The organism is Mycobacterium sp. KBS0706, assembly GCF_005938675.2.
Classification (GTDB): domain Bacteria; phylum Pseudomonadota; class Alphaproteobacteria; order DSM-16000; family Inquilinaceae; genus Inquilinus.
In genome coordinates, this window is record NZ_VCCH02000031.1 from 1 (window position 1) to 81,467 (window position 81,467).

Here is an 81,467-nt window from a genome sequence, read left to right on the forward strand (position 1 = left end):
CGCCTCCCTCGGCAAGACCATGCTCGCGGCGATGAAGGGCTGACCCTCCTTCGCGGACGAGATTCGGCCCCGACCGGTCCTGCCGGTCGGGGCTTTTTCATGTCCGGATCCCTCGATTCTGACCGCCCGTGCCGGTCACGATGTCGCGTTTGCGTTCTTTGCGTGGGAGATCTGTCGTAATGGCGCCGGAAATTGCTCGTTCCGCGCCCGACATACCTTTCATCTCTTGGACTTTCGGCGTAGGTTGCGCGCCACTTGGAGCCCCGTCCCGCGAGGGACCGCCCGGCCGCGGCGTCAACGCGGCCCACCGACCGCCAGGGAAGCGGCCTGAGACAGGCCGTTGGAAATGATGGGTAGCCCGTCGGAACAGAGCTCTTTCCTGTTCGCCCCGAATGCCGATTTCATCGCCGAGCTGCATGAGCGCTACCGGGCCGATCCGGCCGCGGTGGACGAGAGCTGGCGCGCCTTCTTCGCCGGCCTCGGCGAAGGCGAGGCGGAGGCCGACACCGGACCATCCTGGAGCCCGCAGAACGGCGCCGCCCCCGCGGTCAAGCTGAACGGCCTGGGCGAGGCTTTCGGGCTGGAGGCGCCGACCGAGGCGCCCCCGGCCAAGGGCGCCAAGCCCGGCAAGGCGCCCGCCGCCGCCCCGGATGCCGACGCGGTCCGACGCGCCGCCCATGACACGCTGCGGGCGATGCAGCTGATCCGCGCCTACCGCGTGCGCGGGCACCTGCTGGCCGATCTCGACCCGCTGGGCCTGACCGCGCACAAGCCGCACCCCGACCTCGACCCCGCCACCTACGGCTTCAGCGAAGCCGACATGGAGCGGCCGATCTACGTCGCCGGCCAGCTGGGCCTCGACACGCCGACGCTGCGCCAGATCGTGACCCGGCTGCGCGCCACCTATTGCGGCCCGATCGGCGTCGAGTACATGCACATCCAGGACCCGGCGATCCGCGCCTGGATCCAGGAGCGGATCGAGACGATCGAGAACCGCACCGAATTCACCCCCGAGGGCAAGCGCGCGATCTATGAGCGCCTGACCGCGGCCGAGAGCTTCGAGCGCTTCCTCAACGTCAAATACACCGGCACCAAGCGCTTCGGCCTGGATGGCGGCGAGGCGATGATTCCGGCGCTGGAGCAGGTGCTGAAGCGCGGCGGCCAGCTGGGCCTTGAGGAGATCATCGTCGGCATGGCCCATCGCGGCCGGCTGAACACGCTGGCGAACTTCCTGGGCAAGCCCTTCGCCGCGATCTTCTCCGAGTTCCAGGGCAACCCGGCCAACCCGGACGATGTCCAGGGCTCGGCCGACGTGAAGTACCATCTCGGCACCTCGTCGGATCGCGACTTCGACGGCCACACCGTCCATCTGTCGCTGACCGCGAACCCGTCGCATCTCGAATGCGTCAACCCGGTGGTGATCGGCAAGGTCCGCGCCAAGCAGACCCAGCGCCGCGACGAGGACCGCAACGCCGTCCTGCCGCTGCTGATCCATGGCGACGCCGCCTTTGCCGGCCAGGGCGTGGTGGCCGAGACGCTGATGATGTCCGACCTGAAGGGCTATCGCGTCGGCGGCACTGTCCATTTCGTCATCAACAACCAGATCGGCTTCACCACCGCGCCGGTCTATTCCCGCTCGGGCCCGTACTGCACCGACGTGGCGCGGACGGTCCAGGCGCCGATCTTCCACGTCAACGGCGACGACGCCGAGGCGGTGGTGCATGCCTCGCGCATCGCCATCGAGTTCCGGCAGAAGTTCGGCCATGACGTGGTGGTGGACATGTTCTGCTACCGCCGCTTCGGCCACAATGAGGGCGACGAGCCGGCCTTCACCCAGCCGCTGATGTACCGGACCATCGCCAAGCACCCGCCGGTGCGCGAGATCTATGCCCGGCAACTGGTCGCCGAGGGACTGCTGTCGGCCGAGGAGGCCGAGGGCGTCGTCCGCGACTTCCAGAAGCGGTTGGAGGAAGCGTTCGAAGGATCGACCACCTACAAGCCGAACAAGGCCGACTGGCTGGGCGGCGTCTGGTCGGGCTTCACCGCGGCCGACGGCGACGACCGCCGTGGCGCGACGACGGCCCCGGACGCGCTGCTGCGCGAGGTCGGCCGCGCCATCAGCACCGTGCCGCAGGGCATCGCCGTCAACCCCAAGGTCGCGCGCCAGCTGAAGGCCAAGGCGCAGATGGTCGAGACCGGCCGCGACATCGACTGGTCCACGGCCGAGGCGCTGGCCTTCGGCACGCTGGTGGCCGAGGGCATCCCGGTGCGGCTGTCCGGCCAGGATTCCGGCCGCGGCACCTTCAGCCAGCGCCATTCGGTGCTGGTCGACCAGGAGACCGAGGAGCGCTACGTCCCGCTGAACCACATCCGCGAGGGCCAGGCGACCTTCGAGGTGCATGACAGCCCGCTGTCGGAATTCGCGGTGCTGGGCTTCGAATACGGCTATTCCCTGGCCGAGCCGCGGGCCCTGACGCTGTGGGAGGCGCAGTTCGGCGACTTCGCCAACGGCGCCCAGACCATCATCGACCAGTTCATCTCGTCCGGCGAGCAGAAGTGGCTGCGCATGTCCGGCCTGGTGATGCTGCTGCCGCATGGCTATGAGGGCCAGGGGCCGGAGCATTCCTCGGCCCGTATCGAGCGCTACCTGCAGCAATCGGCCGAGGACAACTGGCAGGTGGTGAACCTGACCACCCCGGCCAACTACTTCCATGCGCTGCGGCGGCAGATCCACCGCGACTTCCGCAAGCCGCTGGTGGTGTTCACGCCGAAGTCGCTGCTGCGGCACAAGGACTGCGTCTCGACCCTGGCCGATTTCGGCAACGGCTCGGGCTTCCACCGCGTGCTGGGCGAGACGGCGGAGCTGGTGGCCGGCGAGTCGGTGCGGCGGGTCGTGATCTGCTCCGGCAAGGTCTATTACGACCTGCGCAAGGAACGCGAGGAGCGCGGCCTGAAGGACGTCGCCATCATCCGGCTGGAGCAGATGTTCCCGTTCCCGCGCAAGACGCTGGGCGCGGAGCTGGCCAAGTATCCGAATGCCGAGGTGGTGTGGTGCCAGGAGGAGCCCGAGAACCAGGGCGCCTGGTACTTCGTCGACCGCAAGATCGAGGCCGCGCTGGGCGAGATCAAGCATCGCAGCGCCCGGCCGCGCTACGCCGGCCGGCCCGAGGCCGCGGCCCCGGCCACCGGCCTGCTGCGCCGCCACAACCAGGAACAGGCCAAGCTGGTCGACGAGGCCCTGTCGGCCGGCTGATCCCGGCCAACTGACTCCAACTGGGCCGCCGCCCCGGTCGAAGGAATGGAAACTCTATGAGCGTCGAGATCAAGGTGCCCGCCCTGGGCGAATCGGTGTCCGAAGCCACCGTCGCCCGCTGGCTGAAGAAGCCGGGCGAGGCCGTGGCGGTGGATGAGCCGCTGGTCGAGCTCGAGACCGACAAGGTGACGCTCGAGGTCAATGCCACCGCGGCCGGCGTGCTTGAATCGGTGACCGCCGAGGAAGGTGCCAATGTCGAGGTCGGCGCCCTCTTGGGCAGCATCGGGGAGGGCAGCGGCGCCCCGGCCAAGCCGGCGGCCAAGGCCGAGGCGGCCAAGCCCGCCGCCGCGCCGGCCGCGGCTCCGGCCCCTGCCAAGGCCAATGGCGGCGACGCGCCGATCGCCATGCCGTCGGCGGCCAAGATCATCGCCGAGAACAACCTCGACGCCGGCGCCATCGCCGGCAGCGGCAAGGGCGGGCGCATCCTGAAGGAGGACGCGCAGGCCGCGGCTTCCGGCAGCGCCAAGCCGGCCGCCGCCCCCGCTTCGGGCAGCAGCGTGATCGAGGTCCCCGCCTTCACCCGTCCCGAGAGCGGCCCGCGGCCGAAGAAGGACCGGGAAGAGCGGGTGCGCATGACCAAGCTGCGCAAGACCATCGCCACCCGGCTGAAGCAGGCGCAGAACAACGCCGCCATGCTGACGACCTTCAACGAGGTCGACATGACGGCGCTGATGGCGCTGCGCAACCAGTACAAGGACAGCTTCGAGAAGAAGCACGGCGTGAAGCTGGGCTTCATGTCGTTCTTCCTGAAGGCCTGCATCGTCGCGCTGAAGGAGCTGCCGGCCGTCAACGCCGAGATCGATGGCGACGACCTAGTCTACAAGAACTACTACGACATCGGCGTCGCCGTCGGCACGCCGAACGGGCTGGTGGTGCCGGTGGTGCGCGACGCCGACGCCCTGTCCTTCGCCGAGGTCGAGAAGACCATCGGCGACCTGGGCCGCAAGGCGCGCGACGGCAAGCTGTCGATGGCCGACCTGACCGGCGGCACCTTCACCATCTCCAACGGCGGCGTCTACGGCTCGCTGATGTCGACGCCGATCCTGAACCCGCCGCAGTCGGGCATCCTGGGCATGCACAAGATCCAGGAGCGGCCGATGGCGGTCGGCGGCAAGGTCGAGATCCGGCCGATGATGTATCTGGCCCTGTCCTATGACCACCGCATCATCGACGGGCGCGAGGCCGTGACCTTCCTGGTCCGGGTCAAGGAGTGCCTGGAGGATCCGCAGCGCATCCTGCTCGACATGTGACCTGCAAGAAGGGCACGCTGGGCGTGCCCTTCTTCGTTTCGGAGCCCTGGTTTGATCCGCGCCGCTCTCCTCGCCTTGCCTGTCCTCGCCATCGCGGTACCGGCCTTGGCCCAGGAGGCCGAGGGCTGGGGCACCGGCTATCACATGGGCACGGCCTATGCCGGCCTGACCAATGCCGACGGCGCCCATCTCGGCGTCTATTGCGCCGAGGACATCGCGCCGCAAGGCGCCCAGGCGATCCGCAGCGGCGCCTATGTGCTGTTCTCGCTGCCGCGCAAGCTGGCGCTGGAGGCGAAATCGCTGCCGGTGACCTTCACCGTCGACGGCAAGGCCGTAGCGGTGCCGATGGCGGTGCAGGCCGAGGAGGTCGCGACCAGCTTCGACTGGGGCCCGTCCAAGGCCTTTACCACCGACCAGATGAAGGCGCTGGTCGAAACCCTGCGCCGCGGCAAGGCCCTGACCGTCGGCCTGGCGGAGCCCGCGGTGACCGCTGTGACCGAGCCCTTCACCCTCGCCGGCTCCGGCGCCGCGCTGGAGAACATCCTGGATTGCGCCAAGCGGTGATGCGCCCGTCAGATCGAGCCTCCGGCCTTTTTCGCTGTCATCCTCGGGCTTGACCCGAGGATCCAGTGGCTTTCAAGAGCCGCTCTCGGTGGCCCCTGGATTGCCGGGTCAAGCCCGGCAATGACAGGAGTGGTGGTACGGCACGTGATTCTTGACGTGAGCCCACCGGAGCGGCTAATCACTAGAACGAACGTTCGATCGAGTGCGATGTGTTCCCGGATACCGACAGCAAGCGGTGTGCGATCCTGAAGGCGACGCTGGAGCTGGTGGCGGAGCGTGGCTTCCATGACACGCCGATGTCCCAGGTCGCCAAACGGTCCGGCGCGAGCCCAGGCGTGATCTACCACTACTTCGCCAGCAAGGACGAGTTGATCCGCGACCTCTACAAGGAGGTCAAGGCGGTGAAGGCCCGGGCCATGCTGCAGGGCGATTTCGACGGTGCCTGCCCCAAGGATGCGTTCAAGCACACCTGGCGCAACGCCTACGACTTCTACCGCACCCACCGGCTGGAGGCCCGGTTCCTCGAGCAGTACGAGAACTCGCCCTATCACTGCCCGACCGACCTGCAGGAGCTGGCCAAGGAGGACCAGAACTTCGCCATCCTGGCCCGGCGGCTGGGCTTCGTCGACGGCGGCAGCCCGTTCAAGCCGCTGCCGACGGACATTGTCTACGACCTGTCCTTCGGCCTCGCCGCGCGCCTTGCCCGGCGGGCCCCGGACGAGCCGCTGGACGATGCGTCCCTGGACGACATCGCCGAGGGGTGCTGGCGCGCGATCGCCCGCAACCCGTGAAGTTTTAGCCGAATTAGATCGAACGTTCGATCTAGACCTGAGATCCGCGATCAACGCGGACTATGCCAGCCCCGGCGCGGTGCCCGGTTCCCCGCACCGCATCCAGATTGGGACATCGACCATGGTGAAGCTGAACATCAACGGCGCGGACCACGAGCTCGACATCGATCCGCAGATGCCGCTGCTCTGGGCGCTCCGCGACCATCTCGACATGACCGGCACCAAGTTCGGCTGCGGCCAGGCCCTGTGCGGCGCCTGCACCGTGCATCTGGACGGCCAGCCGGTGCGGTCCTGCCAGACCTTCGTCGGCGATGTCGGCGAGGGCAAGATCACCACCATCGAGGGCGTGTCGGGCAAGGTCGCCGAGGCCGTGCGCGCCGCCTGGACCAAGCTCGACGTGGTGCAGTGCGGCTACTGCCAGTCCGGCCAGATCATGTCGGCGATCGGCCTGTTGAGCCAGACGCCGAAGCCGACCGACGACGACATCGTCTCGGCGATGGACGGCAACATCTGCCGCTGCGGCACCTATCAGCGCATCCGCGCGGCGATCCACGACGCCGCCTCGCAGCTGGCCTGAACCGGGAGGACGAATCATGTTTGCTCAGCCAATCGTCACCCCGGCCGCAGCCGCCGACGACCTCGCCAGGCCGAACCGCCGGTCCTTCCTGAAGGGCGCCAGCGCCCTCGGCGGCGCGCTGGTGATCGCGGCCCATCTGCCGCTCGCCCGCCGCGCCATGGCCGCGACCGGCGACCTCGCCCCCAACGCCTTCGTCCGCGTCGCGCCGGACAGCACGGTCACCGTGCTGATCAAGCAATGCGAGATGGGCCAGGGCGTGACCACCGGCCTGACCACCATCGTCGCCGAGGAGATCGACGCCGACTGGGGCCAGATGCGCTTCGAATTCGCCCCGGCCGACGCCAAGCTCTACAACAACCTCGCCTTCGGCCCGATCCAGGGCACCGGCGGGTCGACCTCGATCGCCAATTCCTGGGACCAGCTGCGCCGCGCCGGCGCCATGGCCCGCGCCATGCTGGTGCAGGCGGCCGCGGCGGAATGGCAGGTTCCGGCCGGTGAGATCACCGTGCAGAAGGGCGTCGTTGCGCATGCCTCGGGCAAATCCGCCCGCTTCGGCGAGCTGGCCGGCAAGGCGGCGGCGCTGACGCCGCCGACGGATGTCGCGCTGAAGGATCCGAAGGCCTTCACCCTGGTCGGCGGGCACGTGCCGCGGCTGGATACCCCAGCCAAGATCACCGGCAAGGCCGGCTTCTCGATCGACGTCCGCCGCCCCGGCCAGCTGACCGCGCTGGTCGCCCATCCGCCGCGCTTCGGCGGCACGCCGAAGAGCGTCGACGACGCCGCGGCGAAGCAGGTGCCGGGCGTGGTCGACGTGGTCACCATCCCGACCGGCGTCGCCGTCGTGGCCAAGGACACCTGGTCGGCGATGCAGGGCCGCGAGGCGCTGAAGATCGACTGGGATTCGGCCGCGGGAGAAGGCCAGTCCACCGATGCGATCATGGCCGGATACAAGGCCATGGCGCAGACGCCCGGCCTGACCGCGGCCAAGCGCGGCGACGCCGCGGCGGCGCTGCAGAAGGCGGCCAAGCTGGTCGAGGTGGAGATCGAGTTCCCCTATCTGGCCCATGCGCCGATGGAGCCGCTGAACGGCGTGCTGGAGCCGACCAAGGACGGCGCCGTGTGGTGGGCCGGGTCGCAGTTCCAGACCATCGAGCAGGCGACGATCGCCGCCATCCTCGGCCTGAAGCCGGAGCAGGTGACGATCAACTCGACCTACACCGGCGGCTCCTTCGGCCGGCGCGCCACCCCGACCGCGGATTACGCGGCCGAGACGGCGATGATCGTCAAGGCCACCGGCGGCAGGGCGCCGATCCACCTGATGCGGACCCGCGAGGACGACATGAAGGCCGGCTACTACCGGCCGATGGCGTACCACAAGGTCCGCGCCGGGGTGGACGCGGCCGGCACTATCAGCGGCTGGGACCACACGGTGGTCGCCAAGTCGATCATGATCGGCACCTCCTTCGAGGCCTTCGCGGTCAAGGACGGCATCGACGCCACCAGCATCGAGGGCGCGTCGGACACCGCCTATGCCGTGGCCGACCTGACGGCAACGGTGCACAACGCCAAGGAGGGCGTGCCGGTGCTGTGGTGGCGCTCGGTCGGCCACACCCACACCGCCCATGCGGTCGAGACCGTGGTCGACGAGCTGGCCCATGCGGCCGGAAAGGACCCGGTCGCCTTCCGCGCCGCGCTGCTGAAGGACCAGCCGCGCCATGCCGGCGTGCTGGCGCTGGTGGCGGAGAAGGCGGGCTGGGGCCAGCCCCTGCCGGCCGGGTCGGGCCGCGGCGTCGCCGTGCACCAGTCCTTCGGCAGCTATGTCGCCACCGTGGCCGAGGTCTCGATCAAGGACGGCGCGCTGAAGGTGGACCGGGTGGTGGCGGCGGTGGATTGCGGCATCGCGGTCAACCCGGACGTGATCCGGGCCCAGGTCGAGGGATCGGTCGGCTTCGCCCTCTCCGTCGTCCTGCGCAACAAGATCACGCTCAAGGACGGCGAGGTCGAGCAGGCCAATTTCGACACCTATGAGCCGACCCGGATGTCGGAGATGCCGAAGGTCGAGGTGCATATCATGCCGTCGACCGAGGCGCCGACCGGCATCGGCGAGCCGGGCGTGCCCGGTCTGGCGCCGGCGATCGGCAACGCGGTCTTCGCCGCGACCGGCCAGCGCCTGCGCTCGCTGCCGCTCGACCTGTCGAAGCTGACCAGCACCTGATCCGTCCGGACTGGAAGGATCCCGAGGCCCGTGCCCACCGGCGCGGGCCTTTTTTTGTCCGCGGCAATTCGCGCCTGACCGGCGCGGCGAAACCGGCTAAAACCGCGCCGCGCGGCAACGGCCCCGCTGTGGGGCCGCCTGGAGCCACGCCGGACCAGCGTGATGGGCTACGTCGTCAAAGAAATCTTCAAGACCCTGCAGGGCGAGGGCCGCCATGCCGGGCGGGCCTCGGTGTTCTGCCGCTTCGTCGGCTGCAACCTGTGGACCGGCCGCGAGCAGGACCGGGCCGAGGCGGTGTGCCGCTTCTGCGACACCGATTTCCTGGGCACCGACGGGCCGGGGGGCGGCCGCTTCGACGGCGCCGAGGCGCTGGCCGCGGCGATCGAGGCCTGCTGGAACAGTCCGGCCGCGGACCGCTTCGTCGTCTTCACCGGCGGCGAGCCGCTGCTGCAGCTGGACCGCGCTTTGCTGGACGCCATCCATGCCCGTGGCTTCACCGCCGCGGTCGAGACCAACGGCACCATCGATCCGCCGGCCGAGCTGGACTGGGTCTGCGTCAGCCCCAAGGCCGGCGCACCCCTGGCCGCCCGCCGCGGCGACGAGCTGAAGCTGATCTATCCCCAGCCGGAGCTGCTGCCCGAGGCGGTGGCGGATCTCGACTTCACCCATTTCTGGCTGCAGCCGATGGACGGGCCGGACCGCATCGCCAACACCGAGGCGGCGGTCGCCTATTGCCTGTCGCACCCGCAATGGCGGCTGAGCCTGCAGACCCACAAGCTGATCGGGATTCCATGAGGATCACCCAGGCCTTCACCTTCGAGGCGGCGCACCGGTTGCCGAATGTGCCGGCGACGCATCGCTGCCACCGGATGCACGGCCATTCCTATCGCGTCGAGCTGCGGCTGGAGGGGCCGGTCGATCCCGAGACCGGCTTCGTCGTCGACTTCTTCGACGTCGAAGCTGCTTTTGCGCCGATCCTGGCCCGGCTGGACCACTACTGCCTGAACGAGATCGAGGGGTTGGAGAATCCGACGGCCGAGCACATCGCCATCTGGATCTGGGGCCGGGTGCGGCCGACGCTGCCGCTGCTGGCCGCCGTCGCCGTCTACGAGACCCCGAACTGCTGGGCCGAATATGATGGCCGGTGACCAGGGCGAGCGGGGCGCCGCCGAGGGCGCGCTGGTGCTGTTCTCCGGCGGCCAGGATTCGGCCACCTGCCTGGCCTGGGCGCTGGAGCGCTTCGGCCGGGTCGAGACCGTCGGCTTCGATTACGGCCAGCGCCACCGGGTCGAGCTGGACGTCCGTCCGGGCATCCTGGACGCGATGCGCCGCCGCTTCCCGGAATGGGCCGGGCGGCTGGGCGACGACCACGTGCTCGATCTCTCGGTGCTCGGCCAGGTCAGCGACACGGCGCTGACCCGCGACGTCGAGATCGCGATGCAGGACAACGGCCTGCCCAACACCTTCGTGCCCGGCCGCAACCTGGTATTCGTGACCTTTGCCGCCGCTTTGGCCTATCGTCGCGGCCTGCGCCACCTGGTCGCCGGGGTCTGCGAGACCGATTATTCCGGCTATCCGGACTGCCGCGACGACACCATGAAGGCGATGCAGCTGGCGCTGAACCTGGGCATGGAGACGCGTTTCGTGCTGCACACGCCGCTGATGTGGATCGACAAGGCCGAGACCTGGCGCCTGGCCGAGAGCCTGGGTGGCGAGGCACTGGTCGACCTGGTCCGCGACCAGACCCACAGCTGCTACCGCGGCGACCGCAGCCGGCGTCACGACTGGGGCCATGGCTGCGGCGAATGCCCCGCCTGCGCCCTGCGCGCCGAAGGCTGGCGCCGGTTCCGGGCCGCGCCCTAGGCCCGCTCGACGGCGCGGTCCGAGCCCCTCACCCTCCCGTCGCCAAACGCGACGGGCCCCTCCCTCTCCCCGAGGAGAGGGGAATCGGAGCCGCGACCCATTCACCTCTCCTTGGGGGAGAGGTCGAAATCGCATCGCGATTTCGGGTGAGGGGGCGGCTCCGGCCCATCCACTGATCTGGGATCAGCCCGGCCGGCGTCCCGCGGCCTCGGCCACCAGCCAGTCGCGGAAGGCGGCGCGCAGCGGGTCGGGGCGGTCGGCCAGGGGCTGGGCCAGGAAATAGCCGCGCTGGGTGCGGTACGGCGCCGGCAAACAGGCGACCAGCTGGCCCGCCGCCAGCAGGTCGTCGACCAGCGGCCGCCAGCCCAGCGCCACGCCCTGCCCGGCCAGGGCCGCCTGCAGCACCAGCGGGTAATTGTTGAGGCGCAGCGACCGGCCGCGGGCCGCGCCCTCCACCCCCTGCCCCCGGAACCAGCCGGCCCAGTCGAGCCAGCGCGCCGGGTCCGGGCTGTCGAGATGCAGCAGCGGCTGGTCCAGCAGGTCGGCCGGCGCGGCGAGGCGCGGCAGCCGCGCCAGCATCCCGGGGCTGCAGATCGGCACGACGCTCTCCGGGAACAGCCGGTCGACGGTGCAGCCGGGCCATCGCCCGGGCCCGAAGGCGATCACCGCGTCGACCGCGCGGTCGCGCGGGTCGATCACGTCCTGGCTGGCCAGGATGCGGATCTCGACCCCGCCCAGCGCCGCGCGCAGCTGCTCCAGCCGCGGCAACAGCCAGTAGGTGGCGAAGGCGAAATCGGTGGCGACGGTCAGTCCGCCCGGGTCGCGCGCCTGGCGGATCTCCGCCGCCGTGTCGGCGATGGCGTCGAGCGATCGGGTCACCACCTGCAACAGCCGCTCGCCCTCTGCGGTCAGGGCGACGCCGCGGTGCAGCCGCCGGAACAGGGCCGCGCCCAGCCGCGCCTCCAATGCGGCGATCTGATGGGAGACGGCCGGCTGGGTGGCCCCGAGCTCGCGCGCCGCGGCGCTGAAATTCGACAGCCGCCCCGCGGCCTCGAAGGCCAGGAGCGCCGGCATCGGCGGCAGGTCGCGACGGCGTGTTGCCATAAGCAGGGATAATACCTCTATGAACGGCCGCGGTCTTCACGATCCTGCCGGTCGCCGCCACGCTGTCCGCACAGACCTATAAAATGGGGAGAGGCCCATCGTGGCAGCGGCACGGCGACCGAACATCCTGATCCTGATGGCGGACCAGCTCACCCCCTTCGCCCTGCCGGCCTATGGCAATGCCGTGGTGCAGGCGCCGGTGATCGCCGGGCTGGCGCGGGACGGGGTGGTGTTCGACGCCGCCTATTGCAACAGCCCGCTGTGCGGCCCCTCGCGCGCGGTGTTCATGTCCGGCCGGCTGCCCTCGGCGATCGGCGCCTATGACAACGCCGCCGAGTTCCCCTCCGACATCCCGACCTTCGCCCATGCGCTGCGGGCCCTGGGCTACCGCACCATCCTGTCCGGCAAGATGCATTTCTGCGGCGCCGACCAGTTGCACGGCTTTGAGGAGCGGCTGACCACCGACATCTACCCGGCGGATTTCGGCTGGACCCCGGACTGGGACCGGCCGGAGGCGCGGCCGAGCTGGTACCACAACATGTCGTCGGTGATCGACGCCGGCCCCTGCATCCGCACCAACCAGCTGGATTTCGACGACGAGGTGGTGTTCGCGGCCGAGCGCCGGCTGTACGACATGGCGCGGACCGGCGACGGCCGGCCGTTCTGCCTGACCGTGTCGCTGACCCATCCGCACGACCCCTTCGCCGTGCCGGAGCGGTACTGGAACCTGCATCGCGACGAAGACATCCCGCTGCCCGAGGACGCGCCGGCCGACGACCCGCATTCCCGCCGGCTGCGCGCGGTGTGCGAGCTGGACCGGACGCCGATCACGCCGGAGCAGACCCGCCGCGCCCGGCGCGCCTATTACGGCGCCATCGCCTATGTCGACGAGCAGTTCGGCCGGGTGATGGAGGCGCTGCGCCGCACCGGCCTGGCCGAGGACACGGTCACCATCCTGATCTCCGACCATGGCGAGTTCCTGGGCGAGCGCGGCCTCTGGTACAAGATGAGCTTCCTGGAGGGCGGCAGCCGCATCCCGCTGATCGTGCATGCCCCCGGCCGCTTCGCGCCGGGCCGGGTCGGCGCCGCCGTGTCCTCCGCCGACCTGCTGCCGACCCTGGTCGACCTCGCCACCCCGGATGGCGCTCCGGCCCATCCGACGCCGCTGGACGGGCGCAGCCTGCTGCCGCATCTGGCCGGCACCGGCGGGCACGATCTGGTCCTGGGCGAATACCTGGCCGAGGGCGCGGTGGCGCCGATCGTGATGATCCGCCGCGGCAGCTGGAAGTTCATCCACAGCCCGGCCGACCCCGACCAGCTCTTCGACCTCGCCACCGATCCGGGCGAGCGGCTGAACCGCGCCGCCGACCCGGCCGAGGCCGCCCGAATCGCGGCCTTCCGGGCGGAGGTGGCGGCGCGCTGGGACCTGCCGCGTCTGCGCGACCAGGTCCTGGAAAGCCAACGGCGGCGGCACTTCGTCGATGCGGCGCTGCGCCGGGGCGCCCTGCATGGCTGGGACTGGCAGCCGCGGCAGGACGCCACCCGGCAATACATCCGCAACCACATGGATCTCGACGACCTGGAGGCCGCCGCCCGGTTCCCGCGCGTCACGCGCGGCCAAGACACCAATAAGGACGACAACAACAGGGAGACCGAACCATGGCGCGCCTCATCGCCCTTGCCCTGACCGGACTGCTGCTGGCGGCAACGCCGGCCGCGGCGGCCGATCCCGACGCTTGTGCCACCGTGCGCATGTCGGATCCGGGCTGGACCGACATCACCTCGACCAACGGCGTGCTGGGCACGCTCCTGGAGCCGCTGGGCTACACCCAGAAGGTGGAAACCCTGGCCCCGCCGGTCACCTTCGAAAGCCTGAAGAACAGCCAGATCGACGTCTTCCTCGGCAACTGGATGCCGGCGCAGAGTCGCTTCATCGAACCGCTGACGGCTGAGAAGGCGATCGAGGTGATCCGCCCGAATCTCGACGGCATCCGCTTCACTCTCGCGGTCCCGGCCTATGTCGCCGAGGCCGGGGTGAAGGATTTCGCCGATCTGGCCAAGCATGCCGACCAGTTCGGCCGCAAGATCTACGGCATCGGGCCGGGGGCGCCGGCCAACCAGAATATCCAGAAGATGATCGACACCAAGGATTTCGGCCTGGATGGCTGGACCCTGGTCGAATCGAGCGAGCAGGGCATGCTCAGCCAGGTCGACCGGGCGGTGCGGCGCAAGGAGTGGATCGCCTTTCTCGCCTGGGAGCCGCATCCGATGAACTCCCAGTTCCAGATCGCCTATCTCAGCGGCGGTGACGCCTATTTCGGCCCGAATTACGGCCGTGCCACCGTCTACACCGTGACGAGGCGAGACTTGTCGAAGAATTGCCCCAATCTCGCCCGGCTGCTGTCACAGCTGACGTTCACGGTCGATATGGAAAACCAGATCATGGGGATTCTGGGCGAGGGGTCGGACGGCAAGGCAGCCGCTGCGCAATACCTCAAGGCCCACCCCGATCTTCTGTCCGGCTGGCTGGCCGGCGTCACCACCCGCGACGGACAGGATGGCCTCGCCGCCGTTCGCGCCGCGCTCAACAAGGGCTGAAGGAGCCCGCGACGCATGTGGACCGTGATCCGGGGCTGGATCGATCAGCTGTTCAAGCCGCGCTACCGTCCGGAGCGGCACTACATGCGTGGGCGAACCTCCGGCAGCGGCTCGCGCTGAATCGTCGACAGGCTCGGCTTCGAAACGGGCGGCGGGGTCGGTGACCCCGCCGCCCGCACCGTTTCTCAGCCCTTGATGAAGGCCAGCAGGTCCGGGTTGAGCACCTCAGCATGGGTGGTCAGCATGCCGTGCGGGAAGCCCTTGTAGACCTTCAGCGTACCGTGCTTCAGCAGCTTGACCGAGAGCGGCGCCGAATCGGCGAACGGCACGATCTGGTCGTCGTCGCCATGCGCAACCAAGGTCGGCACCTCGATCGCCTTCAGGTCCTCGGTGAAATCGGTCTCCGAGAACGCCTTGATGCAGTCGTAATGGGCCTTGGCGCCGCCGATCATGCCCTGGCGCCACCAATTGTCGATCACGCCCGGATAGACCTTCGCGCCCGGGCGGTTGAAACCGTAGAACGGGCCTTCCGGCACGTCGCGGTAGAACTGCGCCCGGTTGTCGGCCAGGGCCTTGCGGAAGCCGTCGAACACCTCCAGCGGCAGGCCGCCGGGATTCTTCTCCGACTTCACCATCACCGGGGGCACCGCGCTGACCAGCACCGCCCTGGCCACGCGGCCGTTGCCGCCATGCCGGGCGACATAGCGCGCCACCTCGCCGCCGCCGGTCGAATGGCCGATATGGACGGCGCCCTTCAGGTCGAGATGCGCCACCAGCTGCGCCACGTCCGCGGCGTAGGTGTCCATCTCGTTGCCGGTGTCGGTCTGGCTGGACCGGCCATGGCCGCGTCGGTCATGGGCGATCACGCGGAAGCCCTGGCCCAGGAAGTACAGCATCTGGGCATCCCAGTCGTCGGCGCTGAGCGGCCAGCCATGATGGAACACGATCGGCTGCGCGTCGCGCGGGCCCCAATCCTTGTAGAAGATGTTGGTGCCGTCCTTGGTGGCGAACAATCCGCTGCTCATGGTGCTGTCTCCCGATGTTGGGCGTGAAGGCGCGGCGCCGGTCTGCGCCAGGGAAGAATGCGGCAGGGCCGCCGCGGCGGCGAGTCCAACCCCCGCCGCCAGGACGAGCCGGCGCGAAATTCCGTCCGTCCCGTGCTCGCTGTGGTCCATCTGCGGCTCCATGGATTATCGCGATATTCATTATCACGATAATGATATGAGTATCCGATCGCCTCGCCGACGTCCAGCTATATCTTAGCGTGATATCATTTTTCGTGATAAATGTGATCGCCCATCAGGAACAGGAGGGCGCCGCATGCCCCTGCCGAAGGACCGCCCGCTCGCGCTCGACGAGCAGATCTGCTTCACGCTGTACCGCACCAACATCGCCATCAACCGGACCTACAAGCCGATGCTGGACGCGATGGGCATCACCTATCCGCAATACCTCGTGCTGAACGTGCTGGGGGAGGAGGACGGCCGGACGATCGGCGCCATCGCCGCCCGCCTCGCCCTCGAGTCGAGCACGATCACGCCCCTGGTGAAGCGGATGGAGGCGGCCGGGCTGGTCAGCCGCCGGCGCAGCCCGGGCAATGAGCGCGAGGTCCAGGTCCGGCTGACCGGGGCGGGCCGCGCGCTGTTCGCCCGCAGCCAGTGCCTGGGCGAGGCGCTGCTGGGGCGCTCCGGCCTGACCTTGCCGCAGCTCGACGCCCTCAACCGCCAGATCCAGGCGCTGACCGCCGCCCTCGACGACCGGCTCGGCCGGCCGGAGTGACGCGCGGCCCGCGGCCCGCCGCCGATGGCAGCTGCCCGCTCGACGCAGTTGCAGCACGGCGCCGGCTCATGCAGTTTGCGGCCAACCTTCCGGCAAGCTGAGTGCGAGCGATGACCGAACCCACCGCCACCTATGACGTGATCGTGATCGGCTCCGGCCCCGGCGGCTATGTCGCCGCCATCCGCGCCACCCAGCTGGGGCTCAAGACCGCCTGCGTCGAGAAGATGCCGACGCTCGGCGGCACCTGCCTGAACATCGGCTGCATCCCGTCCAAGGCGCTGCTGCACGCGTCGGAGAAGTTCGAGGAGGCCGGGCACGCCCTGGCCGCCTTCGGCATCAAGGTGGCGGGGGTCGAGCTCGACCTGCCCGGCATGATGGGCCACAAGGACAAGGTGGTGAAGGCCAACACCGACGGCATCGACTTTCTGTTCAAGAAGAACAAGATCGATCGGCTGCTCGGCCACGCCCGCTTCACCGCCAAGGACCGGGTCGAGGTCGAGGGCAAGACCTACGCCGCGAAGAACTTCATCATCGCCACCGGCTCCGACTCGACGCCGCTGAAGGGCGTCGAGACCGATGAGACGCGGATCGTCACCTCGACCGGCGCGCTGTCGCTGCCGGAGGTGCCGAAGCATCTGGTGGTGATCGGCGGCGGCGTCATCGGGCTCGAGCTCGGCTCGGTCTGGTCCCGCCTCGGCGCCAAGGTGACGGTGGTGGAGTTCCTCGACCGCATCCTGCCGACCAATGACGGCGAGGTGTCGAAGCAGATGCAGCGCATCCTGGCCAAGCAGGGCATGGCGTTCAAGCTGAGCTCGAAGGTCACGGCTGCGCAGAAGACCGACACCGGCGTGACCCTGACGGTCGAGCCGGCCAAGGGCGGCGACGCCGAGACCATCGAGGCGGATTACGTGCTGCTGTCGATCGGCCGCCGGCCCTATGTCGAGGGCCTCGGCCTGGACGCGGCCGGCGTGGAGCTGGACGAGCGCGGCCGGATCAGGACCGACAAGCATTTCCGCACCAATGTCGAGGGCATCTACGCCATCGGCGACGTCATCGCCGGGGCGATGCTGGCGCACAAGGCCGAGGACGAAGGCGTGGCCGTGGCCGAGATCCTGGCCGGCCAGGCGGGCCATGTGAACTACGACGCGATCCCGAGCGTTGTCTACACCTGGCCCGAGGTGGCCTCGGTCGGCCGCAGCGAGGAGGAGCTGAAGCAGGCCGGCGTGGCCTACAAGGCCGGCAAGTTCCCGTTCCTGGCCAATGGCCGGGCCCGGGCGATGAACGCGACCGACGGCTTCGTCAAGATCCTGGCCGACGCCACGACCGACCGGGTGCTGGGCGTGCACATCATCGGCGCCGAGGCCGGCACCATCATCGCCGAATGCGTGCTGGCGATGGAATTCGGCGCCTCGGCCGAGGACATCGCCCGCACCTGCCACGCCCACCCGACCCTGAACGAGGTGGTCAAGGAAGCGGCGCTGGCGGTCGACGGCCGGCCGATCCACATCTGACGGCTGACGGCCACTCCTTTCACCGTCATGGCGAGCCCCGAAGGGGCGTGGCCATCCAGGGCCACTCGCACCGGCCCCCTGGATGGCCACGGCGCTGCGCGCCTCGCCATGACGGTTCAGGATTGGCGCGAGTCGTCGTCAGGCCCTGGAAGCGTCGGGACGCCCATCCTTGACGCTGCGACCATGATCGCGTTCCCATCGCTCATGACCCAGCCGCCGCCGAACCGCAGCGTCGCCGTGCTCGCCTATGACGGGCTGTGCACCTTCGAGTTCGGCGTCGCGGTCGAGGTGTTCGGCCTGCCGCGGCCGGAATTCGCCGACTGGTACCGCTTCACCGTCTGCGCCGCCGAGCCCGGGCCGCTGCGCGCCATCGGCGGCATCCAGGTCCAGGCCGAGGCCGGGCTGGAGGCGCTGGAGCAGGCCGGCACCATCGTCGTGCCCGGCTGGCGCGGTATCCGCAAGGCCCCGCCCGAGCCGCTGCTGGCCGCGCTGCGCCAGGCCCATGACCGCGGCGCCCGGCTGGTCTCGATCTGCTCCGGCGTCTTCGTGCTGGCCGCCGCCGGCGTGCTGGCCGGCCGCCGCGTCACCACCCATTGGCGCTATGCCGAGGCCCTGGCCGCGCAGTATCCGGACATCCGGATCGTGCCCGACGTGCTGTATGTCGACGAAGGCCAGGTGCTGACCTCGGCCGGCAGCGCCGCCGGGCTGGATCTATGCCTGCACATCGTGCGGCGCGACTGGGGCGCGCGGATCGCCAACCAGGTGGCGCGGCGCCTGGTGGTGCCGCCGCATCGCGAGGGCGGCCAGGCGCAATATGCCGACCGGCCGGTGCAGGTCGAGGAGCGGCCGCGCCTGGCCGCGCTGTTCGACTGGGCAAGGCGCCACCTGGCCGAGGACCTGCCGCTGGAGCGGCTGGCCGACCAAGCCGGGATGAGCCTGCGCACCTTCCTGCGCCGATTCCGCGATGCCACCGGCACCACCCCGGCGGAGTGGCTGGTCGGCGAACGCCTGGCGCTGGCCCGCGAGCTGCTGGAGACCACCGCCCTGCCGGTCGAGCGCATCGCCACCGAATGCGGCTTCGGCTCGGCCGACACGCTGCGCCACCATTTCCGCCGTCGCCTCGCCACCAGCCCGGCCCGCTACCGCGCCGGCTTTGCCCTCGGTTGAGCCGAGGATCGCCATGCTCCGCCTCTTCATCGCCATCGCCATCCCCGCCGCTTTGCGGCCCCGCCTGATCCTGCTGCAGGGCGGCGTGCCCGGGGCACGCTGGACCAACGCGGCCGATTTCCACCTGACCCTGCGCTTCATCGGCGAGGTCGACACGCTGGAGGCGGAGGAGATCGACCAGGCGCTGCACGCCATCGCCGCCCCCGGCTTCAGCCTGGCGCTGGACGGGGTCGGCCGGTTCGGCACCAAGCGCGCCGCCTCGACCCTGTGGGCCGGGGTGGCGGCAGAGCCGGCGCTGAATTTCCTGCACGCCAAGATCGACCGTGCCCTGGTCGCCGCCGGCCAGCCGCCGGACGACCGCAGCTACGCCCCGCACGTCACCCTGGCCCGGCTGCGCCAGGCCCCAGCCGAGCGCGTCGAGCGCTGGCTGCTGGAGCACGGCCCGTTCCGCGCCGAGCCCTTCCCGGTCGACGCCTTCCACCTGTACCAGAGCCATGTCGGCCGCGAGGGCGCGGTGTATGAGATCCTGGAGAGCTATCCTCTGACATAGCCCTTCGGATCGACGGCGGCAGGGATCGGAAATTGGACATGGACGACGTCATCCGGCTTTCTCTCTATCTGCCGGAGTACTTCTTCTCCTCGATCCGCTGGCCGTTCCTGCTGGGGTCGTTCACGGCCGTTCCCGCCCTGGGCGTGATCTGCCTCGCCGTGGGATCCGTCCTGGGGCTCGTCCGGCGAAATCCGCGCCTGCTCGTGTTCCTGATCCCGGTCGCGGTCAGCCAAGCCCTCGTCGTGGCCGCCGGCCTCTTGGGAGAGCCGGGATTCTGGGGAGCCGACGGGGGGATCTACACCATCTTCCTGGTGCTGCAGATCATCCTTGCCGGCGCTCTGTTCTCCCGCTCACAGGGCGCCATGCTGGCGGCGGCAGCCCTGGCCCTGTTTTCATTCGCCTACGCCTTCGCTGCGATCGTCGTCGCGGCGACGGCCTTCCACGTCCCCACGCCGTAGCGGATTTCAGGTCCCCCGCCGCGACCCCAGCCCCATCGCCTGGCGCATGAAGAAGCGCTTCACCGGCGGCAGGCGGCCGACGGCGGCGAGGCCGAGGTCGCGGGCCAACTGCACCGGGGCCAGGTCGGTCGAGAACAGCCGGTTCAGCCCGTCGGTCGCCAGGATCATGGCGACATTGTCCGGCCGCCGCGCCTGCTCGTAGCGCTGCAGCATCGTGGGATCGCCGAGGTCGAGGCCGAGCCGGCTGCGCTCGACCAGCAGCTCCGTCAGCACGGCGATGTCACGCAGCCCGAGATTGAGCCCCTGGCCGGCGATCGGGTGGATGCCGTGCGCCGCCTCGCCGATCAGCGCCGCCCGCCGGGCGCCGTAGCGCCGGGCATGGATCACCCCGAGCGGATAGGTGAAGCGCTTGCCAAGCAGCCGCACCGGCCCCAGCCAGTCGCCGACCGTGGCCTGCAGCGCCGCGTCGAAGGCGGCGACCGGCCGGTGCACCAGGTCGTCGGCGGTGTCCGGATGCTCGGTCCAGACGATCGAGGAGCGGTGGTTGCCCTCGGCATCGTCGGTCATCGGCAGCACGGCGAAAGGCCCGGCCGGCAGGAAATGCTCGACCGCCACGCCCTCATGCGGCTCGGCATGCGCCATGACGCAGACCACCGCCTTCTGCCGGTAGGCGAAGCTGCGCGCCGGGATGCCCAGCTGCTGCCGGGTGAAGGAGCCGCGGCCGTCGGCGCCGATCACCAGGTCGGCCCGCACCACCCTTCCGTCGGCCAGGGTCACCGCGGCGTGGCCGGTGCCGGTCTCGACCGCCACCATCTTGGCCGGGGCGACATGGCGCACCGCCGGCAGGGCGTCCAGCCGCTCGAACTGCGCCAGCCGCAGCAGCCGGTTCTCGACGATGTGGCCGAAGGGGGCGCCGTCCGACTCGCCGGCCATCTCCTGATGGTCGAAATGCAGGAACACCGGGGCGCGGCCGTCAGCGATGCGGATGTCGAGGATCGGCTCGGCCTGGTCCGCCACCGGGTCCCACAGCCCGGCCGAGGCGACGATCCGGCGCGAGCCGTAGGACAGCGCAGTGGTGCGGCCGTCGAATGTCGGCAGGGTGCGGGTCGCCGCCGGCTCCTGGTCCAGGATCACGGTGTCGATGCCGGCCTGGCCGAGGGCCGCCGCCATGGTCGCCCCAGCGAGGCCGCCGCCGACCACCACGACCTGGGCGCGCAGTGAAGTGCTGTCGTTCATGGCGCGCAGCATCGGAGCGCGGAGTCGCGCTGTCCAGTGGCGGCGTGTCACATCAGCCGATGCCAGGCCGCCGTTTCGTGTTAGGATTTCGGCATGGTTCGGATTCTTCTCCTATTCGCCCTGGTGCTGGCCGCGGGATGCTCCGAGCGGCGGGGCGTCGGCGTCGCCGCCGGCGGCAGCTGGGGCTCGTCCGGCGGCGCCGGCAGCATGATGTCGCTGTCGATCCCGTTCGGCCTCTGAGCCCCGGCAATATCGGGTCGCGCACCGATCCTGATTCGTTCATGATTCGTCCGAGCGTTCTCCAACCGTGCCGGACCGGCCACACCGTGGCCGGAAAAGCGCGCCGGACCGGCCGGCCGGCGACGCCGGATTTGACAGGAGAGGTCAGAAGACCGGATAAAGTAATTGGAATCTAAGAGCTGTTTCGCGGCGGCACCGGCCGCCGGAAGCGAGGGATGAGGCCGGCGACAGCTGGCCCGACGCGGCATAGGGTGTTGCAGAAGAGCATGCGGGGCGGCCGACTCAACGAGGCATTGGAACGGCTCGCGGACTATCCGTTCGCGCGGCTGGCGACGCTGTTGTCCGGGATCACCCCGCCCGAGGGGGTGGCGCCGCTGGCCATGTCGGTCGGCGAGCCGCAGCATCAGCCGCCGGCCTTCCTGGCCGAGATCCTGGCCGCCAATGCCGGCAGCTGGAACCGCTATCCGCCCGTCGGCGGCACCCCGGCCTTCCGCGAGGCCTGCGCCGGCTGGCTGCAGCGCCGCTTCAACCTGCCCGACGGGCTGGCCGACCCGGCCCATATCCTGCCGCTGTCCGGCACCCGCGAGGCGCTGTTCCTGGTCGCCGAGCTGGCGGTCGATCACCGGCCGGGCGCCAACCAGGTGCCGGCGGTGGCCCTGCCCGACCCGTTCTACGCCCCCTATGAGGGCGCCGCGGTGATGGCCGGGGCCGAGCCGGTGTTCCTGCCGGCCGGGCCCGCCACCGGCTTCCTGCCCGATCTCGACGCGCTGGAGACCGACTCGGCGCTGCTGGCACGGCTGAAGCTGCTGTATCTGTGCAACCCGACCAACCCGCAGGGCGCCGTCGCCCCCCGGGACTATCTCGATCGCGCCATAGGCCTGGCCCGGGCGCATGGCTTCATCCTGGCCGCCGACGAGTGCTACGCCGAGATCTACGACCGCGATCCCCCTGTCGGGGTGCTGGAGGTCGCTGCCGGCCGGGACGGCGGGTCGCTGGACAACCTGCTGGTGTTCCATTCGCTGTCGAAGCGGTCGAACGCGGCCGGGCTGCGCTCGGGCTTCGTCGCCGGCGACCCCGCGCTTGTCGCCGCCTTCCTGCGGCTTCGCAGCCATTCCGCCGCCGGCATGCCGCTGCCGATCCAGGCCGCTTCCGCCGCGCTGTGGGCCGATGACGCGCATGTCGTCGAGAACCGGGCGCTGTACCGGGCCAAGTTCGACGCCGCCGAGTCGGCGCTGGGCGGGCGCTTCGGCTTCCGCCGGCCGGAGGGAGGCTTCTTCCTGTGGCTCGATGTCGGCGACGGCGAGGCCGCCGCCCGCCGGCTGTGGACCGAGGCCGCGATCCGTACCCTGCCCGGCGGCTACATCACGCGCCTGGACCGGCCGGAGATCGGCCGGCGCTGGCTGCGCATCGCCGTGGTCCACGACACCGAGACGGTCGGGCGCGCCCTGACCCGGCTCGGCGAGATCCTGTCCCGATCCGAGGCGGCAGAATGACGATGGCCGGCACCTCCTCCCGTCGCACGGCGGTGACGCGCAGCTCCGGCCGCGCCGCCTCGAGCAAGCGCTCCTTCCTGCCGCCGGTGGTGCAGGAGTTCCTGCGCAACCGGGTGCGCGAGCTGAGCGGCTTCGCCATCGCCGTGTTCGGTTGCGCCCTCCTGGTCGCGCTGGTCAGCTACGCCCCGACCGACCCGTCCTGGAACACCGCCAAATCGGGACCTGCGGCCAACCTGCTGGGCCGGCCCGGCGCGATTTTCGCCGACCTCCTGATCCAGACCCTGGGCCTCGGCGCCTTCCTGCTGGCCGTGCTGCCGCTGTTCTGGGCCTGGCGGCTGATGCGGCACCAGCCGCTGGACCGGGTGTGGTGGCGCGTCACCAGCCTGCTGTTCGGCGTGCTGTTCCTGGCCGCCGGCCTGTCGCCGCTGCCGGCGATCGAAGGCTGGGCCGAGCGCAACACGCTAGGCGGCTCCGTCGGGTCGATGATCCTGAAACGGATCTCGGACACCGTGATCATGTCCGCCGGGCCGGTCGCCACCTTCTGGCTGGCGCTGGCCACCGGCGCCGTCGGCCTGTTGCTGGTGCTGGTCGCGCTCGGCCTGTCATCGACCGAATGGCACCGCGTCGGGTCCATCACCGGCGCCGGCGCCCGCACTGGCGCATCGCTCACGGGATCCGTGCTGCGCGCCTTCGGCCGGGTGCTGCAATGGCTGGGCCTGCGCACGCTGCACGGCGCCGGCACCGTCGCCTCCAGCATGATGCGGCGAGAGCCCGCGCCCGAGGCCCCGGCCGCCTTCGCCATGCCCGGGGCCGGCCCGGCAGCGCGACCGCGCTTCGCCCGCGCCAGCCCGCCCGGGCCGCGGATCGCCGATCCGGAGGCCGAGTCGGACGAGGATCATCCGCCGTCCCGCCCGCCGCTGATCATCGGCGGCGGCCGCACCGAACCCGATCTCGACCTGCCCGAGGAGGAGGACGACGACCTGATCGACCTGCCCTCGCTGCGCCCGGTCGAGGAGTCGCCGCGCCGTCCCGCCGGCCCGACTCCCGCCGCCGCGCCGCCCCAGATCTCGCCACAGCGCGTCGCCCCCGCGGCGATCGAGCCGCCGCCCCGCCGCCCCGCCACGCCGCCGCGCCAGACCAGCTTCGAGCTGGCGCCGCCCGACACCTATGAGCTGCCGTCGCTCGACCTCTTGACCATGCCGGACCCGACCAAGCGGCCGGCCGTGGCCGACCCGCGGGTGCTGGAGCAGAACGCCGCGGCACTGGAGCAGGTGCTGAGCGATTTCGGCGTCCGGGGCTCGATCGTGAAGGTCAATCCCGGCCCGGTGGTCACGCTGTACGAGCTGGAGCCGGCGCCCGGCACCAAGTCCAGCCGCGTCATCGGCCTGGCCGACGACATCGCCCGGTCGATGAGCGCCGTGTCGGTGCGCGTCGCAGTGGTGCCCGGACGCAACGTCATCGGCATCGAGCTGCCGAACCAGAAGCGCGAGATGGTGCTGCTGCGCGAGCTGCTCGGCTCCGACCAGATGGACAAGGCCGGCTCGAAGCTCGGCCTGGTGCTGGGCAAGGACATCGGCGGCGGCCCGATCATCGCCGACCTGGCGCGCATGCCCCACCTGCTGGTGGCCGGCACCACCGGCTCGGGCAAGTCCGTCGCCATCAACACCATGATCCTGTCGCTGCTGTTCCGGCTGCCGCCGGACAAGGTGCGCTTCATCATGGTCGACCCGAAGATGCTGGAACTGTCGATCTACGAGGGCATCCCGCACCTGCTGGCGCCCGTCGTCACCGACCCGAAGAAGTCGGTGGTGGCGCTGAAATGGGCGGTGCGCGAGATGGAGGACCGCTACCGGTCCATGTCCAAGGTCGGCGTCCGCAACATCGAGGGCTACAACCAGCGGCTGCGCGAGGCCAAGGCCAAGGGCGAGGTGCTGACCCGGCGGGTGCAGACCGGCTTCGACCCGGACACCGGCAAGCCGATCTTCGAGGACCAGCCGATCGACCTGACCGAGCTGCCCTACATCGTCATCATCGTCGACGAGATGGCCGACCTGATGCTGGTGGCGGGCAAGGACATCGAGGCGCTGATCCAGCGCCTGGCGCAGATGGCGCGCGCCGCCGGCATCCACCTGATCATGGCGACGCAGCGCCCCTCGGTCGACGTCATCACCGGCACGATCAAGGCGAACTTCCCGACCCGCATCAGCTTCCAGGTCACCTCCAAGATCGACAGCCGCACCATCCTCGGCGAGGGCGGGGCCGAGCAGCTGCTGGGCCAGGGCGACATGCTGTACATGGCCGGCGGCGGCCGCATCACCCGCGTGCACGGGCCCTTCGTCTCCGACGGCGAGGTCGAGGAGACGGTGCGCCACCTCAAGGCCCAGGGCGAGCCGGCCTACAACGACTCGGTGCTGGAGGACCAGGAGGACGGCGGCGGCTTCGATGCGCTGGCGCTGGACGGCGAGGGCGGCTCCGGCGACGACCTGTACGACCAGGCGGTGGCGCTGGTGGCGCGCGAGCGCAAGGCGTCGACCAGCTTCATCCAGCGCCATCTGCAGATCGGCTACAACCGCGCCGCCCGGCTGATCGACCGGATGGAGCAGGAGGGCGTGGTCAGCCCCGCCAACCATGTCGGCAAGCGCGAAGTGCTGGCCGGGAATCACTGAGGCGTAGGCTGGGTTCGCAGGGGCGAGCCCAAAGCCCCATCCACACTCCTACACTGTCATTCTCGGGCTTGACCCCCGAGGATCCAGGGGCTTTCAGGGCAGCTCTTGGCGGCCCCTGGATGACAGCAAGGGGGATGGCGTCGCCCCTGAGGCCCGCGGCGCCCGCCGCTTCGCTCGGCCCCGATCGTTACGTGGATTTCATCTCCCGCCCACCAGGGCGTTAGCTCCGGCGACGTAGGGTTCGTCTGTCGGAGCCAAGACGTGGCCTCCCGCCCGCCTCTCCTCCGATCTTCGTTGTCCCCTCGATGGAGATCGCACACATGCGCAGGAGCCTTCTGTTCGCCGTTCTCGCGGTGCCCGCCTTGGCCCTCACCCCCGCCTTGGCGATGGCGCAGACCCAGCCCGCCGCGGCGGCGCCGGCCGCTGCCGCGCCGATGAAGATGAAGACCCACCACACCGCCGGGGTTCATCACCGCAAGGTCACGGCGCATCGCAGCGCCAACAGCGAGCAGGACCAGACCCGCAAGCTGAACGAGGAGCAGCTGAACAAGAAGTAACCGGTTCGGGCCGCAACAGGCCCTCGCTTCCACCCCCCCTTCCGAGGCGAGGTCCGCGGTCCGCGAGGCCCGGCTGCACAGGCAGCCGGGCCTCTTTTTTCGTGCGCGTGGGGCGGGACCCGAGGATGTCGAGCCCCATCCCTATGCCGTCATTCCCGCGAAAGCGGGAATCTCTGTCCGATCACGGCGCGAGATCCCCGCTTTCGCGGGGATGACGAAATGGGGGATTCAAAATGGTCTCACAACGGAGAGCAACAACTCCCGTCCACCCCCAGGATTCGCCGTCAGACCGGCAGACGATCCTCCGGAAACATGAAATATCGTTCATGAAGGCATTTTCTTCGGATCGGTATCGCCGGTCCTGCCGTTGAGGGAGGGATCGGATCCCGTGCCGCGGCCGACTGTGCCGCCGGCCCCGATCTTCAGGCATCCCTCGATGGAGACCTTTATGCGCAGGAGTTTTGTCTTTACCGCCCTCGCCGTGTCGGCGCTGGCCGCCGCGCCCGCCCTGGCCCAGACCGGGACCGAGCCGGCGATGCCCGGGACGGCGCCGTCGGTCGAGGCTCCCGCCGCGAACATGCCGTCGGAGTCGACGCAGGGCACCCACCATCGCAAGCACATGCAGTCGTCGAATGCCGACGACCAGACCCAAGTCCCCCGCCGTCATCGCGGCAGCAAGAGCGCACAGAACGCGGCGGAGCAGGAGCAGACCCGCAATCTCAACCAGCAGCAGCTGAGCGCCGGCGCCACGCCGCAGCAGACGATGCCCGGCCAGATGGCCCCGGCGCAGCCGATGCAGCCCGGAACGATGGACCAGGCGCCGTCGATGCAGCAGGCCCCGACGGACCAGACCATGCCGTCGGACGAGGCGGCGCCGACCGAGTAATCGCCGCACCGTCAGCGATGGAACATGGGCCCGGCCGCAGCAGCGGCCGGGCCTTTTTTATGCCTCGGCGGGGCGATCGCTGCCCGAGGCGATGATCGTGTCGCGGAAAGCGGCCGCCGCCGGCGACAGCGTCCGGCCCGACCGGGTCAGCACGCCGATGTCGCGCGTCACCTCCGGCCCCTGCAGCAGGCGCGTGGTCAGGGCCGGATGGGCCAGCACCGGCAGGGTCAGTACCGGCAGCGCCGTCACGCCGAGCCCGGCCGCCACCAGCGCCCCGGCGGTGGCGAGATGCGACACCTCGAATTCCGGCTCGACCGCTACCCCGGCCTGGGCGAAGCCACGGTCGGTCAACGGGCGGACGCTGGTGATCCGCGACATGGCGACGAAGGGGAAGCCCGCCAGATCGGCCCAGGTCACGGCGGACAGGCGCGCCAGCGGATGGTCCTGGCGCAGGATGGCGACGAAGCGGTCGGACAGGATCCGGACGAACTCGATCCTGCCGTCGGACGTGGGGCGGCCGGCGATGCCGAGATCGGCCTCGCCGCGCAGCACCGCGCCGACCACGCCGTCGAGCAGCGTGTCGATGACGCCGACCGACACGCCCGGATGGCTGCGGCGGAAGCGGTCGATCACCGGCGGCAGCAGCCCGGCCGTCACCGAGGGCAGCCCGGCGACCGAGACGCGGCCGCGGGCTGAGCGGAAATAGTCGCCGAGATCGTCGAGCGAGCTGCGCAGGTCGCCGATCAGACGGCCGGCGATGGCGGCGAATTCCCGGCCCTGCGGCGTCGGCTCCACCGTCCTCGTGTTGCGGTCGAACAGGCGGACACCCAGCCGCGCCTCGGCCCGCGCCACCGCCCGGCTGACCGCCGGCTGCGACATGCCCAGCGCCTCCGCCGCGGCGCGGAAGCTGCGCAACCGGTCGACCTGCAGGAACACCTCGATCTCGAACAGCGACAGGTTGATACGTTTCATGCATCAATCGATGACACAAATTCACTTCCGGTTCCACCATCGCCATGGCGTCCTGGGGCCCGAGCGGTCGCCGACGGAAGGACGGCCGCCGCAACGGGAGGATGGTGGATGCTGGCGGCCCTGGGGTTCCTGACCATCGCGGTGTTCCTGGCGCTGATCCTCAGCGGCCGCGTCTCGGTGCTGGTGGCGCTGGTGCTGGTGCCGCTGGCCGGCGGCCTGCTGGGCGGCTTCGGCGCCGGCCTGGGTGCGATGATGCTGGACGGCATCGTCAAGGTTGCGCCGGTCGGCATCATGATCATGTTCGCCGTCCTCTATTTCGGGCTGATGCTCGACATCGGCATCTTCGAACGGCCGATCGGGTTTCTGCTGTCCCTGGTGCAGGGCGACCCGGTGCGGCTGTGCCTGATCACCGCCCTCCTCACCATGCTGGTCGCGCTGGACGGCGACGGCGCCACCACCTTCCTGATCACGGTCACCGCCCTGCTGCCGGTGCATCGCCGGCTGGGCATGAACCCGCTGGTTCTGCCCGGCATCATCTGCCTGGCCGCCGGCACCATGAACCTGCTGCCCTGGGGCGGGCCGACGGCGCGGGCCATGGCGGTGCTGAAGACCGACGCCTCGGCCCTGTTCAACCCGGTGATCCCGGCGATGGTCGCCGGCCTGGCCTGGGTGTTCGTCGCCGCCTGGCTGATCGGCCGCGGCGAGCGCAAGCGGCTGGGCATCGCCCATGGCGTCGACGCCGTCGCGCTGGTCGAGACGACCGAGGCCGAGCAGGCGGCGCGGCGGCCGCATCTGGCCTGGTTCAACGCCGCCTTGACCATCGCCCTGATCGTGGCGCTGCTGGCCGGGCTGTGGCCGCTGCCGGTGCTGTTCATCACCGCCTTCGCCATCGCGCTCCTGGTCAACTACCCGCGTTGGGAGCAGCAGCGCGAGCGGCTGGTGAAGCACGCCGACAGCGTCGTCACCGTCACCGCGATGATCTTCGCCGCCGGCATCTTCACCGGCATCCTGGGCGGCACCAAGATGATCGGTGCCATGGCCGAGGCGCTGGTGGCCGTCGTGCCCCCCGCCCTGGCGCCCTACCTGTCGCAGATCGTGGCGGTGACCGGCATGCCGCTGAGCCTCGTCTTCACCCCCGACGCCTACTATTACGGCATCCTGCCGGTGTTCGCCGGCACCGCCGGAGCGCTGGGCCAGGACCCGCTGGCGATCGGCCGGGCCGCGATCCTGGGCCAGATGACCACCGGCTTCCCGCTGAGCCCCCTCACCGCCTCGACCTTCATCCTGGTCGGGCTGACCGGGGTGCAGCTCGGCGCCCATCAGCGCTTCATCTTCAAATGGGCCTTTGCCTCGACCCTCGTCATGACGGCCGTCGCCTGGGCCACGGGAGCCATCTGAATGCCGAAGGCGATGCGGATCGGGGCCGGCGCCGGCTTCGCCGGCGATCGGCTGGAGCCGGCGGCGGAGCTGGTGGCGCGCGGCCGGCTGGACGCGCTGGTGTTCGAATGCCTGGCCGAGCGCACCATCGCTTTGGCCCATCGCCGCCGCCGGGCCGACCCCGATGCCGGCTTCGACCCGCTGCTGGAGCGCCGGTTGCGCCCGGTTCTGCCGGGCGTCGCCGCCCAGGGCATCCGGGTGCTGACCAATATGGGCGCCGCCGACCCCCAGGGCGCCGGCCGCCGCGCCGCCGTCTTGTGCCGCGAGCTCGGGCTGGCGATGCGGATCGCGGTGGTGACCGGCGACGACGTGCTCGACCGCATCGACCCGGCCGCACCCGCGCTGGAGGACGGAAGGCCGCTGGCCGCGCATGGCCCGCTGATCGCCGCCAACGCCTATCTCGGCGCCGACGCCATGCTGCCGGCGCTGGAGGCCGGGGCGCAGCTGGTGATCACCGGCCGGGTCGCCGACCCTTCCCTGTTCGTGGCGCCGCTGGCCTGGCGCTTCGGCTGGGCGCTGGACGATGCCGGCCGCATCGCCACGGCCACCCTGGCCGGCCACCTGATGGAATGCGCCGGCCAGGTCACCGGCGGCTATTTCGCCGATGCCGACGGCAGCGATGCGCCCGGTCTGGCCGATCTGGGCTTCCCGATCGCCGAGGTGACGGCGGCGGGCGGCATCGCCGTGACCAAGCTGCCCGGCACCGGCGGCCGGGTCAGCCGCGCCACGGTGACCGAGCAGCTGCTGTACGAGGTCACCGACCCCGGCGCCTATGTCACGCCGGACGTGGTGCTGGACGTCACCGGCGTGTCGGTGGCCGAGCAGGGCGCCGACCGGGTCGCGGTCGCTGGCGCGCGCGGGCGACCGCGGCCGGAATCGCTGAAGGTCAGCGTCGCCTATGAGGCGGGGTGGGAGGCCGAGGCCGGCATCTCCTATGGCGGGTCCGGCGCGGTCGAGCGCGGCCGGCGCGCCGCCGACATCCTGCGCGAGCGGCTGGAACGGCGCGGCGACATCACCGACCTCAAGCTCGACCTGGTCGGCGTCGATTCGCTGCTGCCCGGCCGGCTGCGCGGCGGAGCGCCCTCGGAGGTCCGGCTGCGGCTGTGCGCCCGCGCCGCCAGCGCCGAGGCCGCGGCCGATGCCGCGCGGGAGGTGGAGAGCCTTTACACCAACGGTCCCGCCGCTGGGGGTGGCGTGCGCAGCGCCCTGCGCCCGGTGGTCGGCATCGTCTCGACCCTGATCGACCGGCGGGACGTCAGCCCCGCGGTCGAGATCCTGGAGGCATGATGGTCCGCCTCGGCCAGCTCGCCCACGCCCGCGCCGGCGACAAGGGCGACACCACCACGCTGAGCGTGATCGCCCGCGACCCCGCCGATTACGACCGGCTGCGCCGCGCGGTGACGGCAGAGCGGGTGGAGGCGCATCTCTGCGGCGACATTGCCGGCCGCTTCACCCGCTTCGAGCTGCCCGGCCTGGCGGCGCTGCATTTCGTCGGCCGTGGCGTGCTGGGCAGCGGCGTCACCACCTCGCTGGCCCTGGACAGCCACGGCAAGTCGCTGTCCTCGGCGCTGCTGGACCTGGAGTTGCCGGAAGCCGGCTGAACCAACACGACAACGGGGGAACGCATGAGGGGTTGCATCATCCGCGCCGCGGCGCTGGCCGTCCTTGCCCTTTGCCTGCCGGACCTGGCCCAGGCCCGCCTGACCACCCTGACCGTGGAGCGGCAGGAGTCGGCGGCCCCGGCCAAGCCCGGCGCCCCGGCCTATGAGATCCTGCACGGCCGCTTCCGCGGCGAGCTGGACCCGGCCGACCCGGCCAACGCCATCATCACCGACCTGCGGCAGGCGCCGCGCAATTCCCGCGGCAAGGTCGAATATGCCGCCACCTTCACCATCGCCCTGCCGGCCGACCCGAAGCAGGCCAGCGGCGTGCTGGTCTATGACGTGCCGAACCGCGGCAATGGCGGCGTCGCCGCCGATCCGGACGGCCATATCCGCGTGGTCAGCGGCTGGCAGGGCGACATCCCGGCCACCGACGGGCTGCAGACCGCCGAGGTGCCGGTCGCGAGCGGCCTGACCGGGCCGGCCTTCGCCCGCTTCATGAACATGGCGCCGGGGACGCGCAGCCTGCCGATCCTGGTCGGCTTCTCGCGCACCGGCCCCGGGCCGGCGCCGGCGACGCTGGACACCCGCCGGGCGCGGCTGTTCCGGCAATCGGCCGACGACCGGCCGGCGATCCCGGTCCCGCCGCGCGACTGGGCCTTCGGCAATTGCAGCGACAGCGCCTTCCCCGGCACGCCGGACCCGGGATGGATCTGCCTGCGCGGCGGCTTCGACCCGCGCTTCGCCTATGGCTTGGCCTATACCGGCAAGAACCCGAAGGTGCTGGGCATCGGCTTCGCCGCCACCCGCGACCTCAACGCCTTCCTGCGCCACGCCACGGCGGACGATGCCGGCACGGCCAACCCGGCGGCCGGGCTGGTGCGCTGGACGGTGGCGACCGGCACCTCGCAATCCGGCAACTTCCTGAAGAGCTTCCTCAATCTCGGCTTCAATGCCGATGAGCAGGGCCGGATGGTGTTCGACGGGCTGAACCCGAACATCGCCGCCCGCCAGCTGCCGATGAACCTCCGCTTCGGCGTGCCCGGCGGCGCCGCCACCCTGTACGAGCTGGGCAGCGAAGGCACGCTGTGGTGGACGCGCTATGATGACCGAGCCCGCCGGCGCGGCCCCTCGAGCCTGCTGGACCGCTGCCAGGCCACCGGCACCTGCCCGAAGATCATGGAGACCTTCGGCGCGGCGGAGCTGTGGGGCCTGCGCCTGTCGCCGGGGCTGGTCGGCACCGATGCGCGCCGGGACCTGCCGTTGCCGGCCAATGTCCGCCGCTACTACTTCCCCGGCGTCACCCATGGCGGATCGGCGATCGGCGGCTTCTCGACCACCGGCGATCCGGCCTTTCCGGGCGCGCCCGCCTGCGTCCTGCCGGGCAACCCCAACCCGTCGTCGATGACCCTGCGGGCGCTGCGCCAGGCCCTGGTCGACTGGGTCCGGTCGGGCAAACAACCGCCGGCCAGCCGCTATCCGACCCTGGCCGCGGGCGAGCTGGTCGATCCGACGTCGCGGGCGATGGGCTGGCCCGCGATCCCGGACGCGCCGCGGCCGGACGGCAGGCTCAACGTCTTCCTCGACTACGATGTCGGCCGCGGCTTCGACTATCAGGACCTCAGCGGCGTCCCCGACTTTCTGCCCCCGCGGATCCGGCAGGCGCTGCCGTCGAAGGTCGTGCGCGTCGACCGCGACGGCAACGAGGTCGCCGGCGTGCCCTCGGTCCAGGCGCTGGTGCCGCTCGGCACCTATACCGGCTGGAACGTTCTGGCCCAGGGCTATGGCGCAGGCCTCGGCTGCTCCTTCCTCGGCGGCTTCATCCCCTTCGCCCGGACCCGGGCCGAGCGCATCGCCGCGCATGACCCGCGCCCGTCGCTGCAGGAGCGCTATCGCGACCATGCCGGCTTCGTCGCCCGGGTGAAGGCGGAAGCGGCGCAACAGGTCGCCGCCGGCTGGCTGTTGCCGGACGACGCCGCCACGCTGGCCGCCCAGGCGGAGGCCAGCGACGTGCTGACGGACTGAGCGGCAACTCGCCGCCCTGGATATGGCGGGGTCCGCGCCCTACTTGGAACACAGACCCCGTGTATCCGGACTGCCATGACCATCCCACGCTTCATCGCCGCGGCCCTGGCCGCACTGCTGATCGCCGCCGGGCCGGCCACGGCCGCGGTGCAACCCGCCCCGCTGACCGCCCAGGACCGGCAGGACTTGGCCCGGGTCGAGCAGTATCTGGGCAGCCTGACCACGGTGCAGGCGGATTTCGTCCAGACCACCAACAACACCGACCTGTATCGCGGCCGCTTCTACCTGAAGCGGCCGGGCAAGATGCGGCTCGAATACGACCCGCCGATCGACTACATGTACATCGCCGACGGCACCTGGCTGACCTATTACGATGCCGAGCTGCGGCAGCGGAAGGACGTGCCGCTGGGCTCGACCATCGCCGACTTCATCACCCGGTCGAATGTCCGGCTGTCGGGCGACGTCACCGTCGTCAAGGTCAGCCGCGGCAACAACCTGCTCAGCGTCCAGCTGGTGCAGACCGACAAGCCGGAGGAGGGCAGCCTGACCCTCAATCTCAGCACCAATCCGATGCTGCTGCAGAGCTGGGTCGCGGTCGACGCCCAGGGCACCGTCACCCAGGTCGATCTGACCGGCATGCAGCCCGGGGTGCAGCTGGACAACAAGCTGTTCGTCGTGCCGCGCAAGAAGAGCGACCGCTGAGCGGTGGCGGACACGGTGCTGGAATGGCGCGGTGCCTTCGCCAATGATGAGCTGAACGCCCTGCATGCCGATTGCTTCGAGCATGCCGTGCTGGGCGACGACTGGTGGGCGCAGGTCAACCGCTTCAGCCTGGGCTGGGTGTGCCTGCGCCAGGCCGGGCGCCTGATCGGCTTCGTCAATGTCGCCTGGGACGGCGGCGTGCACGCCTTCCTGCTGGACACGGCGGTGACGCCGGCGCTGCAGCGGCAGGGCCATGCGACGCGGCTGGTGCGGGAGGCGGTCGCGCAGGCCCGGACGGCCGGCTGCGAATGGCTGCATGCCGATTTCGACCCGCATCTCCGCGGCTTCTACCGCGATGCCTGCGGCTTCACGCCGACCGAGGCCGGCCTGGTCCGGCTGCGCTGACGCCCGGCCGTGCCCGTCCCGGGACGAGGCCGTCGAGCAGGAAGTCGAGGCCTTTGGTGAAGGCGCCGCCCCAATCATCGTCCAGCAGCAGGCGGGAGCGTTCGATCGTCGGGTAGCGTGCGCTGGAACGGGTCAGGCGCTGCTGCCCGGCGGCCCTGTCGTCGTCCGAGAGGTCGAAGCTGGTCCGGGTGATGGTGGCGCCCATCACATAGTTCCAGAGCGACCAGATCGCGACGTTCATCTCCGCATCCGCCACGCCGGCCCTGGACAGGCACTCGGCCAGCAGCTCCAGGCGGCCGAGGATGTTCGGGCCGAGCGCCCGGCCCGGCAGCAGCGATGCCGACCAGGGATGGCGCAGCATGGTGGCGCGCCAGTCTTCGAGCATATGAACGACGTCTTCGCGCCAGTCCCGAGATTCGCCGGTCTGCGGCGGCGGTCCGCGATATTCGAGCACCGAATCGAGCGCCAGATCGCAGACGCCCGCCTTGTTGTCGACATGCCAATACAGGCTCATCACGCCCGAGCCGAGGCGATCGGCCAGCCGGCGCATCGTCAATCCGTCGACGCCCCGTTCGTCCAGCAGTTCCACCGCCGTCGCCACGATGCGGTCCAGCGAGAGCGGGGTTTCACCATGCGGCGGCGGCGTGGGCTGCAGCGCCGCATCGATCGGCCGAGACCATTTGCTCCGGGTGCCGCTGCGTTTGGCTGCCATCCGTCTTTTCCCGCCAGTCAGGCCGCCGATCTTGGCCGCCGACGCGACGAATGTCGATCCTTGGCCGATTGACTCGTATGGCGTACGATGCGATCACTCGTACGGCGTACGGGCAATCGCGCCGACGACCCGCGGAGCCAAGAGAATCATGTCACGCGCAATCAAGCATTTGCTGATCGGAGGGTTGATCATCATGACCATGGGCGTTTCCGCTGCGGCGACGGCGAACGAGACCGGTCGCGGGCTGACCATCGTCAATCCGAAAACCCTCTACGACCCGTCGCCGAACGGCTACAGCACGGCGGTGATCACACCCCCGGGCGCCCGGGTGGCCTATATCTCCGGACAGGGCGGCCAGGATGGCACCGGGGCCCTGTCGTCCGATTTCGCGGTCCAGGTTCGGCAGGCCTATGCCAATCTGGGCGCCGCCCTCGAGGCGCTCGGCGCCAGGCCGGACCAGGTCGCCAAGCTCACGGTCTTCGTGGTCGACCACGACATGTCCAAGCTCGCGGTGCTGACCCAGGCCGTCACTGAGATGTTCGGTCCGGCGCTGCCGGCGCAGACCCTGATTCCCGTTCCGAAGCTCGCCATCGACCCCATGCTGTTCGAGGTCGAAGCCGTCGTAGTTCTGGAGTAGCGGCGACCGGATGAGTCCGGTCGGTTCCGAGGCGGCGCTTCAACCGTGACACACATGTGGGGCGAACCCGCCCTCCGGATCGACCCGGCGGTCAGCCCTTGACCATGATCACGGTCGGCAGGGCGATGCCGCCGGCCGTCAGCATGTCCTCGCGCCGGACCGGGCGGTAGCCGAGCCGGGCGTAGAAGGCCTCGGCATTGGCGTTGGCGCGCACCCGGAAGCGGTGGAAGCCGGCATCCCGTGCGGCCTGCTCCGACGCCTCGACCATGCGGCGGCCGAGGCCCTGGCCGGCCCGGCCCGGGGCGACGAAGACCTTGCGCAGCCGGGCCACGGCTGCGTCGTCCGGCACCCGGCACCAGCCGGCGGTGGCGACCAGCGCGCCGTCCGGCGCCTCGGCCACCAGCAGGTTGTTCGACAGCAGGTCCGCGGCATAGTCCGGCGCCATGATCAGCGCCACATGCGCCGCGATCTGCGCCGGGCTGTGGATGTCGCCGGCCAGGGCCGAGAACGAGTCGGCCTGCAGCCGGCGCACCGCGTCGAGATCGGCCTCGCGGATCGGGCGCAGCACCAGATCGGTCACGACTCCGCCGGTTCCAGCCGCCGCGCCAGCGGGCCGTCGCGCTCCTCCAGGCAGCAGACCAGGTAGTCGCAGGTGATCTCCTCGCCCGCCGCGATGTCGCGCGCCGCCAGGGTCACCGGCCCGGAATTGTCGGTGTTCGGGTCGTCGTCGTGGTTCAGGAAGCGGGCATCGTCGCCGTTCAGCACGAAGCCGCCCGGGAAGTCCGGCGACAGATAGGCGTAGGTCTCGAAGAAGCGGCGCGGCACCTCGGGCAGCGTGGCCACCACCTCCTCCGGCACCACCTTGTCGACCGCCGGCTCGAACCGCCAGATCGGCGTGCCCCGGGCGATCGGCGCCGTCGCGAACACGCCCAGGCCGTGGATCGCGCTGGGCGCGACATAGGTCGGAACCAGGAACATGGGGGCCCCCGCCGTCATTCGTTGAATCGCTTATAACCACGGATCGCGGCGGGCCGGAAGGGGGCAATCGAGGCATTGTCGCGACGGGCCGAGCCATGCGCCCGCCGCAGGGCCAGTCCCGCCCGTGCGGGGCTGGTCGAACCCGGCCTGCGCGGCGAAATATGAGGCATCGGTCCAGGAGCCTGCCCATGTCCGCATCCCGTCCCGTCGTCGGCATCCCGGCCTGCGTCAAGCCGCTCGGGGTCCACCCGTTCCACGTCGTCGGCGACAAATACATCCGCGCGGTGTCGGAGGGGGCGGATTGCCTGCCCTTCCTGATCCCGGCGCTGGGCGGCTGGCACGACATCGACGCGGTGCTGGACCGGCTGGACGGCCTCCTGATCACCGGCAGCCTGTCCAACGTCGAGCCCAAGCACTATGCCGGCGCGGCCAGCGAGCCCGGCACGGCGCACGACCCGGACCGCGACGCCACCACCCTGCCGCTGATCCGCCGGGCGATCGAGCGCGGCCTCCCGGTGCTGGCGATCTGCCGCGGCCTGCAGGAGCTGAACGTGGTTTGCGGCGGCACCCTGCACCAGCATGTCGAGCGCGTACCCGGCCGGGCCGACCACCGCGCCGACGAGACGAGGCCGGTCGAGGTGCAGTACGGCCCGGCCCATCCGGTGGGGCTGGCCGAGGGCGGCGTGTTGGCGGCGCTGTTCGGCAAGGCCGAGACCATCGTCAACACCATTCACGCCCAGGGCATCGACCGGCTCGGCGCCGGCCTGGCGGTCGAGGCGACGGCCCCGGATGGCCAGATCGAGGCGGTGCGGATCGAGGCCGCGCCCTATTTCGGCCTGGCCACCCAGTGGCACCCGGAGTGGAAGTTCCGCGACAACCCGGATTCGACGGCGCTGTTCGCGGCCTTCGGCGCCGCCGTCCGCCGCTACGCCGCCGACCGCGACGGCCGCCGCGCGGCGGCGGAGTAGCGCCTCGCCGGCCGCTTCGCGGTCGCGAAGGACGGACCCGGATCCGACGCCCCTTCGCACGACCATGTCCGGACGTCATTGACGCTGCGGACGCAGCGATCGACGTCGCCTTCGGTCATGGCCGTGTGCACCGGCAACCGGACCAGCCTCTTCCAGACGCCCTCCGCATTGGGCAAGGACACGGCATAGCCCATCTGCCGCGCCCGCGGCGAGAGGTGCAGCGGCACGTAATGGGCCCGGGCGTCGATGCCGCATCGCTGGAGATGCCGCATCAGCGCATCGGCGATCCGCTCGCTGTCCGCCACCGCGCCGATGAAGTGGTGGTTCCCGGCCGTGTGCGGGTCCGCCCGCAGCAGCCGCAGCGGCAGGCGCCTGACGTCGAGGGCCTGAAGGACGGCGTCGCCCAGCCGGCGGCGCAGGGCGAGCATCTCGTCGAACTCCTCGAACTGCGCCAGCAGCAAGGCCGCCTGCAGCTCGCCGAGCCGGAAGCTCGACCCTGGCGACGTCCATTCGTAGAACGCCTTGGCGCCCGATTTGACGAGGGAGAAGTCGGTTCCCCGCTCGATGATCTCATCGACCCGGTCCAGCAGGACGGGGTCGTCGGTGTTCACCAGCAGCGCTCCCCCCTGGCCGCACCCCACCACCTTGGTTTCGTGGAAGGAGAGGGCGCCGAAGGTACCGAAGGACCCGAGCGCACGGCCGTTCCAGGTCGAGCCGAAGCCCTGGGCGGCATCCTCGACGAGGTGGATCCCGCGGCGCTCCGCGATCGCGCCGAGCCGGCCGAGATCGGCGGCCGCGCCGCCATAATGCACCACCAGGATCACCCTGGTGCGGCTGGTGATCCGGCGCTCCACATCGGCGACATCCATCATCATCGTCGCCGGATCGATGTCGCAGAAGACGATCCGGGCGCCGGTCCGCTCGAACGCCGTGGCGGTGGCGCAGAAGGTGAAGGTCGGGACGATCACCTCATCGCCAGGCCCGACGCCGAGCGCGAGCGCCGCGATCTCGAGCCCCGCCGTGCAGGACCCGGTGAGGACGGCGCGCCGGCAACCGGCGCGGTCCACCAGCCACCGCTCAGCCTCGTTGGAGAACCATCCTCCGGACCCAAATTTTCCTGTAGCCAGGGCCCGGGTCACATAGGCCTCCTGCCGTGCGGCCTTGTGCGGCACATGGAACGGCAGTGGTTTCGTCGCTTCGAGCTCTTTGACCGACATGCTTGTTCTCCCCCCCTTTTCGGATGGCATCTGTCTTGTGCCATCTTCGAAATGAAAGAGTTTTTCGCAAACCCGCCGGTTCTGTGGCAAATGATATACCGCTGTTAACACCCCAGTCCGGCGATAGGAATTTAGACCGTCTCGCCCCGGCGCAGCAGCCGGGCGCGATCGATCTCCTCGCGCCGCAACTTCGCCCGCACCCGCAGCAGGTCCTTACGCGCCAGGATGCCGACCAGCACGCCGTCCTCGCGCCGGGTGACCGGGACGCGGCCGGCATCCCCTTCCGCCATCCGGTCCGCCAGCCGGCCGACCATCTCGTCCGGATGGCCCAGCACCAGCGGACCGCCGGCGACGGCGTCGGCCAAGCTGGTGCCGCGCGGCCAGCCGGAGACCATCCAGCGCAGCACATCCGCCCGCGCCACCATGCCGACCGGACGACCGGCCGCGTCGACCACCGGGTAGCTCTTGTGCCGGGGGCCGCCGCTTTCATCGGTGAAGAAGGCGACGGCGTCGTCGACCGGCATCGCCGCCGGCAGCGTATCGACCCGCGCCACCATGACGTCGCCGACGCGGGTCAGCTCGAACGGGTCGACGATGTATTCGCGCAGGATGTGATGGCCGCGCCGGGCGATCTTCTCGGTCAGGATCGACCGCTTCAGCAGCAGCACGGTGACGGCATAGGCGGCGATGCAGGCGGCCAGCAGCGCCGGCAGCATCGCCAGGTTGCCGGTCAGCTCGACCCCGAACACCGCGGCGGTCAGCGGCGAGCGCATGGTGCCGCCCATCATCGCCGCCATGCCGAGCAGAGCCCAGACGCCGCTGCCGCCGGGCAGCACCGTGCCCTCGAGCGCGCCGAGCGCCCCGCCCATGATCAGCAGCGGCGCCAGCACGCCGCCCGAGGTGCCGGAGCCGAGCGCGATCGACCAGATCAGCGCCTTGACCACCAGCAGGCGCAGCACGTCCCCCGGCGGCAGATGGCCGGCCAGCAGGGCGCGGATCGAATCATAGCCGACGCCGAGCGCCGCGGGCTCGATCAACCCGCCCACGCCGATGGCGATGCCGCCCAGCACCGGCCACCACATCCAGTGGATCGGCAGCCGTTCGAACAGGTCCTCGAAGCCGTAGACCAGCGCGGTGAGGATGCCGGAGCCGAAGCCGGCGGCGATGCCGACCCCGATCACCGCCAGCAGCGCCGGGCCGGACAGGTCGACCATGCCGCCGAAGGCGAACAGCGGCCCCGTCTCGAACAGCAGCGGGCGCCAGGCGGCGGCGACGATGGCGGCCGTGGCGACCGGGATCAGGCTGCGCGGCTTCCATTCGAACAGCAGCAGCTCGACCGCCAGCAGCACCGCGGCGACGGGCGTGCCGAAGATCGCGGTCATGCCGGCGGCCGCGCCGGCGACCAGCAGGGTCTTCCGCTCCGCTGCGGTCAGGTTGAACATCTGGGCGAACAGCGACCCCAGCGCGCCGCCGGTCATGATGATCGGGCCTTCGGCGCCGAACGGACCGCCGGTGCCGATCGAGACGGCGGAAGACAGCGGCTTCAGCACCGCCACCTTGGGCTGGATCCGGCTGCTGCCGATCAGGATCGCCTCGATCGCCTCCGGGATGCCGTGGCCGCGGATCTTCTCCGACCCGTAGCGGGCCATCAGGCCGATGATCAGGCAGCCGACCGGCGGCACCAGCGCTGCGGCGATGCCCCAGGGCGACTGGCCGAGATCGACCGCGGCGGTCGAAAGCCGGCCGAAATAGGCCAGGTTGGTGACCAGCGCGATCAGCTGCAGCAGCGCCCAGGCGGCGGCGGTGCCCGCCGTGGCGACCACCGGCGCCATGGCGATCAGCCGGAGGGCGCCGCGGTCGAAGGTGAAGTCGCCGAGCCTGGCGGATCGGGTGGAGATAGCGGTAGGCGCCGCCGGGGCTGCGGGTCTCGACATCTGGCTGGATTCCGGTGGATCAAGGAGCATCCGGCGCTGAGCCCGGACGCCGGATAAATATCGCAGTGCGATATAATTTCAAGTGCGAGGATGCGCGGCGCGATGACCCAGGCCCTGAGCAAGGTGGATTACGAGGCGCTGGCGGCGTTCCGCCACGCGCTGCGGCGCTTCCTGGATTTCAGCGGCGAGGCGGCGAAGGAGGCCGGGCTGACGCCGCAGCAGCACCAGGCGCTGCTGGCGATCAAGGGCTTCCCGGACCGCGACCGGGTGACGATCGGCGAGCTGGCGGAGCAGCTGGTGCAGCGCCACCACAGCACGGTCGGGCTGGTCGACCGGCTGGAGGCGCTGGGGCTGGTGCGGCGCGAGGCCGACCCGGCGGACCGGCGCCGCGCCTTGGTCGCGCTGACCGACCGGGCGGAGGCAGTGCTGGCCGGCCTGTCCGCCATCCACCGCGCCGAGCTGCGCCGCCTCGGCCCGTCCCTCGCCGCGCTGCTGCAACGGCTGGAGGGCCGGGACGAGGGATAAGACGGGCCTACTGCGCCGCCGGCACTTTCGACAGCAAAGGCCCGAGCCCCTCCGCGATCGTCAGATGCACGATCACGGCGTCGCGTAGCGTCTGGTAGGGCAGCCCGGCCAGCATCGCGGTCTGGATCGCGGCCAGCACCTCGCCGGCCTCGGAGCCGACCATGGTGAAGCCCGCGATGCGGTCGTCCGTTCCAACCAGCACCTTCATGAAGCCCCGGGTCTCGTCGGTCGCCGCGGTGCGCAGCACCTGGGCCATCGGCAGCGTGGCGACGCGGACGGGGACGCCCCGGCGCTGCGCCTCGGCCTCGCTGAGCCCGATGCGGGCGAGCGGCGGGTCGGTGAACATGACATAGGGCACCAGCCGGTCGCGGGTGCTGCGGCTGCCGCCGGCCATGTTCTCGCGGACGATCCTGTGGTCATCGACCGAGACATGGGTGAATTGCGGGCTGCCGGCGGCCTCGCCGATCGCCCAGACGCCGGCGGCGCTGGTCTCCAGCCGGTCGTTGACGCGGAGATAGCCGCGGTCGTCCAGCGCGATGCCGGCTAGGTCGAGCCCGATGCCGGCGGTGTTCGGCACGCGCCCGACCGCGACCAGCAGGTCGCTGCCCTCGACCGCCTGCTCGCCCTTTGCCGTGCGGACCGTGACGATGACCGCGTCGCCGGACAGGCCCTGGACCGCCACCGGCTCGGCGCCCGTCAGCACCTCGATGCCCTCCTCCTCGAGGATGCGCCGGATCTCCCCGGCGACGTCCGCATCCTCGCGGCCCATCAGCCGAGGGCCCGGCTCGATCAGCGTCACCCGGCTGCCGAAGCGGCGATAGGCTTGGGCCATCTCGATGCCGACATAGCCGCCGCCCAGCACGATCAGATGCGCCGGCAGCTCATCCAGCTCCAGCGCGCCGATATGGGTCAGCGGCCGGGCGGCCCCGAGGCCGGGGATGTCCGGCATGGCCGCATGGGTGCCGACATTGACCACCACCTTGTCACCGCTCAGCCGGCGGGTCCCACCGCCGTTCAGGGCGACCTCGATGGTCTTCGGCGCCACGAAGCGCCCGGTGCCCATGACCAGCTCGGCGCCGCTGTCCTTGTAGGCGCCGAGATGGAAGGCGATCTCGCGGTCGACCATGCCCTGCTTGCGGCCGCGGACCACCGCCATGTCGGTGCGGACCGGGCCGGTGGTCGTGCCGAACGGCGCCGCGTGCCGCGCCAGATGGGCGACCCGGGCGCTCCAGATCTCGTTCTTGCTGGGCAGGCAGGCCACGGCGGGGCAGGAGCCGCCGACCCATTGCCGCTCCACCACGGCGACCTTTTGGCCCGACCGGGCGAGGGTCCAGGCCAGCAGCTTGCCGCCCTGGCCGCTGCCGAGGATCAGGGTGTCGAAATGCTCGGACATCTGCGTTCTCCGGTTCCGGGGTTCCGCGGCAGAGGCTAGGGAGGACGGGAGGCGGCGGGTAGAAACAGCCCCGGACTAGGATCTATTCCTGCCGGGAATGAGAGTCCTTGCCCGGAGCCGCCATTTGCGCCTCGACGAAGGCGGCGAAGGCCCGGGCCTTGGCGCTGACGACGCGGCCGGCGGGAAAGACTGCCCACAGGTCGATCGGCGCGACGGTCCAGTCCGTCAGCACCGCCTTGACCCGGCCTGACGCCAGCTCGCGCGAGAACATCCATTCCGACGCCACCGCCAGCCCCAGCCCGGCAAGCACCGCCGAGCGGACGCCCTCCGCCGCCGACACGCGGAGACGGCCCGTCACCCGCACCGAGATCTCCGACGATTCCTTGCGGAACATCCAGGCGTCGCGGGCCGGCCCGCTGGTCTGGACGATGCATTGATGCGCGATCAGCTCGCCCGGGATGCGCGGCTCGCCGGCCCGCGCGAAATAGGCGGGCGTGCCGACCACCAGCCGCGGGGCCCGGGCGATCCGGCGTGCCGTCAGGCGAGAATTCGCCAGCTCGCCCATGCGCAGGGCGATATCGATCCCCTCCTCGACCAGGTCGATCTGGCGGTCGTCGAGCACGACCTCCAGCTCGAGCTCCGGATGGGCGTCGAGGAAGGTCTGCAGATGCGGGATGACATGCAGCCCGGCGAAGGTCGGGGCCGCACCGACGCGCAGCCGGCCGGACAGGCTGGCGCCGGCGCCGCGGGCGGCGAGGTCGGCCTCGTCCGCCTCCTCGATCGAGCGCTTGGCGCGATGGTAGAAGCTCTCCCCGGCCTCGGTCGGGGCCAGGCCGCGGGTCGAGCGCAGCAGCAGCCTGACGCCGAGCCGGTCCTCGAGCTGGGCGACGGTCTTGGACACCGCAGGCTGGCCGATCTGAAGCTGACGCGCCGTCTCCGAAAAGGAGCCCGTCTCCATCACCCGGACGAACACCGCCATCGCCGCCAGCCTGTCCATGCCCATGCTCCCGCGGAATGGATTGATGCCTTGCAACGATGAGATGATAGCCGGGACCATTCTTTGCGGGAATGAGTCCTATTCAGGCGGGCCGGCTACCTCGGCAGTGCAGCCACGGTCACCTTGGAGACGCGAACCGGGCCATCGCGGCCCGGACACCGAGGAGACCGATCATGTCGCTGCAAGCCAGGCTCGACGTCTTCAAGGCCGATTTCGAGGCCGGGAAGCCGCCCTACAACGTGCCGCCCGCGGTGATCGAGACCATGCACCGCGCCACCGCCGAGCTGATCGCCTCCGGCGCCGCCGACAAGGCCCTGAAGGCCGGCGACACGGCCCCCGCCTTCACCCTGAACGACCCCGACGGCCGGCCGGTCGCCTCGGCCGAGCTGCTGCGCAAGGGCCCCCTGGTACTCAGCTTCTACCGCGGCGTCTGGTGCCCGTATTGCAACATGGAGCTGCAGGCGCTGGAGGCGGCCCGGCCGGCCTTCGAGCAGCTCGGCGCCGCCCTGGTCGCGATCTCGCCGCAGACCGCCCCCAACAGCCGCAAATCCCTGCGCCAGAACAACCTGGGCTTCCCGATCCTGTCCGATGCCGGGGGCGCCGTGGCCGCCGCCTTCGGGCTGCGCTTCCGGCTGCCGGATTATCTGGTCGAGCTGTACAAGAGCCTGAAGAACGACCTGCCGAGCTTCAACGCCGACCCCTCCTGGACCCTGCCGATGCCGGGCCGCTACGTCGTCGCCCGGGACGGCACGATCCTCTACGCCGAGGTCAACCCCGACTACACCCGCCGGCCGGAGCCGGAGGACATGCTGCCGGCCCTGCGCCAGGCCGCGAGCCGCGCCGCCTGACCATCCCCTGCCGAGCTTCCGCGGGGACCCTATGCGGCCTTGCTGGTGACCAGGCTGCGATAGGCGGCCGTCTCGAAATCCATGGAACCGGTGAACGACACGGCATCGCCGAACGGCAGGATCTGCGTCGCCCAGAAGCCACCGATGCCGTTCTTGCGGTCGATCCAGTAGAACAGATTGGCGAGCCCCGCCCAGCAGAGCGCGCCGGCCGGACGACCGGTCGGCGCATCCTCGTCATTGATCATGAAGCTGTAGCCCCATGATTTCGGCATGCCGGGGAAGAACTCCGCGTCGTTCGATAGCGCCGGAATGACGCCTGGCAGCATCCTGATCTTCTTGTCGCCCAGGCCGTTCGCCGCCGCGGCGCGGACGGTTTCGGGCCGCAGCACCGGCCCGGCCTCTCCCGCCCCGTCGTTCAGCCACATGCGGATGAAGCGGCAATAATCGCCCACCGTCGCGTAGAGCCCGTGCCCGCCCATGTGGATTTCCGGGTCCTGCGGCAGCTCGAAATCGGGCATCGGGGTGAGCGAGCCGTCGGCCTCGCGCCGATGCATGCCCGCCAGCCTGGCGCGCATCGACGGCGTGAGGCGGAAGGCGGTGTCCGTCATGCCGAGCGGCTCGAAGATCCGTTCCCGCATGACGTCGCCCAGGCGCTGGCCGCGGATGGCTTCGACGACCTGGCCGCACCAATCGAGGTTGGAGCCGTATTCCCAGCGCTCCCCCGGATCAAACAGGAGCGGCGTCATGATCGACGCCTTCGACGCGGTGGTGACACTCGGTTGACCGTGTTCGCTGGCCAGCCGGTTGTAGTCCTCGTTGAAGATGTCATAGGCCAGGCCGGCCGTGTGCAGCATCAGCATGCGAGTGGTGATGTCGCGCTTCGGCGGCCGGAGCTTCGGCCGGCCCGCCGCGTCGAATCCATCCAGGACCTGCAGCTCGCCGATGTCGGGCACATAGGTCTTCGCCGGAGCGTCGAGGTCGAGCCTGCCCTCCTCGACGCATTGCAGCACGGCGGTGCCGGTGACGGCCTTGGTCGTCGAGAACATGGCGAAGACGCAGTCGGCCGTCATGCCGGCATCCTGGCCAAGCATGCGCTGGCCGGCCGCGCCCTCGTAGAGCGTCTCGCGCCGATCCGTGATCATGGCGACCACGCCCGGCACCCGCGGGCTGCCCGAGACCGTCCGATTCAGCACGTCATCGGCCGCGGCCTGCAATGCGCTGGTCATCGTTTCCTCCAGTCCTTGCACATTCTGCGGACGATGCCCGCCGACCGGCGGCCGGGTGCAAGCTCCGCTATTCCGGAAGATCGACCAGCATCTTCCGGTAGTCCTGCTCCGGGAACGTCTTCATCGTGGTGGTCCGGACGTTTCCGCGCGAACCGACGGCGAGCACGAACCTCGCAACCGTCTCGTCGTTCGGAGCGTCCACATGGATCATGATGTCGTATGGCCCGATGCAGAGGGACAGCTCCTTGAATTCGATGCCGAGACTCCGGGCGAGCTCCCGCCCGGCATCGATGCGCTTGGCGCCGTCACGGATGGTCCGAATTCCCTGGTCCGTGAAGTTGATCAGCAGACAATAGCCAGCCATCTTGACCTCCCATATGAGAGCGAAAGACCGAGATGTGCCGAAGAGGGTTGCGCCCAGCGGATTGCTGCCCGCCGCAGATTATAAGAAGAGGCCGACGCCCGTCACATCTCGTGCGAGGCGACCGAAAGAAGATCCTAGGCTTCCTTCGGGTATGCCGACCGACCTTCCCTGAAGATGATGATCATGGAATTCCTCCCCATGCTGTGATTTTTTACTTTTATCTACTGTAAATACTACGCTTCCTGATCGCGAATGTCATATGAAACCATCACAATTCAAGGATGGCGTCTGCCGGCAGAGCGGGAATGGGGGTTATGGCAAGGAGGGTCTTCCGGTCAGCGCGCCAGCGCCGCGTCGACCGCCTTGGTGACCTCCGGCCCGGTCGGCTCGGCGCCGCTCGGGAAGGCGGCCAGCAGGGTGCCGTCGCGGCCGATCAGCAGCTTGTGGAAGTTCCATTTCGGCACTGCCGCCGCATCCTGCTGCGCCGCCCAGCGGTACAGCGGATGGGCGTCGGCACCGACCACCGGCTGCTTTGCCAGCATCGGGAAGTCGATGCCGAAGGTGGTCTCGCAGAATTCCTTGATCTGGCCGGACGACCCCGGCTCCTGCGCCCCGAAATCGTTCGACGGCACGCCGAGCAGCACGAAGCCGCCGTCGCGGTGCCGGCTCCACAGCTCCTCCAGCCCGGCATATTGCCTGGTGAAGCCGCAGAAGGAGGCGGTGTTGACCACCAGCACCACCTTGCCGGCGAAGGCGTCGGGGGCGAAGGCGCCGCCTTCCAGCTTCGGCAGCGGCACGGCGGACCAGTCGAGCGGCCGGGCCGCGGCGGGAGTGGCGATCATGATCAGCACCAGGGCGATGAATCGGGCCAGCATCGGGGGACCTCCGACGGGATCTCCCCAGGCTGCGCCACAGCACCACGGGGCGCAAGACCCTGGTGCCCGCCGGCAACTCCCGTGCTAGGACGAAGTCCCGCCCGATGGCGATGGAACCCCGCCCGTGCCCGAAACAATCCTGCACCTCCATCCCGGCATGCCGGAGGCGTCGCTGCGCCCGATGCGCGAGCGCTACGACCTAGTCGAGCATTCGCGCGCCAGCGCCGAGGCCGACCCGCTGCCCCAGGCCGACCGCATCCGCGGCGTCGTCACCATCGGCGTGATCGGCATCGACCGCGTGCTGATCGACCGGCTGCCCAATCTCGGCATCATCGCCTGCTACGGCTCGGGCTATGAGCGGATCGACGTGGCGGCGGCCAAGGCGCGGGGCATCGCCGTCACCAGCAACACCGGCGCCAACGCCGCCTGCGTCGCCGATATGGCGCTGACCCTATTGCTGGCCAGCGTGCGCCGGCTGGGCGAGGGCGACCGCTTCGTCCGCGCCGGGCAATGGACCCGACCGGCCGCGCCGCCGTCGCTGATCTCGACCGGCCTGGCCGGGCGCCGGGTCGGCATCCTCGGCCTCGGCTCGATCGGCGAGAGGATCGCGCGCCGCGCCGCCGCCTTCGACATGGAGGTCGCCTACCACAACCGGCGGCCGAAGCCGGGCGTGCCCTGGGCGTATCACGACAGCCTGGCGGCGCTGGCGGAATGGGCCGACATCCTGGTCGTCTCCTGCCGCTCCGACGCCGGCACCCGCGGCATCGTCGACCGGTCGGTGCTGGAGGCGCTGGGGTCGCGCGGCCACGTGATCAACATCGCCCGCGGCGAGGTGCTGGACGAGCCGGCGCTGATCGCGGCGCTGGAAGCCGGCACCATCGCCGGCGCCGGCCTCGACGTGTTCGAGCACGAGCCGCAGGTGCCGGAGGCGCTGAAGCGGCTGGAGAATGTCGTGCTGGCGCCGCACATCGCCAGCATGACCGAGGCCGCCCATCGCGAGATGTGCCGCATGACGATCGACGCCCTGGACAATTTCTTCGCCGGGCGGCCGCTGACCAACGCGGTGTGACGCATTTGGCGGCTCAGGCCACGGGAACGGTGCCGCCGTCGATCACATGCTCGCTGCCGTGGATCGCGGCGGCGCGGTCGGACGCCAGGAACGTGACCAGCTCCGCCACCTCCTCCGGCCAGGCCGGGCGGCCGATCGGGATACCTCCCAGCGACGCCATCAGCGCCTGGCGGGCGCCATCGGCATCGGTGCCCAGCTTGGCCGCCAGCTCCTCGATCAGCCCGATGGCGCCGTCGGTCTGGACCCAGCCCGGCGCCACCCGGACGACGCGCACGCCTTTCGGCCCGACCTCCTTCGCCAGCGCCTTGCTGTAGGTCGACAACGCCGCCTTGGCTGCGGCATAGGCGATGGTCGCCTCCGGCAGCGGCAGCCGGCTCTGGATCGATCCGACATGGATGATCACGCCGGCGCCGCGGTCGAGCATCCCCGGCAGCAGCGCCCGGTCCAGCCGCACCGCCGGCAGCAGGTTCAGGTCGAGCGCACGCTGCCATTCGCCGTCGTCCAGCACCGCGAAGCCGCCGGCCGGGGCCTTCGAGCCACCGAGGACATGGACGAGGATGTCGGCCCCGCCGAGCCGGTCCTGCACTGCTTCGGCCACGACGGCGCAGCCTTCGGCCTCAGCCAGGTTCGCCGTCACGAAGGGCTCGGAATCGTCCAGATCGGCCGGCCGGCTGCGGGCGACGGCGAGGACATGAGCGCCGGCCCGCCGCAGCCGCGCCGCCACCGCGGCACCGATGCCGCGGCTGCCGCTGGTCACCAAAGCGCGCTTGCCCGCGAGCTCGCGCGGATCCGCCGGGAAAACGGGTCGGGCGGTCATCCATGGATCTCCAGCGTCTCGATGCGGCCGCCCTTCAGGCCGAAGACATAACGCAACTCGACCGGGCTGCCCGGAAACTGACCGGAGACCCGGCCGGTGAGCACCGCCCCGCCTTCCGCCTCGATCACGGCGATCGGCTCGACCGTATATTGGTATTTGCGCTTCGACTCGGCCTTCCAGGCCAGGATGGCGTCCAGGCCGCGGATGGTGCGGCCCTCGTCGCGGACCACGGCATCGGCGGCGAAGCAGGCGGCCAGCGCCGCATCATCCCCCGCATTGTCGGCGGCGACATAGGCGGCGATCGGGTCGGGGAGCTTGAGCGTCATGTGGATCCTCCGGTTGCAGGAGACCGAGGATGGGAATAGGGTTTCGCGATGGCAAGTACGCACGAAAAAGTAAGGTACTCACCCAAAGGTGAGCGCCCGATCTACACTCCAGGCTCTGCCGCCGCGGGCGTCGAGCAGGCGTTGAAGGTTCTGGAGGGGCGGTGGAAGCTGGTGATCCTGTTCCACCTGTTCGGCGGCAGGCTGCTGCGCTTCTCGGAGCTGGAGCGCGCCATTCCGGCGATCTCGCAGAAGATGCTGATCCAGCAGCTGCGGCAGATGGAGGCGGACGGCATCGTCCGCCGCATCGTCCACCACCAGGTGCCGCCCAAGGTCGAGTACGCGCTGACCGATTGGGGCCAGGCGCTGTGCCCGGCGCTGGACGCGATCCTGACCTGGGCGGAGCAGCGCCCGCCCGCCGAAGCCCAGAGCTGAACAGGGAGCAGACGATGGATGCGCTGACCGGGGTGAAGGCCTGCGTCTTCGACGCCTATGGCACGCTGTTCGACACCGCCTCCGCCGCCCGGCGCAGCGCCGAGTTCTTGGGCGACAAGGCCGGCCCGCTGGCCGCCCTGTGGCGCGAGAAGCAGCTGGCCTACACCTGGCTGCGGGCGGTGCAGGGCCGCCACGCCGATTTCTGGCAGGTCACCGGCGACGCGCTGGACTTCGCGCTGGAGGCGCTGGCCATCGAACGTCCCGGCCTGCGGGACCGGCTGATGCAGCTGTACCTGACGCTCGACCCCTATCCCGAAGTGCCCGAGGTGCTGCGCCGGCTGCGCGCGGCCGGGCTGAAGACCGCGATCCTGTCGAACGGCACGCCGCGGATGATCGAGGCGCTGGTCGCCGGCGCCGAGCTGGAGTTCGACGCCCTGCTGTCGGTGGAGCAGGCCGGCGCCTACAAGCCGCATGCCAGCGTCTACCAGCTGGCGCTCGACGCCTTCGGCCTGCCGGCCCGGGCGATCGCCTTCCAGTCGTCGAATGGCTGGGATGCCTATGGCGCCTCGGCCTTCGGCCTGCAGGTGGTCTGGTGCAACCGCAGCCGGCAGCCGCGCGAGCGCCTGCCCGGCGCGCCGAACCGCGAGGTCGACACGCTGGCGGCGCTGCCGGGCCTGGTCGGGGCCTGAGCTCTGATCAGACCGCGGGCTTCTCGGGCACCGGCGAATAGGCCTCGCCGAAATCGACGACGCAGGCCAGCCCATCGGGCGTGACGACCAGGATGGTGTAGGTCTCGCCGCCGGGGCTGGCCAGGATCTCGACCACATGACCACGGGTCGAGAGCATCCGGGCAACCGGCACCTCCTTGACCTGGTCTCGGAGGGCGGCGGCAAAGGCGTCGTAGGGCGCACAGACCGGAGCCGCCGGACCGGCCTGCGCTGTCGTTCCCGCCAGCGCGATGCCGGCGGCCAGAAGCAGGGTCCTCATGGCGACCTCCATACAATATATGGGGCGCGGCAAGGCCGCGGCCAAGGACGATGCGTCCCGCCGCGCTAGCCCTTCGCCGGGCCGGTCGAGGCGCGCAGAACCAGCTCGGTGCCGAAATGGATCTGGTCGCGGCCGCGCGGGTCGATCAGCAACTCCGCCGCCGCCCGGCCCTTCTCGACCAGCGGCTGGCGGATGGTGGTCAGCGGCGGGGTGGAGGTGGCGGCCGCGGCGATGTCGTCGAAGCCGATCACCGAGACGTCGCCCGGCACCGACAGGCCCTGCCGCGTCAGCCACGCCATGGCCCACAGCGCCAGCCGGTCGCAGGTGGCGAGGATCGCGGTCAGCCCCGGCCGGCGCCGCATCAGCCGCGGCATGCTGCGCTCGATCGACTCGGCCTCGAACAGGCATTCCTCGATCGCCACCTGCCCGGCCGGGATGCCGGCTTCGGCCAGCACGTCGAGATAACCGCAGAGCCGCTGCTGGCAGGCGTCGTAGATCGAGTCGCGGATGCGGCGCAGCGACACCGCGCCCTCCCGCGAATCCGGCATCAGCTCCATCGACAGCACGCCGATGCGGCGGTGGCCGAGTTCGAGCAGGTGCCGGGCCGAAGCCTCGGCGCCGCTACGGTCGGCGACGGTGACGGTGCGGCAGCCCTCGACCAGCGGCTGGTCGACCGTCACCACTGGCAGGCCGCGGCTGCGGATGATGTCGAGGACGCCCGGCTCCTCCTCCATGCAGTACATGATGAAGCCGTCGACCGCGGCCGAGCCGAGGGCCTTGCGCGCCGCCTCGACATCCGAGGCGGCATAGACCGAGATGCCGCGCCCGGTCTCGTCGCACACCGCGGCCACGCCCTGGATCAGCGCCAGCGCCGCCGGGTCGCCGAAGGCGTAGCTGAGACCTTCCGGGATCATCACCGCGATGGTGCCGATATGGCCGGTGCGCAGCATCCGGGCCAGCGGGTCGGGGCCCTGGTAGCCGAGCGTTTCGGCCGCTGCCATCACCTTGGCGCGGATGGCGTCGCTGACCCGCTCGGGATGGTTGAAGACGTTGGAGACGGTGCCCTGCGCCACCCCCGCCGCAATGGCGATGTCGCGCAGGCGGGCTTTCGGCTTCGGGGCGTCGGGCGTCGGGGCGTCGGGCGTCGGGGCGTCATCGGGCATGCCCCACCCTAGCCGGGATCTTGAACCGATTCAAAAAATCCTTGACGGAGGCATCTCGAGACGCAATTATGAATCGATTCAAAAAATCGATTCAAAGGAGGCCGTCATGTCCCTCATGACCGGATTCCCACTGGTCGCCCATCTGATGCAGATCCGGCTGGGCGGCCGCTTCAGCCACCTGCCGCCCTCGCTGGCGGCGGAGCTGGAGGCGTTCGCCGCCGAGCAGGATACGCCTCGGCCGGCCGCGACGCCGCCGAAGCCGGCCGCCCGCCGCAGCTCCTCGGTGCCGTCGCCGGCGCCGGCCTTCGCCCTCCGCAAGGCCTGCTGAGGGCGCGCAGCCTCGGGCGTCAGTCGATCCCCTCGCACTCGACCAGTTCGAGCCGACCCTTGCCCTTGAGCTCGTAAAGCCCCTGGCTGCGGGCGCGGCAGCGGTCCTGGATGGGCTGCCACAGCGCGGCGCTCAGGAACACGGAATTGGCGTTGGCGCAGGCGGTGATCCGCGCTGCCGTGTTCACCGTGTCGCCCCAGAGGTCGAACAGGAACTGCCGCCGGCCGATCACGCCCGCCACCACCGGGCCGTGATGGATGCCGACGCGGACGCCCCAGCCGGGCTTCGCCTGCCGGGCCGCCGCCACCAGGTCGAGGCCGCAGCGGATGCTGGCCGGCAGCGGCTCCTCGACCCCCTCCAGCAGCCCCGCCGTCGCCATCAGGGCGTCGCCGATGGTCTTGATCTTCTCCAGCCCGTGGCCGGCGACGACGACTTCGAACGCCTCCACCAGGCCCTGCAGCTCGGTCACCACCTGCTCCGGCGGGTTGCGGTCGCAATAGGCGGTAAAGTCGACGATGTCGCAGAACAGCACCGCCACGTTCTCGTAGCGCCGCGGCGCCACCCTGTCGGTTGCCTTGAGCTCGCCGATCGCGCCGGGCGGCAGGATGGCGTGCAGCAGCCGCTCGCTGCGCTCCTGCTCCTGCCGGATCTGGTCGAGATGCGCCGCCTCCTGGTCGCGCAACTGCTTCTTGTCCAGCGACGCGCCGACCCGGGCCCGCAGCAGGGTGGGGTTGAACGGCTTGGGCAGGTAGTCCTCGGCGCCCAGCTCGATGCAGCGCACGGCGCCATCGACCGCGTCGAGTGCCGAGATCATGATCACCGGGATGCCGCGCAGCGCCGGGTCCGACTTCAGGGTCCGCAGCACCTCGTAGCCGTTCATGCCCGGCATCATCACGTCGAGCAGCACCAGGTCGAAGGGTTGGCTGCGCAGCAGGGCCAGGGCGGCGATGCCGTCCGCCGCCTCGGTCAGGTCGTGATAGCCCTCCCGCCGCAGCCGGCGGGCCAGGGTGTAGCGGTTCATCTCGTCGTCGTCGACGATCAGGATGGCGGCCGCCGGGTCAGCCATCGCGCCGCGCCTTGTCCAGCACGGCCTCGATCTTGCGCAGCAGCCGCGGCAGGTCGACCGGCTTGGTATCGTAGTCGTCGCAGCCCGCCGCCAGGGCCTTCTCGCGGTCGCCCGCCATGGCGTGGGCCGACAATGCGATCACCGGGGTGCCGCTGGCCACGGCCTTGATCTGGCGCGTCGCCTCCCAGCCGTCGATCACCGGCAGGCTGAGATCCATCAGCACCAGGTCCGGGCGCTCGCGGCCGGCCATCGCGACCCCTTCCGCCCCGTCGCGGGCCACGATGATTTCGAAGCCGCGCCGCTGCAGGCGGGAGGACAGCATGTAGACATTGTCCTCGTTGTCCTCGACATAGAGGATCGTCGCCATGGTCAGGCCCTCCGCCGGGTCGCGGCGGTGGCGTAGCGGCCGACCAGCAGGCGGATCTGCGCCAGCAGCTCGTGCTGCTCGAAGGCCGCCTTCTGCAGGATGTGCTCGACACCGCCGTTCAGGCGGCGGTGGTCGTGGGCGGTGAGGTCGGCGGCGGTGACGATGATCACCGGGATGCCGCCGAATTCGGGCACCTTCCGGCAGGCGGCGAGGAATTCGAAGCCGTCCATCTCCGGCATCATCAGGTCGAGCAGGATGAGATCCGGCCTTTCGCGGCCCATCCGCGCCAGCGCCTCGCGGCCGTCGCCGGCCTCGGCGACCTTCCAGCCCTCGCCGATCAGCAGGCGGCGCATCATCAACCGGGTCGGCGCATCGTCCTCGACCACCAGCACGCGGCGCGTCGCCGCGACCGCGGACCGGTAGCGGGCCAGGATCGCGGCGAGGCGGGCGCGGTCGATCGGCTTGTTGAGGTAGTCCGACGCGCCGAGGGCGATGCCCTTATGCTTCTCGTCGACGATCGTGACCATGATCACGGGAATGCCCGCCAGCTCCGGGTCCGACTTCAGCTCCTGCAGCACGCTCCAGCCGTCCATGTCCGGCATCAGCACGTCGAGGGTGATGACCGACGGGCGCTGCATCCGGGCGGCCGCCAGCGCCTCGGCGCCGTTCCCGGCGGTGACGACGTCGAAGCCCTCGCGGCCGAGGAAGCGACGCATCAGGTCGCGCACCGTGGCGTCGTCATCGACCACCAGGACCCGGTCGGCGACGGCGCGCGTCGCGTCGGGAATGGCAGCGACGATGCCGACCGGCGCGGGAGCCGGCCCGGGGATCACCTCCGCCGTCACGACAGAGCCCGCCGGCAGGCGGACGGTGAAGCTGGTGCCGATTCCCGGCTCGCTCTCGACCGCGATGGTGCCGCCCATCAGCGCCGCCAGCCGCTGGCTGATCGCCAGCCCCAGCCCGGTGCCGCCATATTTGCGGGTGGTCGAGCTGTCGGCCTGGGTGAATTCCTGGAACAGCCGGCCGAGCTGGTCCCGGGTCATGCCGATGCCGGTGTCCGAGACGCGGAACCGGATCCAGCCCTCCTCGGCATCGCGCGCCACCGCCAGCGTCACCGTTCCGCCTTCGGTGAACTTGCAGGCATTGCTCAGCAGGTTGAGGATGATCTGCCGCAGGCGGGTCTGGTCGGTCCGCATGGCGCCGAGCCCGGCCGGCCGCTCGACCACCAGGCGGTTGCCGTTACGGTCGGCCAGCGGCTGCGCCGCGCCGGCCAGATCGGCGACCAGGGCGGCGAGGTCGATCTCCTCCTCATGCAGGTCGAGCCGCCCGGCCTCGATCTTCGACAGGTCCAGCACGTCGTTGATCAGCTCCAGCAGGTGCCGGCCGGCGCGCAGGATGCGGTCCAGCGGCTCGCCGAACTCCGTCAGCGCCTGGTCCGCGGCATCCTCCGCCAGCATCTCCGCCAGGCCGATGATGGCGTTGAGCGGGGTTCGCAGCTCGTGGCTCATATTCGCCAGGAAACGGCTTTTCGCCAGCGTCGCGTGGGTGGCCTGGTCGCGGGCATCGGCCAGCCGGTCGACCAGCTCGCCCAGCTGCGCCTCCCGCGCCTTCAGCTCGGTGATGTCGGTGAACACCCCGACGCAGCCGCCATCGGCGGTGATGCGCTCGCTGATCTTCAGCCAGCGGCCGCCGGCCCGCCGCTGCTCATAGGCGCCGCCCGGATGGTGATGCCGATCGAGCCGTGCCGTCAGCCAGGCGTCGAGATGGCCGTTGGCGTCCGGGATCATCCCGGCCTGTGCGGCGGCCTGGATCACCTCCTGGTAATGGATGCCCGGCGCGATCGCGACATCGACTCCGGCATACATCTCGCGATAGCGGCTGTTGCAGATCACCAGCCGGTCCTCGGCATCGTACAGGGCGAAGCCTTCGGAGATGGTCTCGATCGCCTCGCCGAGCTGGCGCCGGGCCCGCTGCGCCTCGGCCTCCGCCTCGCGGTGCTGCCGTTCCAGCCGGTCGCGCTCGACCAGGCTGCGCTGCAGCAGCCCGAGAGTCCGCGTCATCTCGCCGATCTCGTCATGCCCGGCCGGCGGCAGCGCGACGTCGAGCCGGCCGCTGGTGATCGCGGCCATGGCGTGCTCGAGCTGGCGCAGCGGCCCGATGATCGAGCGGACGATGACCGCGGTCAGCACCGCCGCGAGCAGGAAGGCGAGGACGCCGGTCGCCAGCGACAGCTGCACCGCCGTCTCGGCGTTCTGGGCGGCCGCGTCGCGCTTGGCCACGGCCTCGTCCTCGAGCCGATCGACCATCCCGGCCAGGGCGGCGTCGATCGCCAGGATGTGGTTGCGGGTCTGCGACATCAAGGCGTTGCCGACGACGCGCTGGTCGTCGGTGTAGGCGTCGACCGCCTTGAGCGCCTGGTCCATCAGCGGCCCGATCTCGGCCTGGATCGACCGGACGCCGTCGGGATCGTAGGGGTCCAGGGCGGCGAGGTCGGCCGCCAGCTGGTCCCTGGCGGCGCGGGCGTTCATCTCCGACCGCACGAGCAGGCTCACGGCCAGGTCGGTCAGCCAGTATTTGAGGTCGCCGAAATCCTTGTTCGCCTTGTTGGCCGTCTTCAGCACCGAGACCAGCCGCGCCTCGTCGGCCAGCGCCGCCGCTTCGGACGCCACCTGGCGGTTAAGATAGAGCGTGGTCAGGGTGAGGATCGCCAGCAGCAGGACCGCCAGGGAGACCAGCCGGGTACGGATCGAAAGCTGCGACATGCCGCTCCTCGGCGGCCGGCGGCCCACCGCCGGTCGGGCTCAGTCGAACAAGGTGACGCTGACGACGCCGCCCAGATCCCCCAGGCTCGCGCCTTCCTTCGGATAGCCGGTGATGTCGATCTCGCCCTTGGGCTTGCCGTGGCAGGAGAGGCAGTCGGCGCCGTAATATTCCGGCACCAGGACGCGGGTGGCAGGACGCCCGTTCACGGTGGTCGTCGCGGCGTAGACGGCATCCTTGGTCCAGCCGGGCGACTGGAACTTGGTGCGGATGACATCGGTCTCGAACGCGTCGGGTGAAGCCTTGCGGTTGCGCACCAGCTCCGGCGGCGCCGTCACCTTGATCTCGGCCCGGCCGCTCTGGTCCCGGCGGAACTGCTCGGTCGCCAGCCGGGCGAAGACGGCGGGAACGAAGCCTTTGAAGCCCGCCCCCTTCTCGTTGATCACGGGCTGGTTGGCGTCCATCACCTCCTTGACCGCCTGGGCCATGGCGGTGAGCAGCCGCCCCTTCTCCGACCCTGGATCGACCTTGCGCGGATCGACGCCGGTGGTCGCGATCATGTTCCGGATCGCCGCCTCGACGACCACGTCGCCGGTGAGCCCCTTGTCGCCGAGCGCGGGGTCGTTGATCCGGGCCTGGTTCCCCGAGATCACGGTGCGCGCGCTGCGCAGGAACTCGGCCAGGCTGAGCGCCGCGTCCACATCGTCCTGGCCTGCCGCGAGGATGGGGGGAAGTCCCCCCGCAAGCATGCCCAGCAGGACGAGAGACGCCAACGTCTTCCTCGCCCCGGAAATCCTAAGCCACGGCCGGCCATCCCAAATCATATCGACCCTTAGGCAAAATCGCAGTAATCGCTCAGCATTACCCAAAGATGGGAAAAGAAGTATCTCAACACCAGGATATCGTTATTGCCGGCGTGGCGCAAGCTTGGCCAGGACATCGGGCGAAGCGATCCGGCGATTACTCGGATGGCACCGTCCTAAGGCTTTTGGAGTACATGGGATCGCCGCATCGAGATGACTAATCCCCTATGCAGGGCTTGCCCGTGGCGATCGCCGTGTTGGAAATAAAATGTCTTCAGATCCGCATCCGGCACAACTCTGACATGAAATAGGTCAGTCTCATTGACATAAATCGACCGGCCATGGTTCGGTCGGGGAACGGCGCCGGGACAGACGCCGCGCCCAGGAAGACCGAGGACACCATGACCATCGGCGACACCCATTACGCCACACGCGCCGCGCGGATGCGCGCCTCCGAGATCCGCGAGCTGCTGAAGCTGCTGGACCGGCCGGGCGTGATCTCCTTCGCCGGCGGCATCCCCGACCCGGCGCTGTTCCCGGCCGAGACCATCCGCGCCGGCTACGAAGCCGCGCTGGCCGTCGGTGACACCGCGCTGCAGTATTCGGTCAGCGAGGGCTATGCCCCGCTGCGGCAATGGATCGCCCGGCACATGGCCTCGATCGGCGTGCCCTGCGGCGCCGACAACATCGTCGTCACCTCCGGCTCGCAGCAGGGGCTGGACTATCTCGGCAAGCTGTTCCTGTCGCCCGGCGACACCGCGCTGGTCGGCTGGCCGACCTATCTCGGCGCGCTGCAGGCCTTCAACGCCTATGAGCCGCGCTATGACCGGCTGGAGCCGGAGCACGGCAACGCCACGCCGGACATGTACCGTGCGGCGGCCGAAGCCGCCGGAGGACGGGTGGCGTTGGCCTATCTGACGCCGGACTTCGCCAACCCGTCGGGCGAGACGCTGAGCCGGGCCGCCCGCGAGCGCGCCTTGGCCCTGGCCGACGAGCTCGACATCCCGCTGGTCGAGGATTCGGCCTATCAGGCGCTGCGCTACGACGGCGAGGACGTGCCGCCGCTGCTGGCGCTGGACGTCGCGGCCAAGGGCGAGATCGACCGCAGCCGGGTGATCCATTGCGGCAGCTTCTCGAAGACCCTGGCGCCGGGCTTGCGCATCGGCTGGATCTGCGCCGCCCGCGGCGTGGTGCAGAAGCTGGTGCTGACCAAGCAGGCGGCCGACCTGCACACCCCGACCATCAACCAGATGGTGATGCATCACGCCGCCGAGCACGCCTATCCGGCCCAGGTGGCGAAGATCCGCGCCGCCTATCGCGACCGGCGCGACCGCATGCTGGCGGCGCTGGGGCGGCACATGCCGGCGGGGGTCAACTGGACCCGGCCGGAGGGCGGCATGTTCATCTGGGTGACGCTGCCCGAGAGCCTGGACGGCGCCGATCTGCTGGCCCGGGCGGTGGACCAGGGCGTCGCCTTCGTCCCCGGCCGCGCCTTCCACGCCGACGGCCGCCACGGCAACACGCTGCGCCTGTCCTTCTCCCTGGCCGACGGCGCGGCGATCGACGAGGGCATCGGCCGGCTGGGCGCACTGATCGCGGGTGCGGCGAAGGCGGCGGCCTGAGGCGGGCGGTTTACCCGCCGTTGGGCAGATGACCTTTTGCCTCTCCCGCTTGCGAGACCTTTTCAAAAAGGCTGAGGCCTAACCTTTCATAATCCCCCCTCCCCTTGCGGGAGGGGGCTGGGCGCGGCGTCTGGGCTGGACATGCCAATTGCGAGGCTCCCGCTCGGTTTCGGCAGGAACACTAAAGCCGAAAGTAGCTTCCACAGGAAAGGCCGCCCGCATTGACGGCCGCCTATGGTCGGAACAAGCTCAGCGGGCTTCTGAAGGGATTTGAATGGCCCGTCGTATCGCCGCCGCCGCTGCCATGGCACTCATTGCTTTGGCGGCGTGCAGCTATGAGGAAGCCGGGAACCACGACTTCGTGAACTTCGAAGTCGATCCGATCGCCGTCACGCCGTCCGCCGTGCAGCCGAAGGCGGATGCCCATTGCGCCCGGTATGGTCGACAGGCTGTGCTTGCCGACTTTTTCGGCACCCGAATGACCTTCAACTGCATCGAGCCGGCGAAAGCGGTGCCAACGTTCACTCCATAGAGGCGGCCGACACCGCTACTGCCGCGTCCCATCCAGGCGCAGTCGCTCCTCGCACCCCTCTGCAATGAGCCGCCAGGTCGCGGCCCCATCGCCGTCACCCAATGCCTCCAGCCGCTTCGCGCGGTCCGCTGCCGCCACTGGCGCGCGATCCGTGCAGGCGAACCATGATGCCAGCCGAGCGCCGGAGGTCTCGGTCGGAGGGGATAGTGATCACGAGTCCAGAAATTGATGTGGCCCGTACCCTAGCGCCAGTGCAGTGATGGGAGTATGCTCCCCGTCAAATTGATAGTTCGCAACCCGCATAGTCAACATATGGCATTAGAAAGGCAGATAGTTATGCCAACATTCGCGTTAATTCCTGGAATAATGGGAACTTACCTCAAGAGGAATGGAGCGGAGATCTGGCCCCTTTTTCACGGCAGCTCTGATGATCAGGCCCGACAACTCACAAAGGAGGACACAGAGACAGGAGATATCATCGGAAGCATTAGAGGATTCTATGACATATATGACCCCACAGTAAATTACATCAAGAAAGACACTAACTGGTCACTGAAGACGTTTCCGTACGATTGGCGCGTCGACCTGCTAACAACCGCCGTTCTGTTGCGAGATTTTCTTGACGGAATTCGAGGGCCGATCATTATCATCGCTCACAGCATGGGTGGTTTAATCACTCGGCATCTGCTGGAGAGTGGAAACTACCGAAACGCAAACATTACAGACGTCATATTTGCAGCGACCCCGCATCTCGGCGCGCCTGAAGCGCTGATGCGCATTTTGGGACAGACTGGGCTTGGGTGCCTCTCGCTCAATCCGGCGAATTTCGCCTATATGGCTGGCTTCGCTCAAACATTTCCGGCAGGGCATCAGCTACTTCCTGCGCCTGGCCGCAGCTTCTTCAGAACTCCACCAGGCTGGACAGTCGATCTATACAACGGGAAATTCAAGCCGAGCGATGCTGCATTTCAATATGGGGTTGGACGAGTTGCCGCACTTCACGCAGGACTGACAGGCCGGATTCCCGAAGGCACCAAATACCACTGCTTCTACGGAGATTCGATCGATCGCACGAGAATTGCCGTCGACCTTATTGAGAGCAAAGGAGGGCTACGCATCAATCCCGATCAACCGACAGATTGCTTCGCGCTGGGTGATGGAACAGTCCCGATTTGGAGTTCGTCCACACAAAGAATTGCTTGGTCAACAATCACCGGATGCCCATCCGATCACATCGGTGTTGCCAGCGATGGTCTTCTGCTGAAGTTCCTTGGCCAACTATCCGGCGCGACCGTCGCCGCGAGTACCGCCCCGACACTTGCGTTGAACAGCCGGGCCTTTCTGCCCGGCTCCCTTGCAAATGTGATTCTCGACCTCCGCGGATCTCCATCCAAGATTGGTGGTCATATAGCCATCTTTTCAGCCGACAACACGGAGGCCGCAGTTGGGGAGGTGTTGCCGGTAAGCACGGCGGCGGCAACGGATTTCCTTTCACTTTGGGTCCCGATGCCAAACAAAGCCGGCCAATACGTGGTCAAATTTGTCGATACGAACCAGAATGCAGTCCAGTCAAGCCCGTGCAATGTCGTGACACGCAAGTCTGCCGCCAGGGCGAGAAAGAGAACGGCAGAAACGGTGGTTGCATTCTAGTGGTCACAAAAGGACGCTTGGTACCCGCCTGATGAGTCGGCTTGGGGTCGACAGCGTTCCATGGGGAACGGGACCAGGCGTCAGATCTGAACCACTAGGTTTCACGCCGGCTCTGACGTCGAAAACCCCTTCCCCCTATCCCCCTTCCGCAAGGGGGGGGAATTCATTTTGCTTTCGGCCGATATCGTTGCGAGCATCTCACGCCGCTGCGCGGCCCGGAACGGAAAGAAAGTTTTAACTTCTTCAAGAGCCTCAGAGACAATCCGAAGGACATTCGGAAAAAGTCTCGCTTGCGGGAGAGGCAATGTAAACCCTGCGGCCACGCTCAGTAGAGTCCAGGAATCAAACGCCACGTACGACCACGATAGGCCTGGTATTCGGCGCCGAACTGGTGGGCCAGCAACCGCTCCTCGGCCCGGATGCGGGCCAGGAGCGGCAGCAGGTTGAGCAACGCCAGCATCACCCCGACGGCCGAGCGGAAGGCCAGCGCCCAGCCCAGAGCGCCGACCAACAGCCCGAGATAGCTGGGATGGCGGATCACGCCGTAGATGCCGGTCGTGACCAGCGTGTGCCCCGGCTGGATCGCCACCAGCCCGCTGAACCGCCGGCCGAGCACGAAGACCGGCCACAGCCGCACCACGCCGCCGAGGGCGAACAGCACGACCCCGAGCCAGCGGACCGTGTCGCCGTCGAGGGTCCAGGCCCCCATGCGGTCGGTCCAGGCCGGCACATAGGCTCCGAGCAACCCGAGCACGGCGAAGGCCGCCAGCACCCAGCGGTTGCCGCGGTCCTCGCGCTCGCCGGGGCTGAGATTGCCGCCGCTGAACAGACCGGCCGCGGTCAGCACCACGGTGATCACGACCAGGGCGGTGCGGGCCGGATGGGCGAAGAAGGCGGCGAACCCGCCCCAGCCGAGCACGGCCAGGCCGAGATAGACCAGGACGCCGAGCACGGCGACCAGCACCGTCCGCGGCGAAAGCATCGATCGATCCATCCGGCGCCTCCCGGGATCACGGATTCCCGAGGACTCAATGCCGGACGGCCGGCCGATGTTCCTGCGAGACCTCAAGCCTCCGGGGCGTCGTCCCGGAAATACGGCTCGACCGTGCCGGTCATCTTCATCGTCAGCGGGTTGCCGCGGCGGTCCAGCGCCTTGCCCATCGACAGGCGGACCCAGCCCTCGCTGACGCAATACTCCTCGACATTGGTGCGCTCGGCGCCGTTGAAGCGGATGCCGACGCCGCGGCGCAGCGCCGCCTCGTCGAAATGCGGGCTGTTCGGATTGTTCGACAGGCGGTCGGGCGGGGTGTCGGCCATCATCGGCTCCCGGCAGTGGCGGCGGATGGCGGGTGATAGCCGCACGCGGCGGCGCTGACAATGCGCGAGGCGGGTGCTATCCGATCCGGAAGAACCGACGGGGACAGGCGATGCTGATCTATATCTGCAGCTACACGGGCGCGTCCGGCAACGGCGACGGCATCACCCTGGCCCGGCTGGACCCGGAGACGGGTCGGCTGGAGGCGCTGCGCAGCGTCGCCGGGCCCAGCCCCTCCTGGCTCGCCTTCGCCCCGGACGGGGCGCATGCCTACGCCGTCAACGAGATCGACGAATTCGAAGGCGCGGCGCAGGGCGCCGTCACCGCCTACCGGGTCGAGCCGCGGAGCGGCGACCTGGTCGCGCTGAACACCGTCGGCTCCGGCGGCACCGTGCCGTGCCATGCCAGCGTCCATCCCGGCGGCCGGCATCTGCTGGTGGCGAATTACGGCGACGGCCGGCTGGCGGTGCTGCCGATCGCGGAGGACGGGTCGCTGGGCGCCGCCAGCGACGTGCAGGCGCCGGCGGGGCCGGTCGGCGCGGACCGGGCCGAGGCCGGGCCGCCCGGCAGCTTCGCCATCAGCGGCCATGACGGCTCGCACGCCCATGCCATCGAGACCGCCGGCCGCTTCGTGCTGAGCACCGATCTCGGCCAGGACCGCATCCATGTCTGGACCCTCGACGAGGCCGCCGGGGCGCTGCGCCCGGCCGATCCGTCCTTCTTCCCGGCCGCCTCGGCCGGCGCCGGGCCGCGGCACCTCGCCTTCCATCCGAACGGCCGCATCTTCTACACCACCTATGAGGAGGCGTCGCAGCTGGCCGTGCATGGCTGGGACCCGACGACCGGCCGCGCCCCGCTGAAGCAGCAGCTGAGCTCGCTGCCGCCGGGCTTCGCCGGCTCCAGCTTCGCCTCGGCGCTGGCGGTCAGCCGCGACGGCCGCTTCCTCTATTCCGGCAACCGGCTGCACAACAGCATCGCCATCTTCGGCATCCGCCCGGACGGGACGCTGCGCTGGCTGGACGCGGAATGGACCCGCGGCGACTACCCGAACCACGTGGCGCTGGACCCGACCGGGCGCTTCCTGCTGGCCTGCAACCGGCGCAGCGACAACGTCACCCTGTTCCGGGTCAACCCGCAATCCGGAGCGCTGGCCTTCACCGGCCGCTATCTGCCGATCGGCAGCCCGAACATGGTGGCGTTCCCGCCTTAGCCGATCTCGACCACGACCTTGCCCGCCGGTCCGGCCGCGACCGCCTGATGCGCGGCCTCGGCCGTGTCGAGGGTGAAGCGTCGCGGGTCCAGGATCGGAGCCAGCAGGCCGGCCTCGGCCAGGGCAGCGGCCCGGCGCATGATCTCACCATGGTGTGCCCGCCCCTGGCCGGTCAGCAGCGGCAGCAGGGTGAAGACGCCGGAATAGGTGGCGGCGCGGAACGACAGCGGCGCCAGGGCATGGCTGCCCCAGCCGAGGGCGCTGACGACATGGCCGAAGCGTCGCACCGCCTGGAAGGAGGCGTCGAGCACCGGCCCGCCGACCGTGTCGTAGACCAGGTCGAAGCCGCGGCCGCCGGTGTGGGCGGAGACGGTGGCCTCGACGGTCTCGGCACGGTCGATCGGCGTGGCGCCGAGGCGCCCTACCCGTTCCAGCTTCCCGGCCGAGGCGGTGGCGAAGACCCGGGCGCCGTAAGCGCGGGCCAGTTGCACCGCGACATGGCCGACGCCGCCGGCGCCGCCCTGGACCAGAACGGACTGCCCCTCCCGGACCCCGGCGCGGTCGACCAGCCCTTCCCAGGCGGTGATCGTGGCCAACGGCAGCGCCGCGGCCTCACGCATCGAGAGATTGGCCGGCTTCGGTGCCAGCAGCGCCGCATCGACCGCCGCGAATTCGGCCAGCGAACCCTGGCGGCCGCCGACGCCGCCCGTCATGCCGTAGACCTCGTCGCCCGGGCGGAAGTCGGTGATGCCCGGCCCGATCGCGGCGACGGTGCCGGCAAGGTCGATGCCGAGCACCGCCGGCAGCGGATGCTTCGCATGGGCCGCGGCGCCGGCGCGGATCTTGAGGTCGAGCGGGTTGACGCCGCTGGCGGCGATCCGCACCAGCACCTGGCCTTCGGCGGGCACCGGCCGCGCCAGTTCGGCCGGGCGCAGCGGCCCGTCCGGGCGATCGAGCACCAAAGCGCGCATCATCGGGAGATCGGTCATGGCTTGGTCCTTTCGGTGATGGACCGAGAGATGGGCCATGCCGGATCGTTCGGGAATGAACGAGAATGTTCGAGATCCATGCAGTTCTGTATGATGACCGCATGGAGTGGAACGACCTGAAGGTCTTCCTGGCGATCGCGCGGGCCGGCACGCTGGGGGCCGCGGCCCGGGCGCTGGGCCAGACCCAGCCGACCATGGGACGGCGGCTGCGGGCGCTGGAGCAGGCGGTCGGCCAGGCCCTGTTCCAGCGCACCCGCGACGGCTTCGTGCTGACCGCCGAGGGCGCGGCAGTGCTGGCCCATGCCGAGCGGGTGGAGGAGGAGGCGATCGCCTTCGAGCGCCGCCTGGCCGGCCAGGGTGGCGCGCTGGAGGGGATGCTGCGGGTCTCCGCCTCCGACTGGTTCGGCGCCCGGGTGCTGGCGCCGATCCTCGCCGGCTTCACCCGCGCCCATCCCGGCGTCACGGTCGAGCTGGTGACCGATTCCCGGCTGTTCAGCCTGGCCCGGCGCGAGGCCGACCTGGTGGTGCGCATCCGCCCCTTCGACGAGCCGGAGGTGGTGCAGCGCCGGCTGACCCATGTGCCCTATGCACTCTACGCTGTCGCCGGCACCACGGAGCCGGGCGACGGCACGGGCTGCGCCCTGGTCACCATGGACACGGCGTTCGAGGCGATGCCGGACGTGGCTTGGCTGGCCCGGGCACTGCCGCGTGCCCGCGTGGCCTTCCGCAGCAACAACCGCGAAGCCCAGGCCCGTGCCTGCGCCGCCGGGGCCGGTTTCGCGGTGCTGCCCCGGCCGCTGGGCGATGCCGAGCCGGGGCTGCAGCGGATCGATCTCGGCGAGGCGCCGCCGGGCCGCGACGTCTGGGTCGGCTTCCACCGCGACCTGCGCCGCCTGGCCCGGCTGCGGGCGCTGCTCGATGCCATGGTGGAGGGGGTGGCGGGGTAATGCTGACCGTGCAGAACACCGATCCGTCATGGCGAGCCCCGAAGGGGCGCGGCCATCCAACGGCACCGCCCTCTGGATGGCCACGTCGGCTTCGCCTCCTCGCCATGACGGCTAGGGGTGGTGAGTCAGCACCAGCCCTGGGGGATCGGTCAGCCCCGATAGATCGGTGCGCCCGAGGGCGAACCCGTGGCGCCGCCGTCGACGAAGAGGTCGACGCCCTGGACGTAGCTGGAGTCGTCCGAGGCCAGGAACAGCACCGCCTTCGCCACCTCGTCGGGCTCGCCGAAGCGGCCGGCCGGGATGCCGCGGCTGATGTGTTGCACCAGCGCCGCGCGACCCTCCGGCGACGGCGCCACGGCCGACCAGATGTCGGTGTCGGTGGCGCCGGGCGAGACCACGTTCACCCGGATGCCGCGCGGCGCCAGCTCCGACGCCAGCACCTTGCCCATCGACCGGATGCCGCCCTTGCTGGCGGCATAGGCCGACCAGCCGGCTGCGCCGAGCTCGCTGTGCACCGAGCTGGTGAGGATGATCGAGGCGCCCTCCTTCAGATGCGGCAGCGCCGCCTGCACCGCGAAGAACACGCCGGTCAGGTTGACGCGGACGATCTGCTCGAACTGCTCGAAGGAGGTCTGGCCCAGCGGCGTGGTGCCGCCGATGCCGGCATTGGCGAACACGATGTCGAGCCGGCCGAAGCGTTCCACCGCCTGGGCCGCCGCCCGCTCCATCGCCGCGGCATCGGCGGTGTCGGCCTGCAGCACCAGCACGGCATCGCCCAGCTCGCGCGCCGCGGCGTCCAGCGTCTCGCGGTTGCGGCCGGTGATCGCCACCTTCGCACCCTCGGCCACGAACCGGCGGGCCGTCGCCAGGCCGATGCCGGCATTGCCGCCGGTGATCAGCGCAACCTTGTCCTGCAACCTCATCTCGGTCTCCTGCGATCCGGGCTGGCGGCGACGGCCGGTCGAGCCCATATTCTGGATGACGGTTGTCATCTCGATTGAGGAGATGATAACCGTCATCCTGATTGTCAACGACCGGCCGAGGAGAAATTTGCGATGGGCCATTCGCGCCAGGACAAGGCGGCCAGCCATGATCGCATCGTGCGCATCGCCGCCGGCCGCTTCCGCGAGGCAGGAGTCGGCGGCCTCAGCGTCGCCGAGCTGATGCAGGAGGCCGGGCTGACCCATGGCGGCTTCTACCGCCATTTCGGCTCGCGCGACGACCTGGTGGCCGAAGCGCTGGAGGAGGCCCTGGCCCAGAGCCGGGCGACCGTCGCCGCCGCGCGGGAGGCCGGCGCCGGCTACGCCGGGATCGTCGCCGAGTATCTGAGCCCGCAGCATCGCGACGCGCCCGGGCTGGGCTGCGCCGTGGCGGCCCTGGCCAGCGAGGCCGGGCGGCTGCAGGACCGGCCTCGCGAAGCCTTCACCCGGCACGTCGAGGCCAGCGTGGAGACGTTCCTGGCCCTGCTGCGGGCGAAGAACCCGGCCGCCACCCGCGCCGACGCCCTGCTGGCCATCAGCGCCCTGGCCGGCGCCGTGGCCCTGGCCCGCGCCGTGTCCGACCCGGCGCTGTCGGACGAGATCCTGCAGGGGGTCGGGGAGAAGCTGGTTGCCCTGGCTGGGCGGGACGATGGGGCGGCGAAGGGGGATGCAGCCGCGTGAAGTGGCCTGCCCCCGCCGGAACACCGCGGAGTCCCTCGGGTTCCGCCGTAAACACAATGTTCATTGCGCGGACGGCTCGTTCTCGTTCATGATATGTTCTATGAACAAGCCGCACTCCGACTCCGACCCGCAGCCCGCCGCACCGGCCTCCGCCGATGCCGAGCAGGCGGCGCGCGTGCTCGACCGGCTGGCCGAGATGGCGATGGAGCGCGCCGAGGCCCTGCATGCCGCCTCCCTCGCCGCGATCAAGGCCGGCGACGCCGCCGCGGTCAAGGACCTGGAGATCTCCCTCGACCGCATCGCCCGCGGCATCCGCCGCACCCTGGCGCTGAAGCTCCACTTCGCCCAGAAGCGCCAGGAGATCGCGCAGAAGGCGGCCGCTCATGCCCGCGACCGGGCCGAGGAGAAGACCCAGCGCCGCCGCCAGGTGGCCCGCGCCGTTTCCTGCTCGATCGGCGGCGACGACTCGGTCGACGCCAAGAAGGGCGAGGCGCTGCTGGCCGATCTGTGGGAGCGGCTGATCGAGGATGAGGAGATCGACGCCGCCCTCGCTCTCGCCGGGCATCCGCTTGAGGAGATCGTCATCCATCTCTGCCGCGACATGGGCATCCATCCGGACCCGGCCTGGCTGAACCCCGACTATTCCGGCACCAACTGGTCCTATGGCCGCGAGGCGGAGGACGACGAGCCTGAACCGGAAGCGGAACCGAAACCGGGATCGGAATCGGGAATGTGGCCCGAGACCGGCCCGGAAGCGGGCAGGTACTTCTACTTCAAGGGCAGCCGGAAAATCCCTCCCGGCTGGATCGACCTCTTCACCGAGAAGCGGCTCGACCGCCCGCCCTGGGAGCTGAAACGGCGCGGCCGCTGAGGGCCGCCGCGCGCCCACCATCCTTTGCCGTCACCAGCCGGCCCAGCCTTCCACTCTCCCCCTCCCCTTGTGGGAGGGGGCAAGGGGGAGGGGTCTGCGCGCGTCCGCGCGACAGAGCCGGCGTCAGCCGCGCGCGCCCGCCTTCTCGGCCTCCGCCGGGGTCCGGGTGGTCAGCGACAGGGCGTGCACCCGGTCCTGCAGCTCGGCCGCCAGCAGGTCGTAGACCAGGCGCTGGCGCTCGACCCTGGACTTGCCGGCGAAGGCGTCGGCCACGATCAGCACCCGGAAATGGCTTTCGCCGCGGCCGTCATGCCCGGCGTGGCCGGCATGGCGGTGGCTGTCGTCGATGATCTCGAGCTGGGCCGGGGCCAGCGCCTGCTCGATCTTACGGCGCATGCTGTCGGCGATCTGCATCGGTCTGTCCTCCATCCGGCTCCCGGTGATAGCAGAGGCGGCGCCGCGGCGGGAGGCTTGGCATCCTATATTCGCGCGTGACGCAAGTCCCGATGCTGCGACACGAGGGCAGGGCAGATTTCCGCCGGCTCGGCTTGTCAGGCGAATGAGCCCTCCCCATACTCGCAGCATGGCCACCGCCAACCGCAGAGAGTACCGGGCATTTGAGGAGCCGGCGCCGGCAACGCGCCGCTGCGACCACCCGGACTGTGCCTGCGCCGGGGAGTTCCGGGCGCCGAAATCGCGGCAGCATCTGAACGACTACTGGTGGTTCTGCCTGGAGCATGTGCGGGAATACAACCGCGCCTGGAACTACTACCAGGGCATGAGCGCCGACCAGATCGAGCGCGAGGCCCGGCGCGACACGGTGTGGGACCGGCCGACCTGGCCGATGGGCAGCTGGCGGGCCGAGCAGCGGCTGCGCAGCCGGATCTATCGGAGCTTCGCCGAGGGCGTGGGCGACAACCCGTTCCACGCCGGCCGCGAGGCGCAGGAGGAGGCGAAGCAGGGCCGCCCCCTGACCGAGCATGAAAGCGCGATGAAGACGCTCGAGCTGGCCCATCCCTTGGATCTGAAAACCCTCAAGGCCCGTTACAAGGCCCTTGTCAAACTGCATCACCCGGACGCCAATGGCGGAAGCCGCGACGCCGAGGAGAAGTTCAAGACCATCAACCACGCCTACAGCGTGCTGAAGGCCGGCTTCGCCTCGTGACCCGATACTCTGGAACTTGGACTTCGACTGGATCATGAGCGCTGACACCTCCACGACGCTGCCCGACATCAAGGTGTCCGTCCGGCAGACCTTCGGCATCGACAGCGACCTGCAGGTGCCCGCCTTCTCCTCCGCGACGCCGCATGTGCCGGATGTCGACAGCGCCTACCGCTTCGACCGCGACACCACCATGGCCATCCTGGCCGGCTTCGCCCACAACCGGCGGGTGATGATCCAGGGCTATCACGGCACCGGCAAGTCGACCCATATCGAGCAGGTCGCGGCCCGGCTGAACTGGCCCTGCGTGCGCGTCAACCTGGACAGCCACATCAGCCGCATCGACCTGGTCGGCAAGGACGCCATCGTGCTGCGCGACGGCAAGCAGGTGACCGAGTTCCGCGAGGGCATCCTGCCCTGGGCGCTGCAGAACCCCTGCGCCATCGTGTTCGATGAATACGACGCCGGCCGGCCGGACGTGATGTTCGTGATCCAGCGCGTGCTGGAGGTCGAGGGCAAGCTGACCCTTCTCGACCAGAACCGGGTGATCAAGCCGCACCCGGCCTTCCGCATCTTCTCCACCGCCAACACCGTCGGCCTGGGCGACACCACCGGCCTGTATCACGGCACCCAGCAGATCAACCAGGGCCAGATGGACCGCTGGTCGATCGTCGCCACGCTGAACTACCTGCCGCATGACGCCGAGGTCGAGATCGTCCTGGCCAAGGTGCCGGACTTCGACACGGAGGAAGGCCGCACCAAGATCAACGCCATGGTCCGCCTGGCCGACCTGACCCGCGCCGGCTTCATCGGCGGCGACATCTCCACCGTGATGTCGCCGCGCACGGTGATCACCTGGGCCGAGAATGCGCGCATCTTCGGCGATGTCGGCTTCGCTTTCCGCCTGACCTTCCTGAACAAATGCGACGAGGTCGAGCGCTCGACCGTGGCCGAGTACTACCAGCGCTGCTTCGGCACCGAGCTGCCGGAAAGCGGCGTCCGCGCCCATCTGGCGTGACGGTTCGAGGGTGGCGGCGCCGGTTCCGCCCCCTCACCCGGAAATCCTGACGGATTTCCGACCTCTCCCCAAGGAGAGGTATAGAGCGGCGCCCCCTTCCCCTCTCCTCGGGGAGAGGGAGGGGCCCGGCCGAAGGCCGGGAGGGTGAGGGGGAGCCGCCCTGAGACTGAAGACGGAGCCGACCGGTCTGCCGGACGGCGGAGACGAAGCAGGCGATGCCCCAGGACGACAGCCCGATCGAGGTGTTCAAGCGCGCCACCACGGCGACGGTGCGGGCCATCGCCGAGCGGCCCGACATCACCGTGGCCTATTCCAGCGAGCCGGCCGGCGTCGCCGGCACCCGCGCCCGGCTGCCGCAGCCCTCGCGCCTGCTGACCTCGGCCGAGGTCGCCAAGGTGCGCGGCGCCGCCGATGCCGTGGCGCTGCGCCTGCGTCACCACAACGCCAAGGTCCATGCCGCCCGCATGCCGCAGGGCGACGTCGCCCGTGCCGCCTTCGAGGCGCTGGAGCAGGCGCGCTGCGAGGCGATCGGCGCCACCCAGATGGCCGGCGTCGCCGGCAACCTGGCGGCGGCGCTGGACGACCGCTTCAAGCGCCAGGGGCTGGACCGCGTCACCGAGCGCGAGCAGGTGCCGCTGGCCGAGGCGGTGCGGCTGGCCGCGCGCGAGGCGATGACCGGCGAGAAGCCGCCGCCCAATGCCCGCCACGCCGCCGAGCTGTGGCGGTCCTGGCTGGAGAGCCGCATCGGCCGCTCGCTGCACGAGCTGGCCGACGCCATGGACGACCAGGAATCCTACGCCCGCTGCGCCAAGCACCTGCTGGCCGAGCTCGACGTCGAGATCGGCCAGGAGGACGAGACGCAGGAGGACGAGGACGGCGAGGACGACGACAAGGCCGATGGCGAGCAGCCGGAGGAGCAGGGCCGCGAGGGCGAGCAGGTCAGCGCCGAGGCCGACGACAGCGACAGCGATCCGGAGAGCGGCGACGAGACCGACGCCGAGGGCGCCCAGCAGGAGGAGGCGTCGGACGACGCCGACGAGTTCTCGACCGAGGACACCGAGTCGCCGGGCCAGCCCTGGCGCGACGACCAGACCGGCGCGCTGGACCCGCACGGGCTGAACTACAAGGCCTTCACCACCCAGTTCGACGAGATGGTGGCGGCCGAGGACCTGTGCGACGCCGACGAGCTGTCGCGGCTGCGGCTGATGCTGGACCAGCAGCTGCAGCATTTGCAGGGCGTGATCGCCAAGCTGGCCAACCGGCTGCAGCGCAAGCTGATGGCCAAGCAGACCCGGTCCTGGGACTTCGATCTGGAGGAAGGCATCCTCGACGCCGCCCGCCTCGCCCGGGTGGTGATCAACCCGCTGACGCCGCTGTCCTTCAAGATGGAGCAGGACACCGATTTCCGCGACACGGTCGTGACCCTGCTGATCGACAATTCCGGATCGATGCGCGGCCGGCCGATCACCATCGCCGCGATCGCCGCCGACATCCTGGCGCGGACGCTGGAGCGCTGCGGCGTCAAGGTCGAGATCCTCGGCTTCACCACCCGCGCCTGGAAGGGCGGCATGGCGCGCGAGCGCTGGATCCAGCAGAGCAAGCCGCAGAATCCCGGCCGGCTGAACGACCTGCGCCACATCATCTACAAATCCGCCGACGCGCCGTGGCGCCGGGCCCGCAAGAATCTCGGCCTGATGCTGCGCGAGGGCGTGCTGAAGGAGAACATCGACGGCGAGGCGCTGCTGTGGGCGCACAACCGCATCGTCGGCCGGCAGGAGCAGCGGCGCATCCTGATGGTGATCTCCGACGGCGCCCCGGTCGACGATTCGACCCTGTCGGTCAATCCCGGCAACTATCTCGAGCGGCACCTGAAGCAGGTGATCGAATACATCGAGCGCTGGTCGCCGGTGGAGCTGGTGGCGATCGGCATCGGCCATGACGTGACCCGCTACTACCGCCGCGCCGTCACCATCGTCGATGCCGAGCAGCTGGGCGGCACCATGATCGACAAGCTGGCCGAGCTGTTCGACGAGGAGCCGAAGAAGGCCGTCACGATGCGCCGGGCCAGCTGAGTTCAGCCGGCCCGAGGTTTTCCGTCATCCGTTCGCGCCGAGCGCCCTGGCCTTGCCGCCACGTCTCCACACCGATGCCATAATAAAAGTGCTCTGATGGCATCGTGAAAAACACGGTATGATCCTTCCGAGCGAGGAAGACGTTCGCGGCATTGCCGCGATGTCGTCCTCGTGGGATCGGTGTTGTTTAAGAATCGGCGGCTCGACTAGCGGCGTATTTTCCTGTTCTAGGATATTTTGGAGCGCGGGAATGCCGGTGTTCCATGATCGACTTGTGGGCGGCACGCAGACGGGGGTTGGCTTCGATCCGTCGTACCATAGGAAAGGGTCGGCCGGGTGAGCGCGGGCGCGCAGGCGATCCTCCGGACCGTGCAGCGGATCTACGACGCTGCGATGGAGCCGCAGGACTGGCCGCACTGCCTGGACTCGGTGCGCGACCTGGTCGGCGGCTCGCACGCCGTGTTCACCACCACGACCGACGACCGGGTCCAGCTCTCCACCTGCTCCCGGATGGATGTGCTGCAGCATGGCGACCGCTGCGACCAGATCCTGCACAGCGATTTCTGGGCCGAGCAGATGCGGCGGTTCCCGACCGGCGCCACCCGCACCCAGTCTTCCATGGTGCCGGTCCAGGACTATGAGCGGACGGATTTCTATCAGCAGCTGATCCGGCCGATCGGCGGCGGCCTGGCGGCGGTGGCGGTGCCGTGGCGCGGCACGTCCGGCTGGTCGGCGATCCGCGTCTGCCGGCCGCTGGACGAGCGCGATTTCGGCGCCGAGGAGCTGAACCGGCTGCAGGCCCTGGTGCCGCATCTGGCCAAGGCCGGCAAGCTGAACCGCAGGCTGGCCAGCGTCGACCCCTGCGCCACCGGCGCCCTGGCCGCGATCGACGCGCTGGGCCTCGGCCTGATCCTGCTGGACCGGCACGGCCGGCCGGCCTATCGCAACGAGCGCGCCGAGGCGCTGATCGCGGCGCGCGACGGGCTGCTGGCCGACGCCTACGGCATCGCCACCACCCTGCCGGCGCAGACCCGGGCGCTGCACCAGGCGATCACCGCGGCGATGCTGCTGGCCGGCGGCCCGGACACCGCAGATGACGCGCTGAACCGTGCCGCCGCCGCGGTGCTGCGCATCCCGGTATCGCGGCGTCCTCCGAACGGACCGCTGATCCTGACCGTGATCCCGGCCCCCGCACCCGACCGCGGCGCGGTTCCCGGCGAGCCGGGCGCAGTGGCGGTGCTGATCTCCGACCCCGACCGGCGCAGCCGCATCGACACCGCCGGCCTTGCCAGCGCCTACGGCCTGACCCGGCGCGAATCCGACCTGGCGGCGCTGATCGCCGGCGGCCTCGGGCCGGCCGAGGCGGCGGAGAGCCTGGGCATCTCGATCGGCACCGCCCGCCACTATCTGAAGCAGGTGTTCGAGAAGACCGAGACGCACCGGCAGGCCGAGCTGGTGCGCCTGCTGCTGCACAGCTTCGCCGCCCCCGACATCGGCACCGCGGCGGAACGCTGAGCGGCCGGCTTGACCGGCCGGCCGGGATCGGGCCTGCTGCGCCCCTTCGCTTCAGGAGACGCGCGATGCCCGAACCGGTGCTGGAGACCGCCCGGCTGATCCTGCGCCCACCCCGGGCCGAGGATTTCGACGACTGGGCCGGCATGATGGCGGAGCCCGAGACCGCCCAGTTCCTCGGCGGCGTCCAACTGCGCACCGTGGCGTGGCGCGGCTTCGTCATGGTCGCGGGCGCCTGGGCGGTGCAGGGCTTTGCCATGTTCTCGGTGATCGAGAGGGCGACCGAGCGCTGGATCGGCCGCCTCGGCCCCTGGCAGCCGGAGGGCTGGCCCGGCACCGAGATCGGCTGGGGCCTATCCCGCGCCGCCTGGGGCAAGGGCTACGCCACCGAAGGCGCCGCGGCGACGATCGACTGGGCCTTCGACCGCCTCGGCTGGACCGAGGTGATCCACTGCATCGCGCCGGAGAACGAACCGTCCAAGGCGGTGGCGCGCCGGCTGGGCTCGCGCTTACGCGGCCTGGACCGGCTGCCGGCGCCGATCGACACCAAGGTCGAGATCTGGGGCCAGACCCGCGAGGAGTGGCACGGCCGGGCGCAGCCCCGTTAGGGCGGCGCGACGGGCTTGCTCAGGCGGCGGGTGGTCGGCGCGAAGCCGGCCGCCTCGTAGCAGGCGACCGCCCCGGCGTTGAACTCCCAGACGCCGAGCTCGAGGCTGGCGATGCCGCGGCCGCGCGCCCAGTCCTCGGCATGGCGCAGCAGCAGCCCGGCGATGCCGCGGCGGCGATGGCCCGGCATCACCACCAGATTGTCGACCTCGGCGATGCGGCGCTCCGGCCGGACCGGATTGGCCGCGACCGTCTTCTCGACCAGCGTGGCCAGGCCGGCCAGGGCGCCGCCATCCTCGGCGACCAGGATGGTGCTGTCCGGCCCCGCGATCAGTCCGGCGATCAGCTCCGGGCTGCGCGCCGGCCCTTCGGGCTCGACGAAGACATCGGGCCGGATCTCGCGGTGGAAGCGGTCGAGTTCGGCGAACAGGACGCAGAGCGCGCCGTGCTCGTCCGGGCGGGCCGGGCGGATGATGGGCATGTCGGGTCTCCTGGTGGCGCCGCGCGGCCCCGGAGACCCCACATGGAAATGCCGCCGGAACCGGCGGCATGGGATCGGCATGAAACATCGTCCCCGCCGCCTCAGAAGGGCGGGGCACCGTATCGCGGAGCGGGGCGAGGACGACGGATCATGCCGACAGGCTATCGGCGGGCCGGGTCGCGGTCAACGGCGCTGCAGCGCCTCGGCGATGGCGGCGGCCGCCTGGTCCGGGGTCAGCCCGGCATTGTCGAGGACGAGGTTGGAGAAGGCGGGGCCGGCATAACCTTCCGCATACATCTCGACGATCCGGTCGCGCTCCTCCGCCGACAGCGTCCGGCCGCCGCGATCGGCCAGCGCCACCGCGATCGGCGGCGCCAGCGTCGCCGTGAACAGCCGCGCCCCGCGCCGGCCCGCCGCCGCGGCCAGGCGGGCGTGATCCAGCGGCCGCAGCGGGTAGGCGATCACCAGGTCGCCCGTGGCGGCGGCGATCAGCGCCTCGATCCGCGCCAGGGCGGCGGCGATGGTGGCATCGAGGCCGATGCCATCCGGCGCGCCGTGATCGTCGCCCTCGACGAAGGCGGCGCCGGGCAGCAGGGCGGCGAGGCGCCGCCCCACCGTCGACTTGCCGGCGTTGATCGGCCCGTTGATGCAGATGATGTCCATAGCCTGCAGCCTGCCCGTTGCCTCGCGGTGTTACCCTCTGCCGGCCCGACGGCCAATTGCCTTGAGAATGCCCCCGAGATCCGGTACCGCCAGGACAGCGCCACGGGGATGCGGATGATCGGGGTTTTCGATTCGGGACATGGCGGGCTGACGGTGTTGCAGGCGCTGACCCGGCACCTGCCGCAGCAGCGCTTCCTCTATCTCGGCGACCACGGCCACGCCCCCTACGGCAACCGCGAGCCGGAGGAGATCTACCGCTTGACCGTCGCGGCGGTGGAGACGCTGTTCGGCCTCGGCTGCCGGCTGGTGGTCCTGGCCTGCAACACGGCCGCGGCCACCGGGCTGCGCCGGCTGCAGCAGGGCTGGCTGCCGCAGCACCATCCGGACCGGCGGGTGATCGGCGTGCTGGTGCCGATGGTGGAGGCGATCACCGGCGTGCCCTGGATGGCCGACATCCGCACCGGCCGGCATCGCGGCGAGCCGCGCACCGTCGCCATCTTCGCCACCCGCCACACGGTGCGGACCGGCGCCTTCGTCGAGGAGATCGGCAAGCGCGCGCCGGAGATCACCGTGGTGCAGCAAGCCTGCCCAGTGCTGGTGACGCTGATCGAGCGGGCGGCGCCGGAGGCGGTGCTGCGCCGCGCCGTGCGGCGCTATGCGGCGCTGCTGATGCGGCAGCTGCAAGGCGTGCCGCCGGATGCGGTGATCCTGGGCTGCACCCATTACCCCCTGGTCGCCGACCTGTTCGCCGAGGCCTTGCCGCAGGGGGTGGAGGTGCTGTCGCAGCCCGACATCACCGCCCGCAGCCTGAAGGCCTATCTGCAGCGCCACCCGGAATTCGACACCGCCGGCGGGGCGGAAGCATCGCCGCTGTTCTTCACCACCGGGGATGCGGGGCAGGTCTCCGCCCTCGCCACCCGCTTCTACGGCCGCCCGGCGCTGTTCCAGCCGAGCGGAGCGGAGGCGCTGGCTGTGGCGCGGTAGGGCCGCGCCGCCAGCCTAGAAGAACTCGATCCCATCCTCCCATGGGTTGTCCCGCATCGACTGCAGACGTGTCCGCCAGTCGCCATCGTGGATCTCGAGCTTGTGACCGTCCGGGTCGAGGAAATAGACCGACGGTCCCTCGGTCCGGTTGAGGCGCCAGATCGGAGCGCCGCGGTCCGCCAGCCGCTTGGAGCAGGCGGCGAAATCGGCGACGCTGAAAGCGATATGGGTGTAGTCGGGATGGGGCGACGACCGCGTCTTCTCGTCCACGCTGAGGCAGAACCAGAGATCCCCGGCCAGCAGATAGGCGCCGCGGCTCCATCTCGCCAAGGGCTTCAGCCCCAGTACATCGACATAGAACCGGAACGATCTCTCGACGTCGCTGATGGCAAGGGTGACGTGGTTGATGCCGGTGACCACGGGGCTCACCTCATCGAACATACGCCAGCGCGCAGCCGGGCTCCGGCCACTCCATCGCGGCCAGCCGCCCGGTGCCGGACAAGGTGATGTAGGCGGTCTTCCGATCCGGCCCGCCGAAGCAGATATTGGTCACGATCGGGTCGTCCGGCAGCATCACCTGGTCCAGCACGGTGCCGTCCGGGGCGATCACGGTGATGCAGCCGGTGATCAGCGTGGCGACGCAGATGTTGCCCCGGGCATCGACGGCCATGCTGTCGAAGCGCTGGTAGCCGGGCAGGCCGCAGACCAGACGGCCGCCATGCGGCGACGGGAACGGGTGGCGCGTCGGCCGCCCCGGTTCCTCCAGGTCGAAGGCCCACAGCCGCCCGGTCTCTGTCTCCGAGACGTATACGACTGAGTCGTCCGGCGACAGGCCGACGCCGTTCGGCATCTCCATCGGATAGGCAACCTCGACGATGCGCGAGCCGTCGAACAAGGCATAGTACAGCCCGCCATAGTCCCGCTCGCGCTCGCGATGCTTGCCGTAATCGGTGAAGTAGAAGCCGCCGGAGCGGTCGAAGACGATGTCGTTCGGGCCGCACAGCGGATGGTCGCCGCAACGGTCATAGAGAGTGCGGACCTCGCCGGTGGCAGGGTCGAGGCGTTCGATCCGGCCGCTGGTGTAGCGCGGATGCACGCCCCGGCGCATCCGGTTGTAGCCGCCGTCGTGGTGGAACAGGAAGCCGCCGTTGTTGCAGACATAGAGCGCGCCGTCCGGCCCGACCGCGAGCCCGTTCGGGCCGCCGCCGAGCTGCGCCACCACCTCGACCGCACCGTCCGGCCGGGCCCGGCTGACGGTCTCGCGCTGGATCTCGACCAGCAGGACGGAGCCGTCGGCCTCCGCCACCGGCCCCTCGGGGAACTGCAGCCCACTGGCGACGATGCGGATCTCGGGCATGGTTCCTCCGTCGGATCGGCCCGGACCGGGCGCGGCTTTTCGGTGCGCCACGATACCGCCGCAGCCGGTCCCGTCCAGGCCGATCTGGCCGGCTCAGACCAGGCCGCCATTGGCGCGCAGCACCTGGCCGTTGACCCAGCCGCCCTCCGGGCCGGCCAGGAAGGCCACGACACCGGCGATGTCCTCCGGCGTGCCCAGCCGCTCCAGCGGCACCATCTTGGCGAAGCGTTCGACCAGCTCCGGCGACTTGCCGTGGAAGAACAGCTCGGTGCCGACCGGGCCGGGGGCCACGGCGTTGACGGTGATCAACCGGCCGCGCAGCTCTTTCGCCAGGATGCCGGTCAGGGTCTCCACCGCGGCCTTGGTCGCGGTGTAGACGCCGTAGGTCTCCAGCCTGGTGCCGACGACGCTGGTCGAAATGCTGACGATCCGGCCGCCGTCGCGCAGCCGCTTCGCGGCCTCGCGCAGCACGTTGAAGGTGCCCTTCAGATTGATCGCGACCGTCCGGTCGAACAGCGCGTCGTCGGTGTCGGCGATCCGCGCCAGCTGCATGATGCCGGCATTGTTCACCACCACGTCGACGCCGCCGAGGGCGGTTTCGGCCGCCTCGAACATGCGGCGCACCGCGGCGGGGTCGGCGACGTCGGCCTGGGCGGTCAGGGCCCGGCCGCCCGCCTGCTCGATGCTGCGGGCCAGGGCCTCGGCGGCCTCGGCATTGCCGGCGTAGTTGACGACGACGGTGAAGCCGTCCCGGGCGAGCCGTTCGGCGATCGCGGCGCCGATGCCGCGCGAGGCGCCGGTGACGATCGCGACCTGGTTGTTCCGTTCGCCCATCTTGTCCTCCTCCTCGACCATCATGTCGGTGGCGGAAAGATGGACCTTATCGGTTTCCGGATAATCTGCTTTGATCAGGCATCATCGTTCGGAAATCAGGAACAACAGGCATGGACCGGCTGGATGCGATGCGGCTGTTCCTGCGGGTGGTCGAGCGGCGCAGCTTCTCGCTCGCGGCGCAGGATCTCGGCCTGCCACGCTCGACCGCCACCGAGGGGGTCAAGCAGCTGGAGGCACGGCTGGGCGTGCGGCTGTTGCAGCGGACCACCCGGCAGGTCCGCCCGACGCTGGACGGCGAGGCCTATTACCAGCGCTGCCTGTCGATCCTGGCGGATATCGAGGAGGCCGAGGCTGCCTTCACCGGCGCGAAGCCGAAGGGGCTGCTGCGGGTGAACGTGCACGGCATCCTGGCCCGGTCCTTCATGATGCCGGGCCTGCCGCGGTTCCTGGCGGACTACCCGGACATCAAGCTGCATTTCGGCGAGGGCGACCGCTTCGTCGACCTGGTGCGCGAGGGCGTGGACTGCGTGCTGCGGGTCGGTCAGCCGGCCGACAGCTCGCTGGTCGGGCGGCGGATCGCGGTGCTGGCCGAGAGCACCTTCGCCAGCCCGACCTATCTGGAACGGTTCGGCGTGCCGCGCAGTCCGGGCGACCTCGACGGCCACCGCATGGTCGGCTTCCTGTCCTCCGCCACCGGCGCACTGCTGCCGCTGGAGTTCACGGTCGACGGCGCCCGGCGCGAGGTGACGCTGCCGGTGACGGTGTCGGCGGCAGGCGCCGAGATCTACTTCGCCGCCGGCCGGCTGGGGCTGGGGCTGATCCAGCTGCCGCGCTACCGCCTGCTGGAGGACATGGCGGCCGGCACCATGATCGAGGTGCTGGCCGACACGCCGCCGGCCCCCGCACCGGTCTATGTGCTGTACCCGCACAGCCGGCAGCTGTCGCCCCGGGTCCGGGTGTTCATCGACTGGCTGGCGGCGGAGTTCGCGGCCCGCCTGCCGTCAGCGGTGGGCGGCTAGGACGGTTGGAGGCGGCTTACGCCGCCTCTCCGTCGATTGGAGGCGGCTTACGCCGCCTCCTGGCCGTCGATCAGCCCCATCGCCTGGTGCTCGAACAGCTCGCGATAATGGCCGCCCTCGCGCTTCACCAGCTCGGCATGGGTGCCCTGCTCGACGATCCGGCCGCGGTCGAACACCAGGATGCGGTCGACCTTCTGCACGGTCGACAGCCGGTGCGCGACGATGATCGTGGTGCGGCCGACGATCAGCTTCTCCACCGCCGCCTGGATCAGCGATTCCGACACGCTGTCCAGGCTGGACGTCGCCTCGTCCAGGATCAGGACCGGGGCGTCGGCCAGGATGGCGCGGGCCAGGGCGACGCGCTGGCGCTCGCCGCCAGACAGCTTCACCCCGCGCTCACCGACCAGTGTCTCGTAGCCCTGCGGCAGGCGGGCGATGAAATCGTGGGCATAGGCTTGGCGCGCCGCGTCGACGATCTGCTCCATCGTCGCGTCGGGCCGGCCATAGGCGATGTTCTCCGCCAGCGAGCGGTGGAACAGCACCGGCTCCTGCGGCACCAGGGCGATCTGGCGGCGCAGGCTCTCCTGCGTCACCCCGGCGACGTCCTGGCCGTCGATGCGGATGGCGCCGCCGTTCAGGTCGTACAGCCGCTGCACCAGCTTGACGAAGGTGCTCTTGCCGCTGCCGGAATGGCCGACCAGGCCGATCCGCTCGCCCGGGGCGATGGTCAGGGTGAAGCCGTCATAGATCGGCTCCCGCTGCCCCTGGTAGCGGAAGGTGACGGCGTCGAAGTCGATGCGGCCGGCCTCGACCGCGATCTCCGGCGCCGCCGGCCGGTCCTCGACCCCGAGCGGCTGGTCCATGAAGTCGACCAGCTCCTCCATGTCGTTGACCGCACGCTGCAGGTTGCGGACATGCATGCCGACGCCGCGCAGATAGCCGTGGATCAGGGCGTAAGTGCCGAGGATGTAGGTGATGTCGCCCGGCGTCGCCATGCCGCGGCCCCACAGCCACAGGCCGATGCCCAGCACCATGCCGTTCAGCGCCACCATCAGCAGGTTCTGGGTGGTGCCGGAATTGGTGCCGCGATGCCAGGTGCGGATGGTGCGCTGGCGCCAGATCTCGACCGTGCGGGCGATGAAGGCATCCTCGCGCCGCTCGGCGCCGAAGGTCTTCACCACCGCGTTGCAGCCGATCGAATCGGCCAGGTTGCCGCCCAGCTTCGAGTCCATCTCGTTGGCCAGCCGCGCCGCCGGGGCGACGTAGCGCAGCACCAGCACCAGGCTGACCAGCAGGAACAGGGCGACGCCGCACGCCACCGCCGCCCCCATCATCGGCCAGCGCGCCGCCAGGAGCGCGGTGGCGCCGAGCAGCACCAGGATCGATGGCAGCAGTTCGACCAGGATCACGTCGTTCAGCAGGTCCATCGCCCAGGTGCCGCGGTTGATCTTGCGGACGGTGGCGCCGGCGAAGCTGTTGGCGTGCCAGTCGGTGGAGAAGCGCTGGACGCGCCAGAACGCCTCCTGCGTCATCGCCTGCATGACCCGCGTGGTCAGCCGGATGATGGCGCGGAACACCGTGTCGCGCAGCGCCACATAGACGATGCCGAGCCCGACGATGGTCAGCAGCGCCTGCAGCGCCGCGTCGTAGCCGCCGGGGCCGGAGGCGATGGCGTCGACCATGTGGCCGGCGAACACCGGCAGCACGACGTCGATGCCGGTCGAGGCCAGCACGCCGCCGACCGCGGCCGTGATCGGCAGCGGGTGACGGCGCCAATGGCCGCAGCTGAAGCGCAGCACGCGCAGCAGAGGATTCTGGTTGTTGGTCTGGTCTGGCGCCACGGTCGTTCCGACACCGCCGAAGCGGCATCCTCCCGGCTGAACGGTTCAAGCGAATCGGCGAGGACGAGGCCCGGTGCCGACGGCGAACTGAGGGTTTCGGGGCGGGGCGCCCGGGCGGTGCAGGCCCGTTGGCGTCCTCGGCGAGGATCCGGCGGCCCCCGGGGCCAGACCAGCCGGGAGCGCGGAGGCGGACCTACCTAATGACGGAGGTCCGGGGAGCTGACGATGCGTGGCGATGTCACTGCAACTCCCCTCTGCCGTTGTTGGACGCCGTTCAACCCGCCACGACGGACGGGAGGTTCTTGATACCAGCGACAGAATGTTTCGGCAAGCCGCGATGGGAAGACTGTCGGGCCGACGAGGGCCTAA

General features: G+C 70.1%; 82 protein-coding genes. 49 read left to right on the forward strand and 33 right to left on the reverse strand.

Annotated features, from left to right (window positions below):
* Positions 1-346 precede the first annotated feature (346 nt).
* The 9 genes from FFK22_RS17995 to queC all read left to right on the forward strand — a co-directional run bounded on the left by FFK22_RS17995 (position 347) and on the right by queC (position 10,573).
* Positions 347-3,253 carry a 2-oxoglutarate dehydrogenase E1 component gene (locus FFK22_RS17995; protein ID WP_221938677.1) on the forward strand — a complete coding sequence of 969 codons (2,907 nt, stop codon included), beginning with the start codon at positions 347-349 and terminating at the stop codon, positions 3,251-3,253.
* 56 nt (positions 3,254-3,309) lie between these two features.
* Positions 3,310-4,563 (forward strand): 2-oxoglutarate dehydrogenase complex dihydrolipoyllysine-residue succinyltransferase, encoded by a 1,254-nt coding sequence (gene odhB, locus FFK22_RS18000; RefSeq protein ID WP_138889320.1) that lies wholly within the window; start codon positions 3,310-3,312, stop codon positions 4,561-4,563.
* A 51-nt stretch (positions 4,564-4,614) separates the two neighbouring features.
* Positions 4,615-5,127, forward strand: coding sequence for a hypothetical protein (locus tag FFK22_RS18005; RefSeq protein ID WP_138889321.1), 513 nt, complete (start codon positions 4,615-4,617; stop codon positions 5,125-5,127).
* 209 nt (positions 5,128-5,336) lie between these two features.
* Complete coding sequence (locus FFK22_RS18010; protein ID WP_186002530.1) at positions 5,337-5,918, forward strand: TetR/AcrR family transcriptional regulator; 582 nt, start codon at positions 5,337-5,339, stop codon at positions 5,916-5,918.
* Positions 5,919-6,039: 121 nt separating this feature from the next.
* Positions 6,040-6,495, forward strand: a complete 456-nt coding sequence (locus tag FFK22_RS18015) for a (2Fe-2S)-binding protein (protein ID WP_138889323.1) — start codon at positions 6,040-6,042, stop codon at positions 6,493-6,495.
* A gap of 16 nt (positions 6,496-6,511) precedes the next feature.
* A complete protein-coding gene (locus FFK22_RS18020) occupies positions 6,512-8,710 on the forward strand; it encodes a xanthine dehydrogenase family protein molybdopterin-binding subunit (RefSeq protein WP_138889324.1) in 2,199 nt (732 codons plus the stop codon).
* Positions 8,711-8,872: 162 nt separating this feature from the next.
* A complete protein-coding gene (queE, locus tag FFK22_RS18025; RefSeq protein ID WP_138889325.1) occupies positions 8,873-9,505 on the forward strand; it encodes a 7-carboxy-7-deazaguanine synthase in 633 nt (210 codons plus the stop codon).
* A complete protein-coding gene (queD, locus tag FFK22_RS18030) occupies positions 9,502-9,858 on the forward strand; it encodes a 6-carboxytetrahydropterin synthase QueD (protein ID WP_138889326.1) in 357 nt (118 codons plus the stop codon). The genes queE and queD overlap by 4 nt, the downstream gene beginning before the upstream one ends.
* On the forward strand, positions 9,845-10,573 hold the full coding sequence (gene queC / locus FFK22_RS18035; RefSeq protein ID WP_221938678.1) for a 7-cyano-7-deazaguanine synthase QueC: 729 nt from the start codon (positions 9,845-9,847) through the stop codon (positions 10,571-10,573). The genes queD and queC overlap by 14 nt, the downstream gene beginning before the upstream one ends.
* A 183-nt stretch (positions 10,574-10,756) precedes the next feature.
* Here queC and FFK22_RS18040 read toward each other — a convergent pair whose 3' ends face one another.
* The gene (locus tag FFK22_RS18040; RefSeq protein ID WP_138889327.1) at positions 10,757-11,677 is read right to left on the reverse strand and encodes a LysR substrate-binding domain-containing protein; all 921 of its coding nucleotides are present in this window, start codon (positions 11,675-11,677) and stop codon (positions 10,757-10,759) included.
* Between the two features lie 100 nt (positions 11,678-11,777).
* Between FFK22_RS18040 and betC the strand changes: the two genes are divergently transcribed.
* Both betC and FFK22_RS18050 read left to right on the forward strand, forming a co-directional pair.
* Entirely contained in the window at positions 11,778-13,364 is a 1,587-nt protein-coding gene (betC, locus tag FFK22_RS18045; protein ID WP_138889328.1) for a choline-sulfatase, read from the forward strand.
* Positions 13,337-14,275: a choline ABC transporter substrate-binding protein gene (locus FFK22_RS18050; protein ID WP_138889329.1), complete on the forward strand. Its 939-nt coding sequence runs from the start codon at positions 13,337-13,339 to the stop codon at positions 14,273-14,275. The genes betC and FFK22_RS18050 overlap by 28 nt, the downstream gene beginning before the upstream one ends.
* Before the next feature lie 185 nt (positions 14,276-14,460).
* On the opposite strand, the gene FFK22_RS18055 is transcribed toward FFK22_RS18050, so the two are convergent.
* A complete protein-coding gene (locus FFK22_RS18055) occupies positions 14,461-15,300 on the reverse strand; it encodes an alpha/beta fold hydrolase (RefSeq protein WP_221938679.1) in 840 nt (279 codons plus the stop codon).
* 295 nt (positions 15,301-15,595) lie between these two features.
* On the opposite strand from FFK22_RS18055, the gene FFK22_RS18060 reads away from it, so the two are divergent.
* From FFK22_RS18060 to FFK22_RS18080, 5 genes are all read left to right on the forward strand, one after another.
* Positions 15,596-16,054 carry a MarR family winged helix-turn-helix transcriptional regulator gene (locus tag FFK22_RS18060; RefSeq protein WP_138889331.1) on the forward strand — a complete coding sequence of 153 codons (459 nt, stop codon included), beginning with the start codon at positions 15,596-15,598 and terminating at the stop codon, positions 16,052-16,054.
* 110 nt (positions 16,055-16,164) lie between these two features.
* Positions 16,165-17,565, forward strand: coding sequence for a dihydrolipoyl dehydrogenase (gene lpdA / locus FFK22_RS18065; RefSeq protein WP_138889332.1), 1,401 nt, complete (start codon positions 16,165-16,167; stop codon positions 17,563-17,565).
* A 183-nt stretch (positions 17,566-17,748) separates the two neighbouring features.
* Positions 17,749-18,732 carry a transcriptional regulator FtrA gene (ftrA, locus tag FFK22_RS18070; RefSeq protein WP_306770128.1) on the forward strand — a complete coding sequence of 328 codons (984 nt, stop codon included), beginning with the start codon at positions 17,749-17,751 and terminating at the stop codon, positions 18,730-18,732.
* A gap of 13 nt (positions 18,733-18,745) precedes the next feature.
* A complete protein-coding gene (gene thpR / locus FFK22_RS18075) occupies positions 18,746-19,282 on the forward strand; it encodes an RNA 2',3'-cyclic phosphodiesterase (protein WP_138889333.1) in 537 nt (178 codons plus the stop codon).
* A gap of 38 nt (positions 19,283-19,320) precedes the next feature.
* Positions 19,321-19,740 (forward strand): hypothetical protein, encoded by a 420-nt coding sequence (locus FFK22_RS18080; protein ID WP_138889334.1) that lies wholly within the window; start codon positions 19,321-19,323, stop codon positions 19,738-19,740.
* Between the two features lie 6 nt (positions 19,741-19,746).
* Here FFK22_RS18080 and FFK22_RS18085 read toward each other — a convergent pair whose 3' ends face one another.
* On the reverse strand, positions 19,747-20,976 hold the full coding sequence (locus FFK22_RS18085) for a UbiH/UbiF/VisC/COQ6 family ubiquinone biosynthesis hydroxylase (RefSeq protein WP_138889335.1): 1,230 nt from the start codon (positions 20,974-20,976) through the stop codon (positions 19,747-19,749).
* A gap of 93 nt (positions 20,977-21,069) precedes the next feature.
* On the opposite strand from FFK22_RS18085, the gene FFK22_RS43055 reads away from it, so the two are divergent.
* The 5 genes from FFK22_RS43055 (at position 21,070) to FFK22_RS18105 (ending at position 26,818) form a co-directional block, all read left to right on the forward strand.
* Positions 21,070-21,216, forward strand: coding sequence for a hypothetical protein (locus tag FFK22_RS43055; RefSeq protein WP_186002531.1), 147 nt, complete (start codon positions 21,070-21,072; stop codon positions 21,214-21,216).
* 266 nt (positions 21,217-21,482) lie between these two features.
* Positions 21,483-22,709, forward strand: a complete 1,227-nt coding sequence (locus FFK22_RS18090) for an aminotransferase class I/II-fold pyridoxal phosphate-dependent enzyme (protein WP_138889336.1) — start codon at positions 21,483-21,485, stop codon at positions 22,707-22,709.
* Complete coding sequence (locus tag FFK22_RS18095; protein ID WP_221938680.1) at positions 22,706-25,375, forward strand: DNA translocase FtsK; 2,670 nt, start codon at positions 22,706-22,708, stop codon at positions 25,373-25,375. Before FFK22_RS18090 ends, FFK22_RS18095 begins: the two co-directional genes overlap by 4 nt.
* 320 nt (positions 25,376-25,695) lie before the next feature.
* A complete protein-coding gene (locus FFK22_RS18100) occupies positions 25,696-25,932 on the forward strand; it encodes a hypothetical protein (protein ID WP_138889337.1) in 237 nt (78 codons plus the stop codon).
* 448 nt (positions 25,933-26,380) lie between these two features.
* Complete coding sequence (locus FFK22_RS18105; RefSeq protein ID WP_138889338.1) at positions 26,381-26,818, forward strand: hypothetical protein; 438 nt, start codon at positions 26,381-26,383, stop codon at positions 26,816-26,818.
* Positions 26,819-26,875: 57 nt separating this feature from the next.
* Here the strand turns inward: FFK22_RS18105 and FFK22_RS18110 are convergent, their stop codons facing one another.
* On the reverse strand, positions 26,876-27,790 hold the full coding sequence (locus FFK22_RS18110; RefSeq protein WP_138889339.1) for a LysR family transcriptional regulator: 915 nt from the start codon (positions 27,788-27,790) through the stop codon (positions 26,876-26,878).
* A gap of 108 nt (positions 27,791-27,898) precedes the next feature.
* On the opposite strand from FFK22_RS18110, the gene FFK22_RS18115 reads away from it, so the two are divergent.
* The 6 genes from FFK22_RS18115 to FFK22_RS18140 all read left to right on the forward strand — a co-directional run bounded on the left by FFK22_RS18115 (position 27,899) and on the right by FFK22_RS18140 (position 33,960).
* Positions 27,899-29,188: a CitMHS family transporter gene (locus tag FFK22_RS18115; protein WP_138889340.1), complete on the forward strand. Its 1,290-nt coding sequence runs from the start codon at positions 27,899-27,901 to the stop codon at positions 29,186-29,188.
* Positions 29,189-30,514: an acyclic terpene utilization AtuA family protein gene (locus tag FFK22_RS18120; protein WP_138889341.1), complete on the forward strand. Its 1,326-nt coding sequence runs from the start codon at positions 29,189-29,191 to the stop codon at positions 30,512-30,514.
* The gene (locus FFK22_RS18125) at positions 30,511-30,828 is read left to right on the forward strand and encodes a hypothetical protein (protein ID WP_221938681.1); all 318 of its coding nucleotides are present in this window, start codon (positions 30,511-30,513) and stop codon (positions 30,826-30,828) included. The genes FFK22_RS18120 and FFK22_RS18125 overlap by 4 nt, the downstream gene beginning before the upstream one ends.
* 24 nt (positions 30,829-30,852) lie before the next feature.
* Positions 30,853-32,853 carry an alpha/beta hydrolase domain-containing protein gene (locus tag FFK22_RS18130; RefSeq protein ID WP_138889342.1) on the forward strand — a complete coding sequence of 667 codons (2,001 nt, stop codon included), beginning with the start codon at positions 30,853-30,855 and terminating at the stop codon, positions 32,851-32,853.
* A 75-nt stretch (positions 32,854-32,928) separates the two neighbouring features.
* Positions 32,929-33,555 (forward strand): outer membrane lipoprotein carrier protein LolA, encoded by a 627-nt coding sequence (locus FFK22_RS18135; RefSeq protein WP_138889343.1) that lies wholly within the window; start codon positions 32,929-32,931, stop codon positions 33,553-33,555.
* 3 nt (positions 33,556-33,558) lie between these two features.
* Entirely contained in the window at positions 33,559-33,960 is a 402-nt protein-coding gene (locus FFK22_RS18140) for a GNAT family N-acetyltransferase (RefSeq protein ID WP_138889344.1), read from the forward strand.
* Here FFK22_RS18140 and FFK22_RS18145 read toward each other — a convergent pair.
* Positions 33,923-34,672: a TetR/AcrR family transcriptional regulator gene (locus tag FFK22_RS18145; RefSeq protein ID WP_138889345.1), complete on the reverse strand. Its 750-nt coding sequence runs from the start codon at positions 34,670-34,672 to the stop codon at positions 33,923-33,925. The genes FFK22_RS18140 and FFK22_RS18145 overlap by 38 nt on opposite strands.
* Before the next feature lie 193 nt (positions 34,673-34,865).
* Between FFK22_RS18145 and FFK22_RS18150 the strand changes: the two genes are divergently transcribed.
* The gene (locus FFK22_RS18150; RefSeq protein ID WP_221938682.1) at positions 34,866-35,309 is read left to right on the forward strand and encodes a RidA family protein; all 444 of its coding nucleotides are present in this window, start codon (positions 34,866-34,868) and stop codon (positions 35,307-35,309) included.
* A gap of 91 nt (positions 35,310-35,400) precedes the next feature.
* Here FFK22_RS18150 and FFK22_RS18155 read toward each other — a convergent pair whose 3' ends face one another.
* Positions 35,401-35,889 (reverse strand): GNAT family N-acetyltransferase, encoded by a 489-nt coding sequence (locus FFK22_RS18155; protein WP_138889347.1) that lies wholly within the window; start codon positions 35,887-35,889, stop codon positions 35,401-35,403.
* On the reverse strand, positions 35,886-36,287 hold the full coding sequence (locus FFK22_RS18160) for an SET domain-containing protein (RefSeq protein WP_138889348.1): 402 nt from the start codon (positions 36,285-36,287) through the stop codon (positions 35,886-35,888). The genes FFK22_RS18155 and FFK22_RS18160 overlap by 4 nt, the downstream gene beginning before the upstream one ends.
* Positions 36,288-36,475: 188 nt before the next feature.
* Between FFK22_RS18160 and FFK22_RS18165 the strand changes: the two genes are divergently transcribed.
* Positions 36,476-37,255, forward strand: a complete 780-nt coding sequence (locus FFK22_RS18165) for a gamma-glutamyl-gamma-aminobutyrate hydrolase family protein (RefSeq protein WP_138889349.1) — start codon at positions 36,476-36,478, stop codon at positions 37,253-37,255.
* Here FFK22_RS18165 and FFK22_RS18170 read toward each other — a convergent pair.
* Positions 37,213-38,472, reverse strand: coding sequence for an aminotransferase class I/II-fold pyridoxal phosphate-dependent enzyme (locus FFK22_RS18170; protein WP_186002532.1), 1,260 nt, complete (start codon positions 38,470-38,472; stop codon positions 37,213-37,215). The genes FFK22_RS18165 and FFK22_RS18170 overlap by 43 nt on opposite strands.
* Before the next feature lie 131 nt (positions 38,473-38,603).
* Positions 38,604-40,406, reverse strand: a complete 1,803-nt coding sequence (locus tag FFK22_RS18175; protein WP_138889351.1) for a chloride channel protein — start codon at positions 40,404-40,406, stop codon at positions 38,604-38,606.
* A 102-nt stretch (positions 40,407-40,508) separates the two neighbouring features.
* Between FFK22_RS18175 and FFK22_RS18180 the strand changes: the two genes are divergently transcribed.
* Positions 40,509-40,931: a MarR family winged helix-turn-helix transcriptional regulator gene (locus FFK22_RS18180; RefSeq protein WP_186002533.1), complete on the forward strand. Its 423-nt coding sequence runs from the start codon at positions 40,509-40,511 to the stop codon at positions 40,929-40,931.
* A gap of 7 nt (positions 40,932-40,938) precedes the next feature.
* Here the strand turns inward: FFK22_RS18180 and FFK22_RS18185 are convergent, their stop codons facing one another.
* Together FFK22_RS18185 and FFK22_RS18190 are read right to left on the reverse strand one after the other, a co-directional pair.
* Positions 40,939-42,324: an FAD-dependent oxidoreductase gene (locus tag FFK22_RS18185; protein WP_138889353.1), complete on the reverse strand. Its 1,386-nt coding sequence runs from the start codon at positions 42,322-42,324 to the stop codon at positions 40,939-40,941.
* 82 nt (positions 42,325-42,406) lie between these two features.
* Positions 42,407-43,321, reverse strand: coding sequence for a LysR family transcriptional regulator (locus FFK22_RS18190; protein WP_138889354.1), 915 nt, complete (start codon positions 43,319-43,321; stop codon positions 42,407-42,409).
* Between the two features lie 173 nt (positions 43,322-43,494).
* On the opposite strand from FFK22_RS18190, the gene FFK22_RS18195 reads away from it, so the two are divergent.
* Positions 43,495-44,169: a peroxiredoxin-like family protein gene (locus tag FFK22_RS18195; RefSeq protein ID WP_138889355.1), complete on the forward strand. Its 675-nt coding sequence runs from the start codon at positions 43,495-43,497 to the stop codon at positions 44,167-44,169.
* Positions 44,170-44,198: 29 nt separating this feature from the next.
* Here FFK22_RS18195 and FFK22_RS18200 read toward each other — a convergent pair whose 3' ends face one another.
* The 3 genes from FFK22_RS18200 to FFK22_RS18210 form a co-directional block, all read right to left on the reverse strand.
* Positions 44,199-45,395: a serine hydrolase gene (locus FFK22_RS18200; RefSeq protein ID WP_138889356.1), complete on the reverse strand. Its 1,197-nt coding sequence runs from the start codon at positions 45,393-45,395 to the stop codon at positions 44,199-44,201.
* Between the two features lie 67 nt (positions 45,396-45,462).
* Positions 45,463-45,759, reverse strand: a complete 297-nt coding sequence (locus FFK22_RS18205) for a GYD domain-containing protein (RefSeq protein ID WP_138889357.1) — start codon at positions 45,757-45,759, stop codon at positions 45,463-45,465.
* Between the two features lie 335 nt (positions 45,760-46,094).
* Positions 46,095-46,634 (reverse strand): glutathione peroxidase, encoded by a 540-nt coding sequence (locus tag FFK22_RS18210; RefSeq protein ID WP_138889358.1) that lies wholly within the window; start codon positions 46,632-46,634, stop codon positions 46,095-46,097.
* 124 nt (positions 46,635-46,758) lie between these two features.
* Here FFK22_RS18210 and FFK22_RS18215 point away from each other — a divergent pair, with 124 nt between their 5' ends.
* A complete protein-coding gene (locus FFK22_RS18215) occupies positions 46,759-47,703 on the forward strand; it encodes a 2-hydroxyacid dehydrogenase (RefSeq protein ID WP_221938683.1) in 945 nt (314 codons plus the stop codon).
* A 13-nt stretch (positions 47,704-47,716) separates the two neighbouring features.
* On the opposite strand, the gene FFK22_RS18220 is transcribed toward FFK22_RS18215, so the two are convergent.
* The gene (locus FFK22_RS18220; protein ID WP_138889359.1) at positions 47,717-48,520 is read right to left on the reverse strand and encodes an SDR family oxidoreductase; all 804 of its coding nucleotides are present in this window, start codon (positions 48,518-48,520) and stop codon (positions 47,717-47,719) included.
* A complete protein-coding gene (locus FFK22_RS18225) occupies positions 48,517-48,846 on the reverse strand; it encodes a nuclear transport factor 2 family protein (RefSeq protein ID WP_138889360.1) in 330 nt (109 codons plus the stop codon). Before FFK22_RS18225 ends, FFK22_RS18220 begins: the two co-directional genes overlap by 4 nt.
* Positions 48,847-48,987: 141 nt before the next feature.
* Between FFK22_RS18225 and FFK22_RS18230 the strand changes: the two genes are divergently transcribed.
* Both FFK22_RS18230 and FFK22_RS18235 read left to right on the forward strand, forming a co-directional pair.
* Positions 48,988-49,278 (forward strand): helix-turn-helix domain-containing protein, encoded by a 291-nt coding sequence (locus FFK22_RS18230; RefSeq protein ID WP_221938684.1) that lies wholly within the window; start codon positions 48,988-48,990, stop codon positions 49,276-49,278.
* 14 nt (positions 49,279-49,292) lie between these two features.
* Entirely contained in the window at positions 49,293-49,967 is a 675-nt protein-coding gene (locus tag FFK22_RS18235) for a haloacid dehalogenase type II (protein ID WP_138889362.1), read from the forward strand.
* Between the two features lie 7 nt (positions 49,968-49,974).
* Here the strand turns inward: FFK22_RS18235 and FFK22_RS18240 are convergent, their stop codons facing one another.
* Together FFK22_RS18240 and FFK22_RS18245 are read right to left on the reverse strand one after the other, a co-directional pair.
* Positions 49,975-50,265, reverse strand: coding sequence for a hypothetical protein (locus FFK22_RS18240; RefSeq protein ID WP_138889363.1), 291 nt, complete (start codon positions 50,263-50,265; stop codon positions 49,975-49,977).
* A 65-nt stretch (positions 50,266-50,330) separates the two neighbouring features.
* Positions 50,331-51,428, reverse strand: a complete 1,098-nt coding sequence (locus tag FFK22_RS18245) for a LacI family DNA-binding transcriptional regulator (protein WP_138889364.1) — start codon at positions 51,426-51,428, stop codon at positions 50,331-50,333.
* 106 nt (positions 51,429-51,534) lie between these two features.
* Here FFK22_RS18245 and FFK22_RS18250 point away from each other — a divergent pair, with 106 nt between their 5' ends.
* Positions 51,535-51,756 (forward strand): hypothetical protein, encoded by a 222-nt coding sequence (locus tag FFK22_RS18250; RefSeq protein ID WP_138889365.1) that lies wholly within the window; start codon positions 51,535-51,537, stop codon positions 51,754-51,756.
* A gap of 19 nt (positions 51,757-51,775) precedes the next feature.
* On the opposite strand, the gene FFK22_RS18255 is transcribed toward FFK22_RS18250, so the two are convergent.
* From FFK22_RS18255 to FFK22_RS18270, 4 genes are read right to left on the reverse strand one after another with little or no spacing between them, the layout of a single operon-like run.
* The gene (locus FFK22_RS18255; RefSeq protein ID WP_138889366.1) at positions 51,776-52,822 is read right to left on the reverse strand and encodes an adenylate/guanylate cyclase domain-containing protein; all 1,047 of its coding nucleotides are present in this window, start codon (positions 52,820-52,822) and stop codon (positions 51,776-51,778) included.
* Positions 52,815-53,189 (reverse strand): response regulator, encoded by a 375-nt coding sequence (locus FFK22_RS18260; RefSeq protein ID WP_138889367.1) that lies wholly within the window; start codon positions 53,187-53,189, stop codon positions 52,815-52,817. The genes FFK22_RS18255 and FFK22_RS18260 overlap by 8 nt, the downstream gene beginning before the upstream one ends.
* Before the next feature lie 2 nt (positions 53,190-53,191).
* Positions 53,192-55,951 (reverse strand): response regulator, encoded by a 2,760-nt coding sequence (locus tag FFK22_RS18265; RefSeq protein ID WP_138889368.1) that lies wholly within the window; start codon positions 55,949-55,951, stop codon positions 53,192-53,194.
* A gap of 39 nt (positions 55,952-55,990) precedes the next feature.
* The gene (locus tag FFK22_RS18270) at positions 55,991-56,722 is read right to left on the reverse strand and encodes a DUF3365 domain-containing protein (RefSeq protein WP_221938685.1); all 732 of its coding nucleotides are present in this window, start codon (positions 56,720-56,722) and stop codon (positions 55,991-55,993) included.
* 431 nt (positions 56,723-57,153) lie between these two features.
* Here FFK22_RS18270 and FFK22_RS18275 point away from each other — a divergent pair, with 431 nt between their 5' ends.
* The 3 genes from FFK22_RS18275 (at position 57,154) to FFK22_RS18285 (ending at position 60,556) form a co-directional block, all read left to right on the forward strand.
* Positions 57,154-58,374 (forward strand): PLP-dependent aminotransferase family protein, encoded by a 1,221-nt coding sequence (locus tag FFK22_RS18275; RefSeq protein ID WP_138889369.1) that lies wholly within the window; start codon positions 57,154-57,156, stop codon positions 58,372-58,374.
* 274 nt (positions 58,375-58,648) lie between these two features.
* Positions 58,649-58,906 carry a hypothetical protein gene (locus FFK22_RS18280; protein ID WP_138889370.1) on the forward strand — a complete coding sequence of 86 codons (258 nt, stop codon included), beginning with the start codon at positions 58,649-58,651 and terminating at the stop codon, positions 58,904-58,906.
* A 267-nt stretch (positions 58,907-59,173) separates the two neighbouring features.
* On the forward strand, positions 59,174-60,556 hold the full coding sequence (locus tag FFK22_RS18285; RefSeq protein WP_138889371.1) for a triacylglycerol lipase: 1,383 nt from the start codon (positions 59,174-59,176) through the stop codon (positions 60,554-60,556).
* Positions 60,557-60,881: 325 nt separating this feature from the next.
* Here the strand turns inward: FFK22_RS18285 and FFK22_RS18290 are convergent, their stop codons facing one another.
* Positions 60,882-61,550 (reverse strand): isoprenylcysteine carboxylmethyltransferase family protein, encoded by a 669-nt coding sequence (locus FFK22_RS18290; RefSeq protein ID WP_306770129.1) that lies wholly within the window; start codon positions 61,548-61,550, stop codon positions 60,882-60,884.
* Between the two features lie 71 nt (positions 61,551-61,621).
* Positions 61,622-61,873 (reverse strand): DUF3297 family protein, encoded by a 252-nt coding sequence (locus tag FFK22_RS18295; protein WP_138889372.1) that lies wholly within the window; start codon positions 61,871-61,873, stop codon positions 61,622-61,624.
* 110 nt (positions 61,874-61,983) lie between these two features.
* Between FFK22_RS18295 and FFK22_RS18300 the strand changes: the two genes are divergently transcribed.
* Entirely contained in the window at positions 61,984-63,081 is a 1,098-nt protein-coding gene (locus FFK22_RS18300; RefSeq protein ID WP_138889373.1) for a lactonase family protein, read from the forward strand.
* Here the strand turns inward: FFK22_RS18300 and FFK22_RS18305 are convergent.
* Complete coding sequence (locus tag FFK22_RS18305; RefSeq protein WP_306770130.1) at positions 63,078-64,070, reverse strand: zinc-dependent alcohol dehydrogenase family protein; 993 nt, start codon at positions 64,068-64,070, stop codon at positions 63,078-63,080. The two genes, FFK22_RS18300 and FFK22_RS18305, sit on opposite strands and share 4 nt — an antisense overlap.
* Positions 64,071-64,135: 65 nt before the next feature.
* On the opposite strand from FFK22_RS18305, the gene FFK22_RS18310 reads away from it, so the two are divergent.
* Positions 64,136-65,017: a LysR family transcriptional regulator gene (locus FFK22_RS18310; RefSeq protein WP_221938687.1), complete on the forward strand. Its 882-nt coding sequence runs from the start codon at positions 64,136-64,138 to the stop codon at positions 65,015-65,017.
* A gap of 149 nt (positions 65,018-65,166) precedes the next feature.
* Here the strand turns inward: FFK22_RS18310 and FFK22_RS18315 are convergent, their stop codons facing one another.
* A complete protein-coding gene (locus FFK22_RS18315; RefSeq protein WP_138889374.1) occupies positions 65,167-65,940 on the reverse strand; it encodes an SDR family NAD(P)-dependent oxidoreductase in 774 nt (257 codons plus the stop codon).
* Positions 65,941-66,072: 132 nt separating this feature from the next.
* On the opposite strand from FFK22_RS18315, the gene FFK22_RS18320 reads away from it, so the two are divergent.
* Positions 66,073-66,678 (forward strand): TetR/AcrR family transcriptional regulator, encoded by a 606-nt coding sequence (locus tag FFK22_RS18320; RefSeq protein WP_138889375.1) that lies wholly within the window; start codon positions 66,073-66,075, stop codon positions 66,676-66,678.
* Positions 66,679-66,778: 100 nt separating this feature from the next.
* On the forward strand, positions 66,779-67,549 hold the full coding sequence (locus FFK22_RS18325; RefSeq protein ID WP_138889376.1) for a hypothetical protein: 771 nt from the start codon (positions 66,779-66,781) through the stop codon (positions 67,547-67,549).
* Between the two features lie 123 nt (positions 67,550-67,672).
* Here the strand turns inward: FFK22_RS18325 and FFK22_RS18330 are convergent, their stop codons facing one another.
* Positions 67,673-67,963 carry a BolA family transcriptional regulator gene (locus tag FFK22_RS18330; protein ID WP_138889377.1) on the reverse strand — a complete coding sequence of 97 codons (291 nt, stop codon included), beginning with the start codon at positions 67,961-67,963 and terminating at the stop codon, positions 67,673-67,675.
* 169 nt (positions 67,964-68,132) lie between these two features.
* Between FFK22_RS18330 and FFK22_RS18335 the strand changes: the two genes are divergently transcribed.
* The 5 genes from FFK22_RS18335 (at position 68,133) to FFK22_RS18355 (ending at position 73,921) form a co-directional block, all read left to right on the forward strand.
* The gene (locus FFK22_RS18335) at positions 68,133-68,714 is read left to right on the forward strand and encodes a J domain-containing protein (protein WP_221938688.1); all 582 of its coding nucleotides are present in this window, start codon (positions 68,133-68,135) and stop codon (positions 68,712-68,714) included.
* Positions 68,715-68,748: 34 nt separating this feature from the next.
* Positions 68,749-69,729 carry a cobaltochelatase subunit CobS gene (gene cobS / locus FFK22_RS18340; protein ID WP_138889379.1) on the forward strand — a complete coding sequence of 327 codons (981 nt, stop codon included), beginning with the start codon at positions 68,749-68,751 and terminating at the stop codon, positions 69,727-69,729.
* 215 nt (positions 69,730-69,944) lie between these two features.
* Positions 69,945-71,801 (forward strand): cobaltochelatase subunit CobT, encoded by a 1,857-nt coding sequence (gene cobT, locus FFK22_RS18345; protein ID WP_138889380.1) that lies wholly within the window; start codon positions 69,945-69,947, stop codon positions 71,799-71,801.
* A gap of 336 nt (positions 71,802-72,137) precedes the next feature.
* On the forward strand, positions 72,138-73,316 hold the full coding sequence (locus FFK22_RS18350) for a helix-turn-helix transcriptional regulator (RefSeq protein WP_138889381.1): 1,179 nt from the start codon (positions 72,138-72,140) through the stop codon (positions 73,314-73,316).
* A 65-nt stretch (positions 73,317-73,381) separates the two neighbouring features.
* Positions 73,382-73,921 (forward strand): GNAT family N-acetyltransferase, encoded by a 540-nt coding sequence (locus tag FFK22_RS18355; protein ID WP_138889382.1) that lies wholly within the window; start codon positions 73,382-73,384, stop codon positions 73,919-73,921.
* Here the strand turns inward: FFK22_RS18355 and FFK22_RS18360 are convergent.
* Entirely contained in the window at positions 73,918-74,400 is a 483-nt protein-coding gene (locus FFK22_RS18360) for a GNAT family N-acetyltransferase (RefSeq protein WP_186002534.1), read from the reverse strand. The genes FFK22_RS18355 and FFK22_RS18360 overlap by 4 nt on opposite strands.
* Positions 74,401-74,583: 183 nt before the next feature.
* Positions 74,584-75,063 (reverse strand): hypothetical protein, encoded by a 480-nt coding sequence (locus tag FFK22_RS18365; RefSeq protein ID WP_221938689.1) that lies wholly within the window; start codon positions 75,061-75,063, stop codon positions 74,584-74,586.
* Positions 75,064-75,177: 114 nt separating this feature from the next.
* Here FFK22_RS18365 and murI point away from each other — a divergent pair, with 114 nt between their 5' ends.
* The gene (gene murI / locus FFK22_RS18370; protein ID WP_138889385.1) at positions 75,178-76,047 is read left to right on the forward strand and encodes a glutamate racemase; all 870 of its coding nucleotides are present in this window, start codon (positions 75,178-75,180) and stop codon (positions 76,045-76,047) included.
* A gap of 15 nt (positions 76,048-76,062) precedes the next feature.
* On the opposite strand, the gene FFK22_RS18375 is transcribed toward murI, so the two are convergent.
* The 3 genes from FFK22_RS18375 to FFK22_RS18385 all read right to left on the reverse strand — a co-directional run bounded on the left by FFK22_RS18375 (position 76,063) and on the right by FFK22_RS18385 (position 78,238).
* Positions 76,063-76,467 (reverse strand): fosfomycin resistance glutathione transferase, encoded by a 405-nt coding sequence (locus FFK22_RS18375; protein ID WP_138889400.1) that lies wholly within the window; start codon positions 76,465-76,467, stop codon positions 76,063-76,065.
* Between the two features lie 10 nt (positions 76,468-76,477).
* Entirely contained in the window at positions 76,478-77,404 is a 927-nt protein-coding gene (locus FFK22_RS18380; protein ID WP_138889386.1) for an SMP-30/gluconolactonase/LRE family protein, read from the reverse strand.
* Between the two features lie 93 nt (positions 77,405-77,497).
* A complete protein-coding gene (locus FFK22_RS18385) occupies positions 77,498-78,238 on the reverse strand; it encodes an SDR family oxidoreductase (protein WP_138889387.1) in 741 nt (246 codons plus the stop codon).
* A gap of 110 nt (positions 78,239-78,348) precedes the next feature.
* Between FFK22_RS18385 and FFK22_RS18390 the strand changes: the two genes are divergently transcribed.
* Positions 78,349-79,257, forward strand: a complete 909-nt coding sequence (locus FFK22_RS18390; protein WP_138889388.1) for a LysR family transcriptional regulator — start codon at positions 78,349-78,351, stop codon at positions 79,255-79,257.
* A 47-nt stretch (positions 79,258-79,304) separates the two neighbouring features.
* Here FFK22_RS18390 and FFK22_RS18395 read toward each other — a convergent pair whose 3' ends face one another.
* Positions 79,305-81,098, reverse strand: coding sequence for an ABC transporter ATP-binding protein (locus tag FFK22_RS18395; protein ID WP_138889389.1), 1,794 nt, complete (start codon positions 81,096-81,098; stop codon positions 79,305-79,307).
* Between the last annotated feature and the right edge of the window lie 369 nt (positions 81,099-81,467).

What these genes read in the sequence shown, in the direction of transcription:
- FFK22_RS17995 (WP_221938677.1), top strand. Translation starts at nt 347, where the DNA reads ATGATGGGTAGCCCGTCGGAACAGAGCTCTTTCCTGTTCGCCCCGAAT.
- odhB (WP_138889320.1), top strand. Translation starts at nt 3,310, where the DNA reads ATGAGCGTCGAGATCAAGGTGCCCGCCCTGGGCGAATCGGTGTCCGAA.
- FFK22_RS18015 (WP_138889323.1), top strand. Translation starts at nt 6,040, where the DNA reads ATGGTGAAGCTGAACATCAACGGCGCGGACCACGAGCTCGACATCGAT.
- FFK22_RS18020 (WP_138889324.1), top strand. Translation starts at nt 6,512, where the DNA reads ATGTTTGCTCAGCCAATCGTCACCCCGGCCGCAGCCGCCGACGACCTC.
- queE (WP_138889325.1), top strand. Translation starts at nt 8,873, where the DNA reads ATGGGCTACGTCGTCAAAGAAATCTTCAAGACCCTGCAGGGCGAGGGC.
- queD (WP_138889326.1), top strand. Translation starts at nt 9,502, where the DNA reads ATGAGGATCACCCAGGCCTTCACCTTCGAGGCGGCGCACCGGTTGCCG.
- queC (WP_221938678.1), top strand. Translation starts at nt 9,845, where the DNA reads ATGATGGCCGGTGACCAGGGCGAGCGGGGCGCCGCCGAGGGCGCGCTG.
- FFK22_RS18040 (WP_138889327.1), bottom strand. Translation starts at nt 11,677, where the DNA reads ATGGCAACACGCCGTCGCGACCTGCCGCCGATGCCGGCGCTCCTGGCC.
- FFK22_RS18050 (WP_138889329.1), top strand. Translation starts at nt 13,337, where the DNA reads ATGGCGCGCCTCATCGCCCTTGCCCTGACCGGACTGCTGCTGGCGGCA.
- FFK22_RS18055 (WP_221938679.1), bottom strand. Translation starts at nt 15,300, where the DNA reads ATGAGCAGCGGATTGTTCGCCACCAAGGACGGCACCAACATCTTCTAC.
- FFK22_RS18060 (WP_138889331.1), top strand. Translation starts at nt 15,596, where the DNA reads ATGCCCCTGCCGAAGGACCGCCCGCTCGCGCTCGACGAGCAGATCTGC.
- lpdA (WP_138889332.1), top strand. Translation starts at nt 16,165, where the DNA reads ATGACCGAACCCACCGCCACCTATGACGTGATCGTGATCGGCTCCGGC.
- ftrA (WP_306770128.1), top strand. Translation starts at nt 17,749, where the DNA reads ATGATCGCGTTCCCATCGCTCATGACCCAGCCGCCGCCGAACCGCAGC.
- thpR (WP_138889333.1), top strand. Translation starts at nt 18,746, where the DNA reads ATGCTCCGCCTCTTCATCGCCATCGCCATCCCCGCCGCTTTGCGGCCC.
- FFK22_RS18080 (WP_138889334.1), top strand. Translation starts at nt 19,321, where the DNA reads ATGGACGACGTCATCCGGCTTTCTCTCTATCTGCCGGAGTACTTCTTC.
- FFK22_RS18085 (WP_138889335.1), bottom strand. Translation starts at nt 20,976, where the DNA reads ATGAACGACAGCACTTCACTGCGCGCCCAGGTCGTGGTGGTCGGCGGC.
- FFK22_RS43055 (WP_186002531.1), top strand. Translation starts at nt 21,070, where the DNA reads ATGGTTCGGATTCTTCTCCTATTCGCCCTGGTGCTGGCCGCGGGATGC.
- FFK22_RS18090 (WP_138889336.1), top strand. Translation starts at nt 21,483, where the DNA reads ATGCGGGGCGGCCGACTCAACGAGGCATTGGAACGGCTCGCGGACTAT.
- FFK22_RS18095 (WP_221938680.1), top strand. Translation starts at nt 22,706, where the DNA reads ATGACGATGGCCGGCACCTCCTCCCGTCGCACGGCGGTGACGCGCAGC.
- FFK22_RS18100 (WP_138889337.1), top strand. Translation starts at nt 25,696, where the DNA reads ATGCGCAGGAGCCTTCTGTTCGCCGTTCTCGCGGTGCCCGCCTTGGCC.
- FFK22_RS18105 (WP_138889338.1), top strand. Translation starts at nt 26,381, where the DNA reads ATGCGCAGGAGTTTTGTCTTTACCGCCCTCGCCGTGTCGGCGCTGGCC.
- FFK22_RS18110 (WP_138889339.1), bottom strand. Translation starts at nt 27,790, where the DNA reads ATGAAACGTATCAACCTGTCGCTGTTCGAGATCGAGGTGTTCCTGCAG.
- FFK22_RS18115 (WP_138889340.1), top strand. Translation starts at nt 27,899, where the DNA reads ATGCTGGCGGCCCTGGGGTTCCTGACCATCGCGGTGTTCCTGGCGCTG.
- FFK22_RS18120 (WP_138889341.1), top strand. Translation starts at nt 29,189, where the DNA reads ATGCCGAAGGCGATGCGGATCGGGGCCGGCGCCGGCTTCGCCGGCGAT.
- FFK22_RS18125 (WP_221938681.1), top strand. Translation starts at nt 30,511, where the DNA reads ATGATGGTCCGCCTCGGCCAGCTCGCCCACGCCCGCGCCGGCGACAAG.
- FFK22_RS18130 (WP_138889342.1), top strand. Translation starts at nt 30,853, where the DNA reads ATGAGGGGTTGCATCATCCGCGCCGCGGCGCTGGCCGTCCTTGCCCTT.
- FFK22_RS18135 (WP_138889343.1), top strand. Translation starts at nt 32,929, where the DNA reads ATGACCATCCCACGCTTCATCGCCGCGGCCCTGGCCGCACTGCTGATC.
- FFK22_RS18145 (WP_138889345.1), bottom strand. Translation starts at nt 34,672, where the DNA reads ATGGCAGCCAAACGCAGCGGCACCCGGAGCAAATGGTCTCGGCCGATC.
- FFK22_RS18150 (WP_221938682.1), top strand. Translation starts at nt 34,866, where the DNA reads ATGACCATGGGCGTTTCCGCTGCGGCGACGGCGAACGAGACCGGTCGC.
- FFK22_RS18160 (WP_138889348.1), bottom strand. Translation starts at nt 36,287, where the DNA reads ATGTTCCTGGTTCCGACCTATGTCGCGCCCAGCGCGATCCACGGCCTG.
- FFK22_RS18165 (WP_138889349.1), top strand. Translation starts at nt 36,476, where the DNA reads ATGTCCGCATCCCGTCCCGTCGTCGGCATCCCGGCCTGCGTCAAGCCG.
- FFK22_RS18170 (WP_186002532.1), bottom strand. Translation starts at nt 38,472, where the DNA reads ATGTCGGTCAAAGAGCTCGAAGCGACGAAACCACTGCCGTTCCATGTG.
- FFK22_RS18175 (WP_138889351.1), bottom strand. Translation starts at nt 40,406, where the DNA reads ATGTCGAGACCCGCAGCCCCGGCGGCGCCTACCGCTATCTCCACCCGA.
- FFK22_RS18180 (WP_186002533.1), top strand. Translation starts at nt 40,509, where the DNA reads ATGACCCAGGCCCTGAGCAAGGTGGATTACGAGGCGCTGGCGGCGTTC.
- FFK22_RS18185 (WP_138889353.1), bottom strand. Translation starts at nt 42,324, where the DNA reads ATGTCCGAGCATTTCGACACCCTGATCCTCGGCAGCGGCCAGGGCGGC.
- FFK22_RS18190 (WP_138889354.1), bottom strand. Translation starts at nt 43,321, where the DNA reads ATGGACAGGCTGGCGGCGATGGCGGTGTTCGTCCGGGTGATGGAGACG.
- FFK22_RS18195 (WP_138889355.1), top strand. Translation starts at nt 43,495, where the DNA reads ATGTCGCTGCAAGCCAGGCTCGACGTCTTCAAGGCCGATTTCGAGGCC.
- FFK22_RS18200 (WP_138889356.1), bottom strand. Translation starts at nt 45,395, where the DNA reads ATGACCAGCGCATTGCAGGCCGCGGCCGATGACGTGCTGAATCGGACG.
- FFK22_RS18205 (WP_138889357.1), bottom strand. Translation starts at nt 45,759, where the DNA reads ATGGCTGGCTATTGTCTGCTGATCAACTTCACGGACCAGGGAATTCGG.
- FFK22_RS18210 (WP_138889358.1), bottom strand. Translation starts at nt 46,634, where the DNA reads ATGCTGGCCCGATTCATCGCCCTGGTGCTGATCATGATCGCCACTCCC.
- FFK22_RS18220 (WP_138889359.1), bottom strand. Translation starts at nt 48,520, where the DNA reads ATGACCGCCCGACCCGTTTTCCCGGCGGATCCGCGCGAGCTCGCGGGC.
- FFK22_RS18225 (WP_138889360.1), bottom strand. Translation starts at nt 48,846, where the DNA reads ATGACGCTCAAGCTCCCCGACCCGATCGCCGCCTATGTCGCCGCCGAC.
- FFK22_RS18235 (WP_138889362.1), top strand. Translation starts at nt 49,293, where the DNA reads ATGGATGCGCTGACCGGGGTGAAGGCCTGCGTCTTCGACGCCTATGGC.
- FFK22_RS18240 (WP_138889363.1), bottom strand. Translation starts at nt 50,265, where the DNA reads ATGAGGACCCTGCTTCTGGCCGCCGGCATCGCGCTGGCGGGAACGACA.
- FFK22_RS18245 (WP_138889364.1), bottom strand. Translation starts at nt 51,428, where the DNA reads ATGCCCGATGACGCCCCGACGCCCGACGCCCCGACGCCCGACGCCCCG.
- FFK22_RS18250 (WP_138889365.1), top strand. Translation starts at nt 51,535, where the DNA reads ATGTCCCTCATGACCGGATTCCCACTGGTCGCCCATCTGATGCAGATC.
- FFK22_RS18255 (WP_138889366.1), bottom strand. Translation starts at nt 52,822, where the DNA reads ATGGCTGACCCGGCGGCCGCCATCCTGATCGTCGACGACGACGAGATG.
- FFK22_RS18260 (WP_138889367.1), bottom strand. Translation starts at nt 53,189, where the DNA reads ATGGCGACGATCCTCTATGTCGAGGACAACGAGGACAATGTCTACATG.
- FFK22_RS18265 (WP_138889368.1), bottom strand. Translation starts at nt 55,951, where the DNA reads ATGTCGCAGCTTTCGATCCGTACCCGGCTGGTCTCCCTGGCGGTCCTG.
- FFK22_RS18275 (WP_138889369.1), top strand. Translation starts at nt 57,154, where the DNA reads ATGACCATCGGCGACACCCATTACGCCACACGCGCCGCGCGGATGCGC.
- FFK22_RS18280 (WP_138889370.1), top strand. Translation starts at nt 58,649, where the DNA reads ATGGCCCGTCGTATCGCCGCCGCCGCTGCCATGGCACTCATTGCTTTG.
- FFK22_RS18285 (WP_138889371.1), top strand. Translation starts at nt 59,174, where the DNA reads ATGCTCCCCGTCAAATTGATAGTTCGCAACCCGCATAGTCAACATATG.
- FFK22_RS18290 (WP_306770129.1), bottom strand. Translation starts at nt 61,550, where the DNA reads ATGGATCGATCGATGCTTTCGCCGCGGACGGTGCTGGTCGCCGTGCTC.
- FFK22_RS18295 (WP_138889372.1), bottom strand. Translation starts at nt 61,873, where the DNA reads ATGGCCGACACCCCGCCCGACCGCCTGTCGAACAATCCGAACAGCCCG.
- FFK22_RS18300 (WP_138889373.1), top strand. Translation starts at nt 61,984, where the DNA reads ATGCTGATCTATATCTGCAGCTACACGGGCGCGTCCGGCAACGGCGAC.
- FFK22_RS18305 (WP_306770130.1), bottom strand. Translation starts at nt 64,070, where the DNA reads ATGACCGATCTCCCGATGATGCGCGCTTTGGTGCTCGATCGCCCGGAC.
- FFK22_RS18310 (WP_221938687.1), top strand. Translation starts at nt 64,136, where the DNA reads ATGTTCGAGATCCATGCAGTTCTGTATGATGACCGCATGGAGTGGAAC.
- FFK22_RS18315 (WP_138889374.1), bottom strand. Translation starts at nt 65,940, where the DNA reads ATGAGGTTGCAGGACAAGGTTGCGCTGATCACCGGCGGCAATGCCGGC.
- FFK22_RS18320 (WP_138889375.1), top strand. Translation starts at nt 66,073, where the DNA reads ATGGGCCATTCGCGCCAGGACAAGGCGGCCAGCCATGATCGCATCGTG.
- FFK22_RS18325 (WP_138889376.1), top strand. Translation starts at nt 66,779, where the DNA reads ATGAACAAGCCGCACTCCGACTCCGACCCGCAGCCCGCCGCACCGGCC.
- FFK22_RS18330 (WP_138889377.1), bottom strand. Translation starts at nt 67,963, where the DNA reads ATGCAGATCGCCGACAGCATGCGCCGTAAGATCGAGCAGGCGCTGGCC.
- FFK22_RS18335 (WP_221938688.1), top strand. Translation starts at nt 68,133, where the DNA reads ATGGCCACCGCCAACCGCAGAGAGTACCGGGCATTTGAGGAGCCGGCG.
- cobS (WP_138889379.1), top strand. Translation starts at nt 68,749, where the DNA reads ATGAGCGCTGACACCTCCACGACGCTGCCCGACATCAAGGTGTCCGTC.
- cobT (WP_138889380.1), top strand. Translation starts at nt 69,945, where the DNA reads ATGCCCCAGGACGACAGCCCGATCGAGGTGTTCAAGCGCGCCACCACG.
- FFK22_RS18355 (WP_138889382.1), top strand. Translation starts at nt 73,382, where the DNA reads ATGCCCGAACCGGTGCTGGAGACCGCCCGGCTGATCCTGCGCCCACCC.
- FFK22_RS18360 (WP_186002534.1), bottom strand. Translation starts at nt 74,400, where the DNA reads ATGCCCATCATCCGCCCGGCCCGCCCGGACGAGCACGGCGCGCTCTGC.
- FFK22_RS18365 (WP_221938689.1), bottom strand. Translation starts at nt 75,063, where the DNA reads ATGGACATCATCTGCATCAACGGGCCGATCAACGCCGGCAAGTCGACG.
- murI (WP_138889385.1), top strand. Translation starts at nt 75,178, where the DNA reads ATGATCGGGGTTTTCGATTCGGGACATGGCGGGCTGACGGTGTTGCAG.
- FFK22_RS18380 (WP_138889386.1), bottom strand. Translation starts at nt 77,404, where the DNA reads ATGCCCGAGATCCGCATCGTCGCCAGTGGGCTGCAGTTCCCCGAGGGG.
- FFK22_RS18385 (WP_138889387.1), bottom strand. Translation starts at nt 78,238, where the DNA reads ATGGGCGAACGGAACAACCAGGTCGCGATCGTCACCGGCGCCTCGCGC.
- FFK22_RS18390 (WP_138889388.1), top strand. Translation starts at nt 78,349, where the DNA reads ATGGACCGGCTGGATGCGATGCGGCTGTTCCTGCGGGTGGTCGAGCGG.